Source organism: Corallincola platygyrae, assembly GCF_039544265.1.
Classification (GTDB): domain Bacteria; phylum Pseudomonadota; class Gammaproteobacteria; order Enterobacterales; family Neiellaceae; genus Corallincola; species Corallincola platygyrae.
The window spans coordinates 1-115,343 of record NZ_BAABLI010000012.1; the positions used below are offsets into that span (position 1 = coordinate 1).

Sequence of the window (115,343 nt, forward strand, 5' to 3'; positions counted from 1 at the left end):
GTTATTTCTTTCCGCTGCCTCGCCCTGAGCGAGTGAGGCGGCATTATAGGGACCTTAATCTCATCGTCAACGCTTTTTTTGTGATGCAGACACTGTTCGGTCAGTTATTAACCAGGCCGATATTTAACTTATTGATATTACGAAAACGCCCTCGTAACGAGGGCGTTTAAAAAGATGGAACTGAGCCTAAAACAAGTAAGAAATCGGCTATTTCTTTTCTTCGTCGTTTTCTGCAGTTTCCTCAACGGTAGATGAAGGATTGGCTTTCACTTCCTTTTCCTTTTCATCGCTTTGGTCACTACTTTCGAAGTCTGCATCATTTCCGTCACCAACCACATGCTCCATCTTTAACTCGCGAACACTGCGCAGGGTCACTACAGGACCTGAAATTGCGTATAGAAGGAATATGGCGAACAACACGAGTGCTGGGTTCGTGGCAACGACAACAAAGATAAGTACCACAACCAAGATCGCAACAAACGAGACCTTCCCTTTCCAGTCGACATCTTTAAAACTGTGATAGCGGAAATTACTCACCATCAGCAACCCAGCAGCAACAGTAATGATGGCAACAATAAAGGATACATCACTACCATTTATCTCATAGTTGTCACCAACCCAAACCATGCCAGCAATAATCGCTGCAGCAGCTGGACTGGCAAGCCCCTGGAAAAAGCGCTTATCGGCAATACCAACCTGAGTGTTAAATCGCGCCAAGCGCAGCGCGGCACCAGCAACAAAGATAAAGGCGGATAACCAACCAATTTTGCCCAGGTCCACCAAGCCCCAATTGTATGCAACCAGTGCGGGCGCGATGCCGAAAGACACCATGTCTGCCATGCTGTCATATTCGGCGCCAAATGCACTTTGCGTATTGGTCATACGCGCAACACGGCCATCGAGTCCATCCATAATCATAGCGATAAAGATGGCAACAGCCGCTGCCTCAAATCTTTCATTCATTGAGGCGACTACCGCATAAAATCCTGAAAACAAACCCGCGGTGGTCAACAGATTTGGCAGGAGATAGATCCCACGATGCTTATGAGATTCTTTTGTCGTATCCTGATTCATATAAGAGTTTGAGACGTTTAACAGTTCTTACTTGGGGCACAAGATAGCATAGAGCATCCGTGTTCCGCAGTGGTTATATGAAGGGAAATCCTTGATGCAGACTAAATTTCGTCTGGTTTGTCTAATTTTGGCAACACTCATTTCATCATTATTCATCAGAGCTGCCTTTGCCAACCAGGTGGTGTATTTCTGGTATGACGAAAACGGCGTTATCCATTTTGCCGAGCAACGCCCGTCAGACAGACAGGTCTACGCTGTCGAGATGTTAGAGGCTCCGACAGAGAAGAAAGAAAACAAATATACCTATGAGTCTCTTTTCGAAGATAAAGAAAAAGCAGCCAAAGAAGCTGAGGCAGAAAAGGAACAACCTAAATATGATATGACCCATGCTAAACAACGCTGCGAAGACGCTAAAAAAACGCTGTGGATATTGGAGCATAAGAACTTCGTAAGGCAGCAAGGCCGCGATGGCGAGATATCAACACTAAGCTACGAACAAAAATTGGAAATTACTGCCCGCTCGCAGGAGGAGATAAGCAACTTCTGCAAATGAGCTCTTGATTTCGGAAACGAGAAAGGGCCTCAAAAGAGGCCCTTTCTCGTTTCTGAGAGTTAATTAGTTTTGAAATACCAGCTCTCCATCCTGCGCGGTCACCATAATGACCGCTCCCGGAGCAAACTCTCCTTGCAGAAGCCTTTGAGCTAATGGGTTCTCTAGTTCGGTCTGAATAGCTCGCTTCAACGGTCTGGCGCCATACACGGGATCGAAACCTGCAGATGCCAGCAAGTTCATCGCATCGTCTTCAAGTTCCAGACCAAGGTCTTTGGCCTGTAATCTCAGCTTCAGACGGTCAATTTGGATCTCAGCAATAGATTTGATCTGTGCTTGGCCAAGCGGATGGAAGACGACAGTGTCATCGATGCGGTTGATGAACTCAGGGCGGAACTGCTGGCCCACGACCTCCATCACACGCGCTTTCATCGCATCATATTGCTCATCTTTGTGCATATCCTGGATGAGGTCTGAACCCAAATTGGAGGTCATGATCACCACGGAATTACGAAAATCTACGGTGCGTCCCTGACCATCGGTGAGGCGACCATCATCTAACACCTGCAGCAGGATATTGAAGACATCAGGGTGAGCCTTTTCAACTTCATCCAGCAAAATTACTGAATATGGACGACGTCGGACAGCTTCAGTGAGATAGCCACCCTCTTCGTAACCAACGTATCCGGGAGGTGCACCAACAAGCCTTGCGACAGAGTGTTTCTCCATAAACTCAGACATGTCGATACGAACCATGGCTTCGTCAGTGTCAAACAGGAACTGTGCCAGCGCTTTGCAGAGCTCCGTTTTCCCTACACCAGTGGGTCCCAAAAAGAGAAATGAACCTATTGGACGGGCAGGATCCGATAGCCCGGCTCGAGATCTGCGAATGGCATTCGCTACTGCCACAACCGCCTCTTCCTGGCCAACGACTCGTTTGTGAAGCCCTTGCTCCATAGAGAGTAACTTCTCGCGCTCTCCTTCCAACATTTTGGCAACCGGAATGCCTGTCCAACGGGAGAGCACTTCAGCGATCTCGTTGTCAGTAACGCGATTTCGAAGCAACTTCATATCCTGCATTTCTGCCTGGCTCGCCAGATCCAGCTGCCTTTCCAGCGCAGGGATACGGCCGTACTGCAATTCAGACATGCGATTCAGATCGCTGGCTCGGCGCGCAGTTTCCAACTCCATACGCGCCTGTTCCAATTCTGCTTTGATATTTTGCGTACCTGACAACGCCGCTTTTTCGGACGTCCACACTTCTTCCAGCTCAGTGAACTTGCGTTCGTTTTCCCGGAGCTCGCCATCCAGTTTATCTAAACGCTTTTTACTGGCTTCGTCAGACTCTTTTTCCAGTGCCTGCCTTTCCAATTTAAGCTGAATGATACGTCGCTCCAAGCGATCTAACTCTTCCGGTTTAGAGTCGATCTGAATACGAATACGAGACGCTGCCTCATCGATCAGATCGATCGCTTTGTCTGGCAGCTGACGATCTGAGATATACCTATGGGATAAACTCGCCGCGGCAACAATCGCAGGGTCAGTGATCTCAACGGCGTGGTGAAGTTCGTACCGCTCTTTTAAGCCACGAAGAATGGCGATGGTATCTTCAACGTTGGGTTGCTCGACTAAGACTTTCTGGAAGCGACGCTCCAGTGCGGCATCTTTCTCCACATACTGTCGATACTCGTCCAAGGTGGTGGCACCAACACAATGCAGTTCACCACGAGCGAGTGCAGGCTTAAGCATATTACCCGCGTCCATGGCGCCTTCACCTTTACCGGCCCCCACCATGGTATGCAGTTCATCAATAAAGAGGATGACCTGCCCCTCTTCTTTGGACAGTTCATTCAGAACAGCTTTAAGACGTTCTTCAAACTCACCTCGGTACTTCGCTCCCGCAAGCAAACTGCCCATGTCCAATGAAAGAACACGTTTGTTTTTCAACCCTTCAGGCACTTCGCCATTAATAATTCGCTGAGCTAAACCTTCCACGATAGCTGTTTTACCTACACCAGGCTCACCAATAAGTACCGGGTTGTTCTTGGTACGGCGCTGCAGAACCTGAATCGTTCTGCGGATCTCCTCGTCACGACCGATCACAGGATCTAGTTTGCCCTGCTCAGCTCTTTCGGTGAGATCTATGGTGTATTTGTCCAGTGCCTGCCGTTGATCTTCGGCATTTGGGTCGTCGACCTTCTGGCCACCACGCACTTGCTCGATAGCCTTCTCAACAGACGCTTTGTCTAATCCCAGCTCCCTGAGGTGCTGCCCAAGCTCACCCTGCTCGTCAACTGCCGCCAGGATAAACAACTCGCTTGAGATAAATTTGTCTTTGCGCTTTTGCGCTAGCTTGTCACACAGGTTGAAAAGCGAGATCAATGCAGAGGAAAGCTGAACATCACCGCCAATGCCTTCTACCTTTGGCAAACGGTCTAGGGTCGCGCCTAATTTGCTGCGCAGAGCGGAAACATCAAGCCCTGCCGTTTGAAGCAAATGACGACCACTTCCGCCTTCCTGATTTAACAGCGCCATCATCAGATGAGCTGGCTCAATGAACTGGTGATCACGGCCAAGAGCCATGGACTGAGCGTCAGAAATGGCAAGTTGAAACTTGCTAGTGAGCTTATCAATACGCATTAGTTAGCTCCCAAAATAATATCTAATATGAATACTATCTGGGCACTATTGGTCTCGATTTCAAGTCACTTTATAGAAGAATGGTGGGCAAAAGAGCGGGAATATTACCGCTAATTTGTCATCCAAATAGCTGCGGCCATGCGGCCAGTATTGCCATCTCTACGGTGGGAAAAGAACACTGACTCCTGACTGTAGGTGCATAGGCCAGAGTCAGCAATGTCGACAATACCAAGGCTCTGTAACCTCTGAGTCGCTAATAAAGGTAGATTGGCGTAAAACTTGTTTGGTTGAGTTTTCGAAGCAGTAAAACAAGCAGCAGAAGCTTCCCGTTGCGAAACAAATTTTTTGCGAACTTCAGCACCCACTTCAAATGCATAAGGCCCGATACAGGGCCCTAACCATGCCATTAGATCGCATGCGTTGCCGCGATAACCAGCTACGGCATTTTCAACAATACCATCAGCCAAACCGCGCCAACCGGCATGCACTGCCGATATCCAAGTTCCCTGACGATTGCACAGCAGTATTGGAAGACAATCTGCCGTCATGATCACTAATGGCGTAGATTGTTTTGTTGTAATGGCGCCATCGGCCTCTGGCACATCACTGCTAAGGGAATCCACCGCCAGAATGCGAGTGCCATGCACCTGGGTAAGCCATTGAGGCGCGCTAGGCATAAAAGCGTCAGCAACAAATCGACGCCTGTTTTCAGCAACATCCGCCTCATTGTCACCAACATGGTTGCCGAGATTGAACGATAGCCATGGCTCGCTGCTCACTCCACCTATTCTGGTAGAATAAACAGCTCGCACATTTGCAGGGGCGGGCCAGTCAACCTCACACACCGACGTTACCACTGAGGCTCCGGGTTCGCTTCAAAGTCTGCTTTAAACGCGTCAACCATAGCCAACATGTCGTCGGGAACAGGCGCCTGCCAACTCATAAAGTCACCAGTAATGGGATGCTCCAGCTCAAGCCGAGCAGCATGAAGCGCCTGACGTCGGAACCCTCTCAACGCCTTCAACAATTCCTCCGAAGCGGCTCTGGGCGGTTTTGGTCGCCCACCATAAGTATAATCGCCAACCAGTGGGTGTTTAAGATGTGCCATATGTACACGGATCTGATGGGTACGACCTGTTTCCAGTCTCAAACGCAACCTAGAATGTGCACGATACTTTTCCATTACCCGGTAATGGGTCACTGCATCACGGCCATTAGGAACAACCGCCATATGGGTGCGCTGTGTAGGATGCCTGCCGATAGGCGCTTCGACACGACCACCAGCCGTTAGCAAGCCATTTACCAAGGCCTCGTACTCTCGTGTGATCTGTCTGGCCTGCAATCTTTCGACTAGATGGGTTTGTGCTGGCACCGTTTTCGCTACCACCATCAGCCCCGTAGTATCTTTGTCTAAACGATGAACAATGCCCGCTCTGGGCACTTCAATGATCTTTGGATAATGATGCAGAAGCGCATTTAGAACCGTGCCTGTGGGATTTCCTGCTCCTGGATGCACGACAAGACCAGCAGGTTTATTGATGACCAGGATGTCATCATCCTCATAAACAATATTGAGTGGAATAGCTTCGGCTTCCCACTCGCCCTGCTCTTCAAGCTCTGCTTCAACTTTGACGACCTCTCCACCCATTAACTTAAGCTTGGGTACAGAAACAACGTCTCCATCAATACTGACCAGTCCATCAAGTATCCACTGCTTTATGCGACTGCGGCTGTAATCACTAAAGAGTTCAGCCAATACTTGATCAAGTCTCTTTCCACCAAGTTCAAAAGGAACTTCGCTTTGTAATGAAATCTTTTCCGCCATGGGCGACCTTATTAACATAACGCTTAGCTGCTATTGTACAGTGCTATTGCGACTGGGGTACAATCCCTGGCCAAAGTAAAAGGCCAAGCATCCTGTTAACCGGAACAACAACGATTAGAAAATGAGAAAATTTCTGCTGCCATTAGCGCTTATTGCATTGTTAAGTGCCTGTTCAAACAGTAATCAAACTGTTGAGCGCGTTCCCGAAAAATCACCAGCGGCACTCTATCAAGACGCACAGGAGGCGCTAGAAGTTGGCAACTTTTTAACCTCCATCCAGACCCTTGAAGCGCTCGCATCTCGCTATCCATTTGGCCCATATGCTCATCAAACACAGCTAGACTTACTGTATGCCTACTACAAATCAGGACAAACAGCGCAAGCACTGGCGACAGCAGATCGATTTATTCGACTGAATCCTACTCACCCAGACAACGACTATGTTTACTACATGAGAGGACTGGTAAATGTTGAAGCCGATGGTGAGATTCTACATGACCTCTTAGGCATTGACCGCTCAGACAGGGATCCAGGTCTAATCAAACAAGCCTTCGATGACTTCTCGAAAGTAGTATCTCGTTACCCAGACAGCAAATTTGCCCCTGATGCCAGACAGCGGATGATATTTATCAAAGAACGTTTGGCCCGGCACGAATTGTCGGTTGCTAACTATTACATTGAACGAGAGGCATACATCGCGGCGGCGAACCGAGGGCGTTATATCATTGAAACGTTTGGCGATACGCGAGCTTCTGAGGGTGCATTGGAAGTGATGGTTCGCGCTTATGAAAAGCTAGGACTTGATGACTTAAAAGCAGATGCAGAGGCAACGCTTAGACTCAACTTTCCAGATAATGAGTTAGTCTCTAAAAGTTAAAAAAGGGAGCCTGATGGCTCCCTTTTTTATTGAAACCGAGCTTATACCGCTTCAGTACCTTCTTCACCAGTACGAATGCGAATAACGCGAGCAACGTCTGATACAAATATCTTACCGTCGCCAATCTTGCCGGACTTGGCTGTGTTTGCAATCACTTCGATAACGCGGTCGACATCGTCGTCATTGACGATCAAATCAATCTTCATTTTAGGCAGGAAGTCCACCATATATTCAGCGCCACGATAGAGCTCTGTATGTCCTTTCTGACGACCAAAGCCTTTTACCTCTGTTACCGTCATACCAGTAATGCCGATCTCTGCCAGGGCCTCGCGAACGTCGTCAAGCTTAAATGGCTTGATTATCGCTTCAACCTTTTTCATGCGTCTTTCCTCTTAATATCTTATAAATGCCTACGGCCAAATCCTGAGCAAATAGGACAACGTCGACCTTTGCCAATTTTCATTTTGTTATTTTGCGCAAACTGTCTTTCAAAGAGATCAGTCTTAATCAATCAAACATATTGAATGCTAGCTGTCACTGTAACTAGCAGATACCAATTTCGCTACTTCTTTGTCGGCCAAAACGTAGTAATCGAGAATCAGATCAAGTTCATAGCGCCGCCCTTAAAACTAAACACAGGTATCAGCCAAACTCAAACATCTCTAAACAAGCATATATAAGTAGTGACATAGCGATTATCGAAACGTTGCCATTGGCACAAGAATCAGCGCCAGAATAGTGATCCCGAACACCACAGATCTGCTCAGATACGACATAGTTCACAGATCTAAGTGTAGATTGAGAATAGATATGTATAGATGGGTTAACCGAGGTTTGCTGGTGTAAACTGGCAGGCTCGAAAAGTTATCTTTTATGGTACGGGAATATCATGCGCAGTAAAGATTCAGGATTCACGCTAGTAGAGTTGATGGTAACTTTGGCTATAGCAGTGATATTAGCGACACTGGCAGCCCCTTCCTTTATCGACTCTTTAGAGAGTTCTAGAGCCAAAAGTGCCAGTAACGATATACATAAAGCATTTCAATTAGCTCGCGGGGAAGCTGTCGCAAGAAAGATACCAACTACCGTTTGCCCGATGGAGACGACCTCATGCGGTACCGATTGGAGCAAAGGAATAGCGGTGTTTCAGGATGCTAACGGCAATGGAGCTTTTGACAATGGTACAGATACTTTCCTGAAAAAAGTCGATATATTCAGCACACAAGATTTAATCAAGGCGACCGGTTCAAGCGTCACATTTTCAGTTCAGGGCACAACAACCGACATGTTAACCATCAACTATTGCCCAGGAAAAGAAGCGACCAATGGACGTAAAGTTGTTCTTTCTATGTCCGGACGTTCTCGCGTTTCCAAAGAAGCCATTAGCTGCAATTAAGTCTGCCATCTGAAATTTCTTAGCCATTAAAAAGCCAGTGCTTTTGTGCACTGGCTTTTTTTTGTAACACGGTCCCACTTATACGGAAAAGCTCAAACTACATCGGTGTTTTATCTTCTAAGCTACGCGCTTTTCTATTTTCGAAGTCTGAGAATTTCGGCCTGCACTCAAAATACTTTTTAACGTTTAACTGGCTAATACCATTATCAGCATAAACAGGAAGCGCCTTTAACTGTGATTCAGTGTCGACATTTGACTCTGGAGTGAATCGATAGTGAACAATTTGTCGTTCACCACTATCCAGCATAACGTAACACTTCCACTCTTCTTCAGCTGACGCTGCGAGTGACTGAAAACTCGCAGCAACAGAGCTGAACACCAGACCCATCAAAAATTTGTTCATCATTACCTCCAGCAATCTGCTGGGCTTTTAGAGCCCAAATTGTCTAAGGTGAGCGTTTTACAAGCACTATCACGAATGGCCTGTGAGCCTTTCGCTTTCGCTGTTAGCCTAAAGTCGGTTCTGATATTGGTCACTGCAACCGCATCTATCTCATAGTTTTCATTTTCTGTTACAAAAGGGTCTGCGCTCATCCCTAGGTCAGTCATATCCTCGGTATAACTTCTATGGTCCAGATAGTACTGCTCCATCATCTGAGATAACCTAACCAGTTCGCGCTGCCCTTCTGTTCGATTATTTTTGGCAACATAGTTTGTGTAGGAGGGATAGGCGATTGCCGCCAAAATCCCTACCACAGCAACAGCTATCATTAGCTCAATAAGTGTGATCCCTTTAACTCTAAACACACGTTCCATTAAATATCCTCTCGATAACCTGACTGGGCTTTAATAACCGCATCGAACGGCAAGTTGACAGGATCTCCACCACAGTCCTGTACTGCAGGGTCACAGTCACAATTTTGAGTATTAGGGTCACATGGCGGCTGCTCTTGTTCTGGTAACTCTTTAAGCTCTGGCACTTCCTTCACGCCAGATGCAGTCACTATTTTAAGTTCACCATCAACGATTATGGCAGTCGGCGGGTTATAACTGGGAATCTCCACGGCATCATAACTCACGCTTTCCTGGCGGATATCACATAAACCATCAGCGTAAAGAATGGACTGTCCTAAGGCAGGTTCACACTGAGCTGCATTATTACCAGGTGGCGTAAATCCACTATGCAAGACAACCCCTTCAATAATTCGGGCTGGAGAAAGTGATTTCTCCGCAATCAGCGGATAGTCAATATAGCAGCCCGACTTACCATCAGTTTGCGCTCTCAAAGACAACACGGCTTCATCGTCATTAGCGGAGGCAACTAATTGATTGTAGGCACGCTGGTCAAACAACTCGCCCAAAGTGATGGCGGTCCGCTTTCGCGTTTCGTCCTTTGAGAGCGGAAGAACATCAGTGTCTCTAATTAAAAAGAACATATCCTGAGTATCATTGTCCAATGGGTGAGACACGTTCCCCGAACCGATGGTGACGAAATCAATTGGGATCTGCCCTTCGCTGAAGATCTTATTATTGTTCAGGTCCGTGCTCTCTATGACCTTAGAGTTCAATGAACGCGCAACAACGGGTTTAACAAAGAAGCGTCTATCGGATGCAGAGATATCACCCCCTAAGGTTGCCAACTTAAAGGCACTTGCGTCACTAAGGCTGTCTGTAGGTATATCAATCCGCCACAAGTTTCCGCCAGTATCAGGCGCATAGATACGATCAGCAAATCCGTCATAGTCGCTATCCATAACAGCGACTTCCGCTGGAATACTATCAGTGATACCCACAATCTGAGTGTTTTTCCCGCCAGACTCAGAAGACGTAAACTTCCATATCAGAGCGCCTGTTTTTGCATCAACAATAAAAACGCCCATTCCTACATTGTCATCTGTGCCAACGGTTTGCAGGTCTTTGTTAATGTCATAACCCGCGCCGAAAATTAGTACAGGCTTGCCGGCACCATGAGCACGAAGAAAAGCGATAGTTGGTTTAGACCAGCTTTGACCTAACTCCAGGAAGTCGCCGTCTCCGCCGGTAATTTGCCACATCTTTTTGGGGCTATCAGGAGAACTCAGATCCATCCCATAGTATGAATTTCCACCGCGGCGCATCCCCGTGAAAGCCCAGACATCTTCACCGGGATCTATTTGCCCATCGTAATCGGCATCGTTAGTGTAAATCGTGGCGGTACCGTCCATGCCATACACTTTTGTTGCGGTTTCCAGGTTATCTCTCAGCAGCGCATAGTTATCAAACAATTCTCTAGGTGCGAACGCCCAGCTTTCATCCACCTCATCATCGCTGACATCTTTGAACATGTGGAGAAAACCGTAGTTAGTACCAATAAGAACCCTCAAGTCCTGACTACCTTCATTTTCCCCACCGTAGTTAACAGCAACCGGGCGAGAGTGCAGCGGGTCTCCAAACTGGAACTCATGATAGTCTGAGTTAGGGACATCATCATCCACATCCAATCCAAGCATCCAGTTAACGTTGGCTGTAATAGTGGCATCATCGCCGCCCAGGGTAGCAAGCTCCTCAGCGGTGGCATTAGCCAGCACATTGGCAGGAGTCAACTCGATAAGCCCTCCGTCACCAAGATCTGTCAGAACTTTGCGATCAGTCTTCTTATAGAGCATTTCAATAACGCCACCTTTTGCGACATCAGGACCGTCCTTATCGCCCCCCCAGTAGGTGCTTACCCCTTCCGCTATGCCCCCTTTAGCATCCAGTGCAGCGCCATCATCGGCATCTATTACCTGGGAGCCCGACAGCTTCAGCTTTTTCAAATTACCCTGCCATCTCGTCGTCTTAGACGATTTGAAAATGGAGTAAAAAAGCACATCCAACACTTCTGTTCTGTCAAAACTACTGGTTGCAACTGCCGGCGAGGTCAGGCTGGCGTTGTTGGCGAGAATTTTCATTAGCGCGTCTTGCAGTGCGCTGGTTAGCTCTTGAGCATTACCCGCTTTGTAGTATTGACCTCCACCGTTTTGTGCGGCGGAAAGCAAAATTTTTGTAGACTTTGGAATATTTGGGTCGTCGGCATCGGTAAATACATCACCAAAACCCACGGTATAGATTTGTGCCGTTTGTTTGCCGTCGTCCGGGTTACCGTTAATGTCCTGAGTATGCATCCATCCGGTGAGCGCCGGCAAATAATTACCTTCAACTGCTGGATACCTTACCGCATCGTCACCTGAGATAGGCAGGTTCGCCACTGTAGTGTTTACATAACCGTCTCGGGTTGGTTCACCATCGGTCACCAATATCACATACAATTTGTCTGAGCACGGACCGTAGGGTGAGACGTAATTACCTCCAGACCAAATGGATGTATCGGAGTACGGCTGCTCTTTCAAATTATTGGGAACATCACTAAACACAACCGCTTCGCCAGCAAAATAGCGCTTCACCTCGTACATGGTTTCACACAAGGGTGTCCATGTCGTCGCGTTAAGGTCAGCGATCGTATCGGTAAGGGTTTCTCGCTGGGCGTTTGTCATGCCGTCAGGTATCCCCTTAACAATGCGCCCGCCCTGCGGCTGCGAATTATTCATATTGAAAACGGACAGGCCGAAATCAGCGGTCAACGTAGAGGAGATAACCTGATTAATCGACTCTTTGGCGATCTGCAGCTTGGACTGATTAACCTTCTGTATATCCTCGTTGTGATACCACTTAAGGTAATTGGCCATATAGAGAGTGACGGGCTCACCATTGCCGAGATGGGTTCCGTTAGCAGGCGTACTCTGGATAGTATCGCTGTAGTAGATTGGATTCTGCTTTTTGCCCTGCCCATCGATGGGATAACCCGAAGGGTAGCCAGCACCGCCGTTATTGGTTGGATCGCCTGCGGATATATCCTCAAGGCAATCGATGGGATTGTTTGTATCGGCGCCGCTGTTCTCTTTCATTTCCAGCCAGCTGCCACTTTGCCCGCTGAAACGGTATTCACGAATATAACCTGTAAAATAACCCTTCTCTCGCAACTTTATCTCTGCCTGGTGGCAGTTAAATGTATCGAAATTGAATCGGTTCTGTTCGTTGGGGCCATCCGGCACAGGCGGTGCCCCGCCATCTAATGAACCTTTTCGCCAGTAGATAAAGTCCTTTCTGAAATCATCTTCATCGAAGCTTAGCGAGTTGTCAGCCCCGGTGGCTTCATAGGTTTTTGTTGGGTCATACCCCTCTTTAACTTCAATGGTCCCTGCCATACTCCCCGAATTATCAAAGATAACCATGACTTTCGGGCTGTACCCAGTACGAGAACTAATCTCTCTGATAAACAGCTCAGTATCTTCAGCCACACTGGAAGGCGTGTGCAGGGCTGTCACCACCGCCAAGGCAGAACTGAGCAAAATACCTAGTTGCTTAAGTTTCATTGTCTGCGCTCCTAATTCTGATTTGGATCGGGGTAGTACTGGTAAATCAACACATCCATGCCACTATCTCGCGCAGTCTGTTGCGCATCAAATCGATGCTCGGCGAGTACCCTGCCATAACGACATTTAATAAGTCCGAGTTCACTGGGCTTGTGCCTGGGGCGGCAATCCTCGATCACCTGCCCGGAAGCATCAGCAACCACTCGAACAGTTGCATTAGTGTTGGTAAGTGAAGTCCCAATGGCGTGGTCTTGACCGTCCGGTAGGTTGGTGAGCTTTCTATTTTGATCAGTCAGTTGTCCTTCATAGGTTTGGACAACCACATTATCGACACCACCAGCAACGATTTGACGTGATTCGCTCTGATCGGAGGAAGCACCTGAAAGTTTTAGATCAAACTGACTATTGGAAACGAGTACAACGGCGGTTGTTGTGATTGCCACCAGCAACAACATTCCAACAATCAATACAGCCCCTCGCTGATTTCTAAGATTGCTTATCATAACGGGTTCCTTAGGGTTACTGTCGTTGACAGCAACATCCTTCTGTATTTGTCTGCTGATGGTATGGTGACGTTACGGCCACCCATCTGGTAAACAATTTCGCCATGCTGGTAACTAGCGTCGGGTTCCCGCGCACGTGCAAGCACAAAGATCCGAACCGCCACAATACGCTCACCAATCGCATCGGCGCTGTCCCACTGGTTAGCTGTTACATCGGGCGTATCCAAAAAGCCATTGGGGTGGCCATCACCATTGGTGTCGATACCAAATTGGAAATGAATATTTTCAATACCTGGCACCAAGCCACCACTGGCCAACTCCATGTTTGCATTACCATTTTCAATAATAAGTTGGCGCCGCTGCAAATAAGGGACGGTGGGATCGTCAGATGGTGACGAGGCAATATAGTAGACATGGTGTTGATATTCATAACGAGCACCATTCTGAACATCCGCTGCGGTTGGAGCCGCACCCGCTTGATAAAGCACTATTTGAGAAAAATTAGCCATACCATAAAACCGGCCGGCACTTTCATCACCCGCATCCAATGGATCGACAATAAAGCGCTTTATCTGGAGTACGTCAGTACCAGCATTGGGGGAATCACACTCAGCAGTCAAAAGCGGTGCGCCGTTTACAGAAAAACCTGCCCATATCGTTCTAAACTTGAGGCCATCACCAACAGGAAAGGTGCCGTTACGGCCGCCGGCTTGCTGACATTCAGTTGTGGGAACATTAACCCCAACATTAAGCTCAACGGTGGGAGACGGACTGTTTAAATTGATACCGGTAAAATCACCGAAGTATCCGGCCTGCGCAACGTCCTGCGACAGAATATTCAGGGCTAAACGCGCATTCTCTTGAAGCTCACCGACAGCGGTGGTTTGCGTTTCAAGCCGGCTTTGACTCGTGAAAAACGTGACAACCCCACCAAGTAAAACTAAGCCCAAGACCATGGTAACCATGAGCTCAACTAGCGAAAATCCTTTTTCTTTTATATGGCTATTCGTCATGGTATTACTCATAAACTGATAAAGGTTTCTACGGTCAACATACGACGGTGCTCGCCAGATGTTCCGCAATTTTTAGCAAAATCTGACTTGTTTGAACCTGCATCGGATAGTTTGGTTAGACCATGCCAGGCAACAACAACGGTGACGGTGCCATTAACTTGCTGAATACAGCCGGTCACATCGGTCAATCCAGAGATATTGCTACCACCTTCCTTGACGTCTGCACCATCGAGCATCTGCTCCCAAACATAGAGGTCATGGAGCGTAACTTCAGCGGAGTTACAAGAGGCAGCAAAACCAGAGCAATCCCTGGGGGCAGACTGAGTCCCACCACCAAAATTGCCATCATAACGGCTGGCCAAAGCTTGCGCCCTGTTGGTCCGCATACGCTCAATAATATCGTTGGCTAATACTGTTGCCATGGTGCGCTGCGAAGCTTCAAACACACCGCGTTTAGCAACTGATTGCAACATACCGACGCCAAGAATGCCGATAACCAAAACCAATATGGCAATCAAAAGCTCGAGCATGCTAAAGCCAGCTTGGCGGGTGGAACTACGAGAATGGTACTTCATACCTGACAATCACTACCTCGTTGCTAAACCGTGCAACGGATTACTGTATCCTTACAAGTCTAACCTAAAAGTGTCGACTTTCTTTACATTCCGTCACAAATATGGTGCAAATATGCGCATCTAATATTCAATTAAATGCTAAAAATATAACCATATCTAACTGACTGAATATAACCCTGAAACGAAAACGCCTCCAACTGCGGGAGGCGTTTGCGTGATCTAAATCCTAAATAGGATAAGCAGTTACTTAATGAGAAGCCACTTCAATACGAAGCTCTGGAGGGATAGAAAAGCTGATCGTTTCTTCACGGCCGGGGTTTTCTTCTACCGTTTCTCCACCCCAGCTTTGTAGCTTGTCGATAACTTGCTTGACCAGTACCTCAGGAGCAGATGCACCCGCAGTCACACCAACACACTCAATACCGTCCGTTAGCCATTCTTTCTGGATATTGTCCGCAGTATCGATGAGATAAGCAGGGGTGTTGTACTTTTCACCCAGCTCACGCAGTCGGTTTGAGTTTGAGCTGTTCTTGGCGCCAACAACCAACATTAACTGACATTTTGAAGCCAGATCTCTTACCGCATCCTGTCTATTTTGAGTGGCGTAACAGATATCATCTTTACGAGGCCCCTGAATATCAGGGAAACGTTCACGCAGGGCATCAATCACTTCAGCCGTGTCATCTACACTGAGCGTGGTCTGGGTGACGTAACAAAGATCCTTTTCATCCTTAACAGGCAAATTAGCCACATCCGCAGGAGACTCCACCAAGTGAATGGCGCCTTCCGGGTTGCTGTACTGACCCATTGTGCCTTCCACTTCCGGGTGCCCCGCGTGGCCGATCAATACGCACTCATGACCTTTACGACTGGCTCGGGTGACCTCCATATGAACCTTGGTTACCAATGGGCAGGTCGCATCAAACACTTTCAAGCCACGAGACTTTGCCTCGTTACGAACAGCCTGACTAACACCATGAGCACTGAAGATAACGATACTGTCGTCAGGGATTTCGGATAGTTCTTCCACAAACACTGCGCCGCGCTCCCTCAAACCATCAACAACGTAGCGGTTGTGAACAACTTCGTGACGCACATAAATGGGAGGCTGAAAGATATCCAGCGCACGCTCAACTATACTGATGGCACGATCAACACCAGCACAGAAACCGCGGGGATTAGCGAGTAGGATCTTCATTGATTCAACCTGCTTTGTTCACTTCGATAATTTCGACATCAAACGTTACTGTCTGACCTGCAAGTGGATGATTAAAATCCACCGTCACAGACTCTCCCTCTACAGCGCGGATAACCCCAGGGAGTTCACTGCCATTAGGTTGTGCGAAAGCAATAATCGCACCCTCTTCACAGGCAACATCGGCTGGGAAACGGCTACGTTCAACATGGTGAATTAAGTCTGGGTCAGGCACACCAAACGCATCTTCAGGCGGCAATTCGAACGATTTGTTATCGCCCTGCTCCAATCCAAGCAGACAACGTTCAAAGGCGGGCGTCAGAGAACCATCACCCATCACCAACTTGGCAGGCTTTTGTGCAACCTTAGTCGTTTCTGCTACAGAACCATCGGCAAGCTTAAGCGTAAAGTGCATCAGCACTTCAGAAGAGCTGGAGATTTGTGAGGCCATTAATTGCTCTCCTTTGTCTCTGGTGTTTTCTGCTCACCACGTAAAGCATCGAGAATCAGCAGCACGGCTCCGACACAGATAGCACTATCAGCAATATTAAATGCTGGCCAATGCCAATTACCTACATAGAAGTCGATAAAATCGATCACATAACCCAAATAGATACGATCGATCAGATTGCCAATCGCACCGCCGAGCACCAAGGAAAAACTAACCCCCTGTAACCAAACGTTGCGAGATATCCCTTTTAACCAGTAGATCAGCAAACCACTAATAGCTACTGCGATAAAAGCAAAGAACCAGCGTTGCCAACCGCCTGCATCACTTAGAAAGCTAAATGCCGCCCCTTTGTTGTGAACATAGGTCCACTGCAAATAGGGAATAAACTCAACGGTTTCGCGGTAATTAAATGTATTGGCCACGTACAGCTTAGTGATTTGATCAACCACTATGATAACTAGCGCCAGCCAAAGCCAGCGCAAACCAGTTTGATGCCAAGGCATATTAGGCGAACTCACGGACTTCCCCTTCACCATCCACGTTGGTGATACAGCGGCCACACAGGGTTGGGTGTTCAGCGTGACTGCCCACATCTTCACGGTGGTGCCAGCAACGCTCACACTTCTCACCTTCTGAGCGAGCAACAGAAACCTTCAGGTTCTCCAGCTCACCTGCAGCAGCGTCTTCTGGCGCATCGGCCAGAGGAGCCAAAGCGGCTTTTGAGGTCAAAAGTACAAAACGCAACTCGTCACCCAGTTTGGCGAGGTTAGTAGCAAGCGCATCGTCAACATACAGTGTGACTTCGGCTTGCAGTGAGCCACCAATTTTCTCTTCACGACGTGCCACTTCCAATGCCTTGTTAACGTCGTTACGGATAGCAATCAGCTGTTCCCAGAACGCGTTATCAATGCCATCAGTGCATTCCGGCATCTCGCTCAAGCCGTCAAACCAAGTTTGAGTAAAGACAAACTCCTCACGCTCACCTGGCAGCAACTGCCAGATCTCGTCAGCGGTGAAGCTCATGATAGGCGCCATCCAGCGCACCATGCCCTCAGCAATCAAATACAGAGCCGTCTGGCAAGAACGACGTGCTACACTGTCGGCCTTGGCTGTGTACTGGCGATCCTTAATAACATCCAGATACAGGCTGCCTAGTTCGATAGAACAGAAGTGCATCAACTTCTGCACAACCACATGGAACTGGTAGCTGTCATAGGCTTCCAAGATATCTTGCTGAAGCTCTGCGGCACGACCAACGATCCAGCGGTCCATGGCCACCATATCTTCTGCAGCGACCGAATCTTTTGCAGGATCAAAGCCATTCAAGTTAGACAGCAGGAAACGGGCAGTATTTCGGATGCGGCGATATGAATCGGCAGAGCGCATCAGGATCTCGTCAGAAACCGTCATTTCTGCCGAGTAGTTAGTTGAAGCCACCCACAGACGCAGGATATCTGCACCCAGTTTGTTTACCACTTTTTGTGGTGACATCACGTTGCCCAGAGATTTGGACATCTTGCGTCCCTGGCCATCAACGGTAAAGCCGTGAGTGAGCACTTGCTTATAGGGTGCGTGGCCTTTCATCGCTACTGAAGTCATCAGAGATGACTGGAACCAGCCACGGTGTTGGTCAGAGCCTTCAAGATACAGATCCGCAGGACCGCCCAAGTAGTCGCGATCATCGACCACACAAGAGTGAGTAACTCCGGAGTCAAACCATACATCCAAAGTATCCGTTACTTTACGATACTTAGCGGCCTCTTCTTCACCCAACAGCTCTGCTGGCTCAAGGTCAAACCAGGCTTGGATCCCGGCTTTCTCTACACGATCCGCAACCTCTGCCATCAGACGATTGGCTTCCGGGTGCAGTTCGTCGGTATCTTTGTCCACGAACAGGGCAATCGGCACGCCCCAGGTGCGCTGACGGGAGATACACCAATCTGGGCGACCATCCACCATGCCTTCGATACGGCTCTGGCCCCAGTCAGGCATCCATTCTGTCTTTTCGATTTCCGCCATGGCTGCATCACGCAGACCCGCTTTCTCCATGCTGATAAACCACTGTGGCGTAGCACGGAAAATAATGGGCGTTTTGTGGCGCCAGCAATGTGGGTAGCTGTGCTCATAGGCGTGGTGATGTAGCAATGCATTGTTTTCAGTCAGTACATCAACCACATCAGCATTGGCTTTGAATACGTGTTTGCCTGCAAATAGCTCAGTGTCCGGCAGGAATACACCATTACCACCAACAGGGTTCACTACAGGCAGGTCATATTGTTTGCCTACTACAAAGTCATCCTGACCATGGCCCGGCGCTGTGTGAACGCAACCAGTACCTGAATCGGTTGTGACATGATCACCCAGAATGACAGGAACCTGGCGGTCATAAAACGGGTGTTGCAGGCTGATTAACTCCAAATCGCTGCCTTTGGCATAACCCAAAGCGTGATGGTGCTTCACACCGTAACGATCGATTGCTGCTTCCATCAGTTCGTGCGCGAGGATCAGGCGCTCTTTACCTGAATCTGTTTCAATCTGAACTAAAACGTATTCGAGGTTCGGATGCAGGGCAACGGCTTGGTTTGCAGGCAAGGTCCAGGGTGTGGTTGTCCAGATCACTGCAGAGATAGGACCTTCACCAACATGACCATCAGGATGCTGAAACTTCTCTGCCACAGCGTCGGCGTCAACCGCGGCAAACTTCACATCGATAGCAGGTGATGTTTTGTCTTTATATTCGACTTCCGCTTCGGCCAGCGCAGAGCCACAGTCAGTACACCAATGAACAGGTTTAGAGCCCTGCTGCAGATGGCCATTTTCAACGATCTTACCTAAAGAGCGGATGATGTTGGCTTCAAAACCATAATCCATGGTCAGATACGGGTTACCCCACTCACCTAACACTCCCAAACGGATAAAGTCGTTACGCTGACCATCAACCTGCTTGCGCGCATACTCTCGACATTTCTCGCGAAACTCTGCAGCGCTCACCTTCACGCCCGGCTTGCCTACTTTCTTTTCAACTTGCAGCTCGATGGGCAGGCCGTGGCAGTCCCAGCCAGGAACGTAAGGCGCGTCAAAGCCAGAGAGTGTCTTTGACTTAACGATAATGTCTTTCAGGATCTTATTGACTGAGTGGCCGATATGGATGTCACCGTTGGCATACGGAGGGCCATCGTGAAGAATGAACTTCTCACAACCTGCGCGTGCTTCGCGAATCGCCTGGTACAACCCTTTTTTGTTCCAGGCTTCCAACATCTTCGGCTCACGTTGAGCGAGATTCCCGCGCATGGGGAATGCCGTTTCCGGCAGGTTCAGTGTCGCTTTATAGTCAGTCATGTACTTACGTTCCGAGCCTCTTCATTTGAGGCATTTATATGCACAGATTTAAATCAATTAGCAGGCACGGCGCCAAAAAAGCGGCGAGCCTGCGTTGTATCTTTCTCTATTTGAGCCGTTAGCGCTGCAAACGATTCAAACTTTTGTTCATCACGCAGCTTGTCTAAAAGCTGAACTTCTATACGTTTACCGTATAGATCACCCTGGTAGTCAAACAGGTGGACTTCCAGCCTCGGCTCACGTCCGTTCATGGTTGGACGATCGCCCAGGTTCGCTACGCCCTGATATACGGTGTCGTCTTCGAACAGGTGAACCTTAACGGCAAACACGCCAGACAAGGCTACTTTATGCCTTTTCAGCGCCAGGTTGGCAGTAGGAAAACCAAGCTGGCGACCTTTTTTGTCACCATGGAATACCCGACCACTGATGCTATAAGGTCGCCCTAGCATCTCTTCAGCCAGGGTTAAATCGCCACAGGCCAATGCCTGGCGAATCAAAGTACTACTGATCCGTTGCTGCTGACGACAAAAACTCTTAGTGCTTTCAACACTGAAGCCGTGTTTTGCCCCCGCCTGTCGGAGCATTTCAAAATCCCCAAGCCGTTTAGCACCAAAGCGGAAGTCGTCGCCAACAACTAAGTGACGCACACCGAGCTTACTCACAATTAACTCTTCAACAAATTGCTCTGCGCTCAGACTCGCCAACTTACGATTGAACGAAGCACACAGCACTCTGTCGACACTAAGTTCAGCCAACTTGGCGACCTTTTCCGTCAGCGTGCACAAGCGTGGAGGAGCAATATCGGGCTGGAACAGCTCTTGTGGCTGTGGCTCAAAGGTCATCACGGTGACAGGCAAACCCAACGTTTCGCCCTTGGCTCGCAATGAGCCAATGACCGCCTGATGCCCTAAATGCACGCCGTCAAAATTACCAATCGTCAACACGCAGCCGTGATGTTGCGGCAAGAGATTATGTACGCCGCGAATCAGCTCCATTGCTGCTCCAACTTTGCTTCAAACCAAACCGCGGGATTATATACCACTCTAGCCACAGGATCAGCTCCCGCGCGAAACCAGATCTCTCGGCCTGATCCCTAACAGTAATAAGGCGCTCAAATAGGTCACGCCACCCGCCAGGATTAGTCCTGCGAGAACTGTCACCCGCATAGAAAATTCATAGGCTATCCACTGGGCTTCCTGAGGTTTCAATAGTCCGATAACAGCGGCCATCACGACAGCAGCGCCAAGCATCCGTACCAGTACTGAAATGCTCTCCTTTGAAATCCGAAAAACCCCTTGTTTCGACAACCCTCTGTAAAGCAGCGCGGCGTTAAGCGTGGCCGACAAGCTGGTCGCGATGGCAAGTCCGACATAACCAAAAGGGATGGCAAACACCAGGTTAAAAAACATATTGCTAATCATGGCGACAATGCCGAATCTCACCGGAGTCTTTGTGTCCTGCCTAGCGTAATAACCCGGCGCCAAGACTTTCACCAACATAAAGCTGACCAAACCACTGCCATACGCAACAAGGCTATAACTAGCCATACGGCTGTCAGATACATCAAACGCACCGTGCATAAACAGCACCATCAGCATAGGTTGCGCCAATACCACCAATCCCAACGCGGCAGGAAAGCCAAGGCAACAGACTGCGCGAACGCCCCAGTCAACGGTCGCGGCAAATGCTTCCTTACCATCAGAAACGTGCTTGGCAGACAGATGCGGCAATATCACGGTCGCAATGGCTATACCAAAAAGACCGAGGGGAAACTCCAGCAGGCGGTCTGAGTAATAGAGCCAGCTGATAGAGCCGGTCATCAGGAATGAAGCGATCAAAGTATCAAACAGCAAGTTAATCTGGCTAACCGACACACCAAACAGCGCCGGGATCATCAAGGTGCGAATTTTCACAACCCCAGGTGTATTCCACCCCCATGATGGCTTGACCAGCATTTTGGCTCGCCAAAGAAATGGCAGTTGGAAGGCAAATTGGATCATGCCACCAAAAAACACGCCCCATGCTAGCCCCATCTCCGGCTGGTCAAGCTGAGGAGATACCCATAATGCAAAACCAATAATGGCAATATTAAGGAATACGGGGGTAAACGCAGCGACGGCAAAACGCCCCAGGCTATTGAGAATGGCGCCGGAAAGCGCGGTAAACGTAATAAACCACAAATAAGGAAAGGTGATTTGCAGTAACAGGGAAGCCCGCTCGAACTTTTCTCCGTTCGGGCCATCGTTCCACCAATCGATAAACCAGCCGGTACCGAAAATAGCCGTGACGACCGGCGCACCCACGACCCCCAAAAATGTAACGATAGTAACGAGCACGCCTAGGGTTCCAGAAACCTTCGCGACCAAAGCGCGCACATCGGATAGCTCGCCAGTTTCTTTCGTCTCGGTAAATACGGGAACAAATGCCTGGGCAAAGGCGCCTTCAGCAAAGAGTCTACGAAGAAAGTTGGGAATCTTATTGGCAAAGAAAAATACGTCGGCTTCGGCTTTGGCTCCCAGCAGGTTAGCTATCACCACATCCCTGACCAACCCAAGCACCCTGCTGATAAGGGTCATGGCACTGACAATAGCGCCAGAGCGCACCAAATGTTTACCCACGAACACTCCCTGAACGTACTGAGAAGTTGCGCTACCCAGTAGAGAAATTTGCTGATAGAATTCCGCGCCATCTTAGCGCTGCTTGGCAAAGGAAACCAAATTGTTTTCCGGTGTCAAAAGTGTTGATTGACTTTTGGCCGAAAAAGGAATACCCTCCTCGGCCTTTTGATAAACCCTCTGAAACAAGTTTTAGGAGTCAACTTTGGCTAACATCAAGTCAGCTAAGAAGCGCGCAGTGCAGTCGGAGAAGAACCGTAAGCACAATGCTAGCCGTCGTTCAATGATGCGCACCTACCTGAAGAAGGTAATTGCAGCAATTGAAGCCGGTGACAAAGCAGCCGCTCAAGAAGCTTTCACAAGCGCCCAGCCAGTTCTGGACCGCGCTGCAGCTAAAGGCCTGATCCACAAGAACAAAGCAGCCCGTCACAAGGCTCGCCTGAGTTCTCAGATCGCAGCCCTGTAAGCTCAAAGAATTCGAATTAAAAAAACCGGCGTCAGCCGGTTTTTTTATGCCCGAAAAACAGTGCGGACTATGATGTACACAAAAACTCCCACTGCAGTCAGCAGAGAGAGTTTTATTGTTGCAGATCCAGCAACAAGAGTAACGCCGATGCTCGGCAAACTATCCGGGCCATGTTACTCCTGCTTCTAACTTACTGTTAGATTTCAGGCAAAAGAAAAGCGGCTTACGCCGCTTCTGCTTCCGGTGCTATTTCACAATACATATTGTGTAGCAAAGAAATCATCTGACTAACCTCTACACTGGCCAAGGAATAAAATACCGTCTGAGCTTCCTTGCGTGTTTTTACCAACCCATCGCGCCGCAGCCAAGCCAGGTGTTGTGACAACGCCGATTGACTTAAGTCCACCAGCTTAGCCAGTTCACCTACTGACAACTCTCCATCATGCAGATGACACAAGATGTAAAGGCGTCGTTCGTTTGCCATAGCCTTCAGCAGCTTTACCGCGGGTGCCGAATTGGTTCGTATTTGATCCAGGTTCATTTCCCTTCCCAGTACCTTGATTGCCGAAAAAGTGACACTATCTTACCAAGGTATCGTCAAAAAAACAGAAAAAAGCGTCAGTTTTTTGTCACTCAGATCACGTTAGCATCAACTAATCACCAAATTAGGGCTAATAAGAGGGTTGGTCATTTAATCGTCATTCGATTGTCACCGCTTTTTCATATGCCATTTCTATCTTTTCGGCAGCTTCTAAGGTCTGTTTACACGAGAGATAAAGGAAACGGAACATGGCAGCAAGCGCCGTTGTACACCAATACAGAGCTATCTGGCTTTCAGATATCCACCTCGGCAGTCGTGACTGCCAAGCAACCTACCTACTCTCATTTCTACGCAGTATCAAAACCGAACATCTATTTCTGGTCGGTGATGTCATTGATTTCTGGGCATTAAAAAAACGCAGCTACTGGCCTGAATCTCATCAGGCTGTTCTGCATCAGCTGACAACGATGGCAAAACAAGGTACCAGAATTATCTATGTACCCGGCAACCACGACGAAGACCTTCGTGCATTTGACCAGCTACCACTGTTCGGTTTGGAGCTACACCACCAATTCGAGTACACCACACATCAAGGCAAAAAGTTGTTGATGCTGCACGGCGATAAGTTTGACGCCGCAGTGAAATGTGGCCCTCTCACAACTTGGTTTGGCGACCGTGCTTACGATTTTGTCCTGTGGCTGAATCGCTGGAGCAATCGCTGGCGCCGTCAGTTAGGCATGAACTACTTTTCTTTGGCAACCTACCTCAAACAGAAAAGTAAAAAAGCGAATGCCGCAGTAGAGCGTTTCGAGCAGGCAGCCATCCACGAAGCCAAACGTTATGGCTTTGATGGCATTGTGTGCGGTCACATCCATGTACCTAACCTGCGCGAGCAAGATGGCATCCTTTATATGAATGATGGCGATTGGGTTGAAAGCTGCACCGCATTAGTAGAGCAACGAAATGGCGACATCGAGCTTATTCATTGGAGTGAGCAGCGCCAGCAGATTGCAGAGATTGTACTTGAAGGCAAAGCCGCTTAGCTGCTGGAGATAGGGCAGGAAAAACGGTCAGCTGAAACATTACTGCAAAAAAAACGCATCATTTCCGTCATCAGGGACAGGTAGTTTTGTGACCAGTTGCTGATGATGGTCCTGATGTTATGTTGTCTGTAGAAAAGCTGATAAACCAATATTACCCGCAGTTGCACGAGAAGCCCTGGTTGCATAAAACCGTTCGTGCGACCCTGAGAAAACTCCTCAATGAAAAAGAGTTCGTTAAATTTTCCGAGGAGTATCCCCATCTACGCGGTATTGCGCTTATTGAGCAGATCTTTGAGCACTTCGACTTCACCTACGCAGTCAAAGAAAATGAACGCGAACGCATTCCTTCATCGGGGCGGGTCGTCATCATTGCCAACCACCCTATCGGCTCCCTGGATGGCTTGGCGCTTCTTCATTTAGTCAGCACCATACGCCAGGATGTAAAAGCGGTTGCCAATGAACTGCTTTATAGCCTGGAACCGCTGAGAGACCTCTTTCTACCAGTCAATGCCATGGGGGGAGGAAGTAAGCAGTCTCAGCTGAAGGCTATTAATGATTACCTGGACCAGGATGGCGCTGTGATCATCTTCCCCGCCGGCGAGGTGTCTCGCTTGCGCCCTCAGGGGGTTCGCGATACTAAATGGCGCGGGGGGTTCCTTCGGATTGCTTCACAAAGCCGTTCACCGATTGTGCCCGTCAATATTAAAGGCCGTAACTCAGCGCTGTTTTACAGTACCTCCATGCTATACAAGCCGCTTTCTACGCTGCTGCTGGCGCAAGAGATGTTCAAACAGCAAAGTGGCTCACTGTCACTGCGCATTGGCGACCCAATCCCTCACGACTCTTATCGCGGCGATCAGCTCACCAATAAAGGCAAGGTTAAGCTATTTAAACGCCACCTCTATCGTATCGGCACAGGCAAATCACCACTGTTTCGAACCGAAAAAGGGATCAGTCATCCAGAAAACCGGAGTTATCTTCAACAAGCATTAAAAGAGTGTGAGTTGTTGGGTGAAACGCCGGACGGCAAGCAGATACTTTTGTATAAAGACGGCGTTAATTCCATCATCATGCGTGAGATCGGTCGGCTGCGTGAAGTCGCGTTCCGTGCGGTAGGTGAAGGCTCCGGTAAGAAACGCGATCTGGATAAATACGATAACTATTATGAGCAACTGATCCTCTGGGACCCCAGTGATCTTGAAATTGCTGGCGCGTACCGGCTTGCACCCACTAAAAAGATCGTTGAAGAGCGCGGCGTCAGGGGCCTCTACACAGCCTCCCTATTTCAATTTGAGCAAGAGATGAAGCCCTATCTGGATGCTGGTTTAGAGCTGGGACGTAGCTTTGTTCAGCCAAGGTACTGGGGAAAACGCTCACTTGATTACCTTTGGCACGGTATTGGCGCTTACATCAGCCGCTACCCTGAGTGCCGCTATCTATTCGGGCCTGTCTCCATCAGTAAAGATATGCCGGAAGCAGCCAGAGACCTGATGATACGCTTCTACCTACAGTATTTCGGCAGTGAGTCGGAGATAGCCCGATCTAACCGCCCATACCGGTTGGCAGATAACAGCCAATTGACTGAAGCGTTTCAAGGCGACAACTATGCTGAAGACTTCCTGGTATTAAAAAACATGCTGGCCAATATGGGCTGCAGTGTTCCCACCTTGTATAAACAGTACAGCGAAGTGTGTGAGCCGGGCGGCGTGAAGTTTCTTGATTTCGGCATCGATCCCGACTTCGGTGCCTGTATAGACGGCCTGGTATTGGTGGATATCACCATGTTGAAAGAGAAAAAGCGCCAGCGTTATATGCCAACACCTAACACCGAACTCGCCCTAGTATAAATAGAAATAGCCTCATCGACAGATGAGGCTTTTTCCTCAGAACAACACTCTGCTAATTGTCAGTCGACAACTTTAAACGTGGCCTCATCGGGAAGCAGGTCTTGAACTTCTCTCAAGCGATCAATGGTATTTGCAGAGATCCGGATCCCCTGGTTAAGCAACACCTTGTCTTCCCGGGTTTTGACGGCAGCCGCCAGCACCATTCCCTCTTCCAGGTCAGCTAACTGCACATTTCGGGCACCTTGCTGCTCAGGCACGACATCGCCAGACTCGACTACATCGGTCGGGATCACTTCGTAACCAATACGTGGACGGGCACTGAAGTTAGTGTTAAATGCATCTGAAATCTTGGTGGTTAGTTGCTCTGGCTTCGCGGGTTTCGCCACGATACCGTTGGCATCCAACGCAATGGCGGTACCCAGAACACTGGCTTCTGTGTGGCTGGTGATCACCAATACGGGTGTGTTGGTGGACAAGCCTGTCTGCCCGCAACGAATACGCTTGAGCAGTTCCAGTCCATTCATGCCATCCATTTCGATATCAACCAGTAATAGATCGACATCCCCACCTTCAACCACCGAAAGGGCAAGCTCGGCACTTTGTGCGGTATCGACGTTGGCTAATCCTAGCTGGTTCAGCACGCCCGCCATCATATGGAGAATGATCGGCTGGTCATCAACCACCAGAACCTTCAGTTCACTCAACTCTTTGCTAAAGCCCATATCAGCCCTTTATGTAAGTCGTTAAATAGCGAAGTCGTTAGATAGCAACTGGCGCTTTAATGTGTGGATGGCTTTCATAGCCCTGGATCTCAAAATCTTCAAACTTGTAGTCGAAGATTGAGGCTGGCTTACGCTTAATCACCAGTTTAGGCAAAGGCAGCGGCTCACGCGTAACCTGCAACTTAGATTGCTCAATGTGATTGCTGTAAAGGTGAGTATCACCACCGGTCCACACAAAATCACCCACTTCCAGATCACACTGCTGGGCCACCATATGCGTGAGCAACGCATAGCTCGCGATATTAAACGGCAAACCTAAAAATACGTCACAGCTACGCTGGTATAACTGACAAGACAATTTGCCGTCCGCAACGTAAAACTGGAAAAACGCGTGGCAAGGCGCCAACGCCATCTTATCCAACTCACCCACATTCCAGGCCGACACGATAATACGACGAGAATCAGGATCGTTTTTAATCTGTTCAATCACCTTGCTGATCTGATCGATTTGCTCGCCAGAAGGTGAAGGCCAGCTGCGCCACTGAGCGCCATATACGGGACCCAGGTCTCCATTTTCATCAGCCCATTCATCCCAAATCGATACTCCATTTTCTTTCAGGTATTTGGTATTGGTATCGCCATTCAAGAACCACAGCAGTTCGTGAATGATTGAGCGGAGATGGAGCTTTTTAGTGGTAACCAGCGGAAAACCTTCAGACAGGTCAAAGCGCATCTGATGCCCAAATATAGAGTAGGTACCAGTGCCGGTACGATCGTCTTTACGGGTACCCTGCTCCAGCAGGAGTTGCATCAAGTCTAAATACTGTTTCATAAATCCTTCGTTACGCTTTGGCCGCTGCAGGTGCAGGGCGGAACATCAAATACGCGCCGTATATTATCATGGGAAGCGATAGCAATTGACCCATAGTAATCACATTCATGAGCACACCCAGGTGAGCGTCCGGTTCACGTACATACTCGACAATAAATCTAAAGCAGCCATAGGCCAGTAGGAACAACCCTGCGACTGCGCCTGGACGGCGGGTTTTAGAAGAAAACCACCACAGTAAGCTAAACAACACAATCCCCTCCAGTGCAAACTGGTATAGCTGAGAGGGGTGACGCGGCACGCCACCTGCGGCGGGATCTGGGAAGATAATGGCCCAAGGCACATCGGTCTGCCGGCCCCATAATTCGCTGTTAATAAAGTTGCCCAAACGCCCCAACCCCAAGCCAAGAGGAATCATAGGAGCGACAAAGTCAGCAACTTGCCAGAAGGTTTTCTTCTCTTTTCTGGCATGCCAGAACATGGCAGCAATGACACCCAATAATCCGCCGTGGAAGGACATGCCACCTTCCCAAATCTTAAACAGATACAGCGGATTCTGAATAAAGAGATCAAAGTGATAAAACAACACATAGCCGATACGACCACCCAAAATGACCCCAAGGAAACCGTAGAAGAGCAGATCACCGACCTGTTCTTTAGTGAAAATGGAATCAGGTTTACTGGCGCGGTAATTTGCCAGCATCATTGCAGCAAGAAAGGCCAACAGATACATCATGCCGTACCAGCGCACTGAGAGTGGGCCTATGCTAAAAATGACTGGGTCTATCTTCGTAAATACAAGGTATTGATCGGCCATCGAGGGGTCCAAGTGTTAAAACAAAATCAGTTTAAGCGCGACGAGTAGTAGAAGAACCGCCACGATCCTTTTCAATCTTTGGGTTGGCCAGCGACTTGCCAGCTTGGCGCCTATTGGCGCACTAAACAGCGCAGTTACCACGACACCAACAACTAAGGGTAAATAGACGTAACCAAGACTCCAATCTGGCAGCCCTGTAACCCGCCAACCACTTAGCACATAACCCAATGCGCCAGCAGCGGCGACGATGATACCACAGCAAGATGACGCGCCAATTGCGCGAGTCATCTGTTGTCCTCGCTCACTTAAGTAAGGCACCAACAAGGTGCCGCCAGCTATGCCCAACAATGCGGAGAAAGCGCCAATAGCCGTAGTCGCAGATAAGGTAGACCAGGGCGTCATCACTTTAGTTTCATTGACTTGCATCTGTTTACGCTGCCGCCACATCCTCATACTCATCACGGCGGCAAAACAGGCAAACCCCGCTTCAAGTAACCATACGGGAATGTGATGAGCCAAGTATCCGGCGATCAGAGAGCCTGTCGCCAAGCCTGCGAGCAGCATGGGGATAATCGACCAGGGGACGTTTCCCAATCGATGGTGCGCCAGACAAGAAGCACAAGAAGTGACAATAATCGCGGCAAGCGAACTACCCAGCGCCATCGGCATCAACATCTCTGGTGGCACACCCACAAACACCAACAGAATGTAAAATACCGGCACCAGTATCAGTCCACCACCAATGCCCAACAGGCCGGAGATTAAACCAACAACGACACCGACAGGCATTGCGCAAAGCAGCACCAGTAAAAGGGAGGACATAAGATTACTTGCCTGCGCGAACCAAGCCACCTAAACCAAGACGATCCAGGTGTTGCGCCATGACACGACGCACATCGGTAGGACATTCCAGCGCCATCACTTCATTGAGTATTGATGTGGCTTCATCAAGGCGACACTTACGTATCACCCACTTAATTTTAGGAATGTTATGGATGTTCATACTTAACTGACGATACCCCATAGCCATCAGCAACAGCGCACCGGCAGGCTCTCCGGCCAACTCACCACACACACTGACAGGAATACCACACTGGTGCGCCTGGTCGAAAATGTGTCGTAAGGCTTGCAGCACCGCAGGATGATAAGAGTCGTAAAGCTCTGCAACGCGAGAATTGTTGCGATCCACGGCCAGCAGATACTGGGTCAGGTCATTTGAACCCACAGAGATAAAGTCGATACGACTGGCTAATGCTGGCAGCTGGTAAATGATCCCGGGCACCTCAATCATCACACCAACTCTTGGTCTGGCAAGATGCGCTTTCGAACCCTGTGCGGCGATCTCTTCACTGACTTCCCGGTAGGCCTGTCGTGTTAACCGTAATGCTTCATCAACTTCATTGATGCTGGTGATCATAGGGAACATGATGTTCAGGCTTTCCATGCCCAGGTTTGCTCGCAGCATGGCACGCACCTGAACCAGAAAAATCTCCGGGTGATCCAAGGTCATGCGGATCCCACGCCACCCCAGGAAAGGGTTGTCTTCATTAATTGGGAAGTACGGCAGTGATTTGTCACCACCCACATCCAAAGTGCGCATGGTCACCGGGCGCCCGCAATAACTTTCCAAAACCTTTCGATAGATATGGTACTGGGTTTCCTCTGAAGGAAAGCGATCTTCCATCATAAAGGGGATTTCAGTGCGGTACAGGCCAACACCATCAGCCCCCGAACTATGGCCTATATCGGTATCAGCACTCAGGCCTGCATTCAGATGAATGCGTACCTCAAAACCATCTGGCGTGGTGGCACTCAGGTCCGCTTCTTTGGTGTAGATACTGCGAAGCTCAACCTCTTCGGCGATCAGTCGCTGGTACTCGTTCTTAATGGCGTCATTGGGCGAGACATATAGATCCCCGCTATAACCATCAATAATCAGCTCAAGATCATCCAGCTGACTGACCGGCACCTCTTCAATACCCAGCAACGCAGGAATACCCATGGCCCTGGCCAGGATGGCCGCATGGGAGTTATTGGAACCACGCATCGAGAGCAGGCCCACCAGCTTGCGCCTTGGGATCTCAGCCAACATGGACGCCGTCACCTCTTCAGCAACCAGGATCACCTGATCGCCCATGGTACGCTGCTCATGTTTGTTGGGATTCAGCTGTGCCAATAACCTCTGTCCAAGATCCCGGACATCGCTGGCTCGCTCGCGTATGTATGGGTCGGACATCGCCTCGAACTGATCGATAAAACCAACCAGTACTTTCTTTACTGCCGATTGCGCGGTCAGACCGGTTTCAATTTCGGCCTCGATAGCATCCGCGATCGAAACGTCTTGCAGCATATGCTGATACATATCGAAGATCGCTGCGACTTCGGGACTGACTTGATCCGTCATCCGGTTAGCCAACGAACGCAATTCCTGCCGGGTAGACGCTAACGCATGGATAAAGCGCTTCAATTCAGCATCTTTATCCTGACTCTTAGTAATAGGTACCGCTTCAAGTTTGTAGCTTGGCTCCGCCACAAACGCTCTTCCAACAACAACGCCGGGAGAGCCGGGAACACCACGCAGACTTTTCACCCAACTGCGTTTTCTACCACTGGCGCGGTCTAGGACGCCGCGCGCTTCTGCATGGGCAATAACGGTCGCCAACTGAGCTGCCAGGGTAACAAAGAATGATTCTTCACTGGCGCTAAACTGTCTGGCATCCGCCTGCTGCACAACCAAAACACCCAACACCTTTCGCTGATGAATGATTGGCGTGCCCAGAAAAGCACACAGGGTTTCTTCTTTTACTTCGGGAAAGTATTTAAATCTGGGGTGCTGTTTTGCATCCGCAACATTGATCGGTTCCTCACGCTGACCAACCAGACCAACCAGCCCCTCAGAAAAACCAATAGACACCTGGCCAACCGCAGATCGATCAAGACCGTCGGTTGCCATTAAAAGAAATTGTTGTTGTTCGTAGTCGGCGAGATAGGCGGAGCAACAGTCCGCCTCCATGGCGAGTTTGGTTTCCGCCACCAGCAGGTCCAACGCTTGCTCAAGGTCGGAGGTCTGATTGACCTGCTGCACGATACGTCGCAGGGTCGTCAACATCTCCATCGCCATAAGCTAAGCCTCTCCCTTACCTTCTACGCTTTCTTGAGCGGTGTTTTTGCGACGGCTGGGCAGCCACAGCAAACTCCTTCATGGCACGACGATAGACTTCGCGCTTAAAGGAGACCACTTGACGGACCGGATACCAAAAGCTGACCCAACGCCAATCATCAAACTCTGGATGATTACTGGCTTTAAGGTTAACGGCATCCTCTTTAGATTCCAGTCGCAAAAGAAACCACTTCTGCTTCTGGCCAATACATACCGGGGACGAGTCTCGTCTCACCAACCGCTTGGGTAATTTGTAGCGCAACCAATGTTTGGTTGTTGCAATAATTTTGACGTCTTTAGGCTTTAAACCGACCTCTTCATAGAGTTCTCGGTACATTGCCTGCTCTGCCGATTCACCTTCGTTAATCCCACCCTGGGGAAACTGCCATGAATGTTGACCAAAGCGGCGGGCCCAAAATACTTGACCCAATCGGTTGCAGATGACGATACCGACATTCGCTCGGTAGCCCTCTGAATCGATCACAGTTCGCTGTATCCAGCTAAAAAATTACATGTTTCGATTGTTCCACAATAGCGAATTGGCGGCAATCACCCATTTCTGTAACACGACTCAGCTCTCAGTGGATAAAAATAAAACAAGGCAAAAAATACTCACAGCCCACTACGCCACCGACACTAACAATTCACATTTTCTGTGTGTAATCCTGTGATCTAACCTGTGGATAAACACTATCGTAGAATAACTACATCAATAAGAAGATTTAGAATAAAATCGAGACATGCAATTAATTATCTTTTATATCATATGGTTAACCCATCACTTTTCGATCTTAGATACGATCGTACACCTAACAAAAAGATCGTAAATAAACATGCTGAATGTGAATTATCAAAGCTGAACAGTTTTCAATCAGTGCAGCTTTATCCACAATATGAATGAACAAGATCTAATCAAAGATGCAGAAAAGCTAACCTATGACACACTCAGTCGATGATAACTGCCTGCAAACACACTTTTTTCAACAGTTATCCAAGTTTTCTGTGGATAAGATTGTGCGCAACCCAGCTGAACTCTTGGTGTAACCTTCATAACTCCTTTCTCCCGCATTGCTAAAACGCTCTCTAGGCCTTATTTTTCAGTAAGTTAATCAGTTCTAGCCTCCTCTCAATTCTTACCCGGACAAGAATTAGTCAACACTCTGTGTTATCTTTCCGCTGTCTATTTTCGTGTTTATATCCACAAACTCTATGCGCCCCACCCCGCCCACAAATCTCAAACAGCTTGCTCAACGCGCCAACGATTTAGCAGGCTGGACATTAGCTGACATCGCCTCTGACTATGGCATCCAGATGCCCGAGAACCTTAAACGGGAAAAAGGCTGGGTTGGTCAATTACTGGAATATGCGCTGGGGGCTGACGCTCAGTCTCGTCCAGAACCTGATTTCACCCAACTCGGGGTGGAGATGAAGACGATACCGATCGATCAATCCGGGGCACCATTGGAAACGACTTACATCTGCGTGGCACCGAGAACCGGCCAGGCAGGCGTCGATTGGCATCGATCATTGGTATATAAAAAACTGGCCCATGTACTGTGGGTACCTATCGAAGGCGAGCGAAAGATTCCTCTGGCAGAGCGCCGCGTGGGCACACCATTACTTTGGCAACCCAGCCAAGAAGAGGAAGCAATGCTGCGTGCCGACTGGGAAGAATTGATGGAGTTACTGACCTTTGGTCAGCCGATCACAGCACGCCACGGCGAGTACCTGCAATTACGCCCTAAGGCCGCAGATGGCAGCGTTAAAACCAAAGCCTTTGATATCAATGGAAAACCGATACAAGCTCAGCCCAAAGGTTTCTACCTGAAAAAAAGCTTTACTCAGCTAATATTAAATCGCGCATTTATCACTGGCCCGATTTGAGTTTTGGCACGAATGATGAATAATTACGCAATAGTGTCGCAAAGTTGACCAGTGTAAAGAAAAATTAATCTATCTTATTTAGACTTGCGCTGTTTAATTTTCGCCAGGATACGGATCCTAAGTTAGCTAAATGGAGGGGGCATCATTATGTCCGTAAAGAAGCAGTTCCTGAAATCAAAACCTGTCTGCAAAGTTACCTTTGAAGTCAGTAAAGAGGCCGCCCAAGGTGCAAAGGAAGTTTACCTTTTGTGCGAACACAACGGTTGGCAACGTGAACCACTTAAGGCATTGAAAGCCGGTCACTTTAAGGCCACTGTCAACTTGCCTACTGACGACAAAGCAGACTTCGAATACCGCTTCTGCCTGGTGAAAGAAGATGGTTCAGAAGTGTACGACAACGACTGGGAAGCAGAGAGCTACCGTCCAAGCCCTATGGGTGGCGACAACTCAGTTGTTAGCGTTGCTGAGTAATCTTTAAGGCTACTATCGTAACCTTCTGAAAACCCGCCATTTGGCGGGTTTTTTTGTATCAACACCAAACCTCGATTGCATCTTTCTGGTGCAGCACTGCCGCTTATTGCACACTTCTTCGCTGCATCATCGCCTCCTGTGCCGACGGCTCAGGCATAAAAGCGGCATCCACCAAGTCGTCGATCGTCAACATAAACGAAGGCATAAATACCTCCATGAAGTAACCCACTTCTGGCAGCTTGACGGTGAAGTCCTCAATCACCTTATCCAGCTTTTCTTTAGTGCCGCGGAACTCAGTATTGTTTGCTCTGAGCTCAGCCAATGCCTTTGCATAAGCCGACAAAATATCTGCCGCTTTAACAAACAACGCTTCTTCCGACTCCTGCCCATGCTGCTGTATCAACGGGCGATAGGTATCCACCATAGATTCGGGCACCGTGTTGAGCATCATGTCACAGGCGATGTGTTCCATCTCTCTGCACAAGTTCAGCATTCTTGCATCACTGTATTTAATCAGACTATTCACATCCTCTGTCAGTACCTCCGGGCCATCGTGAAACAATGCCAGAGTCGTCAATTTATGTTCATCGACCGGTGGGCGGTCTGTAAATTGGGTGTTTCGAATGACCCCCAGGCAGTGGGCAAACATGGCAACTTGAAGGCTGTGCTCAGCAACGTTCTCTGAGCGCGTGGGATTGGACTTACTCCAGCGCTGGATGTTCTGCATCCGGGACATAAGCGCGAAAAAAACATTACGCATCGGCGACTTCCCCTATAAATCAATAAGTGACGGCATTTTGGTTGTCAGTGTTGTCTCCTTGTGTGACGAAATGATGTGTTAAAGCCAACATTTAAAGCTTCTAGAATCTAGAGAACACCTGCTTGTCACGGTAATGACCATCACTCCAGCAAACAGGCAACCCTTCACCAGAGGGGAAGCGCAGTTGCGACTTTGAAAGCACCTCTGGCTCTAACAGATCTTCGCCATGTTGATACTGCACTAACACCTGGTCAATAAATGGGTTTGTCAGGGCACTCATATCCACCACATCGACAAGATCGCCTGACTGGGTTTCACGTAATAACATGATCAATCCCTCCTCTAGGACATTTTAAGCCTAGAACAGTGCTCTCTATTGCTCCACTTGAGGGGCATGAAGGTTCATACATGTCGACCTTCATTCGAGATCCTTCTAAGCTAAAGAACAATCGATCACAGTAACTGAAGCGCTAACTACTTAATGCCCAGCCAGTTTTCCAGAAAGTTTTCCCGTCCTTCCGCAATCACCACATTGATGGAAGATCTGAATCAAGGCGTACGCGATCCTAATAGCCTGATGTTAGGTGGTGGTAATCCGGCCCAAATTCCCGAGGTTAAATCCAGGCTGCAAAACTACCTTGAATCCGCGGTCGCAGATGGCGCTTTACTGGAAGCAGTCAGTAACTACGACGGACCACTGGGGAGCGACAGCTTTAGAGATGCATTAGCGGGGCTTCTCAGTGACTACTTCGGGACCGGAGTCACTCCGCAACATATTGCTCTGACCAATGGCTCTCAGAGCGCTTTTTTTGCGCTTGCGAATCTGTTTGCAGGTAGGAGAGCAGATGGCAGCCTGAAGAAGATCCTGCTTCCCATGTCTCCCGAATACATTGGTTATTCAGACCTGGGGGTCAATGACGATCTATTCATCAGTCACCCGGCAAAAATCACCCTACTGCCTGATCGTGAATTTAAGTATCAGATCGATTTTGATCGATTTGTTCTGGACGACTCCATCGGCATGGTGCTTACCTCATGTCCGACTAACCCAACGGGCAATATGCTCACCGACAGTGAGTTAGCCGAGTTAGATAGCCGCTGCCAACAAGCAGGGGTGCCGCTACTGCTTGATTGTGCCTATGGCGCACCTTTCCCCAATATCTTGTTTGAAGATACCCGATTGCCATTTAACGACAACATCATCCTCTGCTTAAGCCTGTCTAAACTGGGATTACCGGGCGTGCGTTGCGGCATTGTCGTGGCGGCTCCCGAACTTATTTCTCGGATGGCTAACCTCGCAGGCGTTATCAGCCTGGCACCCGGTAGCCTGGGACCTGTCATTACAGAGCCTATGGTACGTTCAGGTGAGATCCTCAGGTTGAGCACTGAGGTCATACGCCCCTACTACAAAGAGAAATCTGCCATCATGATGAAAGCGCTGAAACAAGCGATACCTGATCCCAGATTTCGTATTCATAAGTCAGAAGGTGCGATCTTTCTCTGGCTGTGGTTTGACGGCCTCTCCATCAGCAGTCAGCAGTTATATGAAAAGTTGAAAAACAGGGGACTGATCGTGGTTGCCGGGCATCACTTCTTTCCTGGCATCAGTGAACAAAGTGACCATATTAATGCCTGCATCCGAGTATCATATGCCCAACCAAATGAAGTGCTTCAGCAAGCAATTAAGATATTGAGCGAAGAAGTGAACCCGTTATACGAAGAACAGCCTTAAACACACAGCTATTAGGGTCTGTTGACCTTTCGTGTATGGATTTTGTTCGAATGAAACACGTTTTGAGCAAGAAGTGAGCTACGTAGCTTAGCGATCTAAGAAAGTAGTGAATGACGCAGCGCAGAACGTGTTTCAACGAACCCCATTACCTTCAAAAGAAGGGGCAGCATTTGTTGGGGATTTATCCTTCGTTATCGGCCATTTGTTGAGGGCTACTCAACTTCACAGTCTCTGCCTCGCCTAAATCACCAACATTTGCTGCAAAAACAAACAGCAAAGGTCAACAGACCCTAGTGAGCCACCAAGTCCAACGTTAGCTTTTCAACGCTATCTCCATTGGCGTTCAGCGCCAGTGGAGGTACCTTAGTCAACAAACCAAGCTTGGCATCATGCCAAACCTTTGCACTCAACCGGTAATCAACCCCCGGAGTGATCTGGTGTTTAAGCAGGTAGAAGCTGAAATGCTGACGACCGCCAATAGTAACGACTGGCATGGCTATCGACACTTTTTCCTCCATGGGAATCGCTTCTGATTCGTTGGCTGGTACCAGAGAGAGGTTTAACACCCCCTGGTTTTTCCTAAGTGTCCCTTCCGGCCAAACCACCTCGCCGCGTAACGCAATGGCGCTGTCTTGCCGGCGTTGGTAATCGCCCGAAAAGTACTCCTGATCCGCCTGCAGGTGCAGCTTATCTGCGTCCTCGCGTTCTATGACAACACGACGCAGTTCGGTCGGCAGGTCTCGTTTCACATTGCTATCCATGACCTGAAGTCGCAATTCGTTGCCGCTCAGATCCCAGCTAATCACTGATACAGCACTTACCCCCAATATTGCGGCACTGCCATCTTTCCCCAGAACCAACCCTTCCGGCGCATCTTGAGGAGAGGACATTCGCAACCACACGCCGACCAAGTCGTCGCGAGTCAACTGAGGAGACTGAGGTGCGGGACCGCACCCCATCAGCAAAAAGATAAGGAGAGAAAGAATCCAGTTTTGGTATTCCGAAACGGCGTACTTCATCATCGTCCGTCTACTGCTCAGCGTGAATTCAATTTAGAGATTAAGTAGAGAGAGGTCTAACTGCCCCTCGACACACGGAGGGCACCAGAAATAAGCGGTGGTTTCGGGTTGACTGAAGTTAAACAGTCCATCAACAATACCATCTTCCTGTCCCAGCATTCGCCCCATCTGAACCTCAAACGGATAGAAGCTGTTGGCAAAACAGACGAAATTCAAACCACTGCCATGGGGATCAGACCACGGCATGGAACGGCGCAGCATAAATGCTTCTGGTGTGAAGCTCTCTTGGGCCGTACGTTTTACATGGGCAGAAGGTGGCGCTTCAGGAAACTCAACGTTATCACTGCGACGACGGCCGATACAGTCATCCTGCGCAGCACCGGTCATCTCTTCGAAGGCAGACCAGGAGTGTCGCCAAAGCTGGGCAACCACGAAACTACTACCATCGATACCTCTAGCTTTTCCTGATACCAGTGCGGCTGCCGCTGCATCATCACCCTCGGGGTTTTCTGTGCCGTCCTCATAACCGGTCAGATCGCGACCTTCCTGATACTTAAAGCTATCTGTCTGGCTTTGAAGCTTGAAGCTGTCTTTCAAAAGCTCTGTTAACGCGCGAGCGCGGTGCAGAAGATCGCCACGCTCAGTGCCGCGCAACCAGCACCATAGCGCCGCAGGTGTTGCGGGTGACGAGACGCCTACACCTGTCATCGCCTGTACTTCTTTCATACCCGTCACGTCGGCCTTGAGCGCGTTTAGCGTCGCCTGTCCCAGCCCCACAACCAGGTCCTCTCCGTTGGCCTCCGTCGCCAGCGCCTTTAAATCGGCACAGAGGGTTTCGACACTATTGATGGTGAAAGTAAGGTAAACACCCGCCGCAGGTACAGGGGCCAGAATGCCAGATTGAGCCAGAGTAACAGCCATTGAAAACGCTCCTAACAACGAAGAAGAGATGACGCTAATGATACCAAAACCAAAAGCATAGCAATTTCGTGCGCAATAGCTTTTGATTTGGCAACAATCTGCCAAAACTGGTGCATTAAAAACGAGCGGGTGTTAGTTGCAAACCGTTTAGCTCAAGCAATTTTGCTCAAGCTGTTTGGTTAAAGTGCCGAACGTTCGCACAAACCTTCATTGCTTGTGAAAAACTCAGGGGCAGCAGACGTAAGGTAGTTAGCTGACTCGAAATAAAAACGCGCCAGCCACAGCGATTCCATCCTCTCTAGAGCAGATAGATGCACATCATCAGCGTCCTCATCCGCCAGCGTGATGTTGTCATACTTAGAAAGAAAGGAATGGGGCACAACTCCCTCTTCATACAAACAGAACCCACTGCCCTGATCACCACGTAGAACCAATATTTGCTGTGCGAGTAAATCAATGGCAAACGGATCTGCGCCGGTGTCATTTTCCACGCCGATAAGTTGAATATCGATCGCGAGGCTTTCCGCCTGCGCGTATGCCGACAACACAGACCGCCCAAAGTCGTCGACAGCAAATAGATTTATCACCTTAAAATTGCAGATACCCGCTCTTCCTGCAGCTCTTTCTGCCTCACAGGGCTCTCCCCAACCAAAATCAAATTCGGGGATGAAATTGGTTAGCTTCAGCAGGGCCAACAAAGACTGAGCGGTACCAACCCTGAATTGATCCAGCTTTGTTGCAAGGAATGTCCAGAGCGCGTCGAGTTCCTCGTCACCTGGCCCTCCAGATTCTAGAAGAGACAGCAATTCAATTTCTTCTGCTTCGGTCAAAGGCTCAAGTGGCGATCCCGTCTCTGGCGAGTAGGTCTCTGGGATCGCGAGGAACGGTGACATTATCAATGCCCTATCAAAAACGTCCTGCCCTTCAATAGCAGCCATGGCAGCAACCGCTCCGCCCACACTCAGACCAGCAATGACTTTTGTTGGCCCAGGAGAAAGCTCTCCCAGCAGTACCAACTGTTCTGCAAAGTCGCGATAGCTTTGTGTATTTCTGGGAAGGTTGCTTGACTCTAAAACAAGTTCGCCGCTGTCAGGTGACAATCCATGCCCCGGTAGCGCAGGTAAAACCACATTGAACCCCAACGCACTGAGTTGCTCTGCCCAATCAAAATACTGCTGGTTACACGCAGTAAAACCATGGACAAGAATAATGGTACCTCGAAGAGAAACACTGTCATTGGCAGGAACAACTTGAGGGACGCAGGCTGGTTGCAGAACAAACTCGGGTATTGGCTCGCTCACCTCCGTTACCTGCTGCCACTGCTCGATAAACGCAGGTTCAAAACCGTTGAGTTCCTTTGGAGTGGCATCATCGTCATCATCTGAACACCCAACTAACGCTGCTAATACAAAGCAACTAAATAGCAGTCCCCATACCCGAATTGCTGTCACTGAATGGTTCCTTTGGCCGCACAGTCATCGATACGAAGTATAGGTGCTCCCTGATCGCCAGCCAGAAACAGCTAAACTGGAGCTAAAGAGATAAATGCGAGTACAAGTATGTCAGCAGATTCGGCAACTCACCTCAAAGCCTGGGCCATCTATCACCTGACTGATATTCCAGAGCAAGATGTTCAATCCGTCACGGGTGTGACAGATGTAAAGCCATACGTGCTTGTTGGCGAGATTGCCCAGGCCTGTGAAGATTGGCAGGAGGGTGAGTTTATTAAGTCGGGCTGGCTGACTCAGTGGAATATTGAACAGGGTCTGGTGAGCGGCATCACGGGCGAGTTTCAGTTGATCGGCCCCAGTGCTGCGCCATCGGCAATCAGTGAGGTATCAACCAAAGCCCTGTTGGAAATTATCGGCATGCGGAGCGCTCAAACTAGCCCTCCGCAATAACACCAGATTAACGGCTGAGTTCTGCTTCTACCCGCTCGCCTAGTTCACCTGTTTCCATGGCCAATGCGGGTGACAGATGGCTCGATACAATCGGCGCCTGTTCCGTTGTTTCCCAGGGCAGTTCTGGCCACCAGGCTGCAGTTTGAGGTTGGCCCAGCGTGACACTGTCGCCCGGTCGCGGCAGTAGCAAGCCTACCCCATGTTTTGCCGCGGCAACGCGAACCCGCTCAACCGGCTCAGTCCAGTTGTGCATCGCCAAATCAAAGGTTCCCCAGTGCACTGGCAGAAGTTTATTGCCCCTTACCATCCTATGCGCTTCAATCGCCTGCTCCGGGCCAATATGCACATCCGCCCACAGTGCGTTGTACGCCCCTGTCTCAATCATGGTGACATCGAACGGCCCCAGTCTGTCGCCGATATCTTTGAAACCAGGAAACATTGCCGTATCACCACTGTAATAAACACTATGCACTGGCCCTTTGATTGACCAGCCACACCACAGCGTTTGGTTCTGCTCGAAACCTGACAAACTGATTTCGCGGCCTGAGAAATGGCGCGCGGGTGTTGCAGTCAGCGTCAAACTTCCTATCTGATATTCACCCCACCAATCACGTTCAACGATGCGTTCTGGCGAAACACCCCATTGCTCCAGATAATCACCAATGCCCAGTGGGACTAAAAACAGAGGCACACGATCTTTTAGCTGGCGAATGGTTTGCTCATCAAGGTGGTCATAGTGGTCATGGGAGATCACCACCGCATCCAAAGGCGGTAACTCCGCCAGCGGCATTGGAGGTTGATGGAAACGCTTAGGTCCAGCGAAAGAAAACGGTGATGCACGCTCACCCCAAACAGGGTCGGTCAGTACCCGGTAGTCATCAATTTCAATCAGCACACTTGAGTGACCAAACCAGGTTAATCTCAGTCCCTCAGAGGGTGGCTGGTGAAACTCTTCCGCATTGCGTTTTTGTACCGGCAATGGGGCATCCGGCGACTTATGCTGCGCCTTATTGGTGAGCTGCTTTTTCAGCATTTCAAACAATCCGCCCATCTCTTGCGGCAGGCTGTTTCGAAACTTTCCTTCCTGCCACTGAGGTGAAAGCTGCTTCAAGTGCTGGCGCATCATGGCGGCAGAACTTGGCGTCGGTTGATTCAGATTAGTGAACAGCAGTACGAGGCCAAGAACCACCATGATGCCACCCAGCACAGTCCAGATATTGATCCATTGATTCATCTTTGAGCACCTCTATTGGATCAACATGCGCTGGAGCATGGCGTCATAGAAACGATCCCCCAACCATTTGCGAACCCACAGCATCTGCTTGGCAAGTTTGCCGGCGACGTAACGTGTTTTTGGTCTGTTCGCTTCAATCGCTTTTACGATCTGTTGCGTGATCACGGAAGGATGAGACATCGCTTTGGCTCGGCGCTCTCTCATCTGTGCAGAAAAGTCAGCAATAGAGCGAGCCATTTCAGCGTATGGCCCTTTGCCTGAGCGTTTGAGCATAGGACCAACGTAGACGTCATCAAATTCGGTTGCGATCGCGCCAGGCTCAATGATCACCACCTGCACACCGAACTGAGCGACCTCAAACCGCAGGCAATCGCTCCAGCCTTCGAGCGCATGTTTAGATGCCATATACCAGCTGTGCATTGGCCCATAGATCTTGCCGCCCACCGAACTGATGTTGATGATTTTGCCAGCACCACGTTCACGCATGTACGGCAATACCAGTTGCGTCAGCCTACCCAAACCAAACAGGTTTACTTCAAACTGATAGCGTGCATCTTCAATACTGATATCTTCTGCAGCACCACTGGTTGCGAAGCCCGCATTGTTGATAAGAATATCCACGCCGCCGTGGGTACGGGTGATGTGCTCGACCACATCACGAACATCTGCTTCGTCAGTGATATCCATCCTAAGGGTGTGGCAGCCTAGCTGTTTCAGATCTTCCATGTGACTTAATCGCCTAGCCACGGCGTAGACGGTATATCCCTGCTCAACAAGCGTTCTGGCCGCCTCTTTGCCAATGCCCGAAGAAGCGCCCGTAATAAGAACGGTTTTGGAATTCATATCTCTTGCTCTTGCTGCTCATTAATTGCCCACACTATAAAGGCGAGACCAGAGCTGCCGAATACACAATTCAACCTAACACTTGCACATTCCTCTAAACTTTTATCGTTTAGGGTAGGCAAAGCGGCTATTTTTGATAACGTATTTCTACAGGTTTTCACTCGATAGAAATTAATCGGATTGGCATTATGAACCGGGAAGAGAAACTGGCAGAGTTTTCATCTTTGGTGCGAAAACTCACTCCAAATCTGGGTATTACAGAAACAGTCATCCCCAGTCTGTTGCTGTTCAGAGAAACGCAAGGGCATGGCCGAGAGCCTGCTATCTATGATGCTGGCATTGGGATCTGCGCCAGTGGCCGAAAGAACCTATACTTGGACAACCAGTGTTATGAACAGAGTGCCGGCCAGTTTCTCGCCATGTTCCTGCCCATGGCTATCGAATGTGAAGTACTCGAAGCAAGTGAAGAGGAACCGCTGATGGGTATTGGTGTGTTCCTGGACCGCCACCGTTTGGCAAACCTGCTGTTGCGGATGGAGCAACACAGGGTGCCGTCTGACAAACCTGTCAGCGGCAAACAGACTTTCAACGCCTCCGGCATCATCAGTGACGCCATCAACGATGAACTGCTCGATACCAGCATTCGCATTGTAAAAGCCCTGCAGAATCCAGTGGAAGCGGCGCTGTTTGGGGATCAACTTATCGATGAACTCTACTTCCGGATCCTCAGTTACCAGTCCGATGGCGCTTTGAATAAACTATTGCAGCAGCAAGGACAGCTGCAGCAAATTTCCAAGGCTGTCGAACAGGTGCATCGTCACTTAGAGAAGAATTTTTCGGTCGAAGAGCTGGCCAGCATAGTCAATATGAGCAGTTCTGGCTTTCATAAGAAGTTCAAAGAGGTGATGCACCTGTCGCCATTGCAATACGCCAAACAGGTCAAGCTGGGTAAAGCACAAAACTACCTGATGGAAGGTGACAGCGTTTCCGAGGCAGGCTTTAAAGTTGGTTACAACAGCCCGGCGCAGTTCAGCAGAGAATACAAGCGCCACTTCGGTGAGGTCCCTTCCGCCATTTAACGACTCACCACTTAATAGCGCATCACATATACTTATGCGGTTAAAAAACGGATGGTGATGGGAAGGCGATATGTGTGGCCGTATGAATGTGATGGATGATCCTTTGACCCAGTGGCTTAGTCAGCAGCTGGGGTTGGATTTTCACACCCACACCAATCCGGATCTGCGGCCGAGCCAAACCATCGATGTGGTGGCCGCAGGAGATCTTCAAATCTCTGCGCGATGGGGGATCAAACCCAGCTGGTCAAAGCGGCTGCTGATTAATGCGCAAAGTGAAACTGTCGCAGAAAAGCGCACCTTCAAACAGGCATTTGCGGAAAGACGTTGTGTGATCCCCTTCAATGGCTGGTATGAGTGGCGTGATGAAGGTGGGCCGCGCAAGCAAAAGTACCTGTTTCAACGGCAAGATAGCCGTCCTCTTCTAATGGCAGGGATCTGGTACCCCGCAGAAACAGGCCCCGAACTGGTCACCCTAACCTCCCCGGCAAATGATGTTTGCGCCCCGATCCATCATCGTATGCCAACCCTGATTAGAGCTGACTCTATTCAGGGCTGGTTGACCGGAGATAGTCAAAACGCCCAACTGATACTGCACGCCAATGACGATGAGCTTATTCATTTTCAACAAGTGGGCTAACGCCCACAAAGTCCAATCTGCGCAAATTTAATCAGCTCTAAACCCATCAAACGCTTTGCCAGCCGATCCTGCAATGCGCCGCCAACGTTAGACATTCAAGAGATTTATCAGCGAGGAGCAAAAGATGTATCGCTTTTTGGTTTTGATATTGGCGATATGGTCTGGTTTAGCGATGGCAACCGAACAGCCCAAATATGAAGTTCTCTACCAGCAGGATGAGTTCGAGTTACGCGAATATAGCCAGATGATCGTCGCAGAAACGCTAGTCAATGGCGCGATGGACGACGCCTCTGGTGATGGTTTTAGGGCCATTGCCGACTTCATTTTTGGTAATAACAGATCCGCGTCTGGAAGTTCAGAAAAAATCAGCATGACCGCCCCCGTAACCATGGCGTCAGCATCTTCGAAGGTCAGTATGACCTCCTCAGCTGAGATGGAAGACAAACACGGCAAATGGCGTGTTCATTTTGTCATGCCAAGCGAGTACACCATGGAGACACTGCCAAAGCCCAATAGCGAGGCTGTCACACTCAGAGAAGTGCCGGTAACCCGCTTTGCCGTGATCAGCTTTTCCGGCCTGACAGGTGAGAAAAAGGTTTCAGCAAAAACCACAGAACTTCTCACTTGGCTTCAGGAAAAAGGCATAACGCCGCGTGGCGAACCCGAGCTCGCAAGATATGACCCTCCTTGGACATTGCCATTTCTGCGGCGAAACGAAGTCATGGTTGAATACTAATTGGCTGAGAAAGGACAACCATGAACCAAGTGAACCCGAGGAAACTGCTGCATAGCAAGTGGACGGCAGCAACGCCTGAAAACAGAGAGAAACACTTTATAGTCAGCGAAGTTGAATACGATGAAGAAGGGATCGTAGTCGAATGTGTTATAGAAGCGGTGCTGACTAAGCGCACCCAAAGCATTAACTGGCGAGATCTGAAACAATCGTCCCATTGGCGACACGGTTGGTGCTAAGTCACTTAAGCGACAATCAGAGTTAAAAATTAGATAGCAAAGAAGGTTGTTAGAAAGGGCTGCATTTGCAGCCCTTTCGGGTAAATTGCAGTTAGTGATGCAATGATGTACTACGTATCAGCGCTCTCTGCGGCATCTGTGGAGCCGAATTAAAAATCCTAAACAGGCGCTGAACAGTATCAGTTGAGAGGGCTCAGGGATGTCTCGGGGCAAGGGTAGGAACTGATCAATGTTTTCCACCCGAATCTCACCATTAAAACCCATACCATTTTGATCATAGAAACTAAGATACTCAGTTTCCGATACCATGCCATTGGTCACCGTAAGAACGTCACCAAGATCAAATTGCAGCCCTTGATCAAAGAAATTAACCACATCCATTTCCCACCCCAGAAAGCCATCACTCACAGCACCGAAGGTAGATATTTCAAACGGCTCAAAAGATGCCAGGTTCACCTCATTCTTTTTAAACTTCAACTTATAGTTAATAGCTTTACCGTCCGAGGTTTTAAAAACGTGTACTTCCTTAGCTCTTTCTTGCCGTGTCTTCTCGAAGGCAAACTCTATGAGCTTATCTCCGTTGACATCTTCCTTAGCATCGCGGCCAACAACAAAGCCATCTTTATCAAGCAGTAAGACGACCGCATCAGTGTTTTTATCCACGGTGATTTTTATCAGACCTGCATCCGCAACCAAAGGAACAAACAGCAGGGGCAGAGCAAAAACAACGACATATCTGGTTAAGATTTTCATCAGTGTTTCTCCCATCCAATTAATGGAATAGTGATCCCGGACAAGCGCGAGTTACGGCAGGAAAACATCAAACAGCGGTGTTTTTGAGGTGGCATCGGAGGCCATACCTAATACGGCGATAGAGCATGCGGCGATAGAGCGAGCGGCGATAGCCACGATATTATGCAACAAATTATAGCTGCACTGACGCAGAACGACGGGACACCTTTGCCGTCACCTCAACACTGTTTCGCCCCTAAAAAATTGGCAGTTATTCCATCTAGCTCAAGAAAACATCTACTTCTAACAGTTAGTTATAACTAGCCCACGGCGTTAAACCAACGATTGTGCTAACTCTATTGGAATGAACGCCTTGTTAACTGACTGGATGGTCAGAGGATGCAGTCCATGGAAAAGATAAAAGTTGGTATCAGCAGTTGCCTAATGGGCGAGCCGGTGCGCTTCGACTCGGGCCATAAGAAAAATGCCTATGTTAATAACGTACTGGCTGACTACTTTGAATTTGTCTCATTTTGCCCTGAGGTCAGCATTGGCCTTGGTATCCCTCGCCAGACCATTCGATTATCTCTGCAGGAAGATGAAGTGCGCTGTATCGGTACCAGAGATCCTGAGCTTGATGTCACCGAGAAACTTTACCAGTCTGCAGAGGACCAAAAACACTGGCATGCCGATCTTTGTGGCTACATTTTGAAAAAAGACTCTCCCAGCTGCGGCATGGAGCGGGTGCGGTTGTATAAGGGAGAAACACCAGAGCGCATTGGCGTCGGTCTGTATGCCAAACGTCTGATGGAGAACTTCCCCAATCTACCCGTAGAGGAGGAAGGTAGGCTTGGCGATCCCATTCTCAAGGAAAACTTTATTCAGCGCGTTTTTGTCTACCATCGCTGGCGTCAAATGACAGAGGGTGGGTTCACGATGAGGGATCTCACTGAATTTCACGCCAAGCATAAGTTTATTTACATGAGTCACCAGCCCAAGAAAGCCAGTGAGCTTGGCCGTTGGTTGTCAGAACAAGGAAAACAAGACCTACAGAAAACCAGCGAAACCTATTTGACTTCTATGATGGCATTGCTGAAACACAGAGCCACCAGACAGACCCACACCAATACACTCAACCACATCCAGGGCTTCCTGAAAAAACATGTCACCGGCTTAGACAAACAGGAATTAGTATCAACGATAGATAACTATCGACAGGGACTATTGCCACTGATTGTGCCTATGACCTTGTTGCGCCACCATTTTCTGCATCACCCCGATCCCTATATCGATAACTCCTACTACATGAAGCCACATCCGGGTGAACTGATGCTGTTGAACCAACTCTAAAAGTAAGAACGAGACGCTTTTCCAATCGTTGAAAGCGGCTCACCACCTTTCAGGCCCTCGGCCAAAAGGCGGTGATATTTGCAGCATGAGTCATCGTTCGTATCTGTTGAATTTCGTGTTTGACTGAGGAGTTGAGTATGAGTGCTCATAACTATTTTAGTTGGCGCCAAGCGGTCGAGGATGCAGCAACAGAGCAAGGGATCAGTGCTGACATGCTTTTGGCCCAAGACAGCCATATTTATCAAGACCAGTATTTTGAACAGCAGTTATCAGTGGATGAAGCCGTTGAGCAATTAAAAAGCAGCGTGATACCTGATCACTGATAGGCTTGCAAGCAGCAACAGTTATCGGGCTACGCCCATATCTACCAACAAAGGGATCTCTGCTGAGAATGACAAAAGAGATCCCACTTTCATGACGATAATTCCATCAACAACTCGGCGTTTGCCGAATATAGGTAAACGGCAAACGTTTCAGTAGGCGTCTACTCTATTGCCCCTGATACTCCAAAGAATTGCTCAGGCTCTTTCTCTTTACCATGTTCAACCACATAGGCGAGCTCAGTGGCTAGCGCTTGATCCATTTCTAATAGCACATCGTGATCAGCCAGCGCTTTCTGTTTGTTCCCCATCTGTATAAACAACACTCCTCGATACATATAGGCTTCACTCAATTTGGGGGACAGCTGGATCGCGCGCGAGTAATGGAACAGCGCTTCGCCATAGAACGTCTTGCCCTGCTTTCGCAGGCTATAGGCAAGATTGTTATGGGCCTTTGAAAACTTATCGTCTAGCGCCAACGCATCGCGGAATTTCTGCTCAGCAGCGGGGAAGCGCTTGGCCATCATATGCTCAACACCCTGGTTGTAGAGCTGCACAGATTGGCTTGGCTCTTTTTCGGCCAACTCAAAACCTGAACCAGCAGCATGTGCGCTGGGGAGCAGGCTGAATAGTGAAAACACGAGAGCCGCGAACACAGGCACCAATAGCGGATACAAAACGACTTTCATGGGATATTCCTGATAGCTTCATTTATCAGGGATACGCGCCAGAGCCGAAATATGTTCAGCAACTCACGCAGGTTTTTTAGCGATAGTGTTTAACCCGCTCTTCATAAAGCAGGTCTAGCGCCTCGGCAATGGAGTAGGCCAACTCTTTATCCAGATAGCGCTCAACTTCATTACTGACAAAGCGCGCGGATTGGTTATGCTTTTTGGCAAAGGCGGCAGATTGGATCTTCAGCTGGCGCTGAAATTGTGCCACCTCCTGTTCTTCCTGTATCTCCATCACCACAGCCTCGATATTGTTACCTTGCTCAGCCAGGCGCTCGACCAATTTGGGCTGGGTGATCGGATAGTTTTTGCAGACATACAGGATGGCATCTTTCAGGCTGTCGAACTGTTTGTCGAACAAAACGATCGGCATAGCTGCAGGCAGAACATCAGCGACCTTACTGCCATCAATCTCGTGACTGAACCCCTGAAAATTGCTGCGACGATGGGATTCCTCGCCCAACTTGAGACCCGCTGCGATACTGTGGTGTAGGGAGAAATCCAACTCCTCCAGCTCATCCTCATTCCATTTAAGGTAAACACCAATCGCCTTTTTGTACTTCGCGGCGATCTTAGTATGTACCCATTCCCGGCGCTGTTGAACCAATCCCATGGTACAGGGTTTAAGTAGAGCCACACACTCTTTACAGGCGGGAACCTGCAGGTTATCCGCCGACAGCTGGCGATACTGATAAGACTGCCAGTGGGCCTTTGGCGGTGCAAAATCAAACTCCGTCGCAATACAGCCGCAGTAAAAGCAGGTATGAAAATCTTCCGCTTGAATGGCTCTTAGTTGGCGGTATCGGTTATCAGGAAAAATCATGTACGCGTGTTGTTTCTTCGGCTTGGTTACAGATCAATGTTACCCAAGAAAGGTGTTTAAGGCACTTCGATTCACCCGCAATGACCGAGCCAGCTTTTAATAGAAAAGAGAGAAAAAGAACATATGTTGACCGAAATCAATTTATGTTACCAGTATCATTTAAAGCTAATAAAATAAGCCAAAATGCAAACCTCACAGTCCGGGAGAAAATGACAAATCTCAGCCAATTTAATGTAAACAAGCCCTGTTTGAATTCATCCAGCCATACAAAGCCAGTCATAACGAATTAAAATATTAATGTTTTAAATAATACTTTTAATAACTTAGATCAAATCATCACAAGTGATCAAGATCACGCTCTATCCAAACCCCTATTGATGTATAAATATTGACCAGTGTATTTTTCAACCACTCGCAGAAAGAAGAAAATAAAATGTTAGCGCAATCTTCTTACCTCATTTCTTTAATCCCGCGAGTAAGAAACTATAAAAACACAAAGGAAAACTCATGACTAAGTTAAAGCACATTGCAGCCGCACTGGGCTGTGCTGCGGCACTAAGCGCCTCGATGAGCGCTTCTGCCGCACCACGCACAGCCTTCGTGCATCTGTTTGAGTGGAAGTGGAACGACATTGCGATCGAATGTGAGCAGCACCTGGGGCCTAAGGGGTTTGCCGCGATCCAAGTATCTCCACCACAAAAGTCGATTGATGGAGGCGCATGGTGGACGCGCTATCAACCTGTTAGTTACGCCATCGAAGGTCGTAGTGGCAGCCGCCAAGAGTTCGCCAGCATGGTACAGCGCTGTAAAGCGGCAGGCGTTGATATCTACGCGGACGCAGTCATTAACCATATGGCAGCCTGGAGCCGTAACTTTCCTGAAGTACCCTACGGTTACAACGACTTCCACAACTGCACTTCGGAAATTAACTACGGCGACCGTTGGCAGATCCAAAACTGCGATCTTAGCGGATTGAATGACCTCAAGACCGAAAGCGAATATGTCCGTCAAAAGATCGCGGACTATATGAACGACCTTATTGGCTTGGGTGTAGCCGGTTTCCGTATCGACGCTGCCAAACATATCCCAGCTGGCGACATTGCAGCGATTAAAGGCAAACTCAATGGCAATCCCTATATCTTTCAGGAAGTGATTGGCGCACCTGGCGAGCCTGTGACACCAGGCGAATACACTTATATCGGTGACGTTACCGAGTTCAATTTCGAACGCACGATCAACGACAAATTTCTCAACAGTGGTATCGCCAGCTTTGATGGCCTGGGTAGCTGGAGTGGTTGGTTAGGTAGCAGCGATGCTGTCGTTTTTGTTGCCAACCATGATGACGAACGCCATAACCAAGGCAGTACCCTAACCCACGTAGATTCCGGTGAGCATTACTATCTGGCAAACATCTTTATGCTGGCTTATCCCTACGGTTACCCCAAGGTGATGTCAGGTTACTACTTCAACGGCAACTTTGACCAGGGTCCACCTTCAAGCGGTGTGCACTCGGGTAACGCCTGTGGCTTTGATGGCGGCGGCTGGGTCTGTGAACACAGATGGCGCGGTATTGCCAACATGGCAGGGTTCCGCAACCATACGGCTGATCAGTGGCGAGTCACTGACTGGTGGGACAACGGCTGGAACCAGATCGCCTTTGGTCGTGGAGGGCTCGGTTTCGTGGCCATCAACAACCAAGGTGACCAACTTAACCGCAGTTTCCAAACAGGCATGCCTGACGGTGAATACTGTGATGTTGTAAACGCGGAGTTCAACGAAACAAATGGTACCTGTGACGGCCCAACCCTGTTTGTCAGCAATGGTCAGGTGAACATCAATCTGACCGGTTACAAAGCCGCTGCGATACATGTAGGCGCTAAGATCGGTGACGTATGCACAGACTGCGGCGGTGACAGTAAACCCGCTTATGCCGTTGCTGAAACCAACGTGTGCTTTGATACAGCGACGCTGAACTACAGCAATCCAAACCTTTACTACTGGCTCGAACAGCCTGCTGGTACTTTGCCTGGAACTTCCTGGCCTGGCGAACCAATGGCGCAAAATGGTGACTTCTACTGTTACGATTTCAAACAGCCATTAACTAGCGTCAATGTTATCTTCAACCAAAATAACGGTGCGGATAAGACCGACGACCTGACATCCACAGGCTCGGGCTGTTACCAAGGCGGTAGCTGGAAGTCGTTGACTGAGTGTGGTTTCACCATCTCAGGTACACAGCCTGATCCGACAGAAATCGCAGCTTCGAATATCTGTTTCGATAATGCCTCGGGTTATGGCTCACCTCATATGTACTATTGGGCGGTCTCTCCAGCGGGCGCAGCCCCCACGGTAAGTTGGCCTGGTACTGCGATGACCCAGAAAGGCGATCACTACTGCTACGACTTGGGCACTGAAGTCTCTGCTATCAACATCGTGTTTAATGACAATGGCGGTTCTCAAACCGGTGATTTAAGTACCTCAAGCGACAAAGCTTGTTATGACGGCAACAGCTGGAAGTCTCTGACCGATTGCGGGTTTAAGGTAGTAGGCTCTGATCCAGATCCGGATCCCGACCCAGATCCAGTGGGCACCAGCCAGATCTGCTATGACAACAACGCCAACCACGCCACACCGTACCTCTACTACTGGAGTGTTGATGCGGCATCCAACGTACCTAACGCACAGTGGCCTGGTGTTGCCATGGTGCAAAATGGAAACGTTTACTGCCATGACTTTGGTACCGATCTGAACAGTCTGAACGTTATCTTCAGCAACCAAGGTTCAAATCAATCAGCAGACCTAAGTACGACGTCGGCAGCACTATGCTACAAAAACAATAGTTGGATTGACTTGGCTAACTGCCTGTAATGTCACCACTGTTTAAACCATAAAAAAGCGGGGCCATTGCTTTAAAGCAGGCCCCGCTTTCTATTCTAAAACGCTGAATCAGTCTTCGACTTTGACGCCCCAGACATCATGCTCATCGGCGTGAATAATCTGCGCCCACACCATGTCGCCGGGCTCAACATCAAACTCATCGGTCAGATAAACTTTGCCATCTACTTCAGGTGCATCCATATAGGAACGTCCTACAGCCCCCTCGCTGTTGACCTCGTCGATCAACACCAGATACTCCTGACCGATACGGGCCTGTAGTTTGGCTGCACTGATCTCGGCCTGCACCGCCATAAAACGTTGCAGTCGATCTTCCATCACCTCTTCAGGAACATGGTCAGGGAATTCGTTGGCAGTAGCACCTTCAACAGGTGAATACTTAAAGCAACCTACACGGTCCAGCTGCGCTTCGCGCAGGAACGCCAACAGCTCCTCAAACTCTTCTTCTGTCTCACCGGGGAAACCGACGATAAAGGTAGAGCGGATTACCAGTTCAGGGCAGATCTCACGCCACTTCTTAATGCGCTCAATCACGCGTTCAGCACTGCCGGGACGCTTCATCAATTTGAGAATGCGTTTGTTGGCGTGTTGGAAGGGGATATCCAGGTAAGGCAGGATCTTACCTTCCGCCATCAGTGGAATAATTTTGTCGACATGTGGGTAGGGATACACGTAATGCAGACGCACCCAGATCCCCAATTTAGCCAACTGTTCACACAGTGCCTGCATCGAGGTTTTTACTGGCATACCATCAGCAAAATCCATCTTATGTTTTACATCCGCACCATAAGCAGACGTGTCTTGAGAGATCACTAGCAGCTCTTTAACACCCGCCTCTTTTAGCCGTTTAGCTTCCGACAACACGCTGCCCACAGCGCGTGAATCCAGATCACCACGCATCGAAGGGATAATGCAGAAAGTACATCTGTGATCACAACCTTCGGAGATCTTCAGGTAAGCAAAATGCTTAGGCGTCAGCTTCACCCCATGGTCAGGGATTAGATCCACAAACGGATTATGTTTGGGCTTCTCCAAATGTTGATGTACCTGGTTCAATACTTCTTCGTAAGCATGGGGCCCGGTCACGCCCAGAACATTGGGGTGGATCTCAGTGATATCGTTCTCTTTCGCGCCTAAACAGCCCGTCACGATCACTTTGCCATTTTCAGCCAGCGCCTCACCAATGGTATCCAGCGACTCCTGTACCGCGCTATCGATAAAACCACAGGTATTAACGATCACCAGATCCGCATCATCATAGGTGGGAACCACGTCATAACCTTCGGTACGCAACTGGGTCAAAATACGCTCGGAGTCCACCAGGTTTTTTGGGCAGCCCAAACTAACAAAACCGATGCGGGCATTTCCCTCTGCGCTAGCTTCGCTTTTCGCGGCAGCGGTATCCGTGGCTTTGGCCTGTTGCTCCATGACCTTCCTAGGCGTATCCATGGTGGTGGTTTGTTTAGGGTCAAAAGTGTTTACGGTCATGGCTTAAAACATCCGGCGCTTGAAAGTGCGCGGATTATACAGAAAAGCAATGGGGTGTGCAGATTAAAAAACGACCAGATAAAAGTGATATTTCGACGTAAACGAGCGGCAGTTTTAATCTCAGAGGACGACTGTACACACCGTGAAAGAATAGACTCACGGTGTCCACAGCTATCGACTAAAGCAGTTAATTAGTTCGCTTGTGCATGAGCGGCAGCACGGAAAATGCTGTTGGTCAGCAACACATTTAAGCCCTCAACATAGGCTCTGTAAGTCGGCGTTTGGGTGTAACCAATCACCATGCCATCGCCCATGGGTTGATGAATTAATACTGGCTTATAAGCCAGCTGCGCCCTGCTCTCTTCCCACAAGTAACCACTGGCAAGTACCTCATCTTTTCCAGCGAACCAGACCAAGTTCTTACCTGAGTCCAGCTTTATCGGCGTATAGATGTCGTTGCCAACAGCCACCGTCACCAACTTTTCAGCAACGCCCGCGGTTAACCAATGCTCCTGATCCACCTCGATGTTTGCTAATACGCCGGTTACAAAATCTGGAGAGGTTTCAGGCTCAACGATGGCGTTGGCCAAATCTTCTCGTTTTTCAAAAATCTGACCTGCCACTTTGCTTTCGTCAGATTCTTCTTCGCTACCCGCTGATGCCTCTTCACGGTAAGCGAACTCACGCTGAACATTAAGCAGTCCGTTGTCAGTATCGGTAGTGAAACGATTGGCCGTTCCTAACGCGATCAGAACACCGCCGGCTTCAACCCACTGCTTTAAATTGGCTGCGCCAGATTTGCCTAACGCTTTGCCATAATTACCGTCTGGTAAAACAAGGACCTGATAATTACTTAGATCTGCTGATGCCAGATGCTTGGTTCGAATGGCCGTCACCGGATAACCCAACTGCCTTTCAATCACAAAGCGTGTGTTACCGGCACTGGTGGTGTTGGTGGGTTCATCCCAGGCCATGGCGATTTTCGGTGCGATCATATTGACCGACTTACCACTGCCAAAGCTTGGCCCTTGTGTAACCCAGCTAGTATCTACACCTTCGACAATGGCACCTGTTTGTTGAGCTATCTCGCCCAATTTAGCCACCAGCGCGTCATCATTCGCCGCCTTTTCAATAATCAGCGTGCCACCGGGGTAACGGGTTTTACCATCAAGTACAAAGGCTTCATCGGCGCTTTTCAGTTTGATACCTGCGCGCAGTGCTGAGGTTAAAAAGCGGCCCGCTGCCATATCGCCCCATGGCACCAAGTATGCGACCTTGGCGTCTGGGTTTATCAGCTCACCTTCCAGCTTCTTGTTGGCTGCAACCAACACGCTGTCTGCACTCACCGCTTTCTTACAGGTGTTGGTTTCGACATTGAACATCATAGGTAGCGACCAGCCGGTCACGTCGTAGATCTCATCATCCAGGTTGCGAGTACGTCGTCTTTCTTGCTCTTTGAGAAACTCGACTGACATATCCACCTGGTCTGTGAACGTCATGGTGACAAATTTGCCGCGCGGTTGCGCCGTATCGATGAAGTAACTACCCGCTTTGTAGCTAACGCCGCAGGCTTTAAAGTCTTCGCTGGCTTGTTTAACTTCCACACCATGCTCTGCCATCAAGGTAGCCAGGCGGTGGTTGCCTTCACGGTTAGTGGTATTAGGCATGATATAAACACGCTCTTTGCTCTTCTTACCCTCTGCAATGGCATTGACCTGGTATTGGTAAAAGTCGTAGAGGATCTTTTCTCGGGCGATGGCAGTACCTTCAGCCGTGGAGATTGAAGCAACAAACTGGCGCTGAACAGTATCCCAGAACGTTAGAAGCTTACCGTCCTTGCGCAAAAAGTTATGACCCCGCGCCGAACCTATCTCATAAGTTGAAGCAGACGCGCCATAGAAGGTAGGCCAGCTGTCGCCATAACCTGGGTAGAAGGCATCGAAGATCTCACGGGTAAAGTAGTCAAATCCAAGTGCATCAAAATGCTTGGCATGATTTCTACCGATCGCATCCATATTGGCGATTTGGGTTTTAGTCATGTAGGGGTTAAATGGTTTTGCGGCAGGGGCAAAATAGTAAGTTTGGTCCCCACCCATTTCATGCACGTCCACCACTACCTGTGGCTTGTGTTTGTTAAAGGCAGCAATTCGTCCTTTTGATTCCGGCTGGGTGATGGCCAACCAGTCGCGATTCATATCGAACAGATAATGGTTAAAACGCCCTCTTGGCCATGGCTCATTATGTTCAGCACTGATCCGGTCGGCACTGTGCTCCATACCAACAGTCGCATAATAACGAGAGGTGAAACGCTCTAACCCATCTGGGTTTTGCAGTGGATCGATAAACACCACAGTGTTTGCGAGGATCGTTTTGTTCACTGCATCTTCAGGGGCAGCCAACAGGTGATAGGCGGCAAACATGGCTGCGTCGGTGGCGCTGATCTCGTTGCCGTGAACGGCATACTGCATCCAAACCGAAGCAGGTAACTGTTTTATGATTTTCTTCGCCTGCGATGAGCTCGTTTTACGCGGGTCAGCCAGCAACAGCGTAGTGCTGGAAATTTCATCTAATTTGGCAAGATTATCCGGGTTAGCAATCGCAGCATAAATCAGTTGGCGACCTTCCCAGCTAACCGCGTAGTGATGCAGTTTAATTCTGTCTGGTGCTACTCTCTCTAACGCTTCGAAGTAGCGCAGCATCGCGCTGTGATTGGAGATGCGCTCGCCCGCGTTGTAACCCAGCACCTGTTTAAAAGTGGGAATAGCTGGGTCGTATTTGGCGCCTGGCCAAAACTCTTCTGCGACAGCACTCAAGCTGGTCAACGCAAAAGCGCTACAGAGCAATAATGAGGTGAATATTCTTTTTATCATGAACAATTTTCCATGTAATTACTGCGCAATTCGATTGACGATGAAAAACGAGAGCACAGTTTTTCACGTACTGAGGGGTTAGTCATCACTGACGTCTGGTTTATGGGCTTTTTGTCGGTGTAGTCAGAGAAGCTAAGGGCTTACCCATTATCAATACAACCACCACAAGTTAGACCGCAACTCTTCACTGCTTAACACCGCGCCGAGTTTGCCCCGGCGGTTCGCCCATGTTGCTGCGATAAGCTTTGCGAAACGCCACTTCAGATTGATAGCCACAGGCTTCAGCGATATCCAACATTGATCGGTCACTGCTTACCAACAAGGTTTTTGCTTTCTGCATACGCCATTGGGTCAGGTATTTCATAGGCGTTAGCCCAACCAGTTGATGAAAGCGTTCAGCAAAGTTAGTGCGCCCCATCGCCGCCACCTGCGCCAGGCTCACCAGGTCCCAGCTTTGTTCTGGTTGTTTATGTATGGCATCCAGTACTTTGCCAATTCTGGGATCGAACAGTGCCGCCAACAGGCCACTGTCCATGCCCTCGGCTATCTGCAACCTGAGAACCTGCACAAACAGCAGATAACAAAGCTGATTCACTGCGGCATAACTTCCCGGCTCGGCGTTTTCCAGCTCCGCCACCATCAACTGAATAAGGGTGCGAATATTGGGATAACGACTCTGCTCCCCCAGCTCTAACACGATCACATCAGGCAGGTTATCCAGTATCGGCGAGTTACCCAGACTCTCGAAATCAAAGAAACCACAAAGCAGATTAATCGCAGGGCCGTCGGACTCAGAGCCCGGATCATTAAGCCGAACATCAGCGCTGACCTCGGTTTCACTGGATACCAGATGTTTTACGTCATGGGGAAACATCACCAGGTCACCTGCTCTTAGCAGCCTTGGCTCGGTCCCCTCAATATGTAACCAGCCCTGACCCGAACCCAGCATATGAAACGGGATCCGGCGTTGCCCGGAGGTATCTACCGCCCAATGACCGCAGAAATCGGCGTGCACATAGACTTCCGCCCGCAACTTCAAGCTATGCAGCAGTTCACTCAGCGGGTCCTGATTCTTCAACATAACGGTCTCTCGTTCCAAACAGGCTTCAGGCTCACAAAAGATATAATCGTACTAATGGTTATATTTTGCGAATTTTAAAGCATTATTAATTCAGCCTCACCGAACTATAGTCTCTTTCGAACGTTACTTGAACCACTTTCATTAACTGACTGACGAAAGGAACAGACCATGAAACTCATCAATATCCTCAAGCGTGCTACCGCTGTTGTTGCCATTGCATTTGCGGCTATCTCTGCGGCTCACGCGGATACACCAACCACCCGTGACGACGGTGTCACCGTGATCCACCTGGATGAATACAACGGCTATTTCTCAGCCCACGAAACTGTGGCTGGCCTAAAAGCGGGTGAATACGAGTTTGTTATCACCAACAAGGCAGAGAAGCTGGTCGGCTTCCAAATCCAACGCCTGTCCGACAAAGAGACGCTGGACATGTTTCCACTGGAGCCGGGCGAAACCCGTATCAGCCGCGTCACCATAGGTGAAGACGGTGTGCGTTTCCGCTGCCCAATCAACCCAACACCTTGGTACGACCTGGATGTAATCAAGAAAGGTTAAAGCGAGTTTAGATTTCACGCGGATTTCAGCGGCCCGGTTCTCCCAAGCATCTGGCTGGGTCGCTGAAAACAAAGCGCAACCACTAGCACTGATCCGCACACTGAAAACGGAGTAGAAAATGCCCGAGATAACTATCTACACCAAAGACTACTGCCCCTACTGCAAAGCAGCGAAGCGCCTGTTGACCAGTAAAGGCTTAGCGTTTGAAGAGTTTGATGTCACCCATAACGCCGAATTACAGGCGGAGATGCGTCATCGCAGCCAGCGCCGCACCGTGCCGCAGATCTTCTTTGACCAGCAACACATCGGCGGCTGTGACGACCTTTACCGTTATTTCGACAATCAATGAGTTTGTAATGATAAGGAGGCCCCATGAGCCAACATCTCACAGAGGTAAATGAGCAGACGTTCCCTGAACTTCTTAAATCTGAACCTGCACTGCTGGTGGACTTCTATGCGCCATGGTGTGGCCCCTGTAAAGCGTTCACGCCAATACTCGAAGAGCTGGCCGCGGAGTATCAGGACAAAGTAAAACTGGTGAAAGTGAATGTGGACGAAAACCCGGATCTCGCCAGCCTGTTACGCGTCCGCTCAATGCCAACCTTGGTGTTCTTTAACCAGGGAAAAATCGGAGGTGCCAATGTTGGTTTGCTCTCGAAAGGACAAACCACGCAGTTTATTGAGCGTCACCTGGCAGTCTGACCTGACTCTACACAAAAAAAACACCTGAGCCCTTAATGAGACTCAGGTGTTTTACCATCAAGGTACTTCACCCAAAAATCAGGCGATCTCTTTCGCTCGATAGCCCTGACACAGATTTTTTTGTTGTGGCACAGGGACGGGCTCAAAATGGCTCAGCGCCATAGTGAAATGTCCTTCACCTTTGGTTATCGACTTCAGGCGTTGTGAGTAATCACTGATCTCACTGAGCGGTGATTTGCAGTGCACTGTGGTGCGGCCACTGTTCCCAACTTGGGTATCAGTAATCACGCCACGATGGCTTGCCATATCGCCGGATAGATCGCCCATAGCATCTGCAGGTACAGTCACCACCAGATCAACAATGGGCTCCAGTACAACGGGCTTAGCTTTAGACACCGCTTCCAGAAATGCCTTGCGCCCTGCGGCAACAAAAGCGATCTCTTTAGAGTCCACCGAATGGTGTTTGCCATCGGTCACTGTCACTTCCAGATCCTGCATTGGGAAACCGGCAATGGCACCCTCATCCATAATCTGTCGCACCCCTTTCTCCACCGCAGGAATAAACTGGCCTGGGATCGCGCCACCCACCACTTTATCCACAAAGCGGAAGCCCTCACCTCTTGGCAAAGGTTTAATAGACAGTTGAACTTCTCCGAACTGTCCGGCACCACCGGTCTGTTTTTTGTGGCGATAGTGGCCGTCAGCCGCTGCGGTGATCGTCTCCCGATAGTCGATGCTGGGCGTGCTGGTCTCCACAACCAACTTGTACTGATTCTGCATCTTATTAATCGCGGTTTTCAGGTGGAACTCACCGATACCGGTCAACAGGGTTTCGTTTAAGCTCACCTTATGAGACACACTTAAGCTGGGATCTTCGGCGGTGATCTTATCCAGCGTTTCCCATAGTTTCTGCTCGTCACCACGCCGACTGGCCTTAATCGCCATACTGAACATGGGTGGTGGCATGGTCAGACTCTTCAGATGGAAATGGTCTTCATCGTGAGAGTCGTGGATCACCGCATCAAAGGTCAGCTCATCGACTTTGGCAATGGCCACCAAATCCCCCGGATCAGCCTGGTTTATCTCGACTCGATCCTTACCTTGCAGGCGGAACAGATGACCCGGTTTAAACGGCTTACGTTCCTCACCTATGTACAAAACGCTATCCGGCTTCAACTGCCCCTGATGCACACGCACCAATGCCAAACGCCCCATAAAGGGATCAATCACGACTTTAAACACATGGCCGATAGCATGGCTTTCCGGCGCATAAGACAAGGTAACCGGCTCATCGTAATTCATAAACAGCGGCGGATTACCTTCCAGCGGTGTTGGCATCAGCTCAGCCAACACGTTCAGGAGGGCATCCACTCCTGCACCGGTGCGTGCAGAGACAAAACAGACGGGTACCAGATGTTGCTTGCGCAGTGCTTTTTCAAACGGATCATGCAGCTGTTCTGGCTTGAGTTCACTGCCTTGCTCCAGATAAAGCTCCATCAGCTCTTCATCAAGCTCAACAACCTGATCGATCAAGGCGTCATGGGCGCTCTCGACAGTGCCAAATGCGGGCGTGCGATCGTATTGCGGTTCAAAATAGCAATCGATGACGTCGTCGCCATCAGCGGTAGGCAGGTTGATCGGCAACAACGTCGGACCAAACGTGGTTTGCAGTTCATCAAGCAAAGCCGCCAGATGTTCTGCATCGCTATCGATCTTATTGATGATCACCATGCGGCACTTTTTACGTTCGCCTGCTGTTTTAAATAGCTTTTCGGCAACGTTGCCAACACCTTCAGTCGCATCAACCACCAAGGCACAGCTTTCTACAGCCGGCAGCACACTGATGGCTCGACCAATAAAGTCGGCTGTTCCCGGTGTATCTAACAGGTTCACTTTATGTTGATGATGGGTGAAGTTGAGCCAGCTGGTGTCGATCGATTTTTGCAGTTCGCGCTCTTCCGGATCGAAGTCGCTGACGGTGGTACCGCGGTTTAGTTCGCCAAGGGTATTGATGGTGCCTGTATGAAAAAGAAGTTGTTCGCTAAGGGTAGTTTTACCTGCGCCACTTTGGCCAAGTAGGGCGATATTTCTGATGTTATCTATGCTCATTTGAGGCGTCTCCGTGGAGTTATATTTTTATCGGAAATGCAGTCGAGGGAGAGCAACCCTCATCGGGGCCAATTGTGGCTGTGGATCAAGCGCCATCTGGAGACAAATCCCGTAGATGGCGCGGCTGATTTTGTCATAGCCAAATACCTCTGTTACGGAGATTTAGCCCAGTGTGCGCCTGCCCTTAGCCGAGTTCGTTGACATCGATCAGTCATCAAGACGAATAGCGGGTTCGAAACCAAACCACGGGAAAGTAAAGCAATGCCCCTGCCAGGCCACAGTAATAACATAGCTTATGCAGCAGTGAGACGGAGATCAGGCCGAGAAAATCATTTGATTTTGTGAAGGGAAAGAAGGGTTCAACATCGGCGTGCATAATACTGTCGAGCAGAACATGGCTGAAGCTACCAACCAGCGCGCTAATAACACTTACCCACCAGCTTATCGGCAGGTATTGAATCAGTCCCATGAGTTTTAAGCCAAGCTCGGAGAGATATTTGCCGGTTAACGCGGCGATAGCAGCAATCAGTACCGCGCCGATATAGGTATGGGTGAATCCATGCAGATGCCCTTCGCCACTGATCAGAACAATCAGCGGCTGAATATCCATCACTATTTGGGTCCAACCAAACACCATCAGGCTGAAGCTGCCCTGCATCAATGCCTTGATGGCGATACCAGGACCCATGTGGACCGGGGTAAAAGGCATGGGCTAGTTAAAAACCCGATCAAGAAATGGCATGACGTAGCCTTTTTTATGGGTAGTAAATGCAGAGTAATAGGTTTGCTCACCCAGCAAATAGCGATTCACTTCCCAACGCATCGACTTCGCCATAGATAAGGATTTAAACGCCATCGCCAGTTGGAAACCCAGGTAGCAGATCAAGACAACGCCAAACCAATCGCTGACCGCCATACCCTGTTGCGATACGTTTTGATAAAGCATCTGCGCGGTCGCAAACGTCAACAAAGCAATAAGAACAAACTTAGGTAAGAGCAGCGCGTGATAACGACGAATCATAAGGTCTTCACTGGTGAAGTGAAGATTTTTAAGGGTATTGGAAACCTCTTTTACCGGGATGCCATTGAGGTACACCATCCACCGGTTCTCTGCAGATTCCACCAAAACATCCGAGGATTCGCGCCAGCGATGGATGACCATGGAGACAACAACCGAATAAACAAACTTCACCAGTAACAGGTAGCCCAGAGCGGCGGGGTAGCCAGCCACCGTAATTGCCATACAGGCAATAATCATTACCCCAAATTGGGTCGGTCCGTAATAATCACTGGCACTACTCATATTGACTCCTTTCAAAGCATCATCCAACAGATTACTAAGGTTCAGTGTATCGGTTATTTGTAAGTAATTTCAGTGAACTACCACAAGTTTCAGCTCGCAGTAGAGATGTACAAACCAAATCCTATGGAAATCGACTGCGTGATGAAAAAAGCAAGCATGAAGAGTGTTTCCCCATGCCCGCTCTAGTGCTTAGCCAGTACTAACTGCTCTTAGGGCAAAGCTATTTCAACATCACTAAGTACTTTACTGCTGCACGCCAAAACAACACCTGCTTCAATTTCTTCCGGCGTCAGAGTCATCTGGCTGTTCGACTCCACGTCACCTTTGACTACCTTGCATTTGCATGAACCACAAACACCCGAACGACACGCACCTATAATAGGTAATTGCATCTGTTCGGCGGCTTCAAGCAGGCTACTCTCTGGTGCTACCGTCGCCGACTTACCGAAACCTGGCACTTCGACAGTCACAACATCAGCGCTGGTATCGGATTCGTTTAAGTTCGCGGTCTCACTAGATGCTGGCACTTGGCCAAAGCTCTCCATATGGTAGCGGCTCATATCAAAGCCACGGCGTTCAAGGCAGGTTTCCAGCAATGCCATAAACGGGGCTGGCCCGCAGGTGTACACCGCCCTCCCAGTTAACTCTGGCACCAGTTTTTGAAACAGATCCTGATCTAATAAACCACTGTGATATCCAGCCTCTGAGGTGTCAGATAAGACGATATCCAGCGTCAAATTGGCATGAGTTTCAGTGAGCAGATTAAGCTCGTCGCCAAAAATCAGGTCCTTACTGCTGCGGGCAAAGTAGACAAAGTGAATACTCGCCTGACTTCCCGTATCCAGAAGGTAACGTGTCATCGACATCATTGGCGTAATACCGCTACCCGCGCTGACAAACACATAATGTTCACTCTGGGTGCAGTCCGCTAAGTTAAATGCACCCGCAGGATCGGATAGAGCGAGATTCATGCCTGGAGCAAGCGTATCAAGCAGGTGGTTAGAGACTACGCCACCATCAACTCGTTTGATTGTCACCGCCATAGAGCCCGGCCGAGATGGGGTTGATGAAAGCGTATAAGCTCTCTGCTGAACCACTCCGTCAATCTCAACCTGTACCGTTGTAAACTGACCCGGCTTATAGGCGACACCTTTGGCATCAAACAAAAATGTCGCAGTATCGTGAGTTTCCTGAATACGCTCACGGCAGCGCATTTCGGATATTGCAGGATTCATCATATTCAATTCCTGAAGCTCGCCGCAGGCCATAATCCTGCGACGGACAAGCGAAGGTAAGTTAGGCGCTCAAGCAATCAGCCAAGTCTTGCTCAACTGTGGTGATCAGCTTCAAGCCGGTCATCTCGTTTAGCGCGGTTAACAGATTGTCGGTCAGGAAAGCTGGGGCCGTAGGGCCAACCCGAATATCTTTAATGCCGAGAGACAGCAGGGTTAACAGAACCGCAATCGCTTTTTGTTCAAACCAAGAAAGAATTAACGACAGAGGTAGTTCATTCACATCACACTCAAACGCTTCGGCCAGCGCCAGCGCCAACTGGATAGCTGAGTAGCTGTCGTTGCATTGGCCCACATCTAGAAAACGTGGGATGCCGTTGATATCGCCAAACTCCAGGTCGTTGAACTTGAACTTACCGCAAGCCAGGGTCAGCAGCAGGGAGTCATCAGGAAGTGCTTTCGCCAGTTCGGTGTAATAACCACGTTCCGCTTTATCACCGTCACAGCCACCGATCAGGAAGAAGTGTTTAATATTGCCTGCTTTGACTTGATCAATGACCGCAGGCGCCGCAGCCATCAGCGCATTGCGCGCAAAACCTGTCGTGGTGTAGTGCGGGATCTCATCATATTTGAACCCTTCCAGCGAAAGCGCCTTTTCAATCACCGCGCTGAAATCATCACCGTCAATATGCTTCACACCCGGCCAACCAACAATGCTGCGGGTAAACAAGCGATCTGCATACTGCCCTACGTTCGGGTCGATAAGGCAATTTGATGTCATCACTATAGCGCCCGGAAAATTGGCGAACTCTTTCTGTTGGTTTTGCCATGCAGAGCCAAAGTTACCGACCAAGTGCGGATACTTTTTGAGTAGTGGATAGCCATGCGCTGGGAGCATTTCACCGTTGGTGTAAACATTGATGCCTTTACCTTCGGTTTGCTGCAGGATCATCTCCAGATCACATAGATCATGACCAGAGACCAAAATCGCCTTTCCCTTTACCGCTTTCATGTTGACCTGTACTGGCTCAGGGTGGCCATATTTGTTGGTCTCACCTAGGTCCAGCATCTCCATCACGCGGTAGTTGAGTTTACCGATTTCCATTGCCGTCGCTAGCAACAGCTCCATTTCAGTCGGGTCGTTGCCCAGTAGCGCCATAATGCGGTGGAACTCCGCAGCAACCTCGGCATCAGTCTGTTCAAGGATGCGCGCGTGTTCCATATAAGCGGCCACACCTTTTAAGCCATAAAGACATAGCAGGCGTAACCCCAGAATATCTTCGTTGATTGACGCCAGACCTCGGTTGACAGCTGCATTGGGCGCTTCCGCTAACAAGGCGGCTTTGTCTTCTTCAAGGTCCCACGTTGCCGCACCGTCCAACTGTTCTGGCGCAACGCCAGACAACATACAAGCGTGCTCGTAACGAACTTTTAAGCTATTCCGGTAGCCTTGAGCAGAACGAATGAATTCGATAAGGCGTGCTTCGTCAAAGTTAACGTTGGTGAGGGTGGAAAAGAAGGCTTTGGCGACATAGCTATCGATCTCGCCATCAACGATATTAAATTCCCGTGCCTTCAAGGCGTAGGCCGACACGCCCTGCAACATGTAAACAAGTACATCCTGGAGATCAGATATGTCTGAGGTTTTGCCACACATACCCTGTGCGTAAGAGCAGCCGTTACCTGCCGGGGTTCGAATTGTGTGCTCACACTGAATACAAAACATAATTGGTTACCTGAAAATAGTGGCGAAAGCTCGTTTGCTAACGCCTGAAACAAAAACTGAAATCAGGTAATCAACTAATGTGCCAAAAATTAATATCGTTAATTATCAATACGATAATTAGAAACAAAAACAAGGTCGATGTAAAAAACACATCATCAAGCCGTTGTACTTATGACATCACGATGTGAAAAACACAACATACTTACGACTTTAAACCCAGCCGCTGAGCCAATCGGTAGAAGTTGCCACGATCCATTTTCAGCGCTTTCGCGGTCTGCGACCAGTTGTGCTGATGTTCATCCAGCGCTTGTTGGATAAGCTGACGCTTGAATGCTTCCACTGCCTTGGTTAGTCCCGCTTCAGGAACAGCGGAGCTGGCAGCTGGCGTATCAGCCTTCTGACTGGATCTATTCTCTAACGGTGCAGTCGCCCCATCACCCAAGTCGAGATGGTCAACATCAATTCTCACTTTGCCTAATCCTGGCTGACGGGCTTTGAGACTGGCGCGTAATAGCAGGTGCTCTAACTCTCGTACATTTCCCGGCCAGTCATACTGCATAATCGCCTGCAATGCCGAGGGGTGCAGAGCCACTAGCTCCATACCCAGTTTATGCTGAGCCTGTTCGAGGAAATAACCAGCTAATACGGGAAGGTCTTCTTTATGCTCCCGCAAGGGTGGCACAACTAATGGAAACACCCGCAAACGATGATAGAGGTCACTACGAAAACGGCCACGAGCCACCTCGTCAGCCAGATCGCGATTAGTTGCAGCGATCACACGCACGTTAACCTGTAGGTTGCGATCCGCGCCCACCCGCTGGATCTCCCCCTGTTGCAAAGCACGCAACAGCTTTGCCTGCAGGCCAAGCGGCAGTTCGCCAACTTCATCTAAGAACAGGGTACCGCCATCAGCCAGTTCAAATTTTCCCATGCGATCGCCGTCGGCCCCAGTAAATGCGCCCTTAACATGACCAAACAGCTCACTTTCGGCGACGCTTTCTGGCAATGCCGCACAGTTTACATGCACAAGCGGCGCGCTGACTCGGCGGGACTCCATGTGCAATGTGCGGGCGACCAGTTCTTTGCCCGTCCCGGTATCACCGGTGATCAATACGGATAGATCAGAGCCTGCCACCATGCGGATCTCTTCCCGCAATTTTTCAATAACGGCACTGTTGCCTATGATCTCCCCTTCCCGGCGACGGGCTTCCTGCACCAGTTCCTGTGCAATGGCTTGCTGCTGTGCTTGGGCCTGGCGTAATTGCTCGACCAATGCGACATTGCGAAGTGCTGCGCCAGCAAGGGCTGAAAATGTCGCGATCTGCTCATCACTGATCTCCTCAAACACCCCCACCTCGAGGGCGTCTAAGGTCAAAACTCCGACCAAGTTATCTTCGGCGTACAAGCTGCAACCGAGGCAGGCATGGACATCCAGCTCCCTTTCCGTATCCAATGCCAAGCGACCATCAAATGGGTCCGGGAGCTGGCTATCATCAGGGAATCGAATAGGCAGTCTCGACGCCATAATCACTTGCAATCGTGGATGGTGCTCCGGTTTAAAGCGCTGACCAAGCAGTTCAGGGGCTAAGCCGTGCAATGCGGCAGGAACTAGTTCGTTACCGTTGTATACGAGCAGCGCGGCAGCATCACAAGGGAACACACGGGCAACCGATTGAATAAGGCGTTGGTAAAGCGCCTTAGCAGGCATAGAAACCGAAAGGTCAAGTGCGATTTCAAGGATCGCTTTATCTGTATCTAATCGAATGGACAATGCCGTTCCTTACCAAGCATCGAGAGGGTAGCAGAGCTTGAGCCTATTGTGAGCGAAAGAAAAGTGCACGAGCTATTTTCGCTTTTTTATGTTCATTCCAATCAAAATGCCGCCATAAAGGAAAACGACCCAGAGTGAAAATGGCACGACAACCCAAACCTTAATATCGAAAATGGATTTGATTCCGAGTAGGCAAACCATCAAAACCAACGAAACAAAACAGATCAGAATTCCCTTCTCATGCTTTTTCATTCTTCACGCTCCATCGTAAGAACAAGGTTTACCCAAATACCACTTCCACACCCTGCTGCTTAACTACTTCAATATCACCTGCTGGGGCGGCTTTATCGGTAAGCAACAGGTTGATGCTGGCAGTATCGCCAATGGTCGATGGATAGATCTGGCCGAACTTACTGGAATCGGTAAGTACGATATTACGGCGGTTTTTCGCCAAAATCGTCGCGGCTAAATCCGCCCGCATCATATCGCGGCTGGTAAAGCCGGTGTCTTGGTGAAAACCATCAATACCAAGAAACGCAGTGCTGAAATGGATGTTCTCGATGCAAAGCTTGGTCAGCGGGCCGACCAGGCTCTCTCCCTGATGTTGGTATACACCACCCAGCAGAATGATATTGGCAGACGAGTTGCGGATCAGATGGGCGATATACGCCGACGGCGTAATGATGGTCACGTCACCACGATCAGCCAGAGTGCGGGCTAACAACGCATTGGCGCTGCCACCTTCAATTAATACGGTTTCGTTGGGTGCAACCAAGTCGGCAGCTTTGTTTGCCAGCGCCTGCTTGATATCGAAGCGCACCTCTAACCGGGAATCCAGATCATCACTTTCCAGCGTCATGGCGGCACCATGAACCCGTTTCAGATACCCCTGTTTCTCGAGGAAGTTAAGATCCTGACGAATGGTTACACCGGATACTCCGAGGCTTTCCGACAGCTCGGTCACCTGTACCCGCTTACGGTCATTCACTAACTGAAGAATTTCGCTTTGTCTTGGATTCACCGGGCACCCTCAGAGACACTTAAGATTGATACACATAACACTGATACACATAGACAGAGAGGGCCAGTATAGCCCTCTCGTTCTTTCATATGAAACTCAAATGAAACGCTTAGTTAAAGTAGATCAAAGCTCATGTTCGGTACGAGCGATGATGTCGTCCTGAGCATCGGGTGACAGCGCGGTAAAGAACGCCGAGTATCCTGCGACACGGACCACCAGATCTCGATATTGCTCCGGGTTTTCTTTTGCTGCCAACAGAGTATCTCTCGACACGATGTTGTACTGCACATGCCAGCCTTTATGGTGGTTGAAGAAGGTACGGATCAGCATCGATAGTTTGAGCTTATCGCTCTCTGATGCCACCGCCGCCGGAGACAGTTTCTGGTTCAGCAATACGCCCCCCAGGATCTGGTTGGCCTGGATCTTACCGACCGAGTTATAAACCGCGGTGGGTCCTAAACGGTCAGAGCCAGACGAAGGACTCGCCCCTTCCGCCAGCGGAGTTTTGGCCTTGCGACCATCCGGCGTGGCCATGGTAGACGCACCAAAGGGCACATTTGCAGAAATACTGGAGGTGCCTGCGTAATACCCACCACCGATAGGGCCACGGCCGAAGCGAGTATTTACAAACTGCTGCAGTTCGTCGATATACACCTGATACGCTTCAGCCAACAAAGCGTCCACTGCGTCATCATCGTTGCCGTACTTAGGCGCGAAGTTAATCAGTCGCTGACGCAGTTGCTCCTGCTCGGCACCGACAAAGTCTTCGGCCAGTGCTTTGGCGAGCTGAGGCTGACTTATTTGAGCCTGACCGTTTAGAGGAGAGTCAAATACAAGGTGCTTGATGGCAGCAAGGCTGTTACCCAAGTTAGCAATGCCTACCTGCAGACCGGAAACCCAATCGTACTTAGCACCGCCCTCTTTCACAGTTTTTCCACGGGCCAGGCAATCATCCACCAGAGATGAACAGAAGATATCCTGCGCCTGCTGTTCCAGCACCGTATCCACCACGGTATCTATCTCTATCGACTTACGGGTATAGAAACGGATCTGCTCCGCCCAGGACTCAGTGACGTCGGTGAAGCTTTCAAAATTGCCTTTTGCCAGCGACTTATCGTGAGGCAGAAACGCCTTACCCGTGGTGGCATCAATACCTTGATTCAGTGCCGCCAGCAGGATACGGGCGAAGTTGATAAAACTCATACCGGTACAGCGATAACCCCACTTACCCGGTACCGCCGTTTCGATACAACCGATGGCGGCATAGTTGTATGCGTCTTCGCGCTCGACACCCAGCTTGATGAACTCAGGAATAACAATCTCATCGTTGTTAAACGCTGGCATACCAAAGCCACATTTAATCACTTCGATACAGCCCATCAGAAATTCCTGATCCAGTCCTTCGTGATAACGAACGCTTAGGTTTGGCTGCGTCGATCTCAGCTGACCACAAGACTCAAGAATGGCCCAGGACAATGGGTTCACCGCATCTTCCGGCTCACCGGCGGCATTCAATCGCTGCCCACCGATACAAACGTTTTGATACAGCGGCGAACCTGCTGATGCCTTTGAATGGGCGCCAGAACGGATCTTGTTGACCTCCAGAAGTTTAAGCCAGCAGCTCTGCAGCAACTCCAGTGCAAACGCTTTTTGAAGCTTGCCACTAGATAGATCCAACACGTAAAACTCATTCAGAAACTGGTCCATGCGGCCAAACGATACCGAGTGACCGTTCGACTCGATCTGCAGCATCAACTGTACGAAGTAGCTCAGCTGCAATGCCTGCCAGAAACTCTGCGGCGGCTGGTGAGCGACATGGCGGCAGTTTTCAGCAATCATCGCCAGCTCTTGCCTACGTGACTCCCGCGGTTCTGATTTCGCCATCAACTCTGCCAAATCGGCATAGCTCAGCATGTGCTGCTGAATGGCCGTTAAAACAATCTCCACCGAGTGATAGAACTGCTCTTTTTTCAGTCCATCAAATGTGGCCACATCGTTCGCCGCACGGTGTGCGCGCACTTCGGCGATCAAACCATCCATGCCCAGCGACAGGATCTTTTCGTTATCTACCGCAAGATGCGCATCACCCGAGGTCATATTGCCTTCGGCTTTAATGATGGTGCTGGCCAAAATCTCCTGCTGCTGCTCGGTAAACATGCCATAACAACGGTCCTGTACCGTTTTGCCACGCCAGTAAGGCGTTAACTGATGAATGCTTTGTTTGTCCTGCTCGGTCACGGCAAAACCGGCACCGGGACGATCTGCCAGCTCATCGATCTCCGCTTCAATCCAACGCACGGTATATTCGGGAAATATTGGCGCTGCACGCACTTTACTGGCCTGGTTCCCCACGATCAGCTCGTCATGTTTAATCCAGATAGTGCGGGTACGCAGATGCTCCTGCAGTGCCAATGCCCGCTGCAATATCACCGGCTTGTCTTCGTTGGCCTGATAAGCGCGGGTATACGCTTCGGCCCGCTCAGTACAGATGGGTGGCGTAACAATGTTTACCAGCGCCGACTTATGGGCTTGGATACGTTCGGGAAGAAAATTCAGGTCCATGGTTAACCTCTTACAATCACGTTAAGTGGTGTCTGTTCACTTGCGTAGGCTTGCGCCCACTGCAGCAGTTCGGGGTTGTTCAGCGGCTTGTCTGAACAGAAATAGGGCATGTCCAACAGGCGGTATTTATTGATACCTAAGGTGTGATAAGGCAGCAGGTGCAGCTCACGACAGTTTTCATTTGCGTTGCTGTCGCCAGACGGATTTAGACCTGCAGCAAAATCCAGAATCGATTGAAGCTCCTGTTGGGTGTCGTTAAAGCCAGGTACCACAGGCACTCTGATCACGATGCGTTTGGCGATACCCGACAGTTGGCGGAGATTCTTCTTGATCCGTTTCAGCGAGCCTTTGGCCCATTGCAGAAACTTGTCGTCATCTGTGTGTTTCAGGTCCAGCAGCCAACAATCAATAAAAGGCGCGACCTTAGCAATATTGTCCCAAGGCACGTGCAGACAGGTTTCGATGGCGGTGGACACACCCACTTGCTGTAATCGCTGAGCCAGGTCTGCCACCAGCGCGGGCTGCATCAGTGGCTCACCGCCGGAGAAGGTCACGCCACCGTTGCTCTGGTCATAAAACGCCTTGTCTTTCATCAACTGCTCAAACAGGGCATCGGCCTCAGCCTGCTCACCACAGACAGTCAGCGCCTGAGTTGGGCAGACTTTTTCCAGCGCGATAAGCTGTTGTTCAGTGATCGCCTGACGGTGAATGGTTAAACCTTTGTCGGTTCTGGTTATGGCTGGGCACATCTGGACACAAAGGTCACAGTCGTCCAGGCAGCTGCGCTGGTCAAACAGCAGGGAGTGTTTGTGACTGCGACTCTCAGGGTTCTGGCACCACGGGCAAGCCAGGCTGCACCCTTTCAGAAAAAGCAGGGTGCGTATGCCATCACCATCATGGGTGGAGAATCGCTGAATATTGAAAAACATCTCGGCTCCGCTCAGTGTCCAGATTTACTTTATTGAAATCTACAAACTTTCATTTGAAACTTCAATTGATCAAAATCAAACCAGCAGAGGGTTGTCAGATCTATAGTGCAAACAACACTAGGCAACGAGATAAATAATCATGATTGAACTGTATCTGGATACGGCAGATGTCGAACAAGTCGCACGCTTCAGTAAGTGCCTGCCACTCAAAGGGATCACTACTAACCCGACCATCCTGGCACAGTCCAATAAAGGGCTTAACCAGACGCTGAGAGATATGAAAAGCGTGCTCGGCAACAATCCTACCTTTCATGCTCAGGTGATCAGTCAAGATGTACAAGGCATGGTGGAAGAGGCAAAACAGCTCAATGAACTGCCTTACGATATGGTAGTGAAAGTACCCGCCACAGAAACCGGGCTGGCAGCCATAAAGCTGATGAAGCTTGAAGGAATAAGGGTTCTGGCCACCGCTATCTACTCAGCCCAGCAAGGATTTTTTGCCGCACTGTGTGGCGCTGACTACCTGGCTCCCTATGTGAATCGGATTGATGCCATTAACGGATGCGGTATCGATGTGGTGGCTGATTTGCAGATACTGCTGGACCAGAATGGACTGGAAACCAAGATCCTTGCTGCCAGTTTTAAGAACACGCAACAAGCGATGGAAGTGATGAAGCTGGGCATTGAAGCGATCACGCTGCCCGTAGATGTTGCCGCGCAAATGTTTGCGCATCCATCAGTAACACCAGCAGTGGAGCAGTTCAGAACCGACTGGAAAAACAGCTTTGGTGATAAGCTTTCATTTGAAAGCTAATTAATTGCAAAAGCGCGGCAATGGCCGCGCTTTCTGCTTCCAGTATTAATATAAAGACTAATCGCTGGTTTGGACGCCGTCCAAATTACCCCAGGGCTCCAATGCAATATCCTGCACCCCATTCCAAAAGATGATGGGCAACGGATTAGGATCGACATACCCCGCAAATGTTGAATCCTCAATGACATCAGACGGCAGCGCATCAAACACCAACAGCTCGGCGAACATGACGTTGCTGTCGTATTTCAAGATATCGGCCACCTCCCCCCAATAAACAAAGTCATTGGCTTCCATCCACTCAGTCATGGGGGCGGTACGTAGAATCCTATCCTCGCTGGGGTAAGCAATGGACACATCCACGGTGATCTGTTCATCGATATCCAGCACTTCGATCAAGATGCCATCCGTTTCATCCACAACGTAGTCAAAGGCATCAGATGGCGGCTCAATTAACAGCCCCAGTTGATTTGGATCTGTCAGATCCATGCCCGGGATATATCGCTCCAATGCTATCAGCGGGTCAAAGCCACCAGCGTTGGTTTGTGCTTCCAACACGCTGAATCTGGGTTTTGGCTCTTCCTCATCAGGATTAATCACGTAGGTTGACCATTCGGCTCGGAACCCGTTCAGGTTCTGTCCCGCTGACTGGTAAACGTTCAGTGATACCGCATAGACGGATCGTTTCTGTTCTGGATAAAAGCGTATTTTGGCCAGCTTAAAATGGTCTGGTAAAAAGGCTGCTTCAAAGGCTTTCACCTTATGGTGAGGGATCTCGAAGTTAATGAAGATCGCCATTGGATCTTCAAACAGGGAGAAGAATAGTTTGGGCTTTTCCAACCCAGCGTAGATCTGAAGACCTTGGTAAAGATCCTGAACAGCGAAGTACAAGGTAGGCAGTTGTGGTGGCGGCAATACCTGTGGCTGCGTTTGCGCCACGCCAAACAGCGTATTGAACACCGATTCAGGGGGCTCCCCCTGCAGCACACAACCGATCAGGTTTGAAAACAGCTGAGATGCGTTGGCAGATGCAAAGGCAGCGGCACAAATGCCCGGCCCACCTTGTGTCACCTGTACCGGCGCGGTGGTGGGCTGCATCATAAACTCGCTTTTGGTGGCGGTCAGCAATGCTTTAGTGCCAGGCAACAGGAACTGGCTCCAGGCAAAGTCGTGTTCCACGTTTAGCCGGCGGGACTTCAGCGCGTAAAAGCCACCACTAACGGAGCTGCCGTCATAATAAACACGGGCAGCACTGCCCTGGGGACCAAACAGCCTTTCACCTGCATCAAGAAATGCTTCAGAGAAACGCAGCTTTTTGATCTGTTTCGGCTCGCCCGAGCGACGCTGTTTTATCGGTACCGACCAATTCAAACTCCCTTCTTGCGCAAGCAGATATCCCTGCCACATACCATCATCCACGGTTGATGAAACTGGCGTGGGCACAGCACTGAACAGTGTCAGCAGGTCGGTGCCAGGAATCGCTTTATAGCTGGCGAAGCGGTATAGCTGCGGTTGTTGCAAGCCAGGTACGCTGACAAACGTCTTAAGCTCAATTTTTGTCCCCTGCTCCGCTCGGCTGGTTTCACCAATATCGGCGATCACATAGTAGTGTTCTGGATACCAGGCATTCACCAACCAATCGAGCCCTTTATCTCGCAAGTAACGCTCCAGCTTGGCGTTCAAAGTTTGCGATCCCAATACCGTCAGCGGTCTGGATTTAGCCAATGCGAACGGCGGTGTCAGGCCAATGTTAAAGGCAAAGCCAGCCGCTTGTTGTGGGTCGACTTTCCACACCAGCAGTCCACGATTTTCCACTTCATAGGGGAACACCGGGGGTTCCAGGCCGGAGATAGTCGACTGCGAGAACGCAGCAGCTAAGCGACTCCCACCAAAGATATTATTTCGGATCTGGGTGAGTATGAGCTTTTCATCAGAGGTCAGCGCGTGGGCATTGGGTGTGTAAAAGGTAGTGAGCAGTGTCAGTTGGAACAGTACGGCGGTTAACAGCGAATACAGCTTAATGACTTTCATAACGTGTCCTTATGGCGCAAAGCAGGCTATCGAGCTCCGGCAACCACAGAAAACAGACCCGTTTTCTTGTCAGAACAACTTCTCAACACATTGCTAATTCACTAGGTTTAGGCGAATAGATCAGATCGCGCCAATCTAGACGCCGGGTATATTTGCAGGCAGTGAAATAGAGATAGGTGTACAAGGTTTAGCTAAAGAAGCTTCAACAAGCCGCTTCAACGCGATTACGGCCGGCTTCTTTTGCTTGATAAAGCGCTTTATCACCTCGATGTAAAAGGTCTTCAATAACACGTTTATTCGTTTCTGAGGGTCGGACACTAGCCACACCAAAACTGCATGTAGACCTGATCTCAGACTTCTCATGCATTAGCTTATGAAAAGTAAATTGCGTCCTGATTCTGTCTGCGACGGCTATTGCCTCTCTTGTATCACAGCCGGGAAGCACGATGACAAATTCCTCTCCACCGTAACGTGCAATCCAATCTATTTCTTCCCGCAGGTTGCTCCTTGCCAAAGCCGCAAACCCTTCGAGCACCCTATCGCCAACATGATGACCGTAAACATCATTAACTCTTTTAAAATGGTCTAAGTCGGCGAACACGACACTTATCGGGTAGGACATACGCTCTGCTCTGGCGAACTCTTTTGGCAGAAACAGATTAAAAAAGCACCTATTGCGGCAACCCGTGAGCTCATCCAGGTAGGACCTTTCCTCTACTTCATTTTTCGAATGTACCAAGCGTTTGGCCATTGAGTAAGAAAAGGTGGAACAGAGACAAAAATACGCCATCGTAAAACCACCAGCCAGAACTTCACCAAGTAGCCCTAATGACATTACTTTCAGAGGGCCGTAGATCAGAAGGCCTGCGCCAAATGTTGCTGTTAGCAAAAAGAGGTTTCTTACCAATAGCTTGGGCCCTGCAGACACTAAACTATTGGAAGCATTAAAAGACAACAGTGCGGTTAGCACCATGCTAGCTGGAAACTTAAGCGCGTAAAAAGCAGAAAACACAGCATCAACAGATAGATTAAAATGCTCGGCTTTTTTTGAATTGATAAATCGGGGCACCACATATCTGGCAATACCGGGCCAAGTAACAGCAAACAATAAGATCCAGATATTGCTTACAGATAGCAGCTCGACGCCAAGAAGGTGCCAGGAAAGTAATAGCATCCCAAGCATGCCAAAAAGGCGAGCAGGAAAGTTGAATTTAACAATCGCGTGAACATTGTCCCCGACGTTGGCAAGTGTCACTGGTTTCGATTCTCTTAGGCACCCTTTGTCGCTATCAACACACCTATCACTTCTTAGGCTCATTTGGGCGTACCACGCTTAGAATGTAAAAAACGTAACAAGATCCTAGCGTTGTTGACCAACCAAAGTTTTGACCCATTCCTAGAAACGAAGAAAAAAGAGCTGCACTCTAAAAACAACGATCAAAAAAGCGAACACGGGCCACCATGTTCGCTTGTCCGCTGACTCAGGCTTATTAAGGTCTGGACTAAACACTAAGCCTGTACTGCTTTGGCAAACTCTTTTGCAAAGGCTTCAAAACTACGGGCTGGTTTACCCGTGGCACGTGCCACATCATCTGTCACGCAGGCGTAGTGACCTTCACTGAACCAAACCATAATCTCTGCCAGATGCTCTGCCAGCCAGTCATCCACACCCGCTTGTTTCATTTCTGCGGCAGCGTCTTCACCAGAGACAGCGACATAGCGGATTTCTTTACCCACAGCCCGGCTGATAATGTCAGCCTGCTCAGCAAACGTGAGCGCCTGCGGGCCAGACAGTTGATAGACCTCGCCCTCATGCCCTTCCTGGGTCAACGCGGCTACCACAACGGCGCCCACATCACGAATATCGACCACACTTTGTTTGGCATCTGCCAACGGCAGGAAGAACATGCCCATCTCATTAATGGTTGCCAGACTGCCGTATAAATTCTGGAAGAACGAGTTGGGCTGCACCAGGGTGTAGTTGATGCCAGACGCTTTCACCATCTCATCTGTTGCCGCATGAACACGAATGATTTCTGAGCCAGCATCGGCTTTTGCACCCATGCCTGACAGTTTCACGATCTGCTGGATACCTGCTGTCTTGGCAGCGGTCAGCACGTTTTCAATCCACTGGCGATATGAAGGATGGGCTGGCATAGCGACATAGATTTTCTTAACGCCAGTCATCGCCTGAGTCATCGCCGTGATGTCACCGTAGTCTCCCAAGCGAATCTGGCTATCTTCTAAATCAAACTTAGCGGCGGCTTCAGCCTTACGCACCATCACGCCAAAATCTGCATTTACCTGCTTAAGCTGATTCACCACTTCTGAACCTGTGTTACCTGTTGCACCGAGTATCAAAATATCCATGGGAGACCTTCTTTATTGCCTGTTTGCTGTCGATGTGGAGACTATAGATAATCCCTTTTAAATTGATTAGATGGTCATTTCGGGCTTTACTATCCCGTATTCGGGATAACACTCACTGCAGAAAACAATGTAAGCGACGTTAGATGAGAGAGATTTCCGGCCTGCCCCTGTTTGCAAAAGTTGTAGCACTGGAGAGCTTTGCAGAAGCCGCGCGCCAGATGGGGGTGCCCACCACCACAGTGAGCCGAAAAATCCAGCTACTTGAAGATGAACTGGGCGGCAAACTGCTAAACCGAACCACTCGCTCACTCTCATTAACAGAACTGGGGGAGAGAGTCCTGCCCAAGGCTCAGCTTATTGCCGACACGGTCACCGAGCTGCAACATGATGCAGACCAGCTCAGTGGCGAGCCGATAGGCACGCTGACAATCACAGCGCCACGCGCGCTCAGTCAAAGCCTGATCGCTCCGCTACTGGGCGAGTTCCTGACCCGCTATCCCACTATTCAGGTCAATCTATCAACGTCTAACCGTTTTCAAGACCTGACCAAAAGCAACATCGACTTTGCGTTCAGGCTGGGCCCGCTAAGTGACTCCTCGTTGGTGGCGTTGCCACTGTCTGAGGTCAAGTATGTACTCTGTGCATCACCAAAGCTGGTGAATGATATCGCCGAGTTATCTCGCCCCGAACAGTTAAGTCAGCTGCCCTGTATTCGTAACCATGTTGAGGGTTACTTCCTACCCTGGCAGTTCAATAACGGCAGGGAACAGTATGAACACCAGGCCGCTGCCCATGTGATTTGCGATGACTTTCTGGTGAGTCGCCAACTAGCCCTCGATGGTGTGGGCGTAAGCTATCTGCCCCACTCTTTGCTGAAACCACACTTGGATGAAGGCTCTCTGGTAAGCCTGCTGGAAGCTTGGATCCCACAAAACAGAACCATGCTGCTGGTATACCCAGACAGGCGCCACCTGCCCTTGAAATCACAACTGTTTGTTGAGTTTATGAAGGAGAAACGCCAAGCTTTTCTTAATCTTCTGAGTTAATCCGACAAGGGCTCTTGTCATTGCTGGGGAACAAAAGCAACAACTCGATTTCTTCCCAACGCCTTCGCCTTATAAAGTGCTTCATCCGCCTGCCTTATGCTGTTATCTACTGAAGGGGGGTTGCAGATCGTGACACCAAAACTGGCTGTTATGCGAATAGGCTTTCCTTCATAGATGACTTCGCTGTTTTCTGCGGCTTCTCGAAAACGTTCTGCCAGGCGCTTTGCTCCTTCTAGCGTTGTATTGGGCAGTAGCAACACAAACTCCTCGCCACCGAACCTGGCCAGAATATCCTCCTGTCTTTTTGATGCATTCAGTAGGTCCGCAAACGCGACGATAACCTTATCTCCAGCCATGTGCCCGTGGCTATCATTGACTTGCTTGAACAGGTCAAGGTCGCAAATCATCAGGCTAAGGTTGTAGTCCTGTCGATTCGCTTGACTGATTACCGAGGTCGCTTGCTCGTAAAAAAATCGGCGGTTGAACAAACCTGTCAAAGGATCAGTAATAGAGGCTTCTCTGTGCAGGGAGGCTTGGTCATCAAACAGCATCGAGTTCAGCCCCCCGTAAAGAGAGAAGATTGAAACTGCGAAGAAAAAAACATTGGTAAGAATAAAGTCGGCACGGTCTACAAAAAAATGCAAAACGCTAAACAAGACAAGCAACAACCCCGAACAAAGGCACAGCATGAGAGACACCATCATAATTCGCTCGCCTCGGGAGGTAACGTGAGGCTGTTTTCGGGTCAGCTTCATACAAAAAGCGTAAACACATGAGATGCATAAGAAGATGGTGACACTGCGAACGGATAGCTGGTCATTCACATAGGTGAAGCAATAGATTTGAAAAAACAGATACGCCAAGGCACATAAAAGCAAACGCCAGTCACATAGTATTTTCCAGGGATATATCCCCTTGCGAAGCATCATCCCGGCTAACAAAGAAAACATATACAGAACGAGGCATACCTGAACCAGTGACACTGAGACCAGTGTGCCGACATAAGGCCTTGCTCCGAGAGCCAGAAAGGTGAGGAAGTTCATCAAGAAACAGAAAGTAAAGCAACGAACACTACAGGAAACTTCATTGCCGACTCTGGGCGTGCCTAGGTAAAGGTAGAGAGCACAAAGAAAGCTCACCAACGCATTCAAGCTAAACACCAACAGTATGAAGTGCGGAGGGAGTTCCATTACTCAACCGCTTTTTATTCCTAATCCCCTGACTCATTAAGCATAGAACAGTTAATAAGGTTGAGAGCGTTTGCTCAGATTAAGGAGACACTTACCCTTTAGCAAAACTAAGTGACGATTTCCGTTAACACCTCTGTTTTCACCGAGTTGGCGATAAAACATTGTTCGTGGGATTGGTGGTGTATCTCATCCAGTTGCTCGTAGGTCGGCTGTTTATCGCCAGAGAAAATCACCTTGGGCCGCAACGTCACCTTGGTCATCGCCATCTTACCATCGGCATCTTTGGCCATAACGCCGACAGCGTTGTCGACATAGCTATCAACAATGAATCTGTGTTTGGCGGCAATAGAGAGAAAAAACAGCATATGGCAGCTGGAAAGCGAGGCCACAAAGGCTTCTTCTGGATCCACATTGGCTTCTACTGAAAGCGGCAACGGCACTACGTGTGGTGATGACGAAGCAGGCACCGTCACCCCACCATCAAACTGCCACTGATGACCGCGACTGTATTGGTTATCGATAAAACCCTCAGCTTCACTCCGAGCCCAACTCACTTCCGCCGTGTATTCAGCCATCTACTTGCTCACCTGATTGCAAAGGGTTTAAAAAGTAGATCGAAACCGTCAACACAACAAGAGGCGAGACGGATTAACTCAGATTAAGCTGGTCCATTTTTTCCGGCTTACTGAACAAAAAACCTTGCATGGTATTGCAGTTCATTCGCGCAAGAAGTTGTGCCTGCTCGTTGGTTTCTACCCCTTCAGCCACTATGCTCAGATCGAGTTTACTTGCCAGCAACAAAATGGCTTCAATGATTCCCTGGTCTCTGTGGCTACCAGCGATGCCGGCAATAAATGAGCGATCAATCTTTATCTTATCCACCATAAGACTTTTAAGCCTTCCAATCGAAGAGTACGCAACCCCAAAGTCATCAATAGAAATACGCAATCCCAATGATTTGAGCTGTGCCAGTTGTTTTGATGTCCAATCGAGATCTGACACAATCGCTGTCTCTGTGATCTCCAGTTCAACTCGTTCAGGATCTACGCCAGCTCGCTCTATTTCACACTTCACTATCTCGACAAAGTCTTTATGTAGAAACTGATTCACCGACACGTTGATAGACATAAATTGCGAGGGTGACAGACTTTGGCTGGCTTCAGACAGCGCTTCTCTGAATACCCATTGCCCTATCTCATGAATAAGTCCGTACTCCTCCGCAACCGAAATCAGCAACTCTGGACTAACAAATTCCCCTTTACGCTGCCATCGTATAAGTGCTTCATAACCAGTAACGGTTTGTTCTGATGTAAGCACGATCGGCTGATAAACCATAAACAGCTCGTCCTGTTCCAGCGCCTGCTTCAAATCTTGGGATAGGTGGTGCCTCTCCGACAGGCGCTGACCCAATGCATCAGAGTAAAACTCAAACTGCCCTAATCCACTCTTCTTCGCCACATACATCGCGCTGTCAGCGGCTCTGACTAATTCATCAACAGTTGAGCCATCCTCGGGAAAAACAGAAACACCGATACTGTATTTAAGGTGGATCTTGTGGCCACAAATTAGGAAGGGGGTATTCTGGGTCTGTTGCAGACGCGTGACCAACGGCACTATCTGATTGGAGCCTTTTTCAAACTCCGCAATCACCAGGAACTCATCTCCCCCTAAACGAGCCGCCAGTTCCTCTTTTCTGACCACTGCGGCAAACCGTTCCCCCACTTCACGGATAAGTTGATCACCCACCTCATGGCCATAACTGTCATTGATCGATTTGAACCTATCGAAGTCCAGAAACGCGACAGCAATTTTGGTGTTTCGTCGTTTAGCGCCCGCCAACATGCTATCCAGCCTATCCAGCGCTAAGCTGCGATTAGGTAACCCGGTAATGGCATCAAAATACGCGTTTTGAACAATCGCCTTGTTGAGCTTTTTAATGTCCCTGATCCGCTGAATCGCATAAAAAGCCGAGGCGATCCCCAGCCAAACCACGCCCATCAACAACTCGTCGAGCTGCCAGTCTTCATGATCCCGGGTGAACTCAAAAAACGCCTCAACCATTTCGATCTCAAACACGACAAAGATAAAGGTCATTGATACCGTAAAGATGCACGCCAGCACGAAATCCAATCTTGCTGCTTTCTTTAGCCTTACAACGATTGAAGGCTGTAAATGCGGGGGAATGCTTGATCTGTCCAAATGAGACCCAGTGAGAAATCCTAGTTTTCAGCAAACTGAGAGCCAATAGATTCAGTGTAGTCAAAGCACAGCGGAGAGGCGCGTTTTCAAGTAATGAGGGATAGGAATGGGTCTGTTATCGACTGGAGTTAACTTCTACAGCCGATAACAGATAGTGCAGTTCAAGAGAGTCGGTAGAACCACGTTAAACCAGATGGATGCTATTCAAGTGGTAAATACATGTAGGTAGTACCCGATAGCTTTTTACAATCCGGGTCCAAAGCAAAGCCAGGGATCTCTCCTGCGACCTGAAAGCCCAATGAGGCATAAAGCGCCTGAGAAGCATCGCCGGTACGTGTATCCAAGGTAATGAGCTGCTTTTGAAGCTTTGTGGCTTTCGCCATCAACTCCCTCATTAGCTTCTTGCCAACACCATGGCGACGAAATCCTGAGTGCACCATCAACTTGGCTACTTCACAGCGGTGGGCCTGGTTCGGCATCATGGACACCTCAAGCTGCACCGTACCAATAAGCCGTTGCTCGTATTCCGCCAGCCATAGAATTCGCTCTCCACACCCGACTGCGGGAAACACGCTTGCTTGCCAAAACTGCTTTGCATCATCCGATGAAAGCGGCTCGACAAAGCCGATAGAAGCGCCCGACTTGACGCCATCCAACAACAATTCTGACAACGGGGTGAGATAGCTCTCCAGTGCTTCGGCGCTAGCCTGGGTGATAACCAATGACATACTCAGACTCCTTTCGTTAGCGCAATGATGTAACGCGCTGATGCGTCACCGGTTCGAAATGCGGAACCACCAAAAAGCTTGTAGCGCAGACAATCACCCTGGCTGAGTTGATACTCGTGTCCACCCACTTCAATGGTCAACGCCCCCTCGAGCATAAACAGGTGGTGTTCCAGCCCTGCTAACGGTGGCGCATCATAGGTGATGATTTGGTGGGATTCTATCTGGCCTTGTATCAACTCAGAGGCAAGAAACTGGGAAGGTGGGGAGACAGAGCGCCGCGAAAAACCATTCGCTTCGTCATGCCAAACAGACTGCTGTGTTGAACGAATCAGTGGCTCAAACTGCTGCTCCATCGGTGAGAGTAGTGTCGAGATTGGCACTCTATAAACAGAAGACAAACTACCGAGTGTCTGCGCCGTCGGGCTCACTTCTGCCTTTTCGATGCGGGATAGCGTGGCGCGACTTACTCCACTCTTTTCTGCTAATTGGTTTAATGTCAGTCCATGCTCACCACGCAAGCGCTTAAGGTGATTGGCCAATGCTGAATCCGATGGCTGCATATCTCTTTTCCTTAAATTCTTTCCCTAAACGTCTTTGCCTAAAAGTCTTTGTCTAAATTTTTATCCAAACCAAATATCGAGACCTGTTCTCATATTTGGGAATTTATTCATTTTGAAGAGAAAACTCAAGCTGCATTTAACGCGTGAGAGGAGCGACGGGCTGTGTGGGACTAGATAGCCACCCCGTACAAGGCGGCCAAGGGGGATCAGTCGTTGAACTATGCTTCGCGTTCTAATTTGGCAATCAGGCTATCGACGACCATCAAGCCATTCGCTTTTTCCATGTACTCATCTGAATCTTCATTTAACTTCTTAAGCTCCTTTGTCGCCGACGCTAAATGAGCTTTTAAGATCTGCTGAATGAGTCTTTTCTCTGAGGGACTGAACATTTCCGATCTTCCTTGCATGTGAAGTAACTCTGTTAAGCTAAAAAAGCGCCGAAATAGTTCGGCGCTTTTCTGGTACCTAATACCCCTTTTTAAACCGCGTTGATTCAGACATCACCGACTTCACCATCTTGCCAAACTGCTTATCTTTGGCACGACGATCTGCCAGTGACGCACTGTTTCTGGCCTGCTCTCGCATCAGCTTAAAGTAGTTATCCAAACGACGAGGATCTAACTCTCCAACGTCAACGGCCTTCTGTACAGCGCAGCCCGGTTCGCCATTATGCTGACAATCGGCAAAGCGGCACTGCTGCGCCAGCTCATCGATATCCGCAAAAGCCTGGTTCACGCCTTCTTCGCAGTCTGTCAGTTGCAGCTCACGCATACCCGGCGTATCGATCAACACGGCGCCCGTTGGCATTAAGTGCATGGATCGTGCGGTCGTTGTATGTCGTCCTTTGCTGTCATCTTCACGGATCCCAGCGGTTACCTGAACAGTATTGCCCATCAAGGTATTGGTCAGGGTCGACTTACCCACACCGGATGAGCCGAGCAATGAGACAGTGCGTCCCGGTTGGCACCAGCTTAAAAGCGGTTCACAGCAGTCCCCATCTAGCGCATTCACTGATACCACCATCAGTAACGGATCTAGCGCCTGTATTTGCTGCCGCTTGCAATCGGCGTCATCACAGAGGTCTTGCTTAGTCAGCACCACCACAGGTTCAACGTCAGCCTCATAGGCCAGTGCCAAGTACCGCTCGATACGACTCAAGTTAAAATCATGGTTTAGCGAGCAAACGATAAACAGCGTATCAACATTGGCAGCGATCAGTTGTTCCCCGAGCTTGGTACCGGGCGCCTTACGTTTAAACAGCGACTTGCGATCCAGTTGCCGCATAAAACGCTGGTCATCGTCCACCAGCAGCCAATCACCCAACACCATGCTGGGGAGAGAGGAAGTGATAGGCAGACTGAACTGAGCTTGTTCCATTTGCAGAACATATGCGCTGCGATGATGCGCGATGACTCGGGCTATCTGTGCCGTTTCATATTCGACTAACGACAGTTGCTGCTGAAAAAAGGGCTGCCAACCCAATAAAGTAAGAGAAATTGTAGAATTCATTTCTGTTCCCTACGCATACAAAAACAATGCTGTATGCGTGATAGCAATCATTGCTATGGGGACAAACAAATATGATTGACCCCAGTGAAGAGATTCACCGGGTAAAAGAAGGGATAAGCAGGAGTAATGTCTTGCCGCTGTGTCTTACGACACGCCACAAAAGTACGCTTTCTAAATGACCTACTTAGCCACTTTCACCGGGTGGGTGCGCACTACAATCATCAATATCTCCTGTCTTACATCTGCTTGGTAATCGGGCGGCAATATAACAGCTAGCCGACGGGCTGTATACGAAGATGGATCAAGGCTGGTGGTAATTAGCAGCGATCCAATAGCCCATTTAAAACGCTTCTCAGTCAGAAACAACGGCCAAAAAATGAACTTTGTCCTACGCTTATCAGTTAGTTAGTCATTGGTAATGCAGTTTGTTCATGAGTATTAAGACGCGGTTCCTGATCATCTTCCTTATCCTCTCTGTCATGCTTATCACTATCATGTTGTGTATACAGAGGATCAACCACCATAGCGACCAGGCGATCACAGCGGAACTCAGGCGCAATGATTCTCTTGAACTGGCTCACCAACTTCGTCAAAGCTCAGATGACCTCACTCGAATGGCGAGATCATTTGCCAGTACTGGCGAGCCAAGATACGAAAAATATTTCTATGAAATACTGAGCATCCGCGATGGTAAGTCACCTCGACCAACTGATTATGATGGTGTGTATTGGGACTATATAACCGCACTGTACGAGGATTACTCTCCCGCCAAAGGTGACAACACTAGCCTGGTGTCTTTATTTGAAAAGCTGGGAGCGACCCCTGAAGAGATGGACACCCTGCATATGGCGCTAGAGCGTTCAGACAAGCTCTCCTACATCGAAGTCGAAGCTTTAAACGCTATGAAAGGTCTGTTCAGAGGCAAAGATGGCAGCTTCTCGGTAACCGGGCAGGCAAACCAGGACTATGCGATAACGCTGCTCTACAGCAACGATTACCACCAGGCCAAAGCCACCATTATGCATCCCATCGCCAAGTTCTATGACCAAGTAGACGAAAGGACCGCAGCGCAACTGGATGCCAGCTGGGACAAACAGCAGCGTTATGAAACGATTGCTTTCTACCTGATCATTGCGACCGCCGCCTTCTTTTTGTATTCGATCTTCCATATCAGAAAAAAGATCGTTAACCCGATTCTTGAATTATCAGATGTGGCTAACCGCATTAAAGATGGCAATTCCGAGGACAGAGCCAGTATCAAAACCAATGATGAGATAGGCATGCTTGCACGTTCATTCAACGAAATGAACGACAACCTCAGTGGCGTCATCAATAAACTGGAACAGCTCTCCTATGTTGACTCGCTTACTCAATTGGCAAATCGGCGCGTCTTTAATCAAACACTCAATACGGAACTCAGAAGACATCAAAGATCAGGGAAACCTTTAACCCTGATGCTGGTCGATATCGATTTTTTCAAACGGCTTAATGACAGTGCGGGTCATCAAGCGGGAGATCATTGCCTGGCGGAAATTGCCGATGTGTTATCAAGTCACTTTGAGCGAGCAGGCGATCTGGTGGCCAGATACGGCGGCGAAGAGTTCGCTGTGATATTGCCTGATACTGACGCAAATGTAGTTGAAGACTTATGCCCGAACACCTGTAAAGCGATAGAAGACGCCAGGATCCCTCACCCGGATTCACCGATTTCTGACTTTATCACTGCGTCCATTGGTGCAATCAGTGTCATTCCCGACAGAGAAGTCACCACCGAATACCTGATCAAATCTGCCGATGACGCGTTGTATCAAGCCAAAGCTGGTGGAAGGAACCGTGCGAAAGTGGTCAACGCTAACCCTATGCTTGAATAGCCTGCCGTTTCAGCATTGATTCTCAAGATTTGATTGAAAGTGATTCAACCTAAGCAGCGGTACTGCCCTTAAGCACATGGGATTATTCTATAAACATTGATAATCAGCCCACATTGAGCTCATGCCATATCTTCTCCGTCATACCGTTCTTCCACTCGTTGCCGTGCTTGCTATTACAGGCTGTAATGCCACTTCCGCGCCGATAGAGAAAAGCAGCAGTGCTACCGAAACTCGCTATGAGATGGTGCTGAAATCAGAAGTAAATTGGGAACACTTAAACCCAGCCCGCGGTGATAAAAGCCCCAGCGCGGGCACGCTTTGGGGTGACCGAAATGGCAGACAGGCAACCGGTTACCTTTTAAAACCCACTGACGGCTTTAGCTCGCCCCCCCACATTCACAATGTCTCTTACCGCGGTGTCGTTATCAGTGGTCTGATTCACAACGACGACCCTGATGCGGCAAAGATGTGGATGCCAGCGGGTTCGTTCTGGACCCAGCCTAAAGGTGAAGTGCATGTAACCGCCGCCAAAGGCGATAACACCCTGGCCTACATCGAGATCGAAGAAGGCCCGTATCTGGTATGGCCCGCTATTCAAGCCTTCGACAATGGCGAACGCCCGGTCAATGTCGACCAATCAAATATCGTTTGGCTGGATGGTTCGACCATCAATTGGCTTCCCCACAACGACAGCGAGAACAAGCTAGAGATTGCTTACCTTTGGGGAGAGCCCAACGGGGACCAACATTACGGCGCGCTGATCAAACTGCCAGCAGGATTCAATGGCAAGCTTGTCAGTGAAGGGGAGTCGCTGCGCGCTATTGTGATTAAAGGCCAACCAGAGTATCAGTCGCCGGATCAGCAACAATCCAACAATCTGACACCAGGCAGCTACTTTGGTGCGGATGGAAGTTCAGAACATAAAATATCTTCGAACAGCACCACTGAGACCATTCTCTACCTCAGAACCAACAAGATGTTGAGGATCGAATAAGGCGTTGAACAGCGCAGCTCGGGCGGTCGAAACTTAAGACCGCCTGATACGGACAACCTTCATCGTTTCCATTTCAAACCCAGCCACCTTTTGCGTTTCGGGGTAATAGCTGAGATTCACCCGCGCACCTTTGAGTGACTGGTACTGCTTCTGCCGTTTGAACACAAAGGGCACGTCATAACCTTCAATCATGATGGTATGGCGGAACCAATCGCCTTCTTCCCGCTGAACATGAGAGGTCACCTTGCAGTTATCGGTCTGAATGAGGTTTGGACGTTTTTTCAGTAGTTTTTCAGGCGTGGTTTTCATGGTGATTTGGAGGCATTAATAATCATGACACAATGAGGGTATCTAAACACAGCAAAGACAGAAAGCATCAATCTGTATCTGTACCCACTTTGAACCAATGTAAAAAACTTCTCGCGAACACGAAGTTTTAGCTTTACACAAAGAAAATATCGACTATTCTGGATTTATCGAAATAAAGAGTATGCAAGATATGATTGCGAATGATGTGGCTGTTAAGCGCCTGGCAGAACTCGGACACCCTACCCGGCTGGCTATTTTTCGCCTGCTCGTGAAGGGCAACGCCACGGGTTTAAGTGTTGGCACCATTCAAGAACACTTGCAGATCCCTGGCTCCACCCTGTCCCACCATATCAGCCGATTAGTCGGTGCTGGATTGGTAGAGCAGCATAGAGAGGGGCGCACACTCTTTTGCCAGGCAAGAATGGCATCCCTGGACGAACTGATGACCTTCCTTACTGCCGAGTGCTGCACCATGTAGGTGTATCTTGGCAAGTGGCATCAGTAAGGCGTTTCGATCGCCTTTTTTAAAAATTTATATTTCCAAAATTCTAGAAAGATAGTTAGAAAAGAGAGTTAAAAATGCTTCCCGATTTTATGAGCAACAGCACTGGGTTAGCAGCACAACTGCAATCCGCCTTGGAGATGTTCCTCTTCTTGATGGTAGAGATCTCCGTATTATTTATTGTCATCAGTGCACTGGTAGGCGTCATCAACCAAAAGCTACCCGCGGAAAAGGTGCAGTCACTGCTTGGTGGACGTCACGGCAAAGGCTATTTCCTGGCAGCAGGGTTAGGTGCCATTACCCCTTTCTGTAGTTGTTCAACGATCCCCATGCTGATTGGGTTGTTGAAAGCGCGCGCAGGTTTTGGCCCAACCATGACTTTTTTGATCTCGTCGCCATTGCTGAATCCAATTGTGATTGCACTGTTCGTGCCCGTATTTGGAATTGAAGTGACTGTGGTATACGCAGCCATTGCCCTGACTGTTGCACTGGTAGCTGGCATGTTATTACAACGTTTTGGCTTTGAGCGTTACGTGCGTTCCAGCCTGTTGGAAGATGGTGCCAAAGCGGAGAGCTGTTGCGGCAACGCAGATTCGCCGTCCAAACAGAAAAAACGACCGCTGATTTACGGCGGCACGGCCAGAATGATGGCCAATACCGATGTTCAAGGTGCGCAGCTTACACTCGAAAAGCCTTGTTGTGGCGAGACAACAAAAGCAGAAACTGAAACCAGCTGCTGTACTGAACCTGCACCGCAAATGAAGGCTGCACCACAAATGAAGGCAGAACCCGAGCAGAAGCCCGAATCGGAGAAGAAAACCTCGTGCTGCGGTACGCCTGAGCCAAAGGAAAAAGCCAACTGTAGCTCCGAGACTGTACCCGCAACGGAAACATCCTGCTGTGGTGAGTCTGAACCAGCAGAGAAAACTTCCTGCTGCGGCAGCGATAACAAAAAACCTAAGTCGAAGATCGACTGGCGTCAGGCGTGGCGGGAAAGCACCAACATGTATCGCGAAATGCTGCCCTACATGACCATAGCCATGGTGCTGGGTGCATTTGTGCACGGCTTTGTACCGACAGATTTCTTTGCGGAAGTTGCCGGCGCTGACAACCCAATGGCGATCCCTGCGGCGGCAGTCATCGGTATTCCCTTGTATATCAGAGTGACTGCGCTGCTGCCTCTGGTCGGCTCGCTAGTTGCCAAAGGCGTGAGTCTGGGCGCAGTGATGGCACTGACCATAGGTGCAGGGGGTGCCAGCATTCCTGAGCTGATCATGCTGAAACGCCTGTTCCGCTGGCAGTTGCTGTGCGCCTTTATCACAGTGATCCTGTTTATGGCGATTGGTGGTGGGCTGATCTTCAACCTGATGGTGTAGGAATCAGGATGGGCTGACACTCAACGCCTCTGCCCATAAACAAAAAAGCGAACCATTCGGTTCGCTTTTTTTGTGTAGTCGTTACTGGTGACTGATTAACCGTTGGCGGAAACGGACCAACATAACCGGTGTAAGCAGGTAACTCGCTATCAGCGTCGATAAGTGAATATCAATAGGTGACGTTTGTCTGGGTGAGTAATACCACAGCTCGACCAGTGAGGAATCTCGATTTGTTGTGGACGAGCCTCATTAGCTACTTTTGCCAAGACAGAGAGATAGATCTCATAGACCATAGGTACTTACCAAGCCAAGGTTGTCACTTAACAATCAAGGATTTATAGTCCATCAAGTCAAGGGAAGGCTGTCGAAAAGCTGCAAATGAGCCTCTCTTATCCAGCTCCAAATTTCGACTAACTGTTTTCGCTTAATCACACGAATCAGCTTATTTGCCTGGAAGTTAAGTAACTCAGATCCGAACTCATCACTGGAGAGTGCATTTTGCGTTTAGTTGTTAGTTGGATAATGCGACACCCGGTTGCTTTGATGATGACCGCCGTTGGCTTGTGGATGTTGTATCCGCCCGTGGTGAACCATCTCGTAGATGCTACCAATGTCTTTTATGTTGCAGCTGTAGCCCACTCCTTTGCCGCCATCTGTACCCTACTATGTGTTTCGGTGCTATTTTGGGGTCGCAATAAACTGCAACTGAGCACTGTTTTCTCCGGCAGTTCATTACGGCGAGTTTCTCCACCCACACTTATGTCCGGGCTCCTCATTGCCGCTAATCACCTACTGCTATACGCAGCATTAAGCGTGTCTGAGGAGTTCGACGTTGTCGCCATACTGGTGTTTGAAACCTGGCCGATTCTGTTTTTCTATATCGACAGCATCTTACGCCGCAACCAACGCTCAACATCAATTAACGACTATATATTTTCTGGCGCAGCATTCGCAGGCTTCCTGGTACTCACCGCACCCAATATGGATATCGCTGACTGGATGCTGCTCGACAGTCCCATGTTGCAAACACTGGGGTTAGCGGCGCTGGGCGGCCTTGCCATGGCAGTCAACTGCTATTTTCGTATGAAGTGTATGGATGCATGGAGCGAAATATCAGAGCAGCGAAATCTCAGTTTAAGTACTTTCAAGCGTGGCCTGCTAACTGAAGCTGGAGTCAGAGCACTGGCCGCACCCGTACTAATTGGCGCCCTATTCTATTCCGGTCAAGCTATACCCGACGCGGACCTGAGCAACCTGCTTTTATTAGCTTTTGTGGGCGTAGCTATTCTGGCGTTAGGCAGCCTTTTGTATGATTTGTCGGTTTACAGTGCCGACAACGCATCTATAAGCGCGCTCTGGTATCTGATGCCCGTAGGTGCAGTCGTCATTCTCGCAGTGATGCAGGGACGACTGCTTAACCAATACGAGGCGGTAGCTTCAGCACTCATCGTCTCATCCAACATCTTTTTAGCATTACGGTACCCGCTGCGCTCATCACTGCTGGTGCTATTTGTCTCGGTCTGCTTGATTGGAATCTGGATCCTCTTTGCCCCCGTCTCCCCCATTGAGAACTATTACGACCTACTGGGCGTATCGACCGTATTTTTTGTACTTCTAGCGACCTTTGCACTGGACCGCTCAACATCACTTAACCGCGAACGAGAGAGTTTGCTCGGCGAATTCAACGAACAGGTGATCAGCGTACTTGAATCGGCCCCCAAAGCAGGAGAACAAAAAGCCGATGATGGCTACTTAGCACAACTGAAGCACTATTCGCTGCTCAACATCCATAGTTTTCTGCGCGCATTCAAAAATTCGAACAACCTGATGCGCTCTCAAGAACAGGTTGAACAAGAAAAACATAACATCTTGAATGCGTTAAAAGATGATAGCGAACAGCGAGAGCGGGTGCTGTCTTTGTTCAAGATCGGTGACAAATTACAAACAATGGAAAGTGACCGGATCGCTCCCGAGGAATTTATCATCCTCACTTTACTCGGCGCGACCAATGTCTTTTTCTCACTGATTTTCAGGCCTGACACACTATCCGCCGGGTTGTTTGCGTTGATCGTCGGCACATCGATGATTTACCTGATACTGATCATCGCAGAACGCGACCGCTATGCCCAGATCCGGCACGACCACGCCCTTGTCTGCACCAACCTGATCGATTACATAAATAATCGCGTTGAATCTGCTCTACCTTCTTCGGAAATCCAAGCTACAGAGCAAGAGATCACGCAGGCCATTCAGCATAAAGCAACCAAGCTAAACACATTAGGTCGCGCATACTGGATCTTTGGTGTTTTTACCTTCCTTTTTGCTGGCTTTGGCTATGCATTCCTTTATGAGTCACTGCAGCAACATCGAGCGCTGGAAACATCTCCACTAACATCGACACGCAGTGTGAATGACACTCAAATCAATATAGCCTTGCTCGACTGGCCCACGGCACAAATCAAAAGCCATATTCTCGCAGGTATCATCAACCAACACACTGAACTAACCGCCTCCGTTGTTTCAGTCTCCAGTGAGCAGGCTTTCCAAGCCATGGGAGATGAACAGGGTATTGTCGACATTCATCCTGACCTTTGGGTTGAAAACAACCCTGGTTTGATACGACGCTACGTAAAAGCATTCGGCACGGTTTCCCTAGGTAAGCAGGTTACCACCGGTACACAGGGTCTGTGTTACACCGATGCAGGTGATAGTTCGCTACAGAGATTGTCCATTCATCAACTCACATCTTCGACTATCGCCAAGCGATTCGACCTGTCTGGCGACGGAAAAGGTGACATCTGGGTGGGAGCCAAGGGGTGGGCCTCGGTTGAGATAGAAAAAAGACGCCTTTCAGCTTATGGTCTGGATGCGTTATACAAGTTCCACGAGTTCGACCCAGACGTACTAAAAATGCTCGTATCCAGAAACAGCGAGCTTTCCACTCCCAGTCTGTTTTTCTGCTACTACCCTGATGCGCTGTTTGCCAACTCGCAGACGCATTTTATTGACGAAGAAGAACATGACCCCGAGCTTTGGCCCGCTATCTTAAAGAAACATTCTGGCCAGCCACCCGAAGCAGGCACCGCATGGCCAGATACCCATATCAGTTTGGCCTACCGAACCAGTATTGAAAACAGATCTCACGAGCTACTGCATTTACTCAATAGCTTTAACATCGACAACCATGAATTGGTTGAAATGCTGAGTGCATTTGAGTCAGGTCAACCGGTGGAAGCGATCGCCCAACAGTGGATAAAGGACCATCAGGATATTGTTTTAGAATGGCTGACGGGGTTTCAAATCGAGAGTGAAGCAAAGGCAGCTTCCATGAACTAAGGGCTCCCCAAATTGGCTTTTAAGGACTAGCTGAAGCCACAAAAAAGCGAACCATTCAGTTCGCTTTTTTAACGCTTAGTTCAATGCACCTACTCACTCATATCGCAGGTGGCGAGTTTTGTTTGCAGCGGCCTGAGCAGTGCTTCGCCGATAATCGCGGCATACACCAATACTGAGATGTTTATGGCATAGGCCTGATGGATCTCGTAAGCCTCAACCATGTTTGCGGTATTAGAATGGATCGCAACACTACCAATCAGCACGCCGATTAACGCAGCGCCATAGCCAAACCAGATCTGGCTGGCATAGATTCGCGCAAGATGCTTGGCCGGTGCACCGCCAACAATGTCACCGCTGAACAGATAGCGAAATCCGGATAGCGACTTCAACATGCCATCGACACCATAGGCAACAATGGTTGCCGCATAAATAAACGCGATAACAAAGCTCAACCCTATCCAGTCGAAGTAAAGACTGGCCTCGCCGCCCAGCTTAAACAAGATCCCGATGGTGACAGAAATAACCAACAACGCCACAGCACTATGCATAATCATTTTCCTCGTCCAATTAACATCTATCTGTTCAGACGACGATTGCAGTGCCGTAGGAGACACTTCCAGTGCAGACGCGATTGCCAGGGTGGATTCAGCCGATGCTCGGCCATCCGATTCAATCCGTTGAATGGTTCTTAACGACAATCCAGAGGCCTTGGCCAATACTTCTTGCGACCAACTTTTTTGCTTACGTAACTGCTTAAGCTTGCCAACATTCAACACCACAATTAGACCTCTACTGGCACCACAATCTTCATCACCAACATGATTGGAAAACCAAGCGCTGGCGACAACAAAAACACCCCGACAAACCTACGACAGGATATGACAACCTATATTTTTCAAAGAGTTAAAACGAGCATGAAAGAAGTCGAGTTTGCAGTACAAGCTTAGCTTGCTGAGCTATGGACTCAAAGTTAAGCAAGTTATGAGTGCCAGAATTAAATTGAAAATGCGTTTTCAAGCGTCAATTGCCCTCGTTATTTTTCTTACCTAACTGATATGCTCAAACTAGCTTTTGGTACACGAACTTGTACTCTTTTTTCTTCCGAAAAAGCAAAACATCAAACACTTAAACCACTAAGCATTTATAAACGGATTTATATATGTCTGACCACCTGCACATAGCAAAGCTATATCTCCGATTAGTTACAACGTTTGCTTCACTGAACTCGAATCTGAAATAGGCCTCGGAGCAGTGACTAAAGTAACTCCTAGCTCAATCATTTTATCTTTGACAATACTGGTATATGTCGCGTGGTCACAGTTTGCATTGCATGAAAAAGATCAGGCCCTTGCAACTGAGAAGGCAAGAGCAATGAGTATCGCAGACCACTTAGAATTCTGGAAAGGCACGTTTTTACAACAGCATGCAGCGATCGATGTGGAGTCTCTGAGAGGCGGAAGCAGGAACGTTCAATTAACCTTAATTGAGCAAGAAACACCACATCAAGAACAGCAAAACAAACTTTATGTGATGTTTTACGATGCCCCCTCTGATGCTCAAAAAGAAGCACTAAAAAGATATAGCTCCGAGTTGGTGCTTGGCCGTTACTTCTATCTGGTGGTCAACGACCAAGGCCAGGTTACCGAGACGTTTTGGGATAAGCCATAACTGAATGGATGCTCCATGATTCGATTTTTCACAACCCTGTCAGGTTTACAGAGAAGCGGGCCGGGAGTCGATAGTTACTTTATTACAACTGGTTCTAAAATGAGTGACTGATATATGTTGCTCAATACTCTGTTAGAGCCAGGGCCATCCGCTGGTATTTCTAAGCTCAAATAATCCTTTTGCGCTTTAGCACGTCCATCACTATCTTTTTCCGATACTTCGCATCTGATTTGCTACGAATATCCATATTTAGCGCAAAAAACCATATATCACTCTTTGTCTCTACATACCCCACATACCATCCATGTTGGTTTGCAATTCTCATCGCCCACCCAGTTTTTGCTCTGATGGTATAGGCGTCGCTCTGCTCGACAATCATGAGCCGCTTAACCAATTCCAGGTTTTCTTTTCTATACGGCAGGAAATCAAGATATAGCTTCTTTAAAAATTCAACTTGCTCCATCGCTGAAATCGCCAGTTCACCATCCAGCCAGAAGGTAGACAGCTCAGGCCCGGTTTTAGCGTTGCCGTAATCAAGCATTTTTAATTGAGACAGATATCTCTGGTTACCCACTCTTTCAGCTAACACCTGATAGAACCAAACACATGATTTAGGCAAAGCTGTTTCAAGGGTTTGGTCGCTGTTCCAAGGCTCCCAGCCTTTGTCCTTGCCATCCCACTTGATGACTTCCTTCTCGTTGCTGATGGCCGCTTCTTGCAAAGCGATCAGAGTATTGGGGAGCTTAAATGTTGATGCGGGTAAATAGCGTTTCGCAGCACGTGATTTGTTGTGTATGTAATTAACATCACCGTTCAGATTCGACAGAACCATGGTTCCATCAATATTGTTATCAACAAACAATGACTTCAGGTCATTATCTTCGTTGGATGCTATTGCCCCCAACGAGACAAAAATCAGACATGCGATACAAACTGAGCTCCAAACCTTAAACTTCATTTTTATTCGTTCCACTAACTTAGAATGTGCTACCCGCACCCGCCCAACAAACGACGTGTTATTAATGTCTGATTCAGACATAGTTTTTCTCGAAAACAACACAACTTCCGCTGGTGTATAGGCGGCGGAATCCACACTTTTTCTCGTAGAAAAAGTGATTTTTTGTGTTCCAGACAGGAGTGCCTAACCGCCATCGACGCGTAGGAAAACTTTGCTCAATAAAGCGCCACGCAACACTCCCAATACCTTGGTTCTGATGTGTGGGAGCTAAGAAAATATTACCCAATCGGCTTTCACCCTCGGGCTCCCACCAAACAATAAAAGCACCGACAGGTTTGCTGTGAAGACATATTTTGAACGCCAGCGAATGAGAATCCTCGAGCGCCCACTTTCTCAAAAAACGCCCGTCGTTATACCCTTCTGGACCAGCGTTAAGCTGCCCTAAAAATTTCTGAGCATCAGCATCAAAGGCGATGGCCATCAATGACGTTAAGTGGTCAATATCGTCTTGCTCAATGGGCAGATATTGAATCTCCCTTTCTGGCTCTGCCATCACACCCTCTCAAGCTGTTACCTCTATTCTATTTCCATCAGGATCCAGCAATGTAAACTCATAGTAGCCGTCACCAGTAACACGGGGGCTATCAAGTAAATTCAGCCCACTCGCTCTAAACTGTGCGTAGCACCTATCAACGTTCTCTTTACTACCTAAGGAAAAAGCAACATGAATCAACCCTATATGTTGCGCTGTGGCAGGGAGATCCAATGCTTTTATGCTGGCCATACTCATTAACTCGAGTCTCGCCCCAGAGCTAAATGTCAGAAAGTAAGAGCTGAACTGTTTTTCTAAATTTTGATACTTACTTCCAGACTTGGCACCAAAGTAGGTCTCATAAAAATGCTTCAGGTTTTCCAGGTCCTGGGTCCATATCGCTATATGTTCAATTTTCATTGTTGTGGCTCGATGAGTGACTGTATGGTCATTTTGAGCAGACAAAAAATATAAGTTAAACTGAATTATGTGATTAATTAATCTAATTTATGGATTAAAAAATGCGTTCACTACTTCCGCACTTACCCTGCTTTTCCTCCGTTTCAAAACACCTTAGCTTTACCAAAGCATCCCAAGAGCTAGCAATCTCTCAATCAGCTGTCAGTTATCAGATCCAGCAGCTGGAAAACAAGTTGGGGTTTAGCGTTTTGAAAAGGCAAAAAGGAGGCCAAGTTGAGCTTACCGAACGGGGACGACTGCTTTTGCAGGAGTACCGCAGTATGGAGAACAGCCTGTCGAAAGTTGTGGAAAGTTTGTCCCCACACTCAGAACGCACGAACATCAGGCTTACGGTACCTGTTGATCTGGGTACAAAAATACTTGTTACTAAGCTGAAATCCTTGGAAAGTGCCGGTTTGATTGTAGATCTACACCTTTCAGATACGACTGTTCGGCTAAAAGAAAGCAACTTTGATATGGCAATTCGGAGTGATCAAAACGAAGACGGAGTTTGTCACGAATCACTGCTACACAGCCCCAATGTATTAGTGTGTGGTGTCGATTACCGGGCTAAAAATGGCGTTCCTTCAAACAAAGTGGCTTTGGACGAAGCGCATTTGTTGCTCAGAAACAGAAAAGCAAGCCGAAGTTGGTCCTCACTACTTCAAGGGACACCGCACACATTATCCTCGTTAAAACACGTCAGAGAACTTAACAATAGTTTCGCGTTGTTAGAGGCGGCCAAAAACAATATGGGCATCGCCATCCTACCTCGCTACATGGTTGAAGAGTCCATAGCTCAAAACCAGCTATGTGAAGTCGAACTTGGAGATGCAGCTATAGCTGACACAGAGTTCTTTGTTGCATACGAAACCTCGTCAGTGACCCGACGTTGGGCTTCTTTGATACGGGATGCAATTGCCTAAAGGGGATAATACACCCCTTGATAGTTAATCAGTCAGAATGATTCAGAGATGGGTTTTTAGTCTTGTTTCAGGTAGTAGGGTTGGTATTGAACAGACCGTCCTAACGCCCATAAAAAAGTAGAACGTAATTTAGAAATCAGATAGTTAGAGCGCACTCCCTATTGGTTGCATTTTCACCAAATCGGGTTGTAAGAACAAAGCACGCGAGCTATAGTCCTTCGGGTCATGGAGGACCACAAATGAACAAATCACCACTTCTTCCCATCGGCTTCTTGCTTTCAGTAGTCTTGTTTAGCGCCTCGCTACTTACGGGTTGTGGAGAGCATCCACTTTCCTCAGAAAACAAGTATCAAAAAGATGGTTTCTCGATGTTACTGCCCAACGGCTGGGAAGTATCTCAGGACTATTTTCCAACATCGACTCACCGTCTTATTACACTCTCTACATCTGTCAGCTCAAGAGCCCGGATTGAAGTATTCGATACCAGCGCCAGCAGGCCAAACCTGGAGATGTACTTACAGCAGTACATGGCTGATGCTATTCCTGAAGCACAGCGAGCTTCTGTAAAAATAAGTCACGGCGAAGTAGAGAGAAATCAAGGCCGTGGTTACTTTGTCGAAGTAAATCAAAATGGTGAAACAGACACTAACTACTACATCGAAGTCATTGAAATGCAGTATGTAGATCACCAGTCTTACGTAACCCTTCACACACCTAACGATAGCAAAGCAAGGATTCTTGCTGAATTTAATCAGTTAATAGACAGTATCAACAATGAAAAGTAAAAGGACTTACTTATGGCTCATGATGGCAACCTAGTTAGCGAACTTGGCGTAAAGAAGTACGTAAAAGCATACAAAGCCCTCCCCTATTCCAATGTCCTGCATATGGAAAATGAAGCATACTACCAACGTAAATGGGAAGCATGTGACTTCGGCTGTCACGGTCCCTCTTACCGCCGTGTAACACCGGACACCTCTTACGATGTGTTCATCAGTGGCTTAAACCAACAATCAACATTGCTTGCAGGTGTCGTTGATGGTGTTCATACGCAGGCAATCAAGAAGCCTACTCGCATGGCACAAGGCACAGTGAGAACTGCAGAGGGATTAGGATTATCGGGAAAAGAGCGGTTTAACCAAGTGGGGGGGGAAAACCTCGTGATACTTGATGCGTTTTCGGCAATCATCAGAAAATCCATGGACTTGGATATCTCTGCGATTCTTAGCCCGATAGCGCAGTGTGTAACAACCGTTGTTAGTACTTACGTATCCTTGTTACCACACGAATATATACACGCAGTGGCCAGAGCCGGCGCTATCAAAATTCCCCAGAGCTACGATAAAGGCTTCCTCAAAATCGCAGCGGAATTAAGCATTATTCCTACGCCTTCATTGCCTGATTTGGCAGATGCTCAAAGCCTGTTACAAGGCACAAGTGGACGCATTATGGGAAAACAAATCGGTGTTAAGGCTACTCAAGCATTAACCTCCATTATCATTTACAACATATCGCTCCAAATACTTAAATCGCCCAATCTGAGCAGAAAGGTAAAGAGGGAATTCGGTGCACTAAGAAAAGCTGCGAAAGGAAATCTGGCAACAGTTTTAGCTGGCCTGCTCCAAGCCAATGGCATGTTAGCCGATTGCGCATCTCACAGTCGCCGCCTGAAACAAGACTGTCCGCAACTTTGGAGAGTAATGCGGTACGACTTAAAAGGTGTAGATATGCTTCTTTTCCTTGTGTCGGGTTACCTCTCCGAGTATCTGGACAGGATAAAGCTACTAGAGACAGATCCGATGATGTTTGCCAGTACCATGCACGCTCTAATTCGTGCAGGCAAAACAAAAGAAGTATTTTTCCCGCGGAAAATCTAGTTGGAAAAACAAAGAAGGTGCATGGTACTCATGCACCTTCTTTACTAACAAAAAATAGAAATCACCGCCGAAAGTAGAGCGTATTGCTGCCGTCAAAAACGATCTGACTTGAAACAGCGCTTCTTGAGACAACCACCCGAGGTGCTGGCACATGTACACAGCTAAACAACTGATACTGGCAATACTACTGCTCAACTGTTTTTATCTCTCTGCTTGCTCTCCAGAAAACAGCAGCTCCGATGGAACGGAGTCTCCTTCCGACTATTCTCTGGAAGCCACACAAGATTCTGAGCGCAAGGTAACTATTCGCGTATTAGAAAAAGAAGCAATCCTTGTCAGCTTCACCCTACCTGGCGGAGAACAGATAGCTGACACATTAGATGAAATAGACCTGTGTAAAGAATCTGCCGGTAGAGATTGCTCCAGTCTACAAAGCCGAATGAACCAGCTTTTAAGTTGGTCTCCCAATAACAAATTCCTGGCAGTCACTGCAGGACATACTGACGGTTTTTGGATCTTTGATATCAACCAGATACAAAGCTCTGCAGAGAATCAGATTGAGAAAACTGTTATTGCCGTTGAGATGCGGAGAAACGACCCTGAATGGGGCGAAACAAAAACAGGACTATTTCATTTTCCAATTGGTTGGCACGGTAACGACCAGTTTGTATTTGGCGCAGGGTTGAGTGGATTACGCAGCGTCTATCTATTTGATCTTCAAGCTCACCAATTAAAAGGCAACAAACAGTTCCTGACAGACGATAGTAGCAGAGTCGACTTTATTAGCGTTCCTGTTGAGGGGTACGAATCGCGCAGCGGTTACGTGTCTCTTGAGGAGATAGAGAGCCAAGTGACAAAACTTAGCCAAGCAAGCGGTACTGAGCTCAACTAGCAACCAAGAGACTATGCACAGATTATTCGGCATTCCGTATTTAGGGCTACCAAAATGAGTGACCAAGTTGCTGGCACTGATGTAAAGCTAGGTGTCAGCGCGCGATTAAACCTCTTGTTCATAACCACGGTGATGGCTGCCATCACTGTTGGCATAGCCTTGTTCGCTAGTCAGGGATTTTCCGAAAGTCGTGCGCAGCTGGCGTCAAGCCATATCTATGTTTCGATTTCCAGTTGGGATCTGCCCTGTCTTGTCGGTATTCCCTGCTGCATAGTTGTTACCGCCATTTTGTCGCTTAGATTATTCAATCAAGCAACAGAGAAACGGCTTAATTTTTTAATTAACGCCGCCGTGCTATTGGCCATTCCCTCAATTTTGCTGAGGCTTGTTTATGGCTTCTATGTTTCCTACGAAATGAATCAACGTGGTTACTTCAATTGCTGGGCGTATTCGTCCCCTTCAATCATGAGCAATGCTGTTTGGGTAAAGAGTCCTGGATATTGCATCGACAACTCAGGCCAAGTAAGGAAGGAAGTGCTGCGGTGGCTGGACGGTTTTGGCTCGGCGACACCAAGTATTGATGAAGTCGAAAAACATGTCATTGAGATGCAGATTGCTTGGGAGGAGGACCAGCGCAAGCGGTTTCCTCACTTGTACAGCGAGTAACATGCCGAGAGCAATTCATCATAGTCCATCCCAAAAGCTTCGGGTGCTCATATCTCTTCTCGTACTTTGTGGAATTGTTGCCGGTGTTCTGAATTTGCTTCCGTCTCTTTTTATCGAAAATTACTCTCGTTTGCAGCAAGGACACCCCTATGTGTCGGTAACCCCGTGGGATATACCTTTACTAATAGGAATCCCAGCAACACTTGTAGTGATTTGGTGGTGCTTACTCTGTCTGCTCAATAAACTGAGCAATATGGTTATTCAAAAGAGTATGCCAATCATTGTGTTCTTTGCCGTGGCGTTGATAGCTTCAAGAATTGCCTATGGTTTTGCTTTACCTGCCTACCTTACCAGCAAGGGTTACACGCTCTGCCTGCAATACTCGTCACCAGCACTGGCTGGCCGCAATGTTTGGGTTATAGATCCTGACTTTTGTATAGACAATATGGGTAGCCTTAGAGACGAGGTGATGGCTTGGTTTGATAAACAAGTAGCAGACCAACAACCGCTCACTGTTGCGCGTGTGCAGTTAGAAATTGCTAACCTCAAGGCTGAGTGGTTAGCAGAGCAGCAAAGACTTTACCCTCATCTCTACGCTGACTAGCTTGCTAGGCAAGCACTGAACATAAAAAAGCGAACCATACGGTTCGCTTTTTTCGTTCCGGCTCTAAAAAATCAACGCCAATAGTAGTGCTTATTACTACCGTCAAAAGCAGCCTGACTTCATACAGCACCTCTTAAAATAACCTCCCGGAGCCACACGGGCATGGGTCATTTCGGCCAAGTTTCTCTATCAGTTCTTTGTCGCCGTGCACCACTCGGTCTCCTCGCTTAACCTGGGTTTCGGAGGGGTAACCTTTGCGACGCTTACTGGTGACCTCGAAAGCTAATCTGGTTATCAAATTGCGTTTTCATAGTGAGTCTCCTTTTCATCTCAAAATGCCTTCCTAAAAACGGCTGAAGGCTTGCCGCGAACATTTATCGAAAGTCGTTGCCTTTAAAGACCCGCACCGGGTTACCTCTTTCCAATTCCCAGTGCTGCAACCAGCGTTGCCTGGCCTGCGCCGATGTCTGCAGTTCCTGTTGTTTCGCCAGCTTGTGCTGCAACAGTATTCTTGCCAGCCGCTTGTTAGCATGTTGGCTGCGCTCGCTTTCTACTCTAACCGAAATGCCGGTCGCAATATGTGTCGCCTGCACTGCCGAGTCAGCCGTGTTTACATGCTGACCACCGGCCCCGGAGGCTCTGCAGGTTTGGTAACGAACAGCATTTTTGTCCATATCGCTATCGTTGTTCTCTTCTAGCTCATACACACAACCACTGAAAAACCAGTTTTTGCGCTTATGCCTGGGACGAAATGGACTGACACAGCTCCACTGCATCACCCCCTGCCAGTATTCAGCTATCTGCTCAGCGCCTGAACCACTGAGCTGGAACAACGCAGACTTAAATGTGTCGGGTTTGTCGCCGGTCAGCAGTTCCAGAGGCTTCAAAGTCACCCCAGCCTGCTGGCACGACTTTTCTAGTTTGCGTACCGCCATAGCCACCGCTCTGGCACACTCATCCGGCCCCTGTCCGGCAGAATGTTGTAGTAACAGCATTACTCACAACCTCCGTCAGCCTTGCAGAGATGCGCCGGTTTTATCCGTGAAAAACGTTGTCGCGAAAAACGTTGTCGTGAAAAAATTTGGACGAATTTGCCCATAACACCAATTCCTATAAATCAGGATTCTTAACAAGATCGAATTGGCAGGTCGGTAGACCGATAGGCTGAGGCAGCCTGAATTTATTATTGGCTACCGATTATCGGGCTAGACCTGCAAAGGATGCTGAAGGTTGTCGCATGGCATATCTCCTCTGCAGTTTGTTGAAAAAGATGTTGGAAAAACCGATTGAAAAAGCGGTTCATCAAAAATTTTTTGATGAAAAAACGAGCGGCATAATATAGCGATGAGCGGTATCAAGCAATAGCCTACCTAGCGAATGCGTATCCGCATAAGGTGTATCTAGCTAAAGTGTAAAGTGAAGGCGCCAATATTATGCAAACCTTACACACTCTATGCCTCTCAACCTCTACCTAAATATGGTTAAATAGCCCGCGCAAAATTCTAATAACGCGGCGAATTCGACCGCGACAGACTCTCCAGGATCAAGATGAACAAAAAACAACTCGTAGCCGCTGCGCTGGCGATTGCCGGGGTCTCAGTGGCAGGTCCGTCGCTGGCCGATGAGGGCCAATGGCAGCCACATCAGCTGAAGCAACTACAAGCAGAATTTGACCGCGTGGGTATTGAACTACCAGCAGCCCAGGTCGCCGACTTGAATCAGTATCCACTCAATGCCGTAGTGGGTTTGGGCTACTGCTCCGCCTCTTTTGTATCACCTAAAGGCCTGGTGGTGACGAATCATCACTGTGCATACGGTGCGATTCAAAACAACAGTACCCCAGAGAACAAACTGATCGACAAAGGTTTTCTGGCGGGCTCCATGGCCGAAGAACTGCCAGCGGGTCCACAAGAACGCCTGTACATCACTGAGCAAGTAGATGATGTCACCAAACAGGTGATTGGCGATCTGCCTGCCGACCTGCACGGTAAAGCGCGCTACGAGGCGATTCAGGCCAACCGCAAAGCCCTAATCAGCGAGTGTGAGTCGGACCCTAACTACCGCTGCTCAGTACGCGCATTTCATCACGGCTTAGAGTACTTCCTGATCAAGCAGTTGATGATTAAAGATGTGCGTCTGGTCTATGCACCGGCAGAAGCCTTGGGTAACTTTGGTGGCGATATCGATAACTTCGAATATCCCCGTCATACCGCTGATTTCACCTTTGTTCGCGGCTATGTAGGTAAAGATGGTAAGCCTGCAGAATACAGCGAAGACAACGTGCCGTATGAGCCAGCGTCTTTTCTTAAAGTAAACAAGCGCGGTGTTCGCCTGGGCGACGGTGTACTTGTTGCCGGTTACCCCGGCCGCACCAGCCGTTACAAGTTAGCGGATGAGGTAAACTTTGCAGCAGATTGGTACTACCCCACCCTGCTTAACACCTACTACATGACGCTGGACACTATCGCTGCGGCAAGCGAAGGCAACGAAGCTGCGCAAGTGAAATATGCGTCACGCGTGAAAAGCACCAACAACCGCCTGAAGAAGCTTCAGGGATTGCAGGATGGCTTTAAGGTCACAGATATCCCGAGCATCAAAGCGGCGCAGGAACAAGCCTACCTTGATTGGTTTGCACAAAGTGACGACCGCAAAGCTTATGCTGATGCGTATCAGGCACTGAAAGCATTGCTGGTGGAAGCTCATGCGCAACAACAAAAACACTTCTACTACAACTACGCCACCCGCGCTGATCTGCTGGATACCGCGATCCGCTTGTATCGCCTGGCCAAAGAGAATGAAAAGCCCAACGCTGACCGTGTGATGGGTTATCAAGAGCGTGACCTGCCGATGTTCAAGGCACGTCTGGAACGCTTGCAGAAGAAGTTTACCCCTGAAGTCGATCAGGCGCTGTGGTTAAGCTACCTCGGCAAATACCTTGAGCAAGCTGCTGCCGCTCAGGTACCTGCACTGAACAAAGCTCTGGGCATTTCTGCCACAACCACTGACGAAGAGCTCAAAGCCATCGTTGCTGATTTCTATGCCAATACTCAGCTGGCGGATGCACAAGCCCGTGTTAGCTGGATCGGTAAGTCAGCCAAAGCGTTCGAGGCCTCAAACGACCCGTTTATTAAACTGGCCGTCGCCCTGTTTGATGCCAATATGGCGCAAGAATCAGATGAAAAAGAGATGGCTGGTCGCCTGGCTGAAGTCCGCCCACAATATATGCAGGCGGTGATCGCTTTCAACACAGCGAAAGGCAAGCCGGTTTACCCCGATGCCAATAGCACCTTGCGTGTTAGCTACGCCCAGGTAGATGGTTACCCTGCAGCCGATGGCGTATACAAAACGCCATTTACCTCTCTGCGTGGTCTGGTTGCCAAGCACACAGGCGAAAAGCCGTTTATTGCCACCGACAAGGTGCTGATGGCGCACCAGAACAAAACGTTCGGTGATTACTATCGCGACGACCTTGGCCAGGCAGCTATCACCTGCAGTCTGTTCAGCTTTGGTTGTGAGCCACAAGCAGCACGACCCCTGGAAGTCGACTCAGTGCCGGTTAACTTCCTAAGCAGCGCGGATACCACAGGCGGTAACTCGGGTTCGCCTGTGATGAACGGCAAAGGCGAATTGGTGGGACTTAACTTTGACTCTACCTATGAGTCGATCACCAAAGACTGGTACTTCAACGGCAAGATCACCCGCGCCATCCACGTAGATATCCGCTACGTGCTTTGGCTGATGGAAGAGGTGGACAATGCTGACTATCTGCTGGAAGAGATGACGCTGGTCGAGTAATCCAACGCAATGCAACCAAAAATACCGCTCCTAATTCAGGGGCGGTATTCATACTCCTGAAGCCCTATTACCTAACCCTCCTCTCAATTACCCCAAACTGATCCACGCCACTAAAGCGGCCGTAGCGATGCTTGGGTATCCATCCGTGCGGTTATTTACATTTCGTCACGATTGATTCCCCCCAACAGATTGCGGCGGTTATGGCCTCTATCTAGTATGTTATGAAATTGTGAACGAGCGAATAAGAACTATTCAACTATTAACGGTTGTTATTGCTCGCCAACTGAATGCCTATGCTTTTGTTTTTAAAATAGAAGTATCGAATGGGGATAGTAGTCAGTTTGGCTGTTTCGCAATTTAGAATTTGACCAATTCTATCGGGGCTTACCCCCACAAATAAATCCAGGGAACACAATGATTATAAAAAACAGAAAGTTAAAACAGTTGGCTGTCGCTTGTGCCAGTGCTTTCGCGCTGATGGCGGCTTCAACAGCAGCAAAGGCAGCAGAAGCGCCTGTCAAAGCGGTTAGCGAACAGTACGTTTGGGATCTCACCGACTTCTATGCAACCCAAAAAGATTGGGAAGCAGAAGTTGAACGCCTGCGTGGCGAGGTTGATAGCCTCAAACAGTACCAGGGCAAGTTAGGTGAGAGTGCCAAAACCTTACTCAAAGCGTTGGATGCTCAATCGGTCTACAACAAAGAGCTGATGCGTGTGTGGACTTACGCATCCAATATTCGTAATACCAACCTCGGTGATGCCAAAGGGCAGGAGATGGTTGGCCGACTACAAGCCTTGTGGCAAGCGGTAAGCGCCAGCACCAGTTTTATGGATCCTGAGCTTGTTGCTCTGGGTGAAGAGAAAATCGAAGCCTTTATCAAGAGCGAACCAGGCCTTGCCAAACACGCTTTGTCACTACGCGACACCTTGCGCAAAGGCAAACACGTATTGTCACCTGAAACAGAAAAGGCGATCTCTTTGATGGGCACCGCGCTATCTGCATCGCAAAATGCCCGGGATATTCTGGCCAATGCCGAAATCGAATGGCCAACCATCACCCTGAGTGATGGCACAAAAGCCCATCTGACCAATGCCGGTTACGCGCTGCACCGTGCAGCACCCGCACGAGAAGATCGCGCTGCTGTATTTGATGCGTTCTGGGGCCGATACAAAGATTTTGAAAGCACCTTCGGCGCGACATTAAATGGCGAAGTACAGGCCAATGTTGCCACCGCCACAGCACGTAAATACGACAATACCCTGCAGTACTTTTTGGCTGGCGATAACATTCCGGAAGAGGTTTATCGCACCCTAGTTAAGGTCACCAACGACCGAATCGGCGTACTGCACCGTTACTTTAAACTACGCGCACGCATGCTCGACATTAAAGATCTGGGCTACCACGACATCTACCCGGATCTTGTGAAAACAGACCTCACCTTCCCTATCGATAAAACACGGGAATACATGCTGGAGTCCATCGAAATCATGGGCCCGGAATATCGCGACAAGTTCGCTAAAGCGTCGGTTGACCGTTGGATGCATGTGTACCCGCAACCGGGCAAGCGCTCAGGGGCGTATATGTCAGGTGCCGCATACGATGTACACCCGCTGATCCTGCTAAACCATCAGGACGACTACAACAGTGCCTCTACCTATGCCCATGAATGGGGCCATGCGATGCACAAGGTATTAACCAACGAAAACCAACCGTTTGAGCTTTCTAACTTCTCTATCTTTACCACTGAGATCGCTGCCATCGCCAAGGAGATCATCCTGCAGGAGCACATGTTAGAAAACGCGAAGAGCGAAGAAGAACGTCTGTTCTACCTGGGTTATGCCCTCGAGCAAATGCGCGGTACTTTCTTCCGTCAGGTGATGTTCTCTGAGTTTGAGCTGGCGATCCATGAAACCGTTGAACGTGGTGAAGCGCTGACAGGCGCACGTATGACTGAGATCTATGGCGAGATCCTGAAAAGGTATCACGGCCATGAACAAGGGGTCATGAATATCACCGAGCGTGAAATGATTGAGTGGGCTTACATCCCGCATTTCTACTACAACTTCTACGTTTATCAGTACGCCACTTCCATTGCCGGTGCAGCCTACTTTGTGGACCAGCTGAAAACAGGCGGCGACGAAGCGCGTGAAAACTACCTCGACTTCCTGAAGGCCGGTGGTAACAACTATCCAGTTGAGATCTTAAAAGACGCAGGCCTGGATATGACCAGCCCGGTGCCGTACAACGCAGTCATCGACCGTATGGAATCTGTGATGGATAAGATCGAAGCCATTCTTGATAAAAAAGATGGATAAGAAAAGCGGATAAACGAAGCGAGTAACCGCCTTAAATTTTCGCAAACATAAACCGCAGTGCGAGGTATCGCCTGCGGTTTTTTCGTTTAGAGAGCACTAACCAGTTGGCCCATCCTTATCGTTATGTGCAATTCACCTACTGCTATCCTTGAACAACTAGACGCGTGTTCGCCATCAAGCTGGAGAACGTGGCTACCAGTAGAGAAGAGGATCAGATCGTGACAGATAAAGGTCGTAAGCATTCAAGCATGGTTGTTGATGGTGTCGGCAAAGCTCCCAGTCGCGCCATGTTACGCGCGGTCGGTTTTGAGGACGAGGATTTCAAAAAGCCGCAAGTGGGGATTGCTTCCACCTGGAGCATGGTCACGCCCTGCAATATGCATATCAACACGCTGGCCGAAGAAGCAGGCAAAGGTGCCGACGCTGCTGGCGGCAAGAGCGTAATCTTCAATACCATTACCATCTCTGATGGCATCGCCAACGGTACCGAAGGCATGAAGTACTCGCTGGTCTCGCGGGAGGTGATCGCCGACTCTATCGAAACTGTTGTTGGCTGCGAAGGCTTTGATGGTTATGTGGCGATCGGCGGCTGCGACAAAAATATGCCCGGCTGTGTCATGGCAATGGCCCGCATGAATCGGCCCTCGGTGTTTGTCTATGGTGGTACCATTATGCCCGGCGCCAATCACACCGATATCATTTCGGTGTTTGAAGCCGTCGGTGCCCATGCCAAAGGCAGCATGTCACTGATCGATGTGAAACAAGTAGAAGAAGAGGCGATCCCCGGCCCCGGCTCCTGTGGCGGCATGTATACCGCCAATACCATGGCCTCAGCCATTGAAGCGCTGGGCATGAGTCTGCCCGGTAGCTCAGCACAAAATGCCACCTCTGAAAGCAAGAAAGAAGACTGCCGCCAAGCTGGTGCAGCCGTGGTGGAATTGCTAAAACAGAACATCACACCCCGTGACATCATGACCTTCAAGGCGTTTGAAAATGCCATCACCATAGTGATTACTCTGGGCGGCTCCACCAACGCGGTGTTGCACCTGCTGGCGATGGCCAATACCGCAGGCGTCAAGCTTAGCCTTGAAGACTTTACGCGCATTGGCGAACGGGTGCCGGTACTCGCTGATTTGCGCCCCAGTGGCAAATATATGATGTCAGAACTGGTGGCTATCGGCGGTATTCAACCGTTGATGAAGCGCCTGCTCGATAAAGGCCTGCTGCATGGCGACTGTCTAACCGTCACCGGCCGCACGCTTGCCGAAAACCTTGCTGACGTAGCAGACTACCCTGACGGCCAGGATATTATCCGCGACTTTGATAACCCGATTAAGGCCGACAGCCACCTGCGTGTGTTGTTTGGCAATTTGGCCCCTACAGGTGCGGTTGCCAAAATCACCGGCAAAGAGGGCACCAAATTCTCAGGCAGCGCACGGGTGTTTCATTCCGAGGAAGAAGCGCAGGCACGCATACTCGACGGCACAGTCGTGGCCGGTGACGTCTTGGTGATCCGTTACGAAGGCCCCAAAGGTGGGCCCGGCATGCGTGAGATGCTCAGCCCAACTTCAGCGATTATGGGCAAAGGGTTGGGCGACCAAGTCGCGTTAATCACTGACGGTCGTTTCTCCGGTGGCAGCCACGGTTTTGTTGTTGGCCATGTCACCCCAGAGGCAGCAGAGGGCGGCCCAATCGCATTAGTCGAAGATGGCGATGGCATTACCATCGACGCTATCGCCAATACCATCACGGTAGATCTAAGTGAGGAAGAACTCGCTCAACGGCGTGCAAAATGGCAGAAACCTGCGCCCCGTTATACCCGCGGCATACTGGCGAAGTTTGCCCATACGGTTACATCTGCTTCTCTGGGGGCACTGACCGATCAGTTTGAGGATGAGTAAGAGCGAACATTGTTTGGCGACTAATCAGATCACTAATATCAGGAATACGCTTCTGATCATCAGTCGTGATACTTAAAACGCTGCGCCTAACAATTACTCGCCTAACAATTATGCTCCTAACAACTATTCGCCCTACAACTTTGCGCCCAAGGCTTACTTAATTGGCAATCGGGTAGATGATTTCAGCTCACGTAACGACAGGTTAGACTGAACGCTGACCACGCCAGGGAGCTTTCTCAGGACACTGTCGACGAAGTGGCTGTAGTCATCCAGGTCTCTTGCTACAACTTGCATGACAAAGTCGGTGTTACCGGCCGTATTATGACAAGACTGAATATTCTCAGATTGCTTCACCAAGGCCTCAAACTCGGCTTTGGTCTTCTCGTCATGTAGCGCGCACGTCATAGTGACAAAAGAAAGTACGCCATATCCCACTTTCCTTCGGTTCAACTTAGCGTGATAGCCCTCAATGAACCCCTCATCTTCAAGCTTTTTTAAACGACGCCAGCAAGGCGATTCGCTCATCGCCAATTGAGAGGCGAGCTTGGCATTGGAGATTTTGCCGTCTTTCTGCAACTCATCCAAAATGGTGAAATCAGTGTTATCAAGACTATGTTCAGGCAATTTATTTCTCCAGTAGCTGGCTTGATGAAAGAATATTACCCAAAAATCCCCACATCAACTAAAAACAGCAAAGTTATTTCACCGTGAATCTCTATCATTTCTGCATGCTAAAACGTTTGTGTGAGGAAGCATTGTGGACTTTCAACTGTGGTTAACATTCCTGGGCGCATCCCTGCTTATCTCGGTTTCTCCCGGTGCAGGCGCGATAACAACCATGAGTCATGGCATACGCTATGGCCTGAGAAACACGCTGCCTTTTATTCTTGGCCTTCAACTCGGATACATCATCCAGGTCACTGTCGTGGGTATTGGGTTAGGCGCGATACTGGCCGCATCTGCCGTGACTTTTGAGGTCATCAAATGGTTAGGTGTGGGTTACCTGATCTGGTTGGGCTATCAGAAATTTACAGAAAAGCCCGTACCGCATGCATTGAACAAAACCGTTGAATTGTCTGCCCACAAGCAGGCTGTGAGTGCTTTGTTCATTAATCTGAGCAACCCAAAGGTGACGGTGTTTTTAGTCGCCTTCTTCCCTCAGTTTATTGATCACCAGAGCGGGAAGATCATCTCTCAGTATCTTGTTCTGGGCAGCACCGTCGTGACGGTAGATTTCTTCGTGCTATTGGCCTACGCCTATTTGGGGTCTGGTTTGTCGAACTTACTCAACAATGAACCCCTTCAGCGTATCCAAAACAGACTATTTGGCGGCATGTACGTGGGCGTAGCGGGTGTGATGGCTGCGGCTTAGCGCAGCCAAGCAAGGATAGAGCTGTGCCCGCGTTTCGCTGCGCTAGCTTCGTTCCCGCCAAACCCGGAACTGTTTTCCCTTGAGCTTGCCGTTTGTCAGTTTTGCAAAGGCGGCTTTAGCAACCGAGCGTTTCACCGCCACGTAAGCAACAAAGGTAAACACGTTGATTTTACCAATGGCGTTACCATCGATGCCTTTATCGCCAGTTAATGCGCCAACAATGTCACCGGGGCGGATCTTCTGTTTTTTACCGCCATCAATACACAAGGTCACCATGGGTGGTTGCATCGGCGGCTGGAATACCGACGCATCACTTGGCAAAGGTTGTGGGTCGGTACTGGTCTTGATGTACTCCTCAACCATGGCCAGTTTGTAGCCTTCGTTGTCATTAAACAGCGTTAATGCCAACCCCTTGCTGCCCGCTCTGCCCGTGCGCCCAACGCGATGGACATGCACTTCGGGATCATGGGCGACATGGTAATTGACCACCGCATCAAGTGAGTCGATATCCAAACCGCGCGCGGCAACGTCTGTGGCCACTAACACTGATGTACTTTTGTTGCTGAAGCGGACCAGGGTTTTATCACGTTGTTTCTGCTCTAAGTCGCCGTGCAGTGCCGCGGCACTAAAACCTTCGTTGGAGAGGAAATCCGCGACGTCTTGGGTTTCTTTTTTGGTGTTACAGAACACCACGGTCGACTCAGGTTGGTAGCTTAGCAACAGTTGGCGCAGTGCCTGGTAGCGGCTTTCAGCATCGGTCACTTTGTAGAAACGCTGATCGATACTGCTGCTATCGTGGGTGGCTTCCACTTTCACCATGGTCGGATTGCTCATCACCCGTTCAGCAATGGACTTAATCTTTGGCGGAAACGTCGCGCTGAACAGCAACGACTGGCGCGTTTTAGGCGCGTGCTCAATGATATCGTCGATGGCGTCTTGAAAGCCCATTTCCAGCATTCGGTCAGCTTCATCGAGCACCAGCATGTTGAGTTCGCTGAGGTCGAGGCGGCCTTTTGATAAATGGTCATGCACCCTGCCCGGCGTTCCCACAATGATATGCGCGCCATGCTCTAGCGAGCCAATTTGTGGCCCCATGGGCACACCGCCACATAAGGTCAGCACTTTGATATTGTGAATTTGGCGCGCTAACCGGCGCACCTCTTTTGCGACCTGGTCTGCCAGTTCCCTTGTCGGACAAAGAATAAGGGACTGAACGCGAAAGCGTTTGACGTTGAGCCGCTGCAACACACCCAAGGCAAATGCCGCCGTTTTACCAGAACCCGTTTTGGCCTGCGCAATGACATCCTTGCCGTCAATTATCGGCGGCAAACTCTGCGCTTGAATCGGCGTCATCGAGCGATAACCCAAAGATTCAAGGTTATTGGTCAAGGCCGGTTTTAGGTTTAGCTGGGTAAAGTTACTGTTGCTCAAAGTGGTCACTCTGCTTGGGGATACACGCTATCGAAGGGATGCTGCCTTATTCAGGCAGTACAAGTGTATCAAAACTGGGGGTTGCTCATGCAATTAGTTACGCTATCTGACTCTAGCGGCCAAATAGCACTCGATGCTCAAGGTTTCTATATCAATCCCCTCCGCCTACAAGCATTCAAGAACGGGCGATTCGTTACCCGAGGGGCTAGCACTTCAATCGAGCACAGGCAGGTTGATCAACACTGACAAGATGCAAATAATTGCATCAGAAATTGAACAAAAAACCTAACTTTTATAGTCGCTCTGCTTTTAGATATTCTAGATAAGGCAAAACAAGGAAGATTACGATGCTTAAGCGGTTTTTTAGGAAATGGAAGATCAGGCAACTCACGAGATTATTAAAAGATCTAAGACGTCAGTACGGCAAAAAAAGATACTATTCGAAGCTTGAGGTGGAGCGCAGCCTTAAACGGAAGAAGTTCATTAGATCCGCCAAGAATATGTCAATAAATGACTGCTACGCATACGCTATGTACTGCTCCCCACAACTAAGCTCAAGAGCCTGTAGCGCTGCGGGTGTTGATATCAGCTACAAGTCTATGAGGTGTGATATTTCTGAAGTGGTCTTTGGTCAACAGCGCCAGTTTGATACGAGCTCGCTGGAACAGGCCGTTCAGTCCAACCTTGGCCCCTCGAATGAACACCACGGCGAGGATCATGGTTCGGGAGAGTTGTAACAGCCATAGGCTAATGCAACTTAGGCGTTTTCTTCTCTCTCGTTGTCGATGTCTAGGTGCTCTGGCCCACCAGACAATAAACCGGTTGGCTCATCTTCATCGGTAGCTGGCACCTTCAGGTTTTTTCGCATCTCTTCGGCTTTGTGACGAAGACGGTTTAGACCATTTTCTCGCTGTTCCACTGACCGGTTCATATGGCTCTCTCAACTGCAAAAGCATGATAATCAAGATATCACTGTACATTCTGCGCCGAGCTGAAACAGCCCTAGCACTTGCTGCTATCTATCTCGCAGATGACTTTCTTTACGTTCTCGTCATATCGCTGCATTGCAAGCGCCGTATCAGGAATTTGCTCTGAAACATCATCAATAAAGAGGTTGGCTTCGGCAGCCCCATTATCCTTGGCTTTGCTCAGCCAGTAGTAGGATAGCTCTGCATTTTGAGGCAACTTGCACTCATCTGAAGTAAAGCAGAACCCCAAGTAAAGCTGCGCAGTACCAAGGCCAGACTCTGCTGCTTGAGTAAGCAACTCGAAGCCTTCCAGATCATCTTTCTTGTTATCGTTTCTGACATACAAAATGCCCAATAACTCGGCAGAATGTTGTTCGCCAAGCGCAATTGAACGTTGTAAATAGGGAATAGCATCTCCAACCGAGCCTTTATGAAGCAATACATCTGCATAGCGGTATTGCGCAATGGGGTTGTCGCTATCGGCTAGTTTTTTTAGCTTGGCCACTTCACTTTCATAGACACTAGGATCCTGAGAGTCTAAATCCAGGCTCTGCACCTCAAAAGAGAAGTCTCTATTCGGTGTGCTGGAGTCCGAACACCCTGCGCCAAACAACAAAATAAGGATTGAGGTGAATACAATGCATTTATTCATTCTTACCACTCACACTTTAGATATAAAATCGCATATCCATATTTGCCATGGTCTACCGATTCTTCAGGGTCAACCTTCACCTGCAATTCAGGCTCAGGGGATAATGCAGGCTTGCAAATATTTGATACTTTGTTCTGAATGTACTTAATCGAGTTAAACTCTATTGAGGAAACTGCAGACAAACCCTTATCTACTGTGATAGAGAAAAGGTTAGGTGCTCGACCATAATCTCTTTTCACTTTCAGATACTTAATATTAATACTAAGAACACAACCAGCTGAGTCTTGATACTTGTCTTTTGCTTTACGCGCAATTTTTTCCGCTTCTTTTTTTATGATTTCAAAAAGCACAACAGCCCTGGCGTATTGCACGACGACGCCAACCGCCATCGCCAAACCAGCGGTTGTGGTTGTTCTTTTGTTCAATGAATCAGAAGGAACAATAGGCGCAAGCGCTCTAGTCGCTGAGCGAGGGATACTGCTCTGCCCCTTCCAATAAAGGCGGTCAGCCGCTCTAGCATTTCTAATGTTAAGGGTACGATCCAGTTCCGATAGAAGACTCTGCTTTCTTTTGACGCCATTCAGATCATTAGGCAATTTCTCCAATGGTCCTGCTAACGAAGTTGGTTTAACAGGTGTGTCAGAAATATCAGAAAACTTAGGTTCTTTTTCTATTTGCTTACAGGCCTTGTACATGGAGTCGACTGGGTACATATGATTGATGTAATCAGAAGAAAAGTTGTATGGGCCTTTGTGGGTCAGGACAGTGAATCTCATTATTTACATCCTTGTTGATTAGAAATCACAGAAGATAGAAGCAGTCCATTTGCTTCTTACGCATGCCGGTAGGCTGCGTAAAACAGAGTTGAAATCATAGTGTCCTCACAACTTGTAAGTCAATCTCGCAGCCCTCAATCCCAATAATTAAGCTCAGCCTACTTTATCCCTTTAAAAACCACCCATAGGAAACAGGCAAACCTTAGCATTCAATAAAATAATTGAGATAAGTCCAACACTTATGATCTAAGTCTATTGTGTTGAATGGTTCTGCTTCGTATCGTTGGGTGAGTGGCAGTAACAAGGATGTGTTGATGTTAATCGAGGGATTGTTAATCACGTCTATTCTGGGTTCGATTCAGGACCTGATTGTCGACCAATATACTCAGTCAGCTGATGCGGTGCTGAAAACTGAAGTGGTCGAACACAACGGTGAGAAGATCGTTTTCACCCATCAGCTTTGGCGCATTCGCGACAAATCCGTTTGCCAGCAACACCTCTCCAACTCCCTTGCTTACTACCAATGCAGACAACAGGCTGCCAACTACTTTATGGAAGCCTGCCAATACCTGAACAGCCACTACACCGAGCTTAACCATGGTAAGCAGATCAAAAACATGTACTGCAATGCCGCCACCCAATTTAACCCCAAGGTCGCGCAAATCAGCTTCGCCAACGAAAAGAGCGATGCTCAGAAGCTTAAAGAGGAGTGCAACGTGCTGGTGGCACAAGCGCTCAACAGCAAGAACCGAGAGTTACACCAGAAGCGCGACGAGGTGTGCCAACAATACAGGGAGTTAACTAAGTGAAGGATCTGGATAACCACAGAATTCAAAGCAACCTATCCCGCCAAGGCAAAGAGGTAGTTTGACATGCCAGATATGACGGCTGTTGTGCTTGATGCTGCAAAGACCTTTTGGTGGTTGATACCGCTGTTTTTATTTGCAGCCATTGTTAAATCGCCATGGTTTAAGGGGATGATAGGTGAAGCGATTGTGAAGCTGGCGGCAAGACTGCAGCTACCGAAAGAAACCTATATTCCTATCCACAACGTGACCATGCCTTGTAAGGCCAGCCCTGCTTCGACTCGCGCTAACGGAAAGAGCTCGACCGGCGGGAACGAGAGTGATAGCGAGGAAGAAGGCACTACCCAGATTGACCATATCTTTGTATCGCGGTTTGGAATCTTTGTG

Annotated in this window: 109 protein-coding genes (1 of these 109 running past the window's edge); 41 read left to right on the plus strand and 68 right to left on the minus strand. The window is 49.0% G+C overall.

What is annotated here, in order from left to right:
• Nucleotides 1-207: 207 nt before the first annotated feature.
• On the minus strand, nt 208-1,074 hold the full coding sequence (gene pssA / locus ABEA14_RS09895; protein ID WP_345339828.1) for a CDP-diacylglycerol--serine O-phosphatidyltransferase: 867 nt from the start codon (nt 1,072-1,074) through the stop codon (nt 208-210).
• A 94-nt stretch (nt 1,075-1,168) separates the two neighbouring features.
• Between pssA and ABEA14_RS09900 the strand changes: the two genes are divergently transcribed.
• Nucleotides 1,169-1,627, plus strand: coding sequence for a DUF4124 domain-containing protein (locus tag ABEA14_RS09900; RefSeq protein ID WP_345339829.1), 459 nt, complete (start codon nt 1,169-1,171; stop codon nt 1,625-1,627).
• 63 nt (nt 1,628-1,690) lie between these two features.
• On the opposite strand, the gene clpB is transcribed toward ABEA14_RS09900, so the two are convergent.
• From clpB to rluD, 3 genes are all read right to left on the minus strand, one after another.
• Nucleotides 1,691-4,264 carry an ATP-dependent chaperone ClpB gene (gene clpB, locus ABEA14_RS09905; protein ID WP_345339830.1) on the minus strand — a complete coding sequence of 858 codons (2,574 nt, stop codon included), beginning with the start codon at nt 4,262-4,264 and terminating at the stop codon, nt 1,691-1,693.
• 110 nt (nt 4,265-4,374) lie between these two features.
• Entirely contained in the window at nt 4,375-5,121 is a 747-nt protein-coding gene (gene pgeF / locus ABEA14_RS09910; protein WP_345339831.1) for a peptidoglycan editing factor PgeF, read from the minus strand.
• A complete protein-coding gene (rluD, locus tag ABEA14_RS09915; RefSeq protein ID WP_345339832.1) occupies nt 5,115-6,089 on the minus strand; it encodes a 23S rRNA pseudouridine(1911/1915/1917) synthase RluD in 975 nt (324 codons plus the stop codon). The genes pgeF and rluD overlap by 7 nt, the downstream gene beginning before the upstream one ends.
• A gap of 121 nt (nt 6,090-6,210) precedes the next feature.
• Between rluD and ABEA14_RS09920 the strand changes: the two genes are divergently transcribed.
• Nucleotides 6,211-6,966 carry an outer membrane protein assembly factor BamD gene (locus tag ABEA14_RS09920; RefSeq protein ID WP_345339833.1) on the plus strand — a complete coding sequence of 252 codons (756 nt, stop codon included), beginning with the start codon at nt 6,211-6,213 and terminating at the stop codon, nt 6,964-6,966.
• 41 nt (nt 6,967-7,007) lie between these two features.
• Here ABEA14_RS09920 and ABEA14_RS09925 read toward each other — a convergent pair whose 3' ends face one another.
• The gene (locus ABEA14_RS09925) at nt 7,008-7,346 is read right to left on the minus strand and encodes a P-II family nitrogen regulator (protein WP_345339834.1); all 339 of its coding nucleotides are present in this window, start codon (nt 7,344-7,346) and stop codon (nt 7,008-7,010) included.
• A 509-nt stretch (nt 7,347-7,855) separates the two neighbouring features.
• Here ABEA14_RS09925 and ABEA14_RS09930 point away from each other — a divergent pair.
• Nucleotides 7,856-8,362 carry a GspH/FimT family pseudopilin gene (locus ABEA14_RS09930; protein ID WP_345339835.1) on the plus strand — a complete coding sequence of 169 codons (507 nt, stop codon included), beginning with the start codon at nt 7,856-7,858 and terminating at the stop codon, nt 8,360-8,362.
• A 97-nt stretch (nt 8,363-8,459) separates the two neighbouring features.
• Here ABEA14_RS09930 and ABEA14_RS09935 read toward each other — a convergent pair whose 3' ends face one another.
• The 12 genes from ABEA14_RS09935 to murJ all read right to left on the minus strand — a co-directional run bounded on the left by ABEA14_RS09935 (nt 8,460) and on the right by murJ (nt 22,405).
• A complete protein-coding gene (locus ABEA14_RS09935) occupies nt 8,460-8,765 on the minus strand; it encodes a TapY2 family type IVa secretion system protein (protein WP_345339836.1) in 306 nt (101 codons plus the stop codon).
• A gap of 2 nt (nt 8,766-8,767) precedes the next feature.
• Nucleotides 8,768-9,178: a type IV pilin protein gene (locus ABEA14_RS09940; protein WP_345339837.1), complete on the minus strand. Its 411-nt coding sequence runs from the start codon at nt 9,176-9,178 to the stop codon at nt 8,768-8,770.
• The gene (locus tag ABEA14_RS09945; protein ID WP_345339838.1) at nt 9,178-12,753 is read right to left on the minus strand and encodes a pilus assembly protein; all 3,576 of its coding nucleotides are present in this window, start codon (nt 12,751-12,753) and stop codon (nt 9,178-9,180) included. Before ABEA14_RS09945 ends, ABEA14_RS09940 begins: the two co-directional genes overlap by 1 nt.
• 11 nt (nt 12,754-12,764) lie before the next feature.
• Nucleotides 12,765-13,256 carry a hypothetical protein gene (locus ABEA14_RS09950; RefSeq protein WP_345339839.1) on the minus strand — a complete coding sequence of 164 codons (492 nt, stop codon included), beginning with the start codon at nt 13,254-13,256 and terminating at the stop codon, nt 12,765-12,767.
• Nucleotides 13,253-14,269: a PilW family protein gene (locus tag ABEA14_RS09955; RefSeq protein ID WP_345339840.1), complete on the minus strand. Its 1,017-nt coding sequence runs from the start codon at nt 14,267-14,269 to the stop codon at nt 13,253-13,255. The genes ABEA14_RS09950 and ABEA14_RS09955 overlap by 4 nt, the downstream gene beginning before the upstream one ends.
• Before the next feature lie 8 nt (nt 14,270-14,277).
• On the minus strand, nt 14,278-14,844 hold the full coding sequence (pilV, locus tag ABEA14_RS09960; protein ID WP_345339841.1) for a type IV pilus modification protein PilV: 567 nt from the start codon (nt 14,842-14,844) through the stop codon (nt 14,278-14,280).
• Nucleotides 14,845-15,091: 247 nt separating this feature from the next.
• The gene (gene ispH / locus ABEA14_RS09965) at nt 15,092-16,042 is read right to left on the minus strand and encodes a 4-hydroxy-3-methylbut-2-enyl diphosphate reductase (RefSeq protein WP_345339842.1); all 951 of its coding nucleotides are present in this window, start codon (nt 16,040-16,042) and stop codon (nt 15,092-15,094) included.
• A gap of 4 nt (nt 16,043-16,046) precedes the next feature.
• Nucleotides 16,047-16,490: an FKBP-type peptidyl-prolyl cis-trans isomerase gene (gene fkpB, locus ABEA14_RS09970; RefSeq protein WP_345339843.1), complete on the minus strand. Its 444-nt coding sequence runs from the start codon at nt 16,488-16,490 to the stop codon at nt 16,047-16,049.
• A complete protein-coding gene (gene lspA, locus ABEA14_RS09975; protein ID WP_345339993.1) occupies nt 16,490-16,993 on the minus strand; it encodes a signal peptidase II in 504 nt (167 codons plus the stop codon). The genes fkpB and lspA overlap by 1 nt, the downstream gene beginning before the upstream one ends.
• A gap of 1 nt (nt 16,994) precedes the next feature.
• Nucleotides 16,995-19,829, minus strand: a complete 2,835-nt coding sequence (gene ileS, locus ABEA14_RS09980; RefSeq protein ID WP_345339844.1) for an isoleucine--tRNA ligase — start codon at nt 19,827-19,829, stop codon at nt 16,995-16,997.
• Nucleotides 19,830-19,882: 53 nt separating this feature from the next.
• Nucleotides 19,883-20,824 carry a bifunctional riboflavin kinase/FAD synthetase gene (gene ribF / locus ABEA14_RS09985; protein ID WP_345339845.1) on the minus strand — a complete coding sequence of 314 codons (942 nt, stop codon included), beginning with the start codon at nt 20,822-20,824 and terminating at the stop codon, nt 19,883-19,885.
• Between the two features lie 60 nt (nt 20,825-20,884).
• Nucleotides 20,885-22,405 (minus strand): murein biosynthesis integral membrane protein MurJ, encoded by a 1,521-nt coding sequence (gene murJ, locus ABEA14_RS09990; RefSeq protein WP_417291732.1) that lies wholly within the window; start codon nt 22,403-22,405, stop codon nt 20,885-20,887.
• 244 nt (nt 22,406-22,649) lie between these two features.
• Between murJ and rpsT the strand changes: the two genes are divergently transcribed.
• Entirely contained in the window at nt 22,650-22,910 is a 261-nt protein-coding gene (gene rpsT, locus ABEA14_RS09995) for a 30S ribosomal protein S20 (RefSeq protein WP_345339847.1), read from the plus strand.
• A gap of 223 nt (nt 22,911-23,133) precedes the next feature.
• On the opposite strand, the gene ABEA14_RS10000 is transcribed toward rpsT, so the two are convergent.
• Nucleotides 23,134-23,451, minus strand: coding sequence for an ArsR/SmtB family transcription factor (locus ABEA14_RS10000; protein WP_345339848.1), 318 nt, complete (start codon nt 23,449-23,451; stop codon nt 23,134-23,136).
• Between the two features lie 248 nt (nt 23,452-23,699).
• On the opposite strand from ABEA14_RS10000, the gene ABEA14_RS10005 reads away from it, so the two are divergent.
• A complete protein-coding gene (locus ABEA14_RS10005) occupies nt 23,700-24,494 on the plus strand; it encodes a UDP-2,3-diacylglucosamine diphosphatase (RefSeq protein WP_345339849.1) in 795 nt (264 codons plus the stop codon).
• A 119-nt stretch (nt 24,495-24,613) separates the two neighbouring features.
• A complete protein-coding gene (olsF, locus tag ABEA14_RS10010; RefSeq protein WP_345339850.1) occupies nt 24,614-26,341 on the plus strand; it encodes a bifunctional ornithine lipid synthase OlsF in 1,728 nt (575 codons plus the stop codon).
• Nucleotides 26,342-26,400: 59 nt separating this feature from the next.
• On the opposite strand, the gene ABEA14_RS10015 is transcribed toward olsF, so the two are convergent.
• Genes ABEA14_RS10015 through rppH form a run of 6 tightly spaced genes read right to left on the minus strand, consistent with a single transcriptional unit; the run spans nt 26,401 to nt 32,353 of the window.
• On the minus strand, nt 26,401-27,063 hold the full coding sequence (locus ABEA14_RS10015) for a response regulator (RefSeq protein ID WP_345339851.1): 663 nt from the start codon (nt 27,061-27,063) through the stop codon (nt 26,401-26,403).
• Between the two features lie 37 nt (nt 27,064-27,100).
• Nucleotides 27,101-27,895, minus strand: coding sequence for a thymidylate synthase (gene thyA, locus ABEA14_RS10020; RefSeq protein WP_345339852.1), 795 nt, complete (start codon nt 27,893-27,895; stop codon nt 27,101-27,103).
• A 10-nt stretch (nt 27,896-27,905) separates the two neighbouring features.
• On the minus strand, nt 27,906-28,709 hold the full coding sequence (lgt, locus tag ABEA14_RS10025; protein ID WP_345339853.1) for a prolipoprotein diacylglyceryl transferase: 804 nt from the start codon (nt 28,707-28,709) through the stop codon (nt 27,906-27,908).
• Between the two features lie 15 nt (nt 28,710-28,724).
• Nucleotides 28,725-29,531, minus strand: a complete 807-nt coding sequence (locus ABEA14_RS10030; protein WP_345339854.1) for a sulfite exporter TauE/SafE family protein — start codon at nt 29,529-29,531, stop codon at nt 28,725-28,727.
• A gap of 4 nt (nt 29,532-29,535) precedes the next feature.
• Nucleotides 29,536-31,818: a phosphoenolpyruvate--protein phosphotransferase gene (ptsP, locus tag ABEA14_RS10035; RefSeq protein ID WP_345339995.1), complete on the minus strand. Its 2,283-nt coding sequence runs from the start codon at nt 31,816-31,818 to the stop codon at nt 29,536-29,538.
• A 28-nt stretch (nt 31,819-31,846) separates the two neighbouring features.
• Nucleotides 31,847-32,353 carry an RNA pyrophosphohydrolase gene (rppH, locus tag ABEA14_RS10040; protein WP_345339855.1) on the minus strand — a complete coding sequence of 169 codons (507 nt, stop codon included), beginning with the start codon at nt 32,351-32,353 and terminating at the stop codon, nt 31,847-31,849.
• Between the two features lie 725 nt (nt 32,354-33,078).
• Between rppH and mutH the strand changes: the two genes are divergently transcribed.
• Complete coding sequence (gene mutH, locus ABEA14_RS10045; RefSeq protein ID WP_345339856.1) at nt 33,079-33,753, plus strand: DNA mismatch repair endonuclease MutH; 675 nt, start codon at nt 33,079-33,081, stop codon at nt 33,751-33,753.
• A 147-nt stretch (nt 33,754-33,900) separates the two neighbouring features.
• Nucleotides 33,901-34,224 carry an isoamylase early set domain-containing protein gene (locus ABEA14_RS10050; protein WP_345339857.1) on the plus strand — a complete coding sequence of 108 codons (324 nt, stop codon included), beginning with the start codon at nt 33,901-33,903 and terminating at the stop codon, nt 34,222-34,224.
• Nucleotides 34,225-34,327: 103 nt separating this feature from the next.
• Here ABEA14_RS10050 and yfbR read toward each other — a convergent pair whose 3' ends face one another.
• Entirely contained in the window at nt 34,328-34,984 is a 657-nt protein-coding gene (gene yfbR / locus ABEA14_RS10055; protein WP_345339858.1) for a 5'-deoxynucleotidase, read from the minus strand.
• Nucleotides 34,985-35,084: 100 nt separating this feature from the next.
• Complete coding sequence (locus tag ABEA14_RS10060) at nt 35,085-35,312, minus strand: acetyltransferase (protein ID WP_345339859.1); 228 nt, start codon at nt 35,310-35,312, stop codon at nt 35,085-35,087.
• Nucleotides 35,313-35,465: 153 nt separating this feature from the next.
• Between ABEA14_RS10060 and ABEA14_RS10065 the strand changes: the two genes are divergently transcribed.
• Nucleotides 35,466-36,716 carry a valine--pyruvate transaminase gene (locus tag ABEA14_RS10065; protein ID WP_345339860.1) on the plus strand — a complete coding sequence of 417 codons (1,251 nt, stop codon included), beginning with the start codon at nt 35,466-35,468 and terminating at the stop codon, nt 36,714-36,716.
• Nucleotides 36,717-37,006: 290 nt separating this feature from the next.
• Here the strand turns inward: ABEA14_RS10065 and ABEA14_RS10070 are convergent, their stop codons facing one another.
• The 3 genes from ABEA14_RS10070 to ABEA14_RS10080 form a co-directional block, all read right to left on the minus strand.
• Nucleotides 37,007-37,738, minus strand: a complete 732-nt coding sequence (locus ABEA14_RS10070) for a lipocalin family protein (RefSeq protein WP_345339861.1) — start codon at nt 37,736-37,738, stop codon at nt 37,007-37,009.
• Between the two features lie 30 nt (nt 37,739-37,768).
• Complete coding sequence (locus ABEA14_RS10075) at nt 37,769-38,656, minus strand: Dyp-type peroxidase (protein ID WP_345339862.1); 888 nt, start codon at nt 38,654-38,656, stop codon at nt 37,769-37,771.
• Nucleotides 38,657-38,835: 179 nt separating this feature from the next.
• Nucleotides 38,836-40,107, minus strand: coding sequence for an alpha/beta fold hydrolase (locus tag ABEA14_RS10080; protein ID WP_345339863.1), 1,272 nt, complete (start codon nt 40,105-40,107; stop codon nt 38,836-38,838).
• Between the two features lie 108 nt (nt 40,108-40,215).
• On the opposite strand from ABEA14_RS10080, the gene ABEA14_RS10085 reads away from it, so the two are divergent.
• Complete coding sequence (locus ABEA14_RS10085) at nt 40,216-40,557, plus strand: hypothetical protein (protein ID WP_345339864.1); 342 nt, start codon at nt 40,216-40,218, stop codon at nt 40,555-40,557.
• A gap of 7 nt (nt 40,558-40,564) precedes the next feature.
• Here ABEA14_RS10085 and ABEA14_RS10090 read toward each other — a convergent pair whose 3' ends face one another.
• Both ABEA14_RS10090 and ABEA14_RS10095 read right to left on the minus strand, forming a co-directional pair.
• Nucleotides 40,565-41,791 (minus strand): MBL fold metallo-hydrolase, encoded by a 1,227-nt coding sequence (locus ABEA14_RS10090; RefSeq protein ID WP_345339865.1) that lies wholly within the window; start codon nt 41,789-41,791, stop codon nt 40,565-40,567.
• A 12-nt stretch (nt 41,792-41,803) separates the two neighbouring features.
• Nucleotides 41,804-42,634, minus strand: a complete 831-nt coding sequence (locus ABEA14_RS10095) for an oxidoreductase (protein ID WP_345339866.1) — start codon at nt 42,632-42,634, stop codon at nt 41,804-41,806.
• Between the two features lie 188 nt (nt 42,635-42,822).
• On the opposite strand from ABEA14_RS10095, the gene ABEA14_RS10100 reads away from it, so the two are divergent.
• From ABEA14_RS10100 to ABEA14_RS10115, 4 genes are all read left to right on the plus strand, one after another.
• Nucleotides 42,823-43,713: an AraC family transcriptional regulator gene (locus ABEA14_RS10100; RefSeq protein ID WP_345339867.1), complete on the plus strand. Its 891-nt coding sequence runs from the start codon at nt 42,823-42,825 to the stop codon at nt 43,711-43,713.
• Nucleotides 43,714-43,783: 70 nt separating this feature from the next.
• Entirely contained in the window at nt 43,784-44,350 is a 567-nt protein-coding gene (locus tag ABEA14_RS10105; protein WP_345339868.1) for an SOS response-associated peptidase, read from the plus strand.
• 124 nt (nt 44,351-44,474) lie between these two features.
• Nucleotides 44,475-45,086 (plus strand): SOUL family heme-binding protein, encoded by a 612-nt coding sequence (locus tag ABEA14_RS10110; RefSeq protein WP_345339869.1) that lies wholly within the window; start codon nt 44,475-44,477, stop codon nt 45,084-45,086.
• Between the two features lie 20 nt (nt 45,087-45,106).
• The gene (locus ABEA14_RS10115; protein ID WP_345339870.1) at nt 45,107-45,322 is read left to right on the plus strand and encodes a TIGR02450 family Trp-rich protein; all 216 of its coding nucleotides are present in this window, start codon (nt 45,107-45,109) and stop codon (nt 45,320-45,322) included.
• 117 nt (nt 45,323-45,439) lie between these two features.
• Here ABEA14_RS10115 and ABEA14_RS10120 read toward each other — a convergent pair whose 3' ends face one another.
• On the minus strand, nt 45,440-46,075 hold the full coding sequence (locus ABEA14_RS10120) for a hypothetical protein (protein WP_345339871.1): 636 nt from the start codon (nt 46,073-46,075) through the stop codon (nt 45,440-45,442).
• 387 nt (nt 46,076-46,462) lie between these two features.
• Here ABEA14_RS10120 and ABEA14_RS10125 point away from each other — a divergent pair, with 387 nt between their 5' ends.
• Both ABEA14_RS10125 and ABEA14_RS10130 read left to right on the plus strand, forming a co-directional pair.
• Nucleotides 46,463-47,404, plus strand: coding sequence for a YbgA family protein (locus tag ABEA14_RS10125; RefSeq protein WP_345339872.1), 942 nt, complete (start codon nt 46,463-46,465; stop codon nt 47,402-47,404).
• 137 nt (nt 47,405-47,541) lie between these two features.
• A complete protein-coding gene (locus ABEA14_RS10130) occupies nt 47,542-47,727 on the plus strand; it encodes a hypothetical protein (protein WP_345339873.1) in 186 nt (61 codons plus the stop codon).
• A 161-nt stretch (nt 47,728-47,888) separates the two neighbouring features.
• Here ABEA14_RS10130 and ABEA14_RS10135 read toward each other — a convergent pair whose 3' ends face one another.
• Entirely contained in the window at nt 47,889-48,413 is a 525-nt protein-coding gene (locus tag ABEA14_RS10135) for a tetratricopeptide repeat protein (RefSeq protein ID WP_345339874.1), read from the minus strand.
• A 76-nt stretch (nt 48,414-48,489) separates the two neighbouring features.
• A complete protein-coding gene (locus tag ABEA14_RS10140) occupies nt 48,490-49,278 on the minus strand; it encodes a hypothetical protein (RefSeq protein WP_345339875.1) in 789 nt (262 codons plus the stop codon).
• Between the two features lie 507 nt (nt 49,279-49,785).
• Here ABEA14_RS10140 and ABEA14_RS10145 point away from each other — a divergent pair.
• Nucleotides 49,786-52,146, plus strand: coding sequence for a starch-binding protein (locus ABEA14_RS10145; RefSeq protein ID WP_345339876.1), 2,361 nt, complete (start codon nt 49,786-49,788; stop codon nt 52,144-52,146).
• 78 nt (nt 52,147-52,224) lie between these two features.
• Here the strand turns inward: ABEA14_RS10145 and rimO are convergent, their stop codons facing one another.
• The 3 genes from rimO to ABEA14_RS10160 all read right to left on the minus strand — a co-directional run bounded on the left by rimO (nt 52,225) and on the right by ABEA14_RS10160 (nt 57,612).
• Entirely contained in the window at nt 52,225-53,661 is a 1,437-nt protein-coding gene (rimO, locus tag ABEA14_RS10150; protein ID WP_345339877.1) for a 30S ribosomal protein S12 methylthiotransferase RimO, read from the minus strand.
• A 191-nt stretch (nt 53,662-53,852) separates the two neighbouring features.
• Nucleotides 53,853-56,531 (minus strand): M14 family metallopeptidase, encoded by a 2,679-nt coding sequence (locus ABEA14_RS10155; RefSeq protein WP_345339878.1) that lies wholly within the window; start codon nt 56,529-56,531, stop codon nt 53,853-53,855.
• Nucleotides 56,532-56,715: 184 nt separating this feature from the next.
• Nucleotides 56,716-57,612: an AraC family transcriptional regulator gene (locus ABEA14_RS10160; RefSeq protein WP_345339879.1), complete on the minus strand. Its 897-nt coding sequence runs from the start codon at nt 57,610-57,612 to the stop codon at nt 56,716-56,718.
• 168 nt (nt 57,613-57,780) lie between these two features.
• On the opposite strand from ABEA14_RS10160, the gene ABEA14_RS10165 reads away from it, so the two are divergent.
• The 3 genes from ABEA14_RS10165 (at nt 57,781) to trxA (ending at nt 58,872) form a co-directional block, all read left to right on the plus strand.
• On the plus strand, nt 57,781-58,170 hold the full coding sequence (locus tag ABEA14_RS10165; RefSeq protein WP_345339880.1) for a hypothetical protein: 390 nt from the start codon (nt 57,781-57,783) through the stop codon (nt 58,168-58,170).
• A gap of 118 nt (nt 58,171-58,288) precedes the next feature.
• Complete coding sequence (grxC, locus tag ABEA14_RS10170; RefSeq protein WP_345339881.1) at nt 58,289-58,519, plus strand: glutaredoxin 3; 231 nt, start codon at nt 58,289-58,291, stop codon at nt 58,517-58,519.
• 23 nt (nt 58,520-58,542) lie between these two features.
• Nucleotides 58,543-58,872, plus strand: coding sequence for a thioredoxin (trxA, locus tag ABEA14_RS10175; RefSeq protein WP_345339882.1), 330 nt, complete (start codon nt 58,543-58,545; stop codon nt 58,870-58,872).
• Nucleotides 58,873-58,950: 78 nt separating this feature from the next.
• Here trxA and fusA read toward each other — a convergent pair whose 3' ends face one another.
• The 9 genes from fusA to ABEA14_RS10220 all read right to left on the minus strand — a co-directional run bounded on the left by fusA (nt 58,951) and on the right by ABEA14_RS10220 (nt 71,525).
• Nucleotides 58,951-60,981, minus strand: a complete 2,031-nt coding sequence (gene fusA, locus ABEA14_RS10180; RefSeq protein ID WP_345339883.1) for an elongation factor G — start codon at nt 60,979-60,981, stop codon at nt 58,951-58,953.
• A 214-nt stretch (nt 60,982-61,195) separates the two neighbouring features.
• Nucleotides 61,196-61,690, minus strand: a complete 495-nt coding sequence (locus ABEA14_RS10185) for a metal-dependent hydrolase (protein WP_345339884.1) — start codon at nt 61,688-61,690, stop codon at nt 61,196-61,198.
• Between the two features lie 3 nt (nt 61,691-61,693).
• Nucleotides 61,694-62,284: a hypothetical protein gene (locus ABEA14_RS10190; protein ID WP_345339885.1), complete on the minus strand. Its 591-nt coding sequence runs from the start codon at nt 62,282-62,284 to the stop codon at nt 61,694-61,696.
• A gap of 209 nt (nt 62,285-62,493) precedes the next feature.
• Nucleotides 62,494-63,522, minus strand: a complete 1,029-nt coding sequence (locus tag ABEA14_RS10195) for an FAD-binding oxidoreductase (protein WP_345339886.1) — start codon at nt 63,520-63,522, stop codon at nt 62,494-62,496.
• Between the two features lie 58 nt (nt 63,523-63,580).
• Complete coding sequence (gene hcp, locus ABEA14_RS10200) at nt 63,581-65,242, minus strand: hydroxylamine reductase (protein WP_345339887.1); 1,662 nt, start codon at nt 65,240-65,242, stop codon at nt 63,581-63,583.
• A gap of 202 nt (nt 65,243-65,444) precedes the next feature.
• Complete coding sequence (norR, locus tag ABEA14_RS10205; RefSeq protein ID WP_345339888.1) at nt 65,445-67,013, minus strand: nitric oxide reductase transcriptional regulator NorR; 1,569 nt, start codon at nt 67,011-67,013, stop codon at nt 65,445-65,447.
• 280 nt (nt 67,014-67,293) lie between these two features.
• Entirely contained in the window at nt 67,294-68,034 is a 741-nt protein-coding gene (locus ABEA14_RS10210; RefSeq protein WP_345339889.1) for a DeoR family transcriptional regulator, read from the minus strand.
• Nucleotides 68,035-68,157: 123 nt separating this feature from the next.
• Complete coding sequence (locus tag ABEA14_RS10215) at nt 68,158-70,596, minus strand: formate C-acetyltransferase/glycerol dehydratase family glycyl radical enzyme (RefSeq protein ID WP_345339890.1); 2,439 nt, start codon at nt 70,594-70,596, stop codon at nt 68,158-68,160.
• Nucleotides 70,597-70,598: 2 nt separating this feature from the next.
• The gene (locus ABEA14_RS10220; RefSeq protein ID WP_345339891.1) at nt 70,599-71,525 is read right to left on the minus strand and encodes a glycyl-radical enzyme activating protein; all 927 of its coding nucleotides are present in this window, start codon (nt 71,523-71,525) and stop codon (nt 70,599-70,601) included.
• Nucleotides 71,526-71,664: 139 nt separating this feature from the next.
• On the opposite strand from ABEA14_RS10220, the gene ABEA14_RS10225 reads away from it, so the two are divergent.
• Nucleotides 71,665-72,339: a fructose-6-phosphate aldolase gene (locus ABEA14_RS10225; RefSeq protein WP_345339892.1), complete on the plus strand. Its 675-nt coding sequence runs from the start codon at nt 71,665-71,667 to the stop codon at nt 72,337-72,339.
• A 57-nt stretch (nt 72,340-72,396) separates the two neighbouring features.
• On the opposite strand, the gene ABEA14_RS10230 is transcribed toward ABEA14_RS10225, so the two are convergent.
• The 3 genes from ABEA14_RS10230 to ABEA14_RS10240 form a co-directional block, all read right to left on the minus strand.
• Complete coding sequence (locus ABEA14_RS10230; protein WP_345339893.1) at nt 72,397-74,367, minus strand: hypothetical protein; 1,971 nt, start codon at nt 74,365-74,367, stop codon at nt 72,397-72,399.
• 202 nt (nt 74,368-74,569) lie between these two features.
• On the minus strand, nt 74,570-75,685 hold the full coding sequence (locus tag ABEA14_RS10235) for a GGDEF domain-containing protein (RefSeq protein ID WP_345339894.1): 1,116 nt from the start codon (nt 75,683-75,685) through the stop codon (nt 74,570-74,572).
• A 191-nt stretch (nt 75,686-75,876) separates the two neighbouring features.
• A complete protein-coding gene (locus ABEA14_RS10240) occupies nt 75,877-76,737 on the minus strand; it encodes an SDR family oxidoreductase (protein WP_345339895.1) in 861 nt (286 codons plus the stop codon).
• A gap of 143 nt (nt 76,738-76,880) precedes the next feature.
• On the opposite strand from ABEA14_RS10240, the gene ABEA14_RS10245 reads away from it, so the two are divergent.
• The gene (locus ABEA14_RS10245) at nt 76,881-77,783 is read left to right on the plus strand and encodes a LysR family transcriptional regulator (protein WP_345339896.1); all 903 of its coding nucleotides are present in this window, start codon (nt 76,881-76,883) and stop codon (nt 77,781-77,783) included.
• A 17-nt stretch (nt 77,784-77,800) separates the two neighbouring features.
• Here ABEA14_RS10245 and ABEA14_RS10250 read toward each other — a convergent pair whose 3' ends face one another.
• From ABEA14_RS10250 to rsgA, 7 genes are all read right to left on the minus strand, one after another.
• Nucleotides 77,801-78,487, minus strand: coding sequence for a GGDEF domain-containing protein (locus ABEA14_RS10250; protein ID WP_345339897.1), 687 nt, complete (start codon nt 78,485-78,487; stop codon nt 77,801-77,803).
• 593 nt (nt 78,488-79,080) lie between these two features.
• The gene (locus ABEA14_RS10255; protein ID WP_345339898.1) at nt 79,081-79,548 is read right to left on the minus strand and encodes an OsmC family protein; all 468 of its coding nucleotides are present in this window, start codon (nt 79,546-79,548) and stop codon (nt 79,081-79,083) included.
• 73 nt (nt 79,549-79,621) lie between these two features.
• Nucleotides 79,622-81,094 (minus strand): putative bifunctional diguanylate cyclase/phosphodiesterase, encoded by a 1,473-nt coding sequence (locus tag ABEA14_RS10260; RefSeq protein ID WP_345339996.1) that lies wholly within the window; start codon nt 81,092-81,094, stop codon nt 79,622-79,624.
• Nucleotides 81,095-81,372: 278 nt separating this feature from the next.
• On the minus strand, nt 81,373-81,900 hold the full coding sequence (locus tag ABEA14_RS10265) for a GNAT family N-acetyltransferase (RefSeq protein ID WP_345339899.1): 528 nt from the start codon (nt 81,898-81,900) through the stop codon (nt 81,373-81,375).
• A gap of 2 nt (nt 81,901-81,902) precedes the next feature.
• Nucleotides 81,903-82,460, minus strand: a complete 558-nt coding sequence (locus tag ABEA14_RS10270; RefSeq protein ID WP_345339900.1) for a helix-turn-helix domain-containing protein — start codon at nt 82,458-82,460, stop codon at nt 81,903-81,905.
• Between the two features lie 218 nt (nt 82,461-82,678).
• Nucleotides 82,679-82,849, minus strand: coding sequence for a hypothetical protein (locus ABEA14_RS10275; RefSeq protein ID WP_345339901.1), 171 nt, complete (start codon nt 82,847-82,849; stop codon nt 82,679-82,681).
• A gap of 76 nt (nt 82,850-82,925) precedes the next feature.
• Complete coding sequence (gene rsgA / locus ABEA14_RS10280; protein WP_345339902.1) at nt 82,926-83,969, minus strand: ribosome small subunit-dependent GTPase A; 1,044 nt, start codon at nt 83,967-83,969, stop codon at nt 82,926-82,928.
• Nucleotides 83,970-84,400: 431 nt separating this feature from the next.
• Between rsgA and ABEA14_RS10285 the strand changes: the two genes are divergently transcribed.
• Nucleotides 84,401-85,840, plus strand: a complete 1,440-nt coding sequence (locus ABEA14_RS10285) for a diguanylate cyclase domain-containing protein (protein ID WP_345339903.1) — start codon at nt 84,401-84,403, stop codon at nt 85,838-85,840.
• 121 nt (nt 85,841-85,961) lie between these two features.
• Entirely contained in the window at nt 85,962-86,834 is an 873-nt protein-coding gene (locus tag ABEA14_RS10290; RefSeq protein ID WP_345339904.1) for a DUF4437 domain-containing protein, read from the plus strand.
• Between the two features lie 33 nt (nt 86,835-86,867).
• Here the strand turns inward: ABEA14_RS10290 and ABEA14_RS10295 are convergent, their stop codons facing one another.
• The gene (locus ABEA14_RS10295; RefSeq protein WP_345339905.1) at nt 86,868-87,143 is read right to left on the minus strand and encodes a hypothetical protein; all 276 of its coding nucleotides are present in this window, start codon (nt 87,141-87,143) and stop codon (nt 86,868-86,870) included.
• A 190-nt stretch (nt 87,144-87,333) separates the two neighbouring features.
• Between ABEA14_RS10295 and ABEA14_RS10300 the strand changes: the two genes are divergently transcribed.
• From ABEA14_RS10300 to ABEA14_RS10310, 3 genes are all read left to right on the plus strand, one after another.
• The gene (locus ABEA14_RS10300; RefSeq protein ID WP_345339997.1) at nt 87,334-87,621 is read left to right on the plus strand and encodes an ArsR/SmtB family transcription factor; all 288 of its coding nucleotides are present in this window, start codon (nt 87,334-87,336) and stop codon (nt 87,619-87,621) included.
• Between the two features lie 101 nt (nt 87,622-87,722).
• Nucleotides 87,723-89,021 (plus strand): permease, encoded by a 1,299-nt coding sequence (locus ABEA14_RS10305; RefSeq protein WP_345339906.1) that lies wholly within the window; start codon nt 87,723-87,725, stop codon nt 89,019-89,021.
• Nucleotides 89,022-89,519: 498 nt separating this feature from the next.
• Entirely contained in the window at nt 89,520-92,357 is a 2,838-nt protein-coding gene (locus ABEA14_RS10310) for a glycine betaine ABC transporter substrate-binding protein (protein ID WP_345339907.1), read from the plus strand.
• Between the two features lie 89 nt (nt 92,358-92,446).
• Here ABEA14_RS10310 and ABEA14_RS10315 read toward each other — a convergent pair whose 3' ends face one another.
• Nucleotides 92,447-93,136, minus strand: coding sequence for a helix-turn-helix domain-containing protein (locus ABEA14_RS10315; protein ID WP_345339908.1), 690 nt, complete (start codon nt 93,134-93,136; stop codon nt 92,447-92,449).
• Nucleotides 93,137-93,608: 472 nt separating this feature from the next.
• On the opposite strand from ABEA14_RS10315, the gene ABEA14_RS10320 reads away from it, so the two are divergent.
• Nucleotides 93,609-94,025: a hypothetical protein gene (locus ABEA14_RS10320; RefSeq protein ID WP_345339909.1), complete on the plus strand. Its 417-nt coding sequence runs from the start codon at nt 93,609-93,611 to the stop codon at nt 94,023-94,025.
• A gap of 166 nt (nt 94,026-94,191) precedes the next feature.
• On the opposite strand, the gene blaOXA is transcribed toward ABEA14_RS10320, so the two are convergent.
• The 3 genes from blaOXA to ABEA14_RS10335 are packed head-to-tail and all read right to left on the minus strand — an operon-like array spanning nt 94,192 to nt 95,935.
• Entirely contained in the window at nt 94,192-95,064 is an 873-nt protein-coding gene (blaOXA, locus tag ABEA14_RS10325) for a class D beta-lactamase (protein WP_345339910.1), read from the minus strand.
• On the minus strand, nt 95,057-95,536 hold the full coding sequence (locus tag ABEA14_RS10330) for a GNAT family N-acetyltransferase (protein ID WP_345339911.1): 480 nt from the start codon (nt 95,534-95,536) through the stop codon (nt 95,057-95,059). Before ABEA14_RS10330 ends, blaOXA begins: the two co-directional genes overlap by 8 nt.
• Before the next feature lie 9 nt (nt 95,537-95,545).
• On the minus strand, nt 95,546-95,935 hold the full coding sequence (locus ABEA14_RS10335) for a VOC family protein (RefSeq protein ID WP_345339912.1): 390 nt from the start codon (nt 95,933-95,935) through the stop codon (nt 95,546-95,548).
• 101 nt (nt 95,936-96,036) lie between these two features.
• Between ABEA14_RS10335 and ABEA14_RS10340 the strand changes: the two genes are divergently transcribed.
• The 6 genes from ABEA14_RS10340 to ABEA14_RS10365 all read left to right on the plus strand — a co-directional run bounded on the left by ABEA14_RS10340 (nt 96,037) and on the right by ABEA14_RS10365 (nt 100,939).
• Complete coding sequence (locus tag ABEA14_RS10340) at nt 96,037-96,900, plus strand: LysR family transcriptional regulator (RefSeq protein WP_345339913.1); 864 nt, start codon at nt 96,037-96,039, stop codon at nt 96,898-96,900.
• A 239-nt stretch (nt 96,901-97,139) separates the two neighbouring features.
• On the plus strand, nt 97,140-97,685 hold the full coding sequence (locus ABEA14_RS10345) for a hypothetical protein (protein WP_345339914.1): 546 nt from the start codon (nt 97,140-97,142) through the stop codon (nt 97,683-97,685).
• Between the two features lie 12 nt (nt 97,686-97,697).
• A complete protein-coding gene (locus ABEA14_RS10350; RefSeq protein WP_345339915.1) occupies nt 97,698-98,777 on the plus strand; it encodes a hypothetical protein in 1,080 nt (359 codons plus the stop codon).
• A gap of 151 nt (nt 98,778-98,928) precedes the next feature.
• Nucleotides 98,929-99,669 (plus strand): hypothetical protein, encoded by a 741-nt coding sequence (locus ABEA14_RS10355; protein ID WP_345339916.1) that lies wholly within the window; start codon nt 98,929-98,931, stop codon nt 99,667-99,669.
• Nucleotides 99,670-99,723: 54 nt separating this feature from the next.
• On the plus strand, nt 99,724-100,335 hold the full coding sequence (locus tag ABEA14_RS10360) for a DUF1240 domain-containing protein (protein WP_345339917.1): 612 nt from the start codon (nt 99,724-99,726) through the stop codon (nt 100,333-100,335).
• A 1-nt stretch (nt 100,336) separates the two neighbouring features.
• Nucleotides 100,337-100,939: a hypothetical protein gene (locus ABEA14_RS10365; RefSeq protein WP_345339918.1), complete on the plus strand. Its 603-nt coding sequence runs from the start codon at nt 100,337-100,339 to the stop codon at nt 100,937-100,939.
• Nucleotides 100,940-101,072: 133 nt separating this feature from the next.
• Here the strand turns inward: ABEA14_RS10365 and ABEA14_RS19350 are convergent, their stop codons facing one another.
• Together ABEA14_RS19350 and prfH are read right to left on the minus strand one after the other, a co-directional pair.
• A complete protein-coding gene (locus ABEA14_RS19350; protein WP_425557248.1) occupies nt 101,073-101,153 on the minus strand; it encodes an SEC-C metal-binding domain-containing protein in 81 nt (26 codons plus the stop codon).
• A 160-nt stretch (nt 101,154-101,313) separates the two neighbouring features.
• The gene (gene prfH, locus ABEA14_RS10370; RefSeq protein ID WP_345339919.1) at nt 101,314-101,934 is read right to left on the minus strand and encodes a peptide chain release factor H; all 621 of its coding nucleotides are present in this window, start codon (nt 101,932-101,934) and stop codon (nt 101,314-101,316) included.
• A gap of 553 nt (nt 101,935-102,487) precedes the next feature.
• Here prfH and ABEA14_RS10375 point away from each other — a divergent pair.
• The 3 genes from ABEA14_RS10375 (at nt 102,488) to ilvD (ending at nt 108,951) form a co-directional block, all read left to right on the plus strand.
• Nucleotides 102,488-104,734, plus strand: a complete 2,247-nt coding sequence (locus ABEA14_RS10375; RefSeq protein WP_345339920.1) for a S46 family peptidase — start codon at nt 102,488-102,490, stop codon at nt 104,732-104,734.
• A gap of 414 nt (nt 104,735-105,148) precedes the next feature.
• Complete coding sequence (gene pepF / locus ABEA14_RS10380; RefSeq protein ID WP_345339921.1) at nt 105,149-107,050, plus strand: oligoendopeptidase F; 1,902 nt, start codon at nt 105,149-105,151, stop codon at nt 107,048-107,050.
• Nucleotides 107,051-107,265: 215 nt separating this feature from the next.
• Nucleotides 107,266-108,951 (plus strand): dihydroxy-acid dehydratase, encoded by a 1,686-nt coding sequence (gene ilvD / locus ABEA14_RS10385; protein WP_345339998.1) that lies wholly within the window; start codon nt 107,266-107,268, stop codon nt 108,949-108,951.
• A 153-nt stretch (nt 108,952-109,104) separates the two neighbouring features.
• On the opposite strand, the gene ABEA14_RS10390 is transcribed toward ilvD, so the two are convergent.
• Entirely contained in the window at nt 109,105-109,575 is a 471-nt protein-coding gene (locus ABEA14_RS10390; protein ID WP_345339922.1) for an Lrp/AsnC family transcriptional regulator, read from the minus strand.
• Between the two features lie 133 nt (nt 109,576-109,708).
• Between ABEA14_RS10390 and ABEA14_RS10395 the strand changes: the two genes are divergently transcribed.
• Nucleotides 109,709-110,323: a LysE family transporter gene (locus ABEA14_RS10395; RefSeq protein ID WP_345339924.1), complete on the plus strand. Its 615-nt coding sequence runs from the start codon at nt 109,709-109,711 to the stop codon at nt 110,321-110,323.
• A 42-nt stretch (nt 110,324-110,365) separates the two neighbouring features.
• Here ABEA14_RS10395 and dbpA read toward each other — a convergent pair whose 3' ends face one another.
• Nucleotides 110,366-111,754 (minus strand): ATP-dependent RNA helicase DbpA, encoded by a 1,389-nt coding sequence (gene dbpA / locus ABEA14_RS10400; RefSeq protein WP_345339925.1) that lies wholly within the window; start codon nt 111,752-111,754, stop codon nt 110,366-110,368.
• A gap of 347 nt (nt 111,755-112,101) precedes the next feature.
• Here dbpA and ABEA14_RS10405 point away from each other — a divergent pair, with 347 nt between their 5' ends.
• Nucleotides 112,102-112,491 carry a DUF6559 family protein gene (locus ABEA14_RS10405; protein ID WP_345339926.1) on the plus strand — a complete coding sequence of 130 codons (390 nt, stop codon included), beginning with the start codon at nt 112,102-112,104 and terminating at the stop codon, nt 112,489-112,491.
• Between the two features lie 20 nt (nt 112,492-112,511).
• Here ABEA14_RS10405 and ABEA14_RS10410 read toward each other — a convergent pair whose 3' ends face one another.
• From ABEA14_RS10410 to ABEA14_RS10420, 3 genes are all read right to left on the minus strand, one after another.
• A complete protein-coding gene (locus tag ABEA14_RS10410) occupies nt 112,512-112,685 on the minus strand; it encodes a hypothetical protein (RefSeq protein WP_345339927.1) in 174 nt (57 codons plus the stop codon).
• A gap of 71 nt (nt 112,686-112,756) precedes the next feature.
• Nucleotides 112,757-113,374, minus strand: coding sequence for a tetratricopeptide repeat protein (locus ABEA14_RS10415; RefSeq protein ID WP_345339928.1), 618 nt, complete (start codon nt 113,372-113,374; stop codon nt 112,757-112,759).
• Between the two features lie 2 nt (nt 113,375-113,376).
• On the minus strand, nt 113,377-114,150 hold the full coding sequence (locus tag ABEA14_RS10420; RefSeq protein WP_345339929.1) for a hypothetical protein: 774 nt from the start codon (nt 114,148-114,150) through the stop codon (nt 113,377-113,379).
• 314 nt (nt 114,151-114,464) lie between these two features.
• On the opposite strand from ABEA14_RS10420, the gene ABEA14_RS10425 reads away from it, so the two are divergent.
• Together ABEA14_RS10425 and ABEA14_RS10430 are read left to right on the plus strand one after the other, a co-directional pair.
• Complete coding sequence (locus tag ABEA14_RS10425; protein WP_345339930.1) at nt 114,465-114,959, plus strand: hypothetical protein; 495 nt, start codon at nt 114,465-114,467, stop codon at nt 114,957-114,959.
• Nucleotides 114,960-115,022: 63 nt separating this feature from the next.
• Nucleotides 115,023-115,343: the 5' portion of an NERD domain-containing protein gene (locus tag ABEA14_RS10430; RefSeq protein ID WP_345339931.1), read on the plus strand. Its footprint extends 525 nt past the window's final position; only the first 321 of its 846 coding nucleotides appear in the window; its start codon is at nt 115,023-115,025; its stop codon lies beyond the right edge, outside the window.

Coding starts and splice junctions, on each gene's coding strand:
- pssA (WP_345339828.1), bottom strand. CDS start 1,074: ATGAATCAGGATACGACAAAAGAATCTCATAAGCATCGTGGGATCTAT.
- ABEA14_RS09900 (WP_345339829.1), top strand. CDS start 1,169: ATGCAGACTAAATTTCGTCTGGTTTGTCTAATTTTGGCAACACTCATT.
- clpB (WP_345339830.1), bottom strand. CDS start 4,264: ATGCGTATTGATAAGCTCACTAGCAAGTTTCAACTTGCCATTTCTGAC.
- rluD (WP_345339832.1), bottom strand. CDS start 6,089: ATGGCGGAAAAGATTTCATTACAAAGCGAAGTTCCTTTTGAACTTGGT.
- ABEA14_RS09920 (WP_345339833.1), top strand. CDS start 6,211: ATGAGAAAATTTCTGCTGCCATTAGCGCTTATTGCATTGTTAAGTGCC.
- ABEA14_RS09925 (WP_345339834.1), bottom strand. CDS start 7,346: ATGAAAAAGGTTGAAGCGATAATCAAGCCATTTAAGCTTGACGACGTT.
- ABEA14_RS09930 (WP_345339835.1), top strand. CDS start 7,856: ATGCGCAGTAAAGATTCAGGATTCACGCTAGTAGAGTTGATGGTAACT.
- ABEA14_RS09935 (WP_345339836.1), bottom strand. CDS start 8,765: ATGAACAAATTTTTGATGGGTCTGGTGTTCAGCTCTGTTGCTGCGAGT.
- ABEA14_RS09940 (WP_345339837.1), bottom strand. CDS start 9,178: ATGGAACGTGTGTTTAGAGTTAAAGGGATCACACTTATTGAGCTAATG.
- ABEA14_RS09945 (WP_345339838.1), bottom strand. CDS start 12,753: ATGAAACTTAAGCAACTAGGTATTTTGCTCAGTTCTGCCTTGGCGGTG.
- ABEA14_RS09950 (WP_345339839.1), bottom strand. CDS start 13,256: ATGATAAGCAATCTTAGAAATCAGCGAGGGGCTGTATTGATTGTTGGA.
- ABEA14_RS09955 (WP_345339840.1), bottom strand. CDS start 14,269: ATGACGAATAGCCATATAAAAGAAAAAGGATTTTCGCTAGTTGAGCTC.
- pilV (WP_345339841.1), bottom strand. CDS start 14,844: ATGAAGTACCATTCTCGTAGTTCCACCCGCCAAGCTGGCTTTAGCATG.
- ispH (WP_345339842.1), bottom strand. CDS start 16,042: ATGAAGATCCTACTCGCTAATCCCCGCGGTTTCTGTGCTGGTGTTGAT.
- fkpB (WP_345339843.1), bottom strand. CDS start 16,490: ATGGCCTCACAAATCTCCAGCTCTTCTGAAGTGCTGATGCACTTTACG.
- lspA (WP_345339993.1), bottom strand. CDS start 16,993: ATGCCTTGGCATCAAACTGGTTTGCGCTGGCTTTGGCTGGCGCTAGTT.
- ileS (WP_345339844.1), bottom strand. CDS start 19,829: ATGACTGACTATAAAGCGACACTGAACCTGCCGGAAACGGCATTCCCC.
- ribF (WP_345339845.1), bottom strand. CDS start 20,824: ATGGAGCTGATTCGCGGCGTACATAATCTCTTGCCGCAACATCACGGC.
- murJ (WP_417291732.1), bottom strand. CDS start 22,405: ATGACCCTTATCAGCAGGGTGCTTGGGTTGGTCAGGGATGTGGTGATA.
- ABEA14_RS10000 (WP_345339848.1), bottom strand. CDS start 23,451: ATGAACCTGGATCAAATACGAACCAATTCGGCACCCGCGGTAAAGCTG.
- ABEA14_RS10005 (WP_345339849.1), top strand. CDS start 23,700: ATGGCAGCAAGCGCCGTTGTACACCAATACAGAGCTATCTGGCTTTCA.
- olsF (WP_345339850.1), top strand. CDS start 24,614: ATGTTGTCTGTAGAAAAGCTGATAAACCAATATTACCCGCAGTTGCAC.
- ABEA14_RS10015 (WP_345339851.1), bottom strand. CDS start 27,063: ATGGGCTTTAGCAAAGAGTTGAGTGAACTGAAGGTTCTGGTGGTTGAT.
- thyA (WP_345339852.1), bottom strand. CDS start 27,895: ATGAAACAGTATTTAGACTTGATGCAACTCCTGCTGGAGCAGGGTACC.
- lgt (WP_345339853.1), bottom strand. CDS start 28,709: ATGGCCGATCAATACCTTGTATTTACGAAGATAGACCCAGTCATTTTT.
- ABEA14_RS10030 (WP_345339854.1), bottom strand. CDS start 29,531: ATGTCCTCCCTTTTACTGGTGCTGCTTTGCGCAATGCCTGTCGGTGTC.
- ptsP (WP_345339995.1), bottom strand. CDS start 31,818: ATGTTGACGACCCTGCGACGTATCGTGCAGCAGGTCAATCAGACCTCC.
- mutH (WP_345339856.1), top strand. CDS start 33,079: ATGCGCCCCACCCCGCCCACAAATCTCAAACAGCTTGCTCAACGCGCC.
- ABEA14_RS10050 (WP_345339857.1), top strand. CDS start 33,901: ATGTCCGTAAAGAAGCAGTTCCTGAAATCAAAACCTGTCTGCAAAGTT.
- yfbR (WP_345339858.1), bottom strand. CDS start 34,984: ATGCGTAATGTTTTTTTCGCGCTTATGTCCCGGATGCAGAACATCCAG.
- ABEA14_RS10060 (WP_345339859.1), bottom strand. CDS start 35,312: ATGTTATTACGTGAAACCCAGTCAGGCGATCTTGTCGATGTGGTGGAT.
- ABEA14_RS10065 (WP_345339860.1), top strand. CDS start 35,466: ATGCCCAGCCAGTTTTCCAGAAAGTTTTCCCGTCCTTCCGCAATCACC.
- ABEA14_RS10070 (WP_345339861.1), bottom strand. CDS start 37,738: ATGATGAAGTACGCCGTTTCGGAATACCAAAACTGGATTCTTTCTCTC.
- ABEA14_RS10075 (WP_345339862.1), bottom strand. CDS start 38,656: ATGGCTGTTACTCTGGCTCAATCTGGCATTCTGGCCCCTGTACCTGCG.
- ABEA14_RS10085 (WP_345339864.1), top strand. CDS start 40,216: ATGTCAGCAGATTCGGCAACTCACCTCAAAGCCTGGGCCATCTATCAC.
- ABEA14_RS10090 (WP_345339865.1), bottom strand. CDS start 41,791: ATGAATCAATGGATCAATATCTGGACTGTGCTGGGTGGCATCATGGTG.
- ABEA14_RS10095 (WP_345339866.1), bottom strand. CDS start 42,634: ATGAATTCCAAAACCGTTCTTATTACGGGCGCTTCTTCGGGCATTGGC.
- ABEA14_RS10100 (WP_345339867.1), top strand. CDS start 42,823: ATGAACCGGGAAGAGAAACTGGCAGAGTTTTCATCTTTGGTGCGAAAA.
- ABEA14_RS10105 (WP_345339868.1), top strand. CDS start 43,784: ATGTGTGGCCGTATGAATGTGATGGATGATCCTTTGACCCAGTGGCTT.
- ABEA14_RS10110 (WP_345339869.1), top strand. CDS start 44,475: ATGTATCGCTTTTTGGTTTTGATATTGGCGATATGGTCTGGTTTAGCG.
- ABEA14_RS10115 (WP_345339870.1), top strand. CDS start 45,107: ATGAACCAAGTGAACCCGAGGAAACTGCTGCATAGCAAGTGGACGGCA.
- ABEA14_RS10120 (WP_345339871.1), bottom strand. CDS start 46,075: ATGAAAATCTTAACCAGATATGTCGTTGTTTTTGCTCTGCCCCTGCTG.
- ABEA14_RS10125 (WP_345339872.1), top strand. CDS start 46,463: ATGGAAAAGATAAAAGTTGGTATCAGCAGTTGCCTAATGGGCGAGCCG.
- ABEA14_RS10130 (WP_345339873.1), top strand. CDS start 47,542: ATGAGTGCTCATAACTATTTTAGTTGGCGCCAAGCGGTCGAGGATGCA.
- ABEA14_RS10135 (WP_345339874.1), bottom strand. CDS start 48,413: ATGAAAGTCGTTTTGTATCCGCTATTGGTGCCTGTGTTCGCGGCTCTC.
- ABEA14_RS10140 (WP_345339875.1), bottom strand. CDS start 49,278: ATGATTTTTCCTGATAACCGATACCGCCAACTAAGAGCCATTCAAGCG.
- ABEA14_RS10145 (WP_345339876.1), top strand. CDS start 49,786: ATGACTAAGTTAAAGCACATTGCAGCCGCACTGGGCTGTGCTGCGGCA.
- rimO (WP_345339877.1), bottom strand. CDS start 53,661: ATGACCGTAAACACTTTTGACCCTAAACAAACCACCACCATGGATACG.
- ABEA14_RS10155 (WP_345339878.1), bottom strand. CDS start 56,531: ATGATAAAAAGAATATTCACCTCATTATTGCTCTGTAGCGCTTTTGCG.
- ABEA14_RS10160 (WP_345339879.1), bottom strand. CDS start 57,612: ATGTTGAAGAATCAGGACCCGCTGAGTGAACTGCTGCATAGCTTGAAG.
- ABEA14_RS10165 (WP_345339880.1), top strand. CDS start 57,781: ATGAAACTCATCAATATCCTCAAGCGTGCTACCGCTGTTGTTGCCATT.
- grxC (WP_345339881.1), top strand. CDS start 58,289: ATGCCCGAGATAACTATCTACACCAAAGACTACTGCCCCTACTGCAAA.
- trxA (WP_345339882.1), top strand. CDS start 58,543: ATGAGCCAACATCTCACAGAGGTAAATGAGCAGACGTTCCCTGAACTT.
- fusA (WP_345339883.1), bottom strand. CDS start 60,981: ATGAGCATAGATAACATCAGAAATATCGCCCTACTTGGCCAAAGTGGC.
- ABEA14_RS10185 (WP_345339884.1), bottom strand. CDS start 61,690: ATGCCTTTTACCCCGGTCCACATGGGTCCTGGTATCGCCATCAAGGCA.
- ABEA14_RS10190 (WP_345339885.1), bottom strand. CDS start 62,284: ATGAGTAGTGCCAGTGATTATTACGGACCGACCCAATTTGGGGTAATG.
- ABEA14_RS10195 (WP_345339886.1), bottom strand. CDS start 63,522: ATGATGAATCCTGCAATATCCGAAATGCGCTGCCGTGAGCGTATTCAG.
- hcp (WP_345339887.1), bottom strand. CDS start 65,242: ATGTTTTGTATTCAGTGTGAGCACACAATTCGAACCCCGGCAGGTAAC.
- ABEA14_RS10215 (WP_345339890.1), bottom strand. CDS start 70,596: ATGGACCTGAATTTTCTTCCCGAACGTATCCAAGCCCATAAGTCGGCG.
- ABEA14_RS10220 (WP_345339891.1), bottom strand. CDS start 71,525: ATGTTTTTCAATATTCAGCGATTCTCCACCCATGATGGTGATGGCATA.
- ABEA14_RS10225 (WP_345339892.1), top strand. CDS start 71,665: ATGATTGAACTGTATCTGGATACGGCAGATGTCGAACAAGTCGCACGC.
- ABEA14_RS10230 (WP_345339893.1), bottom strand. CDS start 74,367: ATGAAAGTCATTAAGCTGTATTCGCTGTTAACCGCCGTACTGTTCCAA.
- ABEA14_RS10235 (WP_345339894.1), bottom strand. CDS start 75,685: ATGAGCCTAAGAAGTGATAGGTGTGTTGATAGCGACAAAGGGTGCCTA.
- ABEA14_RS10240 (WP_345339895.1), bottom strand. CDS start 76,737: ATGGATATTTTGATACTCGGTGCAACAGGTAACACAGGTTCAGAAGTG.
- ABEA14_RS10245 (WP_345339896.1), top strand. CDS start 76,881: ATGAGAGAGATTTCCGGCCTGCCCCTGTTTGCAAAAGTTGTAGCACTG.
- ABEA14_RS10250 (WP_345339897.1), bottom strand. CDS start 78,487: ATGATGGTGTCTCTCATGCTGTGCCTTTGTTCGGGGTTGTTGCTTGTC.
- ABEA14_RS10255 (WP_345339898.1), bottom strand. CDS start 79,548: ATGGCTGAATACACGGCGGAAGTGAGTTGGGCTCGGAGTGAAGCTGAG.
- ABEA14_RS10265 (WP_345339899.1), bottom strand. CDS start 81,900: ATGTCATTGGTTATCACCCAGGCTAGCGCCGAAGCACTGGAGAGCTAT.
- ABEA14_RS10270 (WP_345339900.1), bottom strand. CDS start 82,460: ATGCAGCCATCGGATTCAGCATTGGCCAATCACCTTAAGCGCTTGCGT.
- ABEA14_RS10275 (WP_345339901.1), bottom strand. CDS start 82,849: ATGTTCAGTCCCTCAGAGAAAAGACTCATTCAGCAGATCTTAAAAGCT.
- rsgA (WP_345339902.1), bottom strand. CDS start 83,969: ATGAATTCTACAATTTCTCTTACTTTATTGGGTTGGCAGCCCTTTTTT.
- ABEA14_RS10285 (WP_345339903.1), top strand. CDS start 84,401: ATGAGTATTAAGACGCGGTTCCTGATCATCTTCCTTATCCTCTCTGTC.
- ABEA14_RS10290 (WP_345339904.1), top strand. CDS start 85,962: ATGCCATATCTTCTCCGTCATACCGTTCTTCCACTCGTTGCCGTGCTT.
- ABEA14_RS10295 (WP_345339905.1), bottom strand. CDS start 87,143: ATGAAAACCACGCCTGAAAAACTACTGAAAAAACGTCCAAACCTCATT.
- ABEA14_RS10300 (WP_345339997.1), top strand. CDS start 87,334: ATGATTGCGAATGATGTGGCTGTTAAGCGCCTGGCAGAACTCGGACAC.
- ABEA14_RS10305 (WP_345339906.1), top strand. CDS start 87,723: ATGCTTCCCGATTTTATGAGCAACAGCACTGGGTTAGCAGCACAACTG.
- blaOXA (WP_345339910.1), bottom strand. CDS start 95,064: ATGTCTGAATCAGACATTAATAACACGTCGTTTGTTGGGCGGGTGCGG.
- ABEA14_RS10330 (WP_345339911.1), bottom strand. CDS start 95,536: ATGGCAGAGCCAGAAAGGGAGATTCAATATCTGCCCATTGAGCAAGAC.
- ABEA14_RS10335 (WP_345339912.1), bottom strand. CDS start 95,935: ATGAAAATTGAACATATAGCGATATGGACCCAGGACCTGGAAAACCTG.
- ABEA14_RS10340 (WP_345339913.1), top strand. CDS start 96,037: ATGCGTTCACTACTTCCGCACTTACCCTGCTTTTCCTCCGTTTCAAAA.
- ABEA14_RS10345 (WP_345339914.1), top strand. CDS start 97,140: ATGAACAAATCACCACTTCTTCCCATCGGCTTCTTGCTTTCAGTAGTC.
- ABEA14_RS10350 (WP_345339915.1), top strand. CDS start 97,698: ATGGCTCATGATGGCAACCTAGTTAGCGAACTTGGCGTAAAGAAGTAC.
- ABEA14_RS10355 (WP_345339916.1), top strand. CDS start 98,929: ATGTACACAGCTAAACAACTGATACTGGCAATACTACTGCTCAACTGT.
- ABEA14_RS10360 (WP_345339917.1), top strand. CDS start 99,724: ATGAGTGACCAAGTTGCTGGCACTGATGTAAAGCTAGGTGTCAGCGCG.
- ABEA14_RS10365 (WP_345339918.1), top strand. CDS start 100,337: ATGCCGAGAGCAATTCATCATAGTCCATCCCAAAAGCTTCGGGTGCTC.
- prfH (WP_345339919.1), bottom strand. CDS start 101,934: ATGCTGTTACTACAACATTCTGCCGGACAGGGGCCGGATGAGTGTGCC.
- ABEA14_RS10375 (WP_345339920.1), top strand. CDS start 102,488: ATGAACAAAAAACAACTCGTAGCCGCTGCGCTGGCGATTGCCGGGGTC.
- pepF (WP_345339921.1), top strand. CDS start 105,149: ATGATTATAAAAAACAGAAAGTTAAAACAGTTGGCTGTCGCTTGTGCC.
- ABEA14_RS10405 (WP_345339926.1), top strand. CDS start 112,102: ATGCTTAAGCGGTTTTTTAGGAAATGGAAGATCAGGCAACTCACGAGA.
- ABEA14_RS10410 (WP_345339927.1), bottom strand. CDS start 112,685: ATGAACCGGTCAGTGGAACAGCGAGAAAATGGTCTAAACCGTCTTCGT.
- ABEA14_RS10415 (WP_345339928.1), bottom strand. CDS start 113,374: ATGAATAAATGCATTGTATTCACCTCAATCCTTATTTTGTTGTTTGGC.
- ABEA14_RS10420 (WP_345339929.1), bottom strand. CDS start 114,150: ATGAGATTCACTGTCCTGACCCACAAAGGCCCATACAACTTTTCTTCT.
- ABEA14_RS10425 (WP_345339930.1), top strand. CDS start 114,465: ATGTTAATCGAGGGATTGTTAATCACGTCTATTCTGGGTTCGATTCAG.